The sequence below is a fragment of the Pseudoxanthomonas sp. Root630 genome (assembly GCF_001427585.1).
GTDB lineage: Bacteria > Pseudomonadota > Gammaproteobacteria > Xanthomonadales > Xanthomonadaceae > Pseudoxanthomonas_A.
On record NZ_LMGY01000012.1, the window covers coordinates 532593 to 645786 of the forward strand.

Annotated in this window: 102 protein-coding genes, 2 tRNA genes and 1 pseudogene (2 of these 105 only partly in view); 59 read left to right on the top strand and 46 right to left on the bottom strand. The window is 65.9% G+C overall.

Annotated elements, in window-relative coordinates; translation table 11 throughout:
- The 5 genes in view from ASD72_RS08500 to ASD72_RS08520 are tightly spaced (at most 9 nt apart) and all read right to left on the bottom strand, a layout consistent with a single transcriptional unit that may run on beyond the window.
- Nucleotides 1-2311 carry the 5' portion of a hypothetical protein gene (locus ASD72_RS08500; protein ID WP_155944549.1) on the bottom strand. Its footprint begins 539 nt before the window's first position, so 2311 of the gene's 2850 nt are visible here — the first part of the coding sequence; its start codon is at nt 2309-2311; its stop codon lies off the left edge, out of view.
- 9 nt (nt 2312-2320) lie between these two features.
- Entirely contained in the window at nt 2321-4069 is a 1749-nt protein-coding gene (locus ASD72_RS08505) for a hypothetical protein (protein ID WP_056879484.1), read from the bottom strand.
- A gap of 2 nt (nt 4070-4071) precedes the next feature.
- Nucleotides 4072-6234, bottom strand: a complete 2163-nt coding sequence (locus tag ASD72_RS20530; protein WP_081420234.1) for a DUF4391 domain-containing protein — start codon at nt 6232-6234, stop codon at nt 4072-4074.
- Nucleotides 6231-9512, bottom strand: coding sequence for an SNF2-related protein (locus ASD72_RS08515; RefSeq protein ID WP_056879485.1), 3282 nt, complete (start codon nt 9510-9512; stop codon nt 6231-6233). The genes ASD72_RS20530 and ASD72_RS08515 overlap by 4 nt, the downstream gene beginning before the upstream one ends.
- The gene (locus ASD72_RS08520; protein ID WP_056879486.1) at nt 9513-9728 is read right to left on the bottom strand and encodes a helix-turn-helix domain-containing protein; all 216 of its coding nucleotides are present in this window, start codon (nt 9726-9728) and stop codon (nt 9513-9515) included.
- Between the two features lie 266 nt (nt 9729-9994).
- On the opposite strand from ASD72_RS08520, the gene ASD72_RS08525 reads away from it, so the two are divergent.
- The 5 genes from ASD72_RS08525 to ASD72_RS08545 are packed head-to-tail and all read left to right on the top strand — an operon-like array spanning nt 9995 to nt 13539.
- Nucleotides 9995-10573 carry an aminodeoxychorismate/anthranilate synthase component II gene (locus ASD72_RS08525; protein ID WP_056879487.1) on the top strand — a complete coding sequence of 193 codons (579 nt, stop codon included), beginning with the start codon at nt 9995-9997 and terminating at the stop codon, nt 10571-10573.
- Between the two features lie 3 nt (nt 10574-10576).
- The gene (trpD, locus tag ASD72_RS08530; RefSeq protein WP_056879488.1) at nt 10577-11620 is read left to right on the top strand and encodes an anthranilate phosphoribosyltransferase; all 1044 of its coding nucleotides are present in this window, start codon (nt 10577-10579) and stop codon (nt 11618-11620) included.
- Between the two features lies 1 nt (nt 11621).
- Nucleotides 11622-11981, top strand: a complete 360-nt coding sequence (locus ASD72_RS08535; protein WP_056879489.1) for an antibiotic biosynthesis monooxygenase — start codon at nt 11622-11624, stop codon at nt 11979-11981.
- 47 nt (nt 11982-12028) lie between these two features.
- A complete protein-coding gene (gene trpC, locus ASD72_RS08540) occupies nt 12029-12823 on the top strand; it encodes an indole-3-glycerol phosphate synthase TrpC (RefSeq protein WP_056879490.1) in 795 nt (264 codons plus the stop codon).
- Nucleotides 12820-13539: an HAD-IB family phosphatase gene (locus tag ASD72_RS08545; RefSeq protein ID WP_056879491.1), complete on the top strand. Its 720-nt coding sequence runs from the start codon at nt 12820-12822 to the stop codon at nt 13537-13539. The genes trpC and ASD72_RS08545 overlap by 4 nt, the downstream gene beginning before the upstream one ends.
- Before the next feature lie 110 nt (nt 13540-13649).
- On the opposite strand, the gene ASD72_RS08550 is transcribed toward ASD72_RS08545, so the two are convergent.
- From ASD72_RS08550 to crp, 5 genes and pseudogenes are all read right to left on the bottom strand, one after another.
- Nucleotides 13650-14024 (bottom strand): zf-TFIIB domain-containing protein, encoded by a 375-nt coding sequence (locus ASD72_RS08550; RefSeq protein WP_056879492.1) that lies wholly within the window; start codon nt 14022-14024, stop codon nt 13650-13652.
- A gap of 80 nt (nt 14025-14104) precedes the next feature.
- Nucleotides 14105-14519: pseudogene (locus tag ASD72_RS08555) on the bottom strand (type IV secretory system conjugative DNA transfer family protein); the annotation flags it as partial.
- Nucleotides 14520-14694: 175 nt separating this feature from the next.
- Nucleotides 14695-15444, bottom strand: a complete 750-nt coding sequence (locus tag ASD72_RS08560; protein ID WP_056879493.1) for a sulfite exporter TauE/SafE family protein — start codon at nt 15442-15444, stop codon at nt 14695-14697.
- 63 nt (nt 15445-15507) lie between these two features.
- Nucleotides 15508-15921: a GNAT family N-acetyltransferase gene (locus ASD72_RS08565; RefSeq protein ID WP_056879494.1), complete on the bottom strand. Its 414-nt coding sequence runs from the start codon at nt 15919-15921 to the stop codon at nt 15508-15510.
- Nucleotides 15922-16001: 80 nt separating this feature from the next.
- Nucleotides 16002-16688 (bottom strand): cAMP-activated global transcriptional regulator CRP, encoded by a 687-nt coding sequence (gene crp, locus ASD72_RS08570; protein ID WP_056879495.1) that lies wholly within the window; start codon nt 16686-16688, stop codon nt 16002-16004.
- 185 nt (nt 16689-16873) lie between these two features.
- Between crp and speD the strand changes: the two genes are divergently transcribed.
- Nucleotides 16874-17668, top strand: a complete 795-nt coding sequence (speD, locus tag ASD72_RS08575) for an adenosylmethionine decarboxylase (RefSeq protein WP_056879496.1) — start codon at nt 16874-16876, stop codon at nt 17666-17668.
- A gap of 170 nt (nt 17669-17838) precedes the next feature.
- A complete protein-coding gene (gene sugE / locus ASD72_RS08580) occupies nt 17839-18153 on the top strand; it encodes a quaternary ammonium compound efflux SMR transporter SugE (RefSeq protein ID WP_056879497.1) in 315 nt (104 codons plus the stop codon).
- Between the two features lie 14 nt (nt 18154-18167).
- On the opposite strand, the gene coq7 is transcribed toward sugE, so the two are convergent.
- Nucleotides 18168-18809, bottom strand: coding sequence for a 2-polyprenyl-3-methyl-6-methoxy-1,4-benzoquinone monooxygenase (gene coq7 / locus ASD72_RS08585; RefSeq protein WP_056879498.1), 642 nt, complete (start codon nt 18807-18809; stop codon nt 18168-18170).
- Nucleotides 18810-18979: 170 nt separating this feature from the next.
- Here coq7 and rplM point away from each other — a divergent pair, with 170 nt between their 5' ends.
- The 6 genes from rplM to maiA all read left to right on the top strand — a co-directional run bounded on the left by rplM (nt 18980) and on the right by maiA (nt 22536).
- Complete coding sequence (gene rplM / locus ASD72_RS08590; protein ID WP_055936916.1) at nt 18980-19408, top strand: 50S ribosomal protein L13; 429 nt, start codon at nt 18980-18982, stop codon at nt 19406-19408.
- Between the two features lie 2 nt (nt 19409-19410).
- A complete protein-coding gene (rpsI, locus tag ASD72_RS08595) occupies nt 19411-19803 on the top strand; it encodes a 30S ribosomal protein S9 (RefSeq protein ID WP_056879499.1) in 393 nt (130 codons plus the stop codon).
- 33 nt (nt 19804-19836) lie between these two features.
- Nucleotides 19837-19911, top strand: a tRNA-Gln gene (locus ASD72_RS08600).
- A gap of 67 nt (nt 19912-19978) precedes the next feature.
- Complete coding sequence (locus ASD72_RS08605; protein ID WP_081420236.1) at nt 19979-20725, top strand: 2OG-Fe dioxygenase family protein; 747 nt, start codon at nt 19979-19981, stop codon at nt 20723-20725.
- 63 nt (nt 20726-20788) lie between these two features.
- Entirely contained in the window at nt 20789-21778 is a 990-nt protein-coding gene (locus ASD72_RS08610; protein ID WP_056879500.1) for a fumarylacetoacetate hydrolase family protein, read from the top strand.
- A 98-nt stretch (nt 21779-21876) separates the two neighbouring features.
- Nucleotides 21877-22536, top strand: coding sequence for a maleylacetoacetate isomerase (gene maiA / locus ASD72_RS08615; protein WP_056879501.1), 660 nt, complete (start codon nt 21877-21879; stop codon nt 22534-22536).
- Nucleotides 22537-22593: 57 nt separating this feature from the next.
- Here maiA and ASD72_RS08620 read toward each other — a convergent pair whose 3' ends face one another.
- Nucleotides 22594-23730 carry a PilT/PilU family type 4a pilus ATPase gene (locus ASD72_RS08620; RefSeq protein WP_056879502.1) on the bottom strand — a complete coding sequence of 379 codons (1137 nt, stop codon included), beginning with the start codon at nt 23728-23730 and terminating at the stop codon, nt 22594-22596.
- Between the two features lie 95 nt (nt 23731-23825).
- On the opposite strand from ASD72_RS08620, the gene ASD72_RS08625 reads away from it, so the two are divergent.
- The 14 genes from ASD72_RS08625 (at nt 23826) to ASD72_RS20535 (ending at nt 39765) form a co-directional block, all read left to right on the top strand.
- Nucleotides 23826-24203, top strand: a complete 378-nt coding sequence (locus tag ASD72_RS08625) for a DUF4398 domain-containing protein (RefSeq protein ID WP_056879503.1) — start codon at nt 23826-23828, stop codon at nt 24201-24203.
- The gene (locus ASD72_RS08630; RefSeq protein WP_056879504.1) at nt 24200-25093 is read left to right on the top strand and encodes an OmpA family protein; all 894 of its coding nucleotides are present in this window, start codon (nt 24200-24202) and stop codon (nt 25091-25093) included. Before ASD72_RS08625 ends, ASD72_RS08630 begins: the two co-directional genes overlap by 4 nt.
- A 355-nt stretch (nt 25094-25448) precedes the next feature.
- Nucleotides 25449-25667 (top strand): YdcH family protein, encoded by a 219-nt coding sequence (locus ASD72_RS08635; RefSeq protein ID WP_056879505.1) that lies wholly within the window; start codon nt 25449-25451, stop codon nt 25665-25667.
- Between the two features lie 115 nt (nt 25668-25782).
- Entirely contained in the window at nt 25783-27153 is a 1371-nt protein-coding gene (locus ASD72_RS08640) for a pyridoxal-phosphate dependent enzyme (protein ID WP_056879834.1), read from the top strand.
- 99 nt (nt 27154-27252) lie between these two features.
- Nucleotides 27253-28458, top strand: coding sequence for a cystathionine gamma-synthase (locus ASD72_RS08645; protein ID WP_056879506.1), 1206 nt, complete (start codon nt 27253-27255; stop codon nt 28456-28458).
- Between the two features lie 2 nt (nt 28459-28460).
- Nucleotides 28461-29249 carry an ABC transporter permease gene (locus ASD72_RS08650; RefSeq protein ID WP_343123679.1) on the top strand — a complete coding sequence of 263 codons (789 nt, stop codon included), beginning with the start codon at nt 28461-28463 and terminating at the stop codon, nt 29247-29249.
- Complete coding sequence (locus ASD72_RS08655) at nt 29239-30627, top strand: ABC transporter ATP-binding protein (protein WP_056879508.1); 1389 nt, start codon at nt 29239-29241, stop codon at nt 30625-30627. Before ASD72_RS08650 ends, ASD72_RS08655 begins: the two co-directional genes overlap by 11 nt.
- A complete protein-coding gene (locus tag ASD72_RS08660; RefSeq protein WP_056879509.1) occupies nt 30611-34033 on the top strand; it encodes a glycosyltransferase in 3423 nt (1140 codons plus the stop codon). The genes ASD72_RS08655 and ASD72_RS08660 overlap by 17 nt, the downstream gene beginning before the upstream one ends.
- An 89-nt stretch (nt 34034-34122) precedes the next feature.
- Complete coding sequence (locus tag ASD72_RS08665; protein WP_235577976.1) at nt 34123-35058, top strand: dehydrogenase; 936 nt, start codon at nt 34123-34125, stop codon at nt 35056-35058.
- Entirely contained in the window at nt 35055-35642 is a 588-nt protein-coding gene (locus ASD72_RS08670; protein WP_056879511.1) for a D-sedoheptulose 7-phosphate isomerase, read from the top strand. The genes ASD72_RS08665 and ASD72_RS08670 overlap by 4 nt, the downstream gene beginning before the upstream one ends.
- Nucleotides 35629-36324: a nucleotidyltransferase family protein gene (locus ASD72_RS08675; RefSeq protein ID WP_200948853.1), complete on the top strand. Its 696-nt coding sequence runs from the start codon at nt 35629-35631 to the stop codon at nt 36322-36324. The genes ASD72_RS08670 and ASD72_RS08675 overlap by 14 nt, the downstream gene beginning before the upstream one ends.
- Nucleotides 36324-36908 (top strand): HAD family hydrolase, encoded by a 585-nt coding sequence (locus tag ASD72_RS08680; protein ID WP_155944550.1) that lies wholly within the window; start codon nt 36324-36326, stop codon nt 36906-36908. Before ASD72_RS08675 ends, ASD72_RS08680 begins: the two co-directional genes overlap by 1 nt.
- 97 nt (nt 36909-37005) lie before the next feature.
- A complete protein-coding gene (locus ASD72_RS08685) occupies nt 37006-38913 on the top strand; it encodes a hypothetical protein (protein ID WP_155944551.1) in 1908 nt (635 codons plus the stop codon).
- 36 nt (nt 38914-38949) lie between these two features.
- On the top strand, nt 38950-39765 hold the full coding sequence (locus ASD72_RS20535) for a class I SAM-dependent methyltransferase (RefSeq protein ID WP_155944552.1): 816 nt from the start codon (nt 38950-38952) through the stop codon (nt 39763-39765).
- Nucleotides 39766-39777: 12 nt separating this feature from the next.
- Here ASD72_RS20535 and ASD72_RS08695 read toward each other — a convergent pair whose 3' ends face one another.
- The 10 genes from ASD72_RS08695 to ASD72_RS08740 all read right to left on the bottom strand — a co-directional run bounded on the left by ASD72_RS08695 (nt 39778) and on the right by ASD72_RS08740 (nt 48100).
- Entirely contained in the window at nt 39778-40155 is a 378-nt protein-coding gene (locus tag ASD72_RS08695; RefSeq protein WP_056879514.1) for a GtrA family protein, read from the bottom strand.
- A 7-nt stretch (nt 40156-40162) separates the two neighbouring features.
- A complete protein-coding gene (locus ASD72_RS08700) occupies nt 40163-40948 on the bottom strand; it encodes a MaoC/PaaZ C-terminal domain-containing protein (protein ID WP_056879515.1) in 786 nt (261 codons plus the stop codon).
- A 2-nt stretch (nt 40949-40950) separates the two neighbouring features.
- Entirely contained in the window at nt 40951-41919 is a 969-nt protein-coding gene (locus tag ASD72_RS08705) for a hypothetical protein (RefSeq protein WP_155944553.1), read from the bottom strand.
- 7 nt (nt 41920-41926) lie between these two features.
- A complete protein-coding gene (locus ASD72_RS08710) occupies nt 41927-42730 on the bottom strand; it encodes a WxcM-like domain-containing protein (protein WP_081420238.1) in 804 nt (267 codons plus the stop codon).
- Nucleotides 42727-43704, bottom strand: coding sequence for a glycosyltransferase family 2 protein (locus ASD72_RS08715; RefSeq protein WP_056879518.1), 978 nt, complete (start codon nt 43702-43704; stop codon nt 42727-42729). Before ASD72_RS08715 ends, ASD72_RS08710 begins: the two co-directional genes overlap by 4 nt.
- Entirely contained in the window at nt 43689-44792 is a 1104-nt protein-coding gene (locus ASD72_RS08720; protein WP_056879519.1) for a DegT/DnrJ/EryC1/StrS family aminotransferase, read from the bottom strand. Before ASD72_RS08720 ends, ASD72_RS08715 begins: the two co-directional genes overlap by 16 nt.
- Before the next feature lie 69 nt (nt 44793-44861).
- Entirely contained in the window at nt 44862-45320 is a 459-nt protein-coding gene (locus ASD72_RS08725) for a hypothetical protein (RefSeq protein ID WP_056879520.1), read from the bottom strand.
- A gap of 77 nt (nt 45321-45397) precedes the next feature.
- Nucleotides 45398-46345 carry an electron transfer flavoprotein subunit alpha/FixB family protein gene (locus ASD72_RS08730; protein ID WP_056879521.1) on the bottom strand — a complete coding sequence of 316 codons (948 nt, stop codon included), beginning with the start codon at nt 46343-46345 and terminating at the stop codon, nt 45398-45400.
- Nucleotides 46345-47091: an electron transfer flavoprotein subunit beta/FixA family protein gene (locus ASD72_RS08735; protein ID WP_056879522.1), complete on the bottom strand. Its 747-nt coding sequence runs from the start codon at nt 47089-47091 to the stop codon at nt 46345-46347. The genes ASD72_RS08730 and ASD72_RS08735 overlap by 1 nt, the downstream gene beginning before the upstream one ends.
- Before the next feature lie 76 nt (nt 47092-47167).
- The gene (locus ASD72_RS08740) at nt 47168-48100 is read right to left on the bottom strand and encodes a hypothetical protein (RefSeq protein WP_056879523.1); all 933 of its coding nucleotides are present in this window, start codon (nt 48098-48100) and stop codon (nt 47168-47170) included.
- 111 nt (nt 48101-48211) lie between these two features.
- On the opposite strand from ASD72_RS08740, the gene ASD72_RS08745 reads away from it, so the two are divergent.
- From ASD72_RS08745 to ASD72_RS08755, 3 genes are all read left to right on the top strand, one after another.
- Nucleotides 48212-48943 (top strand): CoA transferase subunit A, encoded by a 732-nt coding sequence (locus ASD72_RS08745; RefSeq protein WP_056879837.1) that lies wholly within the window; start codon nt 48212-48214, stop codon nt 48941-48943.
- The gene (locus ASD72_RS08750) at nt 48943-49578 is read left to right on the top strand and encodes a CoA transferase subunit B (RefSeq protein WP_056879524.1); all 636 of its coding nucleotides are present in this window, start codon (nt 48943-48945) and stop codon (nt 49576-49578) included. The genes ASD72_RS08745 and ASD72_RS08750 overlap by 1 nt, the downstream gene beginning before the upstream one ends.
- A gap of 186 nt (nt 49579-49764) precedes the next feature.
- The gene (locus ASD72_RS08755; RefSeq protein WP_081420239.1) at nt 49765-52200 is read left to right on the top strand and encodes an FG-GAP-like repeat-containing protein; all 2436 of its coding nucleotides are present in this window, start codon (nt 49765-49767) and stop codon (nt 52198-52200) included.
- Nucleotides 52201-52276: 76 nt separating this feature from the next.
- Here ASD72_RS08755 and ASD72_RS08760 read toward each other — a convergent pair whose 3' ends face one another.
- Nucleotides 52277-53887, bottom strand: coding sequence for an electron transfer flavoprotein-ubiquinone oxidoreductase (locus ASD72_RS08760; RefSeq protein WP_056879526.1), 1611 nt, complete (start codon nt 53885-53887; stop codon nt 52277-52279).
- A gap of 82 nt (nt 53888-53969) precedes the next feature.
- On the opposite strand from ASD72_RS08760, the gene ASD72_RS08765 reads away from it, so the two are divergent.
- Nucleotides 53970-54593 carry an alpha-ketoglutarate-dependent dioxygenase AlkB gene (locus ASD72_RS08765; RefSeq protein ID WP_056879527.1) on the top strand — a complete coding sequence of 208 codons (624 nt, stop codon included), beginning with the start codon at nt 53970-53972 and terminating at the stop codon, nt 54591-54593.
- A 4-nt stretch (nt 54594-54597) separates the two neighbouring features.
- Here ASD72_RS08765 and ASD72_RS08770 read toward each other — a convergent pair whose 3' ends face one another.
- Genes ASD72_RS08770 through ASD72_RS08790 form a run of 5 tightly spaced genes read right to left on the bottom strand, consistent with a single transcriptional unit; the run spans nt 54598 to nt 58955 of the window.
- Complete coding sequence (locus ASD72_RS08770; protein ID WP_056879528.1) at nt 54598-55230, bottom strand: ABC-type transport auxiliary lipoprotein family protein; 633 nt, start codon at nt 55228-55230, stop codon at nt 54598-54600.
- Entirely contained in the window at nt 55227-56153 is a 927-nt protein-coding gene (locus ASD72_RS08775) for an MlaD family protein (protein WP_056879529.1), read from the bottom strand. The genes ASD72_RS08770 and ASD72_RS08775 overlap by 4 nt, the downstream gene beginning before the upstream one ends.
- 3 nt (nt 56154-56156) lie before the next feature.
- Nucleotides 56157-56966 (bottom strand): ABC transporter ATP-binding protein, encoded by an 810-nt coding sequence (locus ASD72_RS08780; protein ID WP_056879530.1) that lies wholly within the window; start codon nt 56964-56966, stop codon nt 56157-56159.
- Between the two features lie 4 nt (nt 56967-56970).
- Nucleotides 56971-58086: an MlaE family lipid ABC transporter permease subunit gene (locus ASD72_RS08785; protein ID WP_056879531.1), complete on the bottom strand. Its 1116-nt coding sequence runs from the start codon at nt 58084-58086 to the stop codon at nt 56971-56973.
- Nucleotides 58083-58955 carry a DMT family transporter gene (locus tag ASD72_RS08790; protein ID WP_056879532.1) on the bottom strand — a complete coding sequence of 291 codons (873 nt, stop codon included), beginning with the start codon at nt 58953-58955 and terminating at the stop codon, nt 58083-58085. Before ASD72_RS08790 ends, ASD72_RS08785 begins: the two co-directional genes overlap by 4 nt.
- Before the next feature lie 104 nt (nt 58956-59059).
- On the opposite strand from ASD72_RS08790, the gene ASD72_RS08795 reads away from it, so the two are divergent.
- Complete coding sequence (locus ASD72_RS08795) at nt 59060-60307, top strand: threonine/serine exporter family protein (protein ID WP_056879838.1); 1248 nt, start codon at nt 59060-59062, stop codon at nt 60305-60307.
- Between the two features lie 65 nt (nt 60308-60372).
- Here the strand turns inward: ASD72_RS08795 and ASD72_RS08800 are convergent, their stop codons facing one another.
- The 4 genes from ASD72_RS08800 to ASD72_RS08815 all read right to left on the bottom strand — a co-directional run bounded on the left by ASD72_RS08800 (nt 60373) and on the right by ASD72_RS08815 (nt 63274).
- Nucleotides 60373-60744, bottom strand: a complete 372-nt coding sequence (locus ASD72_RS08800) for an H-NS histone family protein (RefSeq protein WP_056879533.1) — start codon at nt 60742-60744, stop codon at nt 60373-60375.
- Nucleotides 60745-60841: 97 nt separating this feature from the next.
- Nucleotides 60842-62536 carry a proline--tRNA ligase gene (locus tag ASD72_RS08805; RefSeq protein WP_056879839.1) on the bottom strand — a complete coding sequence of 565 codons (1695 nt, stop codon included), beginning with the start codon at nt 62534-62536 and terminating at the stop codon, nt 60842-60844.
- A gap of 61 nt (nt 62537-62597) precedes the next feature.
- A complete protein-coding gene (locus ASD72_RS08810; RefSeq protein ID WP_056879534.1) occupies nt 62598-62876 on the bottom strand; it encodes a DUF4124 domain-containing protein in 279 nt (92 codons plus the stop codon).
- Between the two features lie 8 nt (nt 62877-62884).
- Entirely contained in the window at nt 62885-63274 is a 390-nt protein-coding gene (locus ASD72_RS08815) for a DUF4124 domain-containing protein (protein ID WP_056879535.1), read from the bottom strand.
- Nucleotides 63275-63366: 92 nt separating this feature from the next.
- Between ASD72_RS08815 and pssA the strand changes: the two genes are divergently transcribed.
- The 3 genes from pssA to rimI are packed head-to-tail and all read left to right on the top strand — an operon-like array spanning nt 63367 to nt 65080.
- Nucleotides 63367-64146, top strand: coding sequence for a CDP-diacylglycerol--serine O-phosphatidyltransferase (gene pssA / locus ASD72_RS08820; protein WP_056879536.1), 780 nt, complete (start codon nt 63367-63369; stop codon nt 64144-64146).
- Complete coding sequence (locus ASD72_RS08825; RefSeq protein ID WP_056879537.1) at nt 64143-64574, top strand: hypothetical protein; 432 nt, start codon at nt 64143-64145, stop codon at nt 64572-64574. Before pssA ends, ASD72_RS08825 begins: the two co-directional genes overlap by 4 nt.
- Nucleotides 64571-65080 (top strand): ribosomal protein S18-alanine N-acetyltransferase, encoded by a 510-nt coding sequence (rimI, locus tag ASD72_RS08830; RefSeq protein ID WP_056879538.1) that lies wholly within the window; start codon nt 64571-64573, stop codon nt 65078-65080. Before ASD72_RS08825 ends, rimI begins: the two co-directional genes overlap by 4 nt.
- A gap of 211 nt (nt 65081-65291) precedes the next feature.
- Here the strand turns inward: rimI and ASD72_RS08835 are convergent, their stop codons facing one another.
- The 4 genes from ASD72_RS08835 to ASD72_RS08850 form a co-directional block, all read right to left on the bottom strand.
- Nucleotides 65292-65720 (bottom strand): isoprenylcysteine carboxylmethyltransferase family protein, encoded by a 429-nt coding sequence (locus ASD72_RS08835; protein ID WP_056879539.1) that lies wholly within the window; start codon nt 65718-65720, stop codon nt 65292-65294.
- 35 nt (nt 65721-65755) lie between these two features.
- Nucleotides 65756-68644 (bottom strand): valine--tRNA ligase, encoded by a 2889-nt coding sequence (locus tag ASD72_RS08840; RefSeq protein WP_056879540.1) that lies wholly within the window; start codon nt 68642-68644, stop codon nt 65756-65758.
- A gap of 69 nt (nt 68645-68713) precedes the next feature.
- The gene (locus tag ASD72_RS08845) at nt 68714-69136 is read right to left on the bottom strand and encodes a DNA polymerase III subunit chi (RefSeq protein ID WP_056879541.1); all 423 of its coding nucleotides are present in this window, start codon (nt 69134-69136) and stop codon (nt 68714-68716) included.
- A gap of 22 nt (nt 69137-69158) precedes the next feature.
- On the bottom strand, nt 69159-70628 hold the full coding sequence (locus ASD72_RS08850) for a leucyl aminopeptidase (RefSeq protein ID WP_056879542.1): 1470 nt from the start codon (nt 70626-70628) through the stop codon (nt 69159-69161).
- A 130-nt stretch (nt 70629-70758) separates the two neighbouring features.
- On the opposite strand from ASD72_RS08850, the gene lptF reads away from it, so the two are divergent.
- Both lptF and lptG read left to right on the top strand, forming a co-directional pair.
- Nucleotides 70759-71838 (top strand): LPS export ABC transporter permease LptF, encoded by a 1080-nt coding sequence (gene lptF / locus ASD72_RS08855; protein WP_056879543.1) that lies wholly within the window; start codon nt 70759-70761, stop codon nt 71836-71838.
- Nucleotides 71835-72938: an LPS export ABC transporter permease LptG gene (gene lptG / locus ASD72_RS08860; protein ID WP_056879544.1), complete on the top strand. Its 1104-nt coding sequence runs from the start codon at nt 71835-71837 to the stop codon at nt 72936-72938. The genes lptF and lptG overlap by 4 nt, the downstream gene beginning before the upstream one ends.
- Before the next feature lie 9 nt (nt 72939-72947).
- Here the strand turns inward: lptG and ASD72_RS08865 are convergent, their stop codons facing one another.
- Entirely contained in the window at nt 72948-73418 is a 471-nt protein-coding gene (locus tag ASD72_RS08865; protein ID WP_056879545.1) for an RDD family protein, read from the bottom strand.
- 245 nt (nt 73419-73663) lie between these two features.
- Between ASD72_RS08865 and xerD the strand changes: the two genes are divergently transcribed.
- From xerD to ASD72_RS08965, 19 genes are all read left to right on the top strand, one after another.
- Nucleotides 73664-74617, top strand: coding sequence for a site-specific tyrosine recombinase XerD (gene xerD, locus ASD72_RS08870; RefSeq protein ID WP_056879546.1), 954 nt, complete (start codon nt 73664-73666; stop codon nt 74615-74617).
- Between the two features lie 98 nt (nt 74618-74715).
- A complete protein-coding gene (locus ASD72_RS08875) occupies nt 74716-75543 on the top strand; it encodes a DsbC family protein (protein ID WP_056879840.1) in 828 nt (275 codons plus the stop codon).
- A gap of 79 nt (nt 75544-75622) precedes the next feature.
- Entirely contained in the window at nt 75623-79507 is a 3885-nt protein-coding gene (gene purL / locus ASD72_RS08880; protein WP_056879547.1) for a phosphoribosylformylglycinamidine synthase, read from the top strand.
- Nucleotides 79508-79585: 78 nt separating this feature from the next.
- Entirely contained in the window at nt 79586-81298 is a 1713-nt protein-coding gene (gene gspE / locus ASD72_RS08885) for a type II secretion system ATPase GspE (protein ID WP_056879548.1), read from the top strand.
- A gap of 3 nt (nt 81299-81301) precedes the next feature.
- A complete protein-coding gene (locus ASD72_RS08890) occupies nt 81302-81751 on the top strand; it encodes a hypothetical protein (protein WP_056879549.1) in 450 nt (149 codons plus the stop codon).
- A 147-nt stretch (nt 81752-81898) separates the two neighbouring features.
- Nucleotides 81899-83746, top strand: a complete 1848-nt coding sequence (locus ASD72_RS08895) for a family 43 glycosylhydrolase (protein WP_200948854.1) — start codon at nt 81899-81901, stop codon at nt 83744-83746.
- A 6637-nt stretch (nt 83747-90383) separates the two neighbouring features.
- A complete protein-coding gene (locus tag ASD72_RS08905) occupies nt 90384-92183 on the top strand; it encodes a S8 family peptidase (RefSeq protein WP_056879551.1) in 1800 nt (599 codons plus the stop codon).
- A 121-nt stretch (nt 92184-92304) separates the two neighbouring features.
- On the top strand, nt 92305-93519 hold the full coding sequence (locus ASD72_RS08910; RefSeq protein ID WP_056879552.1) for a type II secretion system F family protein: 1215 nt from the start codon (nt 92305-92307) through the stop codon (nt 93517-93519).
- A gap of 22 nt (nt 93520-93541) precedes the next feature.
- Nucleotides 93542-93976, top strand: a complete 435-nt coding sequence (gspG, locus tag ASD72_RS08915) for a type II secretion system major pseudopilin GspG (RefSeq protein ID WP_056879553.1) — start codon at nt 93542-93544, stop codon at nt 93974-93976.
- Nucleotides 93977-94039: 63 nt separating this feature from the next.
- Nucleotides 94040-94504: a GspH/FimT family protein gene (locus ASD72_RS08920; protein WP_056879554.1), complete on the top strand. Its 465-nt coding sequence runs from the start codon at nt 94040-94042 to the stop codon at nt 94502-94504.
- Nucleotides 94501-94932 (top strand): prepilin-type N-terminal cleavage/methylation domain-containing protein, encoded by a 432-nt coding sequence (locus tag ASD72_RS08925; RefSeq protein WP_056879555.1) that lies wholly within the window; start codon nt 94501-94503, stop codon nt 94930-94932. Before ASD72_RS08920 ends, ASD72_RS08925 begins: the two co-directional genes overlap by 4 nt.
- On the top strand, nt 94929-95597 hold the full coding sequence (locus ASD72_RS08930; RefSeq protein ID WP_056879556.1) for a prepilin-type N-terminal cleavage/methylation domain-containing protein: 669 nt from the start codon (nt 94929-94931) through the stop codon (nt 95595-95597). The genes ASD72_RS08925 and ASD72_RS08930 overlap by 4 nt, the downstream gene beginning before the upstream one ends.
- Complete coding sequence (locus ASD72_RS08935) at nt 95594-96445, top strand: type II secretion system protein GspK (RefSeq protein ID WP_056879557.1); 852 nt, start codon at nt 95594-95596, stop codon at nt 96443-96445. The genes ASD72_RS08930 and ASD72_RS08935 overlap by 4 nt, the downstream gene beginning before the upstream one ends.
- On the top strand, nt 96442-97584 hold the full coding sequence (locus ASD72_RS08940; RefSeq protein WP_056879558.1) for a PilN domain-containing protein: 1143 nt from the start codon (nt 96442-96444) through the stop codon (nt 97582-97584). The genes ASD72_RS08935 and ASD72_RS08940 overlap by 4 nt, the downstream gene beginning before the upstream one ends.
- The gene (gene gspM / locus ASD72_RS08945) at nt 97577-98185 is read left to right on the top strand and encodes a type II secretion system protein GspM (RefSeq protein ID WP_155944556.1); all 609 of its coding nucleotides are present in this window, start codon (nt 97577-97579) and stop codon (nt 98183-98185) included. The genes ASD72_RS08940 and gspM overlap by 8 nt, the downstream gene beginning before the upstream one ends.
- Nucleotides 98175-98996 (top strand): hypothetical protein, encoded by an 822-nt coding sequence (locus tag ASD72_RS08950; RefSeq protein WP_056879560.1) that lies wholly within the window; start codon nt 98175-98177, stop codon nt 98994-98996. Before gspM ends, ASD72_RS08950 begins: the two co-directional genes overlap by 11 nt.
- Nucleotides 98997-99005: 9 nt before the next feature.
- Nucleotides 99006-101207 carry a type II secretion system secretin GspD gene (gene gspD, locus ASD72_RS08955; RefSeq protein WP_056879561.1) on the top strand — a complete coding sequence of 734 codons (2202 nt, stop codon included), beginning with the start codon at nt 99006-99008 and terminating at the stop codon, nt 101205-101207.
- Complete coding sequence (locus tag ASD72_RS08960; RefSeq protein ID WP_056879842.1) at nt 101204-102052, top strand: glycosyltransferase; 849 nt, start codon at nt 101204-101206, stop codon at nt 102050-102052. The genes gspD and ASD72_RS08960 overlap by 4 nt, the downstream gene beginning before the upstream one ends.
- Complete coding sequence (locus ASD72_RS08965) at nt 102036-102893, top strand: glycosyltransferase family 2 protein (protein WP_235577977.1); 858 nt, start codon at nt 102036-102038, stop codon at nt 102891-102893. The genes ASD72_RS08960 and ASD72_RS08965 overlap by 17 nt, the downstream gene beginning before the upstream one ends.
- Here ASD72_RS08965 and ASD72_RS08970 read toward each other — a convergent pair.
- From ASD72_RS08970 to thiS, 5 genes are all read right to left on the bottom strand, one after another.
- Nucleotides 102890-103294 (bottom strand): ACT domain-containing protein, encoded by a 405-nt coding sequence (locus tag ASD72_RS08970; protein WP_056879563.1) that lies wholly within the window; start codon nt 103292-103294, stop codon nt 102890-102892. The genes ASD72_RS08965 and ASD72_RS08970 overlap by 4 nt on opposite strands.
- Nucleotides 103291-105150 carry an SLC13 family permease gene (locus ASD72_RS08975; RefSeq protein ID WP_056879564.1) on the bottom strand — a complete coding sequence of 620 codons (1860 nt, stop codon included), beginning with the start codon at nt 105148-105150 and terminating at the stop codon, nt 103291-103293. The genes ASD72_RS08970 and ASD72_RS08975 overlap by 4 nt, the downstream gene beginning before the upstream one ends.
- Nucleotides 105151-105183: 33 nt before the next feature.
- A complete protein-coding gene (gene trmB / locus ASD72_RS08980; protein ID WP_056879565.1) occupies nt 105184-105918 on the bottom strand; it encodes a tRNA (guanosine(46)-N7)-methyltransferase TrmB in 735 nt (244 codons plus the stop codon).
- Nucleotides 105918-106712 (bottom strand): thiazole synthase, encoded by a 795-nt coding sequence (locus ASD72_RS08985; protein WP_056879566.1) that lies wholly within the window; start codon nt 106710-106712, stop codon nt 105918-105920. The genes trmB and ASD72_RS08985 overlap by 1 nt, the downstream gene beginning before the upstream one ends.
- A 62-nt stretch (nt 106713-106774) precedes the next feature.
- Entirely contained in the window at nt 106775-106975 is a 201-nt protein-coding gene (thiS, locus tag ASD72_RS08990) for a sulfur carrier protein ThiS (RefSeq protein WP_056879843.1), read from the bottom strand.
- A 175-nt stretch (nt 106976-107150) separates the two neighbouring features.
- Between thiS and ASD72_RS08995 the strand changes: the two genes are divergently transcribed.
- From ASD72_RS08995 to ASD72_RS09005, 3 genes are all read left to right on the top strand, one after another.
- Complete coding sequence (locus tag ASD72_RS08995; protein ID WP_164490776.1) at nt 107151-108950, top strand: autotransporter domain-containing protein; 1800 nt, start codon at nt 107151-107153, stop codon at nt 108948-108950.
- Nucleotides 108951-109029: 79 nt separating this feature from the next.
- Nucleotides 109030-109103 (top strand) — tRNA-Gly (locus ASD72_RS09000).
- Between the two features lie 104 nt (nt 109104-109207).
- Entirely contained in the window at nt 109208-110935 is a 1728-nt protein-coding gene (locus ASD72_RS09005; protein WP_343123683.1) for a site-specific integrase, read from the top strand.
- Between the two features lie 190 nt (nt 110936-111125).
- On the opposite strand, the gene ASD72_RS09010 is transcribed toward ASD72_RS09005, so the two are convergent.
- The 4 genes in view from ASD72_RS09010 to ASD72_RS09025 are tightly spaced (each overlapping or abutting the next) and all read right to left on the bottom strand, a layout consistent with a single transcriptional unit that may run on beyond the window.
- Nucleotides 111126-111797 (bottom strand): MIP/aquaporin family protein, encoded by a 672-nt coding sequence (locus ASD72_RS09010; RefSeq protein WP_056879569.1) that lies wholly within the window; start codon nt 111795-111797, stop codon nt 111126-111128.
- A complete protein-coding gene (locus tag ASD72_RS09015) occupies nt 111794-112288 on the bottom strand; it encodes an arsenate reductase ArsC (RefSeq protein ID WP_056879570.1) in 495 nt (164 codons plus the stop codon). The genes ASD72_RS09010 and ASD72_RS09015 overlap by 4 nt, the downstream gene beginning before the upstream one ends.
- A complete protein-coding gene (gene arsN2, locus ASD72_RS09020) occupies nt 112285-112725 on the bottom strand; it encodes an arsenic resistance N-acetyltransferase ArsN2 (protein ID WP_155944557.1) in 441 nt (146 codons plus the stop codon). The genes ASD72_RS09015 and arsN2 overlap by 4 nt, the downstream gene beginning before the upstream one ends.
- A protein-coding gene (locus ASD72_RS09025) for an ArsI/CadI family heavy metal resistance metalloenzyme (RefSeq protein WP_056879572.1) crosses the window boundary here: on the bottom strand, nt 112725-113194 show its 3' portion. The gene runs 19 nt beyond the window's last position; the window shows 470 of its 489 coding nt (coding positions 20-489); the start codon falls outside the window, past its right edge — the gene reads right to left on this strand; the stop codon is at nt 112725-112727. Before ASD72_RS09025 ends, arsN2 begins: the two co-directional genes overlap by 1 nt.

A 113194-nucleotide genomic window follows, 5' to 3' on the forward strand; every position in this document is an offset into this window, starting at 1 on the left:
CCTCTTCCAGTGCCTCATCACGTTCGCGGCGAGTGGTCTGTAGTTCGCTTCGCAGCTGCTTTACCTGTTCGCTAAGCTGACGGATCTCGGTCTTGTAGGCTTCCAGTGCCGAGTCCTGTTCGATGCGAATCGCTTCAAGCTGCTTGATGCGTTCCTCAGCCGTGCTGGCCTGACTTTCGGCCTGTTCGCGCAGCGCACGAAGGCGCTTCTCCGAATCCGCCATGCGCTGTTCGGAGAGTAGATTGCGTACGGTCTGGAAGGAGGGCGCGCGATCGTCTAGGTCACCGACTTCCAGGCTAATCGCGCAGGCTTCCTCAAAGATGTCGTTGGTCATCCATTTCGGTAGCTGCGTGCCCTTCAGTGCCCAGATCGGGTGCTGGTAGGGGTTGGAGTCGGCGTTGAAGCCGGGCCGGTAAAGCCGGACGGCGCTGCCGAAAACGGCGCGATCCCGCCCGAACTGAAGGATGAGCTGATTGGAGGCAGCTCGATCAACACTGACCACGTGCGCCACACCCGCCAGACGTGCCGCAAGGCGGTCGGCTGAAGCATCCACATCGCCGGAAATCAGAATAACGGGCTGGCTGCGGTGTGCGTTCAATAGCAGGTCGGACAGCCAGGCCGCATCCTTGGGGCCATTGATGCGTACCGCGTTGTTGCGCAACGCTGCCCCGGCGTCCTGCAAGCCGACGTCCTTGGCAATGCTGGCGACCACGGCCGGAACCCCACTGGCCACGGGCGGCGGAGCATCTTCACTACTACGCACCTGGATCAGGCGAAGGCTGAGTGCCGGAGAGGTAGCGCTGCCAAGCAGTGTTGCTTCCACCCGCCAAATAGCCCCGTCTTCCATCGAACGGCGATCATCAAAGCGCATGGCCCAGATGGAGTGGCCATCAGTCTCGATAGTCAGCTCGCCCTCCGGAAGCTCGGTGTGGCTGTTGGCGGAAGCGTTGGAGACCGCAAAGCCCTTGCTGCCCAGCCAAGTAAGAATCCGCGATCTGGCCGCGTCGAAGCTCTTGGGTGAACTGTGGCCAGGCTTGCCCAGCATCGCGGCCAGGGCCAGCACGTTAACGGTGCCGGCGTTGCGCGAAAGGCGTGAACGACGGGGGCGGATTGCAGCGTCTTCCGCAGGTGGAGCCGTCACTTCCTTGTCAGGAGCCGGCTTGGCCACCTGGGGAGAGACTGGCGTAGCCGTGGCGCTTTCTTGAGAAGCTTCTTGGGTCGGTTGAGCGGGTACGGCATCCTCCAGCGAGGATGGATCCTGTCCCTTTGCAGTCGAGCGACGGTGCTCTTCAAGGCAGCTTTTGGCCACCCATTCCATCAGCCGGCAATGGTTCTCGTCGGCGGTGAACTCAGCGGCTTCCTCAGGAACCTCCGCAAGCAGGTCGGAGTCAATGGAATGTTCTTCCCAATCCAATTCGGCATCTTCTGTCGGCTTGGAAAAGAATCGACCCGATGCCAAGGCGATGCCTCCCAACGGAGAGAGGCGGACAGCGCGAATGTTCTCCTCACCAGCGATTGTTTCAATCGTGCGTTTGGCGAACACGGCAGCCATCTTGCCAGCCGCCTCCCTGCCTTTGGCGCATCGGATGTGGCCCCGAAAGAAGGAATAGGCACGTGCCAGCGCGTCCCGTGCTTCCCCGACCAAGGGAGCTTGTTGCACAGCTTCGGGCGGGACGGTGGACAGCCACCAAGCGCCGGCAGCGAAGTCTTGTGGCGCGTCTTTGTCCTTTTGAAAGCCAACTATCTCGCTGGTCTTGCACCCTCGTTGTCGCAGCAGCCATTGAACCAGCGCTGCTTCCGCGCGGGAGTGGGTAGCGAGCAAGGTCATTCGGCCCTGCGTGTGTTCGCACAAGGCATTCACAGCGGCTTCGATCTCGTCGAACCCATCCGGAACATAAAGAAGGAATGCACCCGGCGGGCTATCCAGGTCGAGGAGATGCTTGACCCAGCTTTTGATAAGCACCTGCTGCGGCGGCTGGAAAAGCAGCGGCTTGGGTGGCTTTAGGGACTGCGGGCGTGAGTTCACGCAAACGGTACATGCGAACTTTGTGCTGCTGGCGACTTTGGAGTAAAGGGATAGCCAGCGCCCGCCATCCGCCCCAAGCATCCCGCCCGGATCGGCAACAACGATGCTTGCTCCGACATTGTGGAGGGAACTTTCAGAGAACTGATTGAGCGCAAAAAAAGGGGCGCCGTACAAGGAGGCGAACATGCGGCGACCATCTTCACGAAACCCTTCGGTAAACCTTCCTCCGGGAAAGTTGGCGATGGCCGCGACGAATTCTGAAACCGTGTTAGGAAACGCATTCATTGGCTGCCCTCAGATCCCCTTAGTTTGGAAGCTGCCAAGGGTGGGGCTGCCACCGCCAAATCCGGTAGTCCTCAAGACTCCCATCGAGCGAATGATGTTCCGGCGAGCGCCGCCGAGTGAGACGGCTATGCGCGGATAAGGAGCTTCCAGATCGGGATAGTCCGTGCGTAGCCATTCCGGGAAGGATCTTGCTGCCGCAACGGGGATGGTCTTGCCGTGCGCCGTCACTGTGCCTTCCGCCAGCTTACGAACCATTGGCAAGGTGGCCCCGCCTCCAGTCAGCACGATAGTGAGATTGTGGCTCGGATTGGCTTGCACCCAGTTGATCCATTCCTTGTCTGCGGACTCCAGAATTTCGACAAGCGTCTTTCGCAGGGATTCTTCAAAGGCTTTGACTTCACCCAGTGCGAGAAATTCGGTTAATGAAACTTCCACCGCCTCCCCGTTGTACAGGGGCACCAGGACGGAGCCTGAATTAAAAAGGGATTCCTTATGGTCGCGAATGTTGCGCTCAAGCGCGTGGCTGATGTTCTGGAACTTGTCGTGCGAGCTGCTGACGCCAGCCTTTTGCAGAATGAAGCCTTTGAGCAGTTTGTCGAGGTGGTTTCCTGCCTCGGTGATACCACGTGCGGTGCCATCGACTTCGCCGGCCGTGGTCTTGGTCTTGTCGATGCTGCCGTCGTCATTCACGGTTACCTTCAGTCGATACAAGCTGAAGTCGCTAGTGCCTGCGCCGATGTCCACCACCAGCGCCAGTGAGTCGTGGTTGGACTGCCAGCTAAGCAGGGAGCCTGCCACGCCGAGCGGCTCGGTGACACTACCTTCAATGAAGGTGTAGTCGCGCGTCTCGGCACGCAGCTGCTTCAGAGCCAAGAGAAAGCGACTCAACGGCAGGCCTTGGTGGACCTCATCGCTAAAGGTGTCGGAGAGAATCTGTGCCTCGCCCAGCAGGGTTTTCAGCTCACCTTCCACCATGCGCGCGTTGGCCCGTGGAAAGCACGGCATGGCGAAACGCCGCTTGAAGTTCCGAGCCACAACCGGCAATTCAACATCGTTCTCAAGAGCATAGTTGATTGCCCACGTAAAGAAGGTCAGGTAGGCGAGAACGATGTCCTTGTAGGTGAGTGGATGCGAAGTCGGGTTGTAAGTCGCATCCACGGGTACGTTCAAGTTGCCCTCGGATAGAGCGCGCTTGATGTTGTCGATCCGTGATCCACTGCCTTCCACGGCATGCTTGACCGCATTCTGGCCAAACCAGAGGAGCCCATCGGGATCGATGAAAACCGAGGAAACTAACATGACCTCGTCGATTTCCTCTTGGTCACCTGGAATGCCCAGCTTGAGTACCTGGATGTACTCCAAGCCCTCGTCTTCGTTGTCATGAACGAAGCTGGCCTTGGACATGGCGGTGCCAAAGTCGAGGCAAACACGATAGGTCGCGTCGGCATCAGGAAGTGACAGCGTGGAAAAATCCAGTGCGACGGATTCTTCTGCTGGCGGTTCCGGCTCCGGCTGAGACGGTGCCGGTTCTACGGTCGAGACGGTAATCGGCCCAGCTACCGCCGGTTCGGGCCTGGAGGGGGCGACCGCAGGAGCGGTTGGCAAATCGAGAGTGCCTGGCAGGTTGGAAATGAAGAAGTCCAATGCCTCCAATTCGCGCTGAGTAATGACGCCTTCGAGGCGGAACTTGCCATCGCTGCCAACTTCGATGCGCTCGCGCAGGTTGGCGAGGATGATTTTCGCTTTCGTGGATTCCATGCTTAGTCCTCAGGCTCAACGCGCGGCTTTACGAGTGTTTTAATCTTTCCGCCGAACTCTTTCAGGATGCCGTCACGTACGACTCTGACACGGCGAATGCCGGAGCGATGGCCGCCTTCCATGTCGTGTTCGATGGGGTTGTATTCGACGACATCGCCCAACAGATCGGTCTTGCTCAGCTTGCGCATACGGGCCAATCGCTCTGCGACTTGAGCGATGCTCTCGTAGCCGGTGGCGGCCCGCTCAACCGTGGCTGCCTGATAAGCATCGAAAGTCTTCAAGACGGGTACGACGGCGCTATTCAACTTGCCCATGCTGTCCCGGTTGGCGTCGAGCTGGATCAGTAGCTCGCCGATCTGCTGGTCCTCCGTGTTTCCGAGCTTATGCTCCGCGGTACGCTCACTTTGGGAGACGCGGCCGACCTTCAACCAGTAGTCGGCCACTTCTGGATCAATATCAACAGCTCCCTTGAAATGCAGCTTGATGGCACGAGTGATGTCGGCGTGGTTTGGCCAGCCTGCCTCCATGATCTTGAGGATTTCCTTGTCGGTACGATTCTGGCGGGCCAGCACCAGTGCAGTTTCCAATAGATTCATCTGCACCTTGTGGATGGGAGGCGAAGCCTCAATGAATCGTGTCCAAGCGCCAACGCCAAGCAACTTCTTGCCATCCAGAAGGAGTTGGTAAGTTTCCGCATGCAGTGCATGTGAGAACCGCAACTCGATCGTGCGCACCAATACGCCCAACGCAGCGTCGAGACTGGCATTCATCGCCTCACTGTCTGTGCCGACTGCGGTGCGTATAAAGGCATTGACGCAGGAAGACAATGCTGTTCCTGGCTCTTGACCTACGTCGCCGTCGTAGCCTCGAGCGACTTCGGCAAGTGATTCGAAGATGCGGCGAACGCGCTTGATGCGTGTGTCTGCCGGTTCCACGGACTTGATGGTTTCTTGTGCTTCGGTGAGCTGACGGATGCCTTCAGCCAAGCTTTCTGACTTCTCCAAAAGGATGCGAAGCAGCTCTTTGCGGGCATTGTTGGCTGTGTCAATCGCCAACGCTTCGCGAGCGCAATAGCCGGGGAGCCAAGCGCTCTCGGTGTAAGCCAGCATCTTGGCTGCGTACTCCTTGGCGTCGCCGTCTGCCAAGGTTTCAATGGAGGGTGGTTCGTCGGTGAAAAGCTCATCCACCCGGGAGTGCACCTCAGCTTCCCGACCACGGGCAACAGCGGCGACTCGTCCAAGAATTGCTGCGGCAAACAGTTCCTCTTCGGCCGGCACGCTCGCGGCCAGATTGACGACTGCTTCGACAATCTGCCCAAGATTCGTATCCTTGAGCAAGGCTTGCTGCTGCTGCTGCCTCATCACCTGGGTCAGGAGATCATTCAGCGCCTTCAGGTCAGTGGAATCGACGACCTGGCTCAGGGTGATTTCCGGTTGTTCGGCCATCTTGCGTAGCTCTGTCTTGTTTGTGGGTGGAACCAGCTTGCGATAGCCAAGCTGATCCAGCTGGTTTTGTAGTCTGCGTGCGGTAGCGTTTAGCTCAACCTTGCGATTGAATTGCTTTTCCTTCTCAAGGGATGAGATAACCTTGTCCAGCTCGCGCTCCAAGGCGCGGATATTTCCAAGGCGGTCAATCAGCGCCCGAAGAGGCTCTCGCGGGCGTGCAGGTAGCTGGATCAACCGCCGTAGCAAGCGCTCATAAAGGGCATGCAGGTTCAGACTGGTGGGTAGGTCAGCACGGGGGCTTTCGACGGGCCGCCAGTCGGTTCCAAAGTATTCGGATAGAAGAAGCTTGCCGCCTACGTCTCCCCCACGCGGGCGCTTGAAGCAGGCAACCATCTGCATGAGTTCGCCGTGGTAGAGCTCAAAAAGAATCGGATGTTCGATGGCTCCGTCGATGCAGCGCAGAACCTCGTGGCTCAGCTTTGGTGTCTTCAGCTGGATCCCGAAAACCTGGATTTCAGCTACGCCATCCTTGGTTGGCAGGTTGATGGTTTCCGAGGCCAGCTTGTATAGCCAGGTGACTTGCTCTACTTCCTTGACGAAAAGCTCTTTCAGGCGGGCATTTATAGCCCCGTGTTCGTAGAACTTGGACTTTGAAATGGCTCGGTTAACCTTCGCCTTGTCGGGCCATGCAATCAGGGCTGGATCTTCGGCGTGACTCACGCAGCCTCCTGAACCACGAGGAAGGAGATCAGCTCGAAGTCGTCCAGTCCGGAAATGGTCTGGGTCAGTGCGCTGGTTTTCCCTGGCGAGAACAGACTGTCAATGTCCTTCTCTTCCTTGACCTCGATCATCGAGCGGATAGCGCCGCCCAGCAGGTCGGAATAGGGGCGCATGTTGCGGCCGTCGGCCGTGGCCTTACTGAACTTGTGGCAGAGATCGGTGAAAGGCTCGGCCTGGCCCTTGCAGCAGGTGCGGGCCAGATCGAGCAGGCGCTTGACCTCGGTGTGGTCGTGGATGACTTGCCCGTCTTCACTCATGTAGATGAGGTAATAAGGATGCAAGCGGTTGTGCTGCGGCAGATGGGCAGGCGGGTTTACGCCCGTATTGCGGTTGCGCAAAGTGAAAAACACGCCGGGTTGCAGGCCAAGCTCTGCACTGGCGGGCACGACGGCGTGCAGACCATTGGGTGATCTGTCCAGCTCGCCATGCGTCTTGACGTAGTTCAACAAGTCCATGCGGAAGTCGTTGAGGCCCAGATCGGTAATCGAAACGCCGGTCTTCAAGTCTTCAAGCTCGATGACTTCTTCCTGCAGGCGGCGCAGCTGCTCCTTGCGATAGGAGACATCGTTTGCCTGCGCCGACAGAACGTTGTCGTCGCCAGTGGCGGTGACGTCGGCGATCATCATCCGGCTTTCCACCCGCTCCTTGAGCCGGATGTACTCGTCAAGCGAGATGTCCGGCCAGTAGTTGACCAACTGGATGCAGGCGTTCTGCGAGCCGATACGGTCAACGCGGCCGAAACGCTGGATGATGCGAACCGGGTTCCAGTGGATGTCGTAGTTGATGAGGTAGTCGCAGTCCTGAAGGTTCTGGCCTTCGGAAATACAGTCGGTACCGATCAGGATGTCGATTTCCGCAGGCTCGTTGGGCAGGACGATGCCCTTGTCCTTGGATCGCGGAGAGAACAGCGTCAGCAGTTCCTGGAAATCGTAGGTCTTGGCGAGGGTGGACTTGGGGGAACCCTTGCCAGTGACCTTGCCCGTGTGCAGCTTGTGCGTAGCCGATAGCAATGGTGCCAGATTGGCGTACAGGTAGTCGGCCGTGTCGGCGAAGGCAGTGAAGATCAGCACCTTCCTGTTGCCCGGGTTGATTGGATTGGCGATCTTCCCCAGTACATGGGTTTTGAGGTGCTGGAGCTTGGCGTCGTGTTCCTGGGTGATTTGCTCCATCAAGGACAGCAAGTCCTCAATGTGCTCGAGATCCTGGCCAAGGTCGAACTGCCAGCGAGGCAGGTCCATGTCGGCGAGGTTGATTTTGACCTTGCCACCGATGTCGGTATCGTGCTCCAGATCGAGCAGGTCGTCATCGTCCGCTTCCAGTTCCCCCAGCGTCTCGGTCAAGTCGTCAACGCTGCCTCCGCCGACCTGACGGAAGTTGACGATCTTGTCCAGGGTGCGCAGGTGGTTCTTACGCAATAGCTGCAGGGTTAGCCGGAATGCCGCAACGGAGCTTTCGAGGCGCTTCAGCAGGTTGACTGTCATCAGAGCCTGCAGGCTCTTTTCGCGGTCGGCTTGACGCAAGGTGCCTTTGCTGCCCACCTTGGTGTCGTACATCTCCGCGTACTTCGCCATGCAGCTGGGAAGGATGTAGCTCACCGGGGCGTACACCGACAGCTTGAGCCGGGAAAGCTTCTCGAAAATCTCGTTGAAGCTCGGGGAGCTGTCCAGGTCAGACAGGGGGCTTTGGAACGACAGCGGCTTGCGCCGTTCCGGGAATTGGCCGATGTCCTTGGTATCGTAGAACGTCTGGATATGCTTTCGCGAGCGGGCGATGGTTACGCTGTCTAGCAGTTCGAAGAAATCGAAATCCAAACTATCCAGGATGGCGCGGGGGGTGCGCTCTTCAGGGGGCAGCTTCGACCAGACGTTAAAGGCCTTCTGCGCATTGCGGAAAACCTCTTCCACGGACTTACTGGTACGAAGCTTCTTGCTCAGATTCTCGGAATCGCCCTCATAGGCCAACGCCAGCTGGTTGCGCAGGTCGTTGAAACGGTTGTTGACCGGTGTGGCAGAAAGCATCAGTACCTTGGTCTTCACGCCTTCGCGGATGACCCTGTTCATCAGCTTCTGGTAACGGGTTTCCTTGTCCTTGTAGGCGTCGTTGTTCCGGAAGTTGTGCGATTCGTCGATGACGACCAGATCATAGTTGCCCCAGTTGATACGGTTCAGCGGGGTGCCGAAAGACTCGCCGCTCGTGCGGCTGAGGTCCGTATGGCACAACACGTCATAGCTGAGCCGGTCGCGGGCCAGGATATTGGTCTTCAGGTTGCGGTTGTAGTTGAGCCAGTTGTCCGCAAGCTTCTTCGGGCACAACACCAGGACGGACTTGTTGCGAAGCTCGTAGTACTTGATGACGGCCAGCGCGGTGAATGTTTTCCCCAGGCCGACGCTGTCAGCCAGGATGCAGCCGCTATACGTCTCCAGCTTGTTGATGATGCCGGTGGCCGCGTCCTTCTGATAATTGAAGAGCTTGTTCCAGATCAGGGTGTCCCGATAGCCGGTTCGGTCGTTGGGCAACACATCCTCGTCAATGTCGTCCAAGAACTCGTTGAAGATGTTGTAGAGCATCAGGAAGTAGATGCTCTCAGGGGAGTTCTCCTGATAGACGGTGGAGATGTGCTCGCAAATCTGAGAGGTCACGTCTTCAAGCTTTTCCGGATCGTTCCAGATCTGGTCGAACAGGCTCAGCCACGTCGCAGTAAAGCTGGCCTCGTCCATCTTGTTGACCAGGTTGGAGACGGCATTTCCCGACTCATAGCCCAGGTCAACCGCGGTGAATCCGTGCAACGGCATATAAGCCGTATTCGCCGCGTCAGCTTGCACGCAGGCGAATTGCTGCATCGGGGCCTTGCTGCGATTGCTCTTGAACGTCGCCTTGCGCCGCAGCCAATCGGCGCACTCGCGAGCCACGGCGCGTTGGGTCAGCTTGTTGCGCAGCTGGATCTCGAACTCGCTGCCAAAGAGGCTGCGCTCCCGGTCCAGCTTGGGAATATGGAACTCGCGCCTTTCCTTGCGGATTCGGTCGGTGACCTCATCCGGCAGGAAGGTGGGGGAGGTGAAAATGAAGTCCAGCTGCTCGATCTGCTCCAGTTCGGCCTTCAACGCCTCATAGGCGTACATGGAGAAGCAGGAGGCAGCGACCTTGAGCTTGGCGCCGGGCTTCAGGGCGCGCTTCATATCGTCCCCTAGCAGGCGGCTGATGTTGTCGATGATCTCCATTCAGCCACGCCCCTTCTTGGCAGGGGGGCGTTGGTTGGAGCTCTCGTCGATCCAGCGTTCCAGGTCGGAGCGGCGGAAGCGCCAGGTGCCGCCCAACTTGAAGGCGGGGATATCGCCGTTCTGGGCCAATCGGTACACGGTTCGCTTCCCGGCTTTCAGGAAGGCGGCGACTTCTTCCAGCGTCAGGATTTCCCCGTCCGAAACGGCAGTGCCCATTTGGTTGTCCCCTGCATGGCGGAATCTTGCCAAGTCTGGCCAATTCTCACACAGGTCAATGGCGATCGCTTGGCAGGCGGGCAGGGGAAAGTGCCGCCTGAAACGGCGGTTTGGGTCTCGGCGTTACATGCGAGAATCAATAGTTCTGGTGCAGCTTCCTCCGGTCGGCGGCGCAGGGGTATCGAAAGAAATTGCGGGTATCCATGCGGGTATTTATCGAGACTTAAAGGATTGCGACCCAATTAAATCAATAGGTTGTGCGTTATATGATCCTCATGATCGACAACTACGACAGCTTCACCTACAACCTCGTGCAGTACCTGCAAGCGCTGGGTGCCGAAGTGAAGGTGGTGCGCAACGATGCGATGACGGTGGACGAGATCGCGAAGCTCGCGCCCGAGCGCATCGTGATCTCGCCTGGCCCATGCACGCCGAACGAAGCGGGCGTCTCGCTGGAAATCATCGAGCGGCTGGGCGCCACCACGCCGATCCTCGGCGTTTGCCTGGGTCACCAGAGTCTGGGCCAGGCGTATGGCGGCAACGTCATCCGCGCGGGCCGCATCATGCACGGCAAGACATCCCGCATCCGCCATGAGGGCAAGGGCGTGTTCGCGGAACTCCCGGATGCCTACGAGGCTACCCGCTACCACTCGCTGGTGGTGGAGCGCAGCAGCCTGCCGGACGCGCTGGAGGTCACCGCCTGGACCGAGAACGAGGACGGCAGCTTCGAGGAGATCATGGGGCTCCGCCATCGCGAGTTCCCGGTGGAGGGTGTGCAGTTCCACCCGGAGTCGATCCTGACCGAGCATGGCCACGCCCTGCTGAAGAACTTCCTGGAGCGCTGAGCGATGCCACTGACCCCGCAAGAAGCGCTGCAACGCACGATCGAGCACCGCGAAATCTTCCATGACGAGATGGTCGACCTGATGCGGCAGATCATGCGCGGCGACGTGTCGCCGACGATGAGTGCGGCGATCCTGACCGGTTTGCGCGTGAAGAAGGAAACCGTCGGCGAGATCGCCGGCGCGGCCACCGTGATGCGCGAGTTCTCGCGCACCGTCGAGGTGCCCGACCGCACGCATCTGGTCGACATCGTCGGCACCGGCGGTGATGGCTCGCACACGTTCAACATCTCCACGTGCTCGATGTTCGTGGCGTCCGCTGCCGGTGCGAAGATCGCCAAGCACGGCAACCGCAGCGTGTCGTCGAAGTCCGGCAGCGCCGACGTGCTGGAGGCACTGGGCGTCAACATCGAGTTGCAGCCCGACCAGGTCGCGCAATCGATCGCCCAGTCCGGCATCGGCTTCATGTTCGCGCCCATCCACCACCCGGCGATGAAGGTCGTCGCACCGGTCCGTCGCGAGATGGGCGTGCGCACCATCTTCAACATCCTGGGCCCGCTCACGAATCCGGCGGGCGCACCGAGCATCCTGATGGGCGTGTTCCATCCGGACCTCGTCGGTATCCAGGCGCGCGTGCTGCAGGAGCTGGGCGCCCAACGCGCGCTGGTGGTCTGGGGTCGCGACGGCATGGACGAGCTGTCGCTCGGCGCCGGGACGCTGGTCGGCGAACTGCGCGATGGACAGGTGCGCGAGTACGAGCTGCACCCGGAGGATTTCGGCATCGCCATGGCCGCCAGCCGCAATCTACGCGTGGGCGACGCCGCCGAGTCGAAGGCGATGCTGCTGGGCGTACTGGACAACAAGCCCGGCCCCGCGCGCGAGATCGTCGTGTTGAACGCCGGTGCGGCGCTGTATGTGGCGGGCGTGGCGGACAGCATCGAAGCGGGCATCGCCGCGTCGCGCGAGGCCATCGCCAGCGGAAAAGCGCTGGAGCGCCTCCAGCATTTCATCGCCACCACCCAGGCCCTGGGAAAACAGGAAACGCACTGACATGGCCGCCAGCGGATTCGCCAGCCTGCCCAAGCCGCCGTACTACGCGGTGGTCTTCTCATCGCAGCGCAATGGCCAGGACGACGCCGGTTACGGCGCCATGGCCGAGCGCATGGTTGAACTGGCGCAACAGCAGCCGGGTTTCCTCGGGATGGAATCGACCCGCGGCGCGGACGGCTTCGGCATCACCGTGGCGTACTGGGAGAGCGAGGCCGCGATCCTCGCCTGGCGCCAGCATGCGGAGCATACGGCCGCGCGCGAGCAGGGCCGGCGGGACTGGTACGACCACTTCGAATTGCGGGTCGCCAGGGTCGAGCGCGCCTACGGGTGGGATCGCGAGGCCGCCGAGCGCCGCGGATAGTGCGAAAATAGGGGTCCCGCACAGGCGGGTGCCCGCCTGAGGACTGCATGAGCGACATCCTGACCACCATCCTCGCCCGCAAGGCGGACGAGATCGCCGAACGCAGCGCCCGCGTATCGCTGGCCGATCTGCGCGCGCGCGTGGACGATGCGCCACCGACGCGCGGCTTCGCCGACGCGCTCAACGCGATGATCGCGCAGGGCGACCCGGCGGTGATCGCCGAGGTGAAGAAGGCCAGCCCATCCAAGGGCGTGATCCGCCCGGATTTCCGTCCAGCCGATATCGCGGTCAGCTACGAGTTCGGTGGAGCCGCCTGTCTGTCGGTGCTGACCGACGTCGATTTCTTCCAGGGCGCCGACGATTACCTGCGCGAGGCGCGCGACGCGTGCACGCTGCCGGTGTTGCGCAAGGATTTCACCGTCGATCCCTACCAGGTGTACGAAGCGCGCGTGCTGGGCGCGGACTGCATCCTGCTGATCGTCTCCGCGCTGGACGACGGCCAGCTGGTCGACCTGTCCGGCCTGGCGCTGCAGCTGGGCATGGATGTGCTGGTGGAGGTGCATGACATCGACGAACTCGAACGCGCGTTGCAGGTGCCGGTGCCGTTGGTCGGCATCAACAACCGCAATCTGCGCACGTTCGAGGTCACCTTGGACACCACGCTGGCGATGAAGGACGCCGTGCCCAGGGACCGCCTGCTGGTCACCGAAAGCGGCATCGTGGTGCCGGACGATGTGGCGAAGATGCGCGCTGCGGGCGTCAATGCGTTCCTGGTCGGCGAAACCTTCATGCGGGCGGAAGAACCCGGCGAGGCGCTGCGTCAGCTATTCTTCGCGGCATGACGGACACGCCTTATCCCACGCCGCGCCCGGACGCACCGGTCGTGGTCTTCGATTTCGACCACACGCTGTACGACGGTGACTCCGGTGGCCACCTGGTGACCTGGCTGATCCGCCGCAATCCACTGCGCGCGGTGGTGGCGATCGCCGCATCGATCGTGCTGGGGCCGATGGTGGCGTTCCTGCCTACCCGGCGGCGCGGCATTTCCGGCTACATCTGGATCGGGACGTTCGGCCTGCACGGGCGGCGCAGCTTCGATGCGTTGATCGACCAGTACGTGGCCACCCATCGCGAAGAGGTACAGCAGCGCTTGCTGCCGCACGCGCTGGAGGTCTTTCGCGAGCATCGCGCCGCAGGCGACCGGGTCGTCGTCGCCACGGGTGCGCCGCCCGAGCTGGCGCGCGCGATCCTCAGTTTCGTCGCCCACGAAGACGTGCCCGTGATCGGCACGGCGGTGGGGCCGCGCCTGGGCGCCGTGGTGGCCACGCGCCACTGCCACAACGAAGAAAAGATGCGCATGTTGCGCGAGCGCGGCTATGGCGAGATCGCCGTGGCGTACTCCGACAGCAGCGCCGACCTGCCGCTGCTGAAGGCGGCGCGCGCGCCCGTCGTGGTCAACCCGAAGCCGGCACGCGTGGACATGTTCAAGCGCGTGCTCCCGCCGGGTACGCCCATCCTCAACTGGGGCTGCAAGGAGCGGGGCGGGGCCTCCGCGTAGGGTGCGCCATCGCGATCTGCGGAAGTCCGCGGTGTACGGTGGCGCGTCTCCGCGCAGCACCCCGTGAATCCACGTCGGGTGGAAGCGGGCCAAGGCCCGTCCTGCGCAGGTCAGGTGCGCTCGGGGGCGTTCCAGTCCTTGAACAGGTCGGCGAACTCGATTTCCGCGAAGTCCTGATACTCGCCCGCATCGTAGAAGCGGCCGTAGCAGTTCTTGCAGCTCTCGAACCAGATGTGCGGCTGCTGCGGATCGACCATGCGGATCAGGTCCCGATTGCCGATGCACACCGGGCACTTGATCCGGTCCACCTTGTTGCACGCCTCGCCTTGCGCCGCGTCCCCGGTGTCGATCTCTTCGGCACGATGCTTGAGCGTCTCGTGCGCCATCATCTCGAACCACAACCCCTTGCACTGCGTACACCGGTGCGCACTGGCTTCGGGTTCGACGATCAGCTCCATCACGCTATGGCACTTGGGGCATTGCATGAGTGGAACTCCTGCGCGGGTAAAGGCGATTTTGGCGGATTCTAACCCGAATGCAGGGCCGGCCAAGGATGCCGCGTGCGCTATATCCGAAGTGGCCTGACGGCCGTCTGGGGCAGCAAGCGGCGGGTAAAGTACGCGTCTTCGAAATACCGGATCCTGCTGCACAGGATGAAGTGCGCCAAGTCCTCGTGCAGGACGATCTCCTTCTCGGGTCCCATGGCTTTCAGTTCCAGCACCTCAGCTGTCGGAGACACTCCGTCCCTGGTCATGCGACCGGGTCCGGGCTCGCCGCTGGATCGTCGTGTAGCCCAGCATCTCGGAGTAATCGTTGGCATCCTGCTGCCCGCGGGGCGCATAGATGATCTGCAGCGCATGCTTGGTGATGATGGTGCGGGAAAGCTCCTTTCCATAGACCGCATCCAGCTGCGCCATCGACTGGACGATCGGAAGCAGCCTGAGGTTGTACCTCGCCATGTACGCGACCGACTTCGAGATTCAAGACGCCTGCTGGCCTGGAATGGAGGAAGGAGCCGGCGCCGACCGAACAGCAGGTGGTGTCACGGGAGCAGACAGGTCCTGCCCGCTGATTGGCGATGCCTTCACGGGCTGGACGACGCGTTGTTCGGCCCGCGGAGCCAAGGTGGGCGGCAGCTGTGCTTGATTCGCGGATTCAGAACAACCAGGCGCGACCGATCTGGTACAGGCTGATTGAAAGAACCAGCACGCCCACGACCTTCAAGACGATCCGCTCGGACACGTGGCGCACGAACCAGGCCGCGAACGGCGCGGCAATGGCGCCGCCGACGAGCAGGCCGAGCACGATTTCCAGATGATCTAGGCCGATCGTCAGCAGGAACGTCAACGAAACCACCAGCGTGATGACGAATTCCGATGCGCTGACCGTGCCGATGGTGGTGCGTGCCTGGCCGCCGCGGGCGAGCAGCGTGGACGTGGCGAGCGGGCCCCAGCCGCCACCGCCCGTGGCATCGAGCAGGCCTGCGAAGAATCCCAGCACGGGCACGCGCTTCACTTCCTCGCGCGGCATCCAGCGGCCGAACGAACGCACGAGGATGAGGATCGCCAGCGCCAGCAGGTACAGGTAGACGAAAGGGCGGATGGCGTCGCCGGGCAGGCGCGTCAGTACGTAGGCGCCCAGCGCGCCGCCGACGGAGCCTGAGATCGTGAGGCGCCAGAACAGACGCTTGTCGATGTTGCGGAAGTAAGCGTGCGAGGCGCCGGATACGCCGGTGGTTACGACTTCGGCCGCGTGCACGCTGGCACTGACGGCCGCGGGGGGAAGACCCATGCTGAGCAGGATCGACGAGCAGATCAGGCCGAAGGCCATGCCCAGCGCACCATCGATCAGCTGTGCGCCGAGGCCGATGAGGATGAACCAGAAGAACTCGCTGCCAAACTCCATCCACACGTTCCTGCCGGTGGGGGATCCGACATTGCATTCCCGAAGGATACCCTGTGCAGCCGATTACGCTCCGCCGAGTGCGCGAGTGAAGCGGAGCGAACTTTCGGTAAAGCCGCAGGCGCGATAAAACGCATGCGCCTCGGTGCGATGCAGTGCTGTGGTCAGCTCGAGGCGTACGCAATCGGCGCTGCGCGCGCGACGGTAGGCTTCATCCAGCATCTGGCGGCCCAACCCGCCGCCTCGCGCTTCAGTGGCGACGACCAACGCGGTGATGCGGCAGATGAGCGCACCCAGCGGGACGTAGTAAAGAAAGTGCAGGCCGACAAGGCCGCATCCGGCCCCGTCCCGTCGCGCGAGCAAGAGTACCTGTTGGCGATCGGCGTCCACGGCATGGATGCGCTCGGCGGCCTCGCGGGTAGAGCAGGGGTAGCCCAGCTCCGCCAGCAGGTGCGCGACGTCATCTGCGTCCCCCGGCATGGCGGGACGGATGTCGAGAGGTGGAAGCGTGTCGGGAGGCGCGGCCGGTCGCAGCGGTGGACCGGCCCGACCCATGGAGATCAGCGGGTGCCGTACAGGACGACGGTCTTGCCTCTCGCATGCAGGGAGCCATCGGCCTGCAGCTTCTTCAGTACGCGACCGGCCATCTCGCGCGAGCAGCCGACCAGGCGGGCGAGCTCCTGGCGGGAGACGCGCAGCTGGGTGCCTTGCGGGTGGCTCATCGCCTCCGGCTCGCGGGCGAGGTCGTGCAGGGTGCGGACGATGCGGTCGGTGACGTCGAGGAATGCCAGGCGGCTGGCCTTGCGGCTGGTGTCCAGCAGGCGCCGGGAAAGCTGGGCGCCGATGGCGTACAGCAATTTGGGGGCGTCGGCCGAGAGCGTGCCCAGGAACAGCTGGTGCAGGCGCTCGTAGCTGATCTCTGCCAATTCGCACTGGGTGCGGGTGCGCAGGATCACTTCCCGGCGGTCGGACTCGATGAACAGGCCCATCTCGCCGACGAACTCGCCGTTGCCGAAGTAGCCGAGGACCAGTTCGCGGTCGTCGTCTTCCTCGGTGATGATGCTGACCGAGCCGCTGACCACGTAATACAAGGTGCCGGCCGGGTCGCCCGGGCGGAACACGTCGGCGCGGGCAGGGTAGCGGCGCCGGTGGCTGTGGGCGAGGAAGCGCTCAAGCGTGGCGTTGTCCGGCGTCAGGGGGCTGGCGGCGGGGCGAGCGGGGGCTGAAAGGGGGATGCCTGGGCTCATGGTGGTCGCGGCTTGTAATTTCGGAAGCTTAGTCCGAATACGTAGCCGACGGCAAACGCAGGCCATGCAAGGGCTGGGCCACTCCCGCGGCGGCCGGCCGACGGGTGGCGGCGGACATTTCGCTGTCACCCCTTATGGCGCATAATTCGCCCCCCATCCGATACCCCCTAAGAGGGACCACCGCCGTGGTAAAACCCCTGCCTCGCCTGCGGCTGCAAGGCTTCAACAACCTGACCAAGGCGTTGAGCTTCAACATCTACGACGTGTGCTATGCCTCGTCCGAGGATGAGCGCCGCCGGTACATCGAGTACATCGACGAGGAATACAACGCCGACCGCCTGACCCAGATCCTGACGGACGTGGCGGAGATCATCGGCGCCAACATCCTGAACGTGGCCCGCCAGGACTACGATCCGCAGGGCGCGTCGGTGACGATCCTCATTTCCGAGGAGCCGGTGATCGACAAGAAGGATGCGGGCAAGGAGATCATCTCCGATGCGGTGGTGGCCCACATGGACAAGTCGCACATCACGGTGCATACGTATCCGGAGACCCATCCGGACAACGGCATCGCGACGTTCCGCGCGGACATCGACGTGGCGACCTGCGGCGTGATTTCGCCGCTGAAAGCCCTGAATTACCTGATCGAAAGCCTGGAATCCGACATCGTCATCATGGATTACCGGGTCCGTGGCTTCACCCGCGACGTGAAGGGCAAGAAGCACTACATCGACCACAAGATCAATTCGATCCAGGACTTCCTGGCCAAGAACATCAAGTCGCGCTACGAGATGCTCGACGTGAACGTCTACCAGGAAAACATCTTCCACACGAAGATGCACCTGAAGGAGTTCGACCTCGACAACTACCTGTTCGAGGAGAAGGCCAAGAACCTGTCGTTCAAGGAGCGCATGAAGATCGAGGCGCGCCTGAAGCGGGAGATCGAAGAGCTGTACCACGGGCGTAACCTGTCCGAGTGACAGGGCCGCGGGTTACACCCCGTTGGGGTGGCCCGGGGTAACGTGGGATCAAACCGGCGGGACGACCCGCCCGCGGCGCAAGCCGCGCACCAGGACCGACGGCGGTCCGGAACGTGAGTTCCGGGCCGCTTTCGCGTTGTGGCCCGGACATAAACCTGAGGAGAAGGCGTATGGCATGGGTGTATCTGGTGTTGGCGGGCGTGCTGGAAGTCGTCTGGGCGGTCGGCCTGAAGTATTCCGAAGGCTTCACCCGCCTCGTGCCCAGCGTGGTCACGGCCGTGGCGGCGGCGGCCAGCTTCTGGCTGCTGGCGGCGGCGCTGAAGCACATTCCACTGGGAACGGGCTATGCGATCTGGGTAGGCATCGGCGCCGTCGGCACCGCCTGTGTGGGCATGTGGCTCTTCCAGGAGCCTGCCACGGCGGCGCGGCTGGTCTGCATCGGCCTGATCGTGGCCGGCATCATCGGCTTGAAGCTGGCTTCGTAAGCCGGGACGGCGCCTCAGAGGCGGTAGGCCACGGCCTTCATCAACTTCGAGGCGCCGGCCATCAGGGTCGGGATCGGGGCCGGAAGCGTCCGCGCGCCGGCATGTTGGGCATGCTCGGCATGGCGGGCCTCGTCGGCCTTCATCACTTTCAGGATCTCGCGGCTGCGCAGGTCGGCGGGCGGCAGGGTTTCCAGGTGCTCGTCCAGGTGGGCCTCCACCTGGTGTTCGGTTTCGACCACGAAGCCCAGGCTCCAGCCATCGCCGCGCAAGCCGGCCAGGGCGCCCAGGGCGTAGCTGCCGGCATACCAGAGGGGGTTGAACAGGCTGGGGCGGCTGTCCAGCTCCCGCAGGCGATCGGCGCACCAGGCCAGGTGATCGGTCTCTTCCTGGGCGGCGTCCAGCAGGTGGTTCCGGGTTTCCGGGTCGCGGGCGACGGCGGCCTGGCCGAAATAAAGACCCTGTGCGCAGACCTCGCCCACGTGGTTGATCCGCATCAGGCCGGCGGCATGGCGCTGCTCGGCATCGTCGAGAGCCACGTCCGGGGTGTCGCCGGCCGGATTGGCGCGCAGGGCGGGCGGATTGCCGAAGACGGTGTCCAGGCCGCGCTGGGCTTCCACCAGCCAGCGGTCCAGGGGGGAAAAGGTCCGCGTGTTCATGGGGCCATTGTGCCGTGTGCCGGCCCTGGCGTCTGGTGGGGGATGGGCTGCTTGCAAGGGGGAGGGGTGATCCGTACAATACCGCCCCTCGCGCTCCACCCTTCACAACGCGTGGCAAAGTTCCGCCCGGGAAACCGCGGAATCCGCCCGACCAGACACACGAGAGTTACATGAGCACCTTTACCGCCAAGTCCGAGACCGTCCAGCGTGACTGGTACGTCGTCGACGCAGCAGGCAAGACCTTGGGTCGCCTGTCCACCGAGCTGGCCCGTCGCCTCCGCGGCAAGCACAAGCCCGTCTATACCCCTCACGTTGACACCGGCGACTACCTCGTCGTGATCAACGCCGAGAAGATCCACGTCACCGGCAACAAGCTGGCCGACAAGAAGTACCACCGCTTCACCGGCTACATCGGCAACCTGAAGACCGAGACGCTGGCGCAGGCGCTGGAGCGCCATCCGGAGCGCGTCATCGAGACCGCCGTGAAGGGCATGCTGCCGAAGGGCCCGCTGGGCCGCGACATGTATCGCAAGCTCAAGGTTTACGCCGGCCCGAATCATCCGCACGCCGCTCAGCAGCCGCAGGTCCTGGACATCTAATCATGGCTATCACTCAGAACTACGGCACCGGCCGTCGCAAGTCCTCCACCGCCCGCGTGTTCCTGCGCAAGGGTTCCGGCAACATCACGGTCAATGGTCGTCCGCTGGACGAGTTCTTCGGCCGCGAAACCGGCCGCATGATCGTGCGCCAGCCGCTGGAGCTGACCAAGAACACCGAAACCTTCGACATCACCGTGACCACCACCGGCGGCGGCATCACCGGCCAGGCCGGCGCCATCCGCCTGGGCATCGCCCGCGCGCTGGTGGAATACGATGAAACGCTGAAGTCGGAACTGCGCAAGGCAGGCTTCGTGACCCGCGACGCCCGTGAAGTCGAGCGTAAGAAGGTCGGCCTGCACAAGGCGCGTCGCGCCACGCAGTTCTCCAAGCGCTAACAGACGCGCTACACTACGCGTCACTGGTTATACAGCCCCGTCGCCAAGCGGTAAGGCACCTGACTCTGACTCAGGCATTCGGTGGTTCGAATCCATCCGGGGCTGCCAACTTGAAGTCCACTGGACATCCGCAAAAGCCCGCCTCTGGCGGGTTTTTGCGTTGAGGGGTCTTGCCATGGTCGCGATGTTCCAACCTCCGTTCTGTCCCGCCGATGAGGCCGTGCGTCGCGTGCAGGAGCGTGGCTATGCGGTGATCGAGCCTCGGGCCATGGCCGACGCGGTCGGCATCGATCTCGAAGCACTCGACGCGTTGCTGCCGAGTTGGGATCGGTTGGAGGTGGACGGGTACCTCAAGGACGGTGGCCGCTATCGGCGGCGGCGGCATTCCTGCTTCGTCCTGGATATGGAAGGGATCGCGCAGGCGCCGCATCGTGCGCACTGGCAATCGCTGGACTACAACGCCTTGCACGGCGGCATGCAGCGCTGGTTCCAGCCGATCGAGCCATCCGTCGCGGAAGCCCAGGCCTGGCGGCAACTCCTGGTGGGGCTGGGCCGCTGGTGTTCCGCGCTCAAGGGCCAGCGCCCCTGGTATGTCGAGGCGCACCAGTTCCGCATCGATACCACCGACGGCATCGGCCGACCGACGCCGGAAGGGGCGCATCGCGATGGTGTGGATTTCGTTGCGGTGCTGCTGCTGGACCGGCAGGGCATCAAGGGGGGCGAAACCCGCGTGTTCGCCGCAGCAGGGCCGGACGGGCAGCGCTTCACGCTGGAGGCGCCCTGGTCGTTGCTGTTCCTCGACGACGAGCGTGTGATCCACGAATCCACCCCGATCCAGCCGCTGGACGGCCAGGGCCATCGCGATACGCTGGTCCTTACCTTCCGCAAGGACGGCTTCCAGGGCGGTCCCGACATAGGCTGATCGCCGCACGTATTTCGTTACAATTGAAACCATGGCGCGTGGGCGCCGGCATCTGGAGTTGCGATGAAGCTGGGTTCCCTGAAGGAAGGTGGTCGCGACGGTACGTTGATCGTCGTGTCGCGTGATCTGGCCCGCGGCGCGCGTGCCACCGGTATCGCGCCGACGCTGCAGCGCGCGCTGGAGGACTGGAGCAATACCGCGCCGCGCCTCAACGCGCTGTACGAATCGCTGAATGCCGGCGATGCCGAGGATGCCTTCGATATCGACCTGCAGGCGCTCGCTGCGCCGCTGCCGCGCGCTTACGAATTCGTCGACGGCAGCGCGTACCTGCCGCACGTCGAGCGGGTGCGCCGCGCGCGCAATGCAGAAGTGCCCGCGAGCTTCTACATCGATCCGCTGATGTACCAGGCGACCAGCGCGGGCTTCCTGGGCCCGCGTGATCCGGTGAAGGTGGTCAGCGAAGACCATGGCATCGACCTGGAAGCCGAGATCGTCGTGATCACCGACGATGTGCCGATGGCGGTCACGCCCGCGCAGGCCGCCGGGCACATCCAGTTGATCGGCCTGGTCAACGACGTCTCGTTGCGCAACCTGATCCCGGGCGAACTCGCCAAGGGCTTCGGCTTCCTCCAGTCCAAGCCGCGTTCGGCGCTGTCGCCCGTATTCGTGACGCCGGACGAGCTGGAAGGCGCCTGGGACGGCAACAAGGTGCACCTGCCGCTGGTGACCCACATCAACGGCGCATGGTTTGGTGCGCCGGAGGCCGGCGTCGACATGCAGTTCGACTTCTCGCAGCTCGTCGCCCACGCCGCCAAGACGCGGCCGCTGTCGGCGGGCACCATCGTCGGCTCGGGCACCATCGCCAACGAGGACACGTCCAAGGGCGCCTCGTGCTTCGCCGAGAAGCGCACCGTCGAGACGCTCCGCGATGGCAAGCCCAGCACGCCCTTCATGAGTTTCGGCGATGTGGTCCACATCGAAATGAAGGACCGTGACGGCCGTTCCATTTTTGGCGCGATCGAGCAGCGGATCGAGGCCCAACCCTTGCCTTGAGGACGCGCCCGGGCCCAGTGTGGTTGTCCGAAGGAGCGAGGCGGGCAAGGACGTGGATTCCGGGCACTTGATGGCGCAAACCGCGGGGAGCGGCTTGCATGGCTGAGCAACTGAAGCTGTATTCCTACTGGCGCTCAAGCGCCGCCTACCGCGTCCGCATCGGCCTGAACCTGAAAGGCCTGGTGTACGAGACCGTGCCCGTGCACCTGGTGCGTGATGGGGGCCAGCAGCACTCGGCGGAGTATGTCGCCAAGAATCCCCAGCAGCTGGTCCCTACGCTGCAGCATGGCGCGCGGGTGATCCGGCAGTCGCTGGCGATCCTCGAATACCTCGATGAGGCCTGGCCGTCGCCGCGCCTGTTGCCGATGACGGCGCGCGACCGCGCCCGGGTTCGCGCGCTGGCGCAGATGGTGGCGTGCGATATCCATCCGCTCAACAACCTGCGCGTGCTGCAGTATTTCGAGCACACGTGGAATGTCCCCCAGGCCGAGCGGGACGACTGGATCAAGCACTGGATCGTGGAAGGCTTCACTGCGATGGAGGCCTTGCTCATGGAGGACGCCGCTACCGGTCCTTACTGCCATGGGCAGACGCCCGGTCTCGCCGACTGCTGCCTGGTGCCGCAGGTCTTCAATGCGCGCCGCTTCGGCGTGGACATCACGGCATTCCCGGCGATCCTGCGCATCGAGGAAGCGTGCCTCGCGCTGCCTGCGTTCGACCGGGCGCGCCCCGAGAATCAGCCCGACGCGACCGCCTGAAATGAAAAGGGCAGGTTTCCCTGCCCTGGTCGTGGATCCCGCAGTGTGTCGCCGCGATCAGCCGAAGCCGTGGGTGATGCGCGGCGAACTGCTGCCGTTGTCGTAATCGGCGTACGGGTCGTGCTCGCCCTTGCTGCCTTCGGACAAACGGAACTTCAGGGCCAGGCCATCGCGCGAATCGGCGGCGCGCAGCGCTTCTTCCTGCTCGATCTGGCCTTCCTTCACCATCCGGAACAGGCACTGGTCGAAGGTTTCCATGCCTTCCTCCAGCGATTCCTCCATGGCGGCCTTGATCTCGTGCACCTGCCCGCGGCGCAGCAGGTCGCGGATCATCGGCGTGTTGATCAACACTTCGGCGGCCGGCAGGCGGCGGCCGTCGGTACCCTTCACCAGGCGCTGGGAGACCACCGCGCGCAGGTTCAGCGCCAGGTTCATCAGCACGTTCTTGTGCGCGCTCTCGGGGAAGAAGTTGAGGATGCGCTCGATGGTCTGGTCGGCGTTGTTCGAGTGCAGCGTGGCCAGGCAGAGGTGGCCGGTCTCGGCGAACGCGATGGCCGCTTCCATCGTGGTGGCGTCCAGGATTTCGCCGATCAGGATGACGTCCGGCGCTTCGCGCATCGCGTTCTTGAGCGCGTTGTGGAAGGCATGGGTGTCCAGGCCGACCTCGCGCTGGTTCACGATCGACTGCTTGTGCCGGTGCAGGTATTCGATCGGATCCTCGATGGTGAGGATGTGGCCGGTGCTGGTGGTGTTGCGGTAATCGATCATCGACGCCAGCGAGGTCGACTTGCCCGAGCCGGTGGAGCCGACGATCAGCACCAGCCCGCGCGGGGTCATGATGATGTCCTTCAGCACCGGAGGAAGGTTCAGTTCCTCGATGCTGGGGATCACGCTGCGGATGGCGCGGATGACCATGCCGACTTCGCCGCGCTGCTTGAAGACGTTGACGCGGAAGCGTCCGGCATCCTGCAAGGCGATCGCCATGTTCAACTCGAGCTCGCGCTCGAACACGGGCACCTGGCCCTCGTCCATCAGCGAGTACGCGATCTTCTTGACCATGCCGGGCGGCAGGCCGGTGTTGCCCAGCGGGTACAGCTTGCCCTCGATCTTGATGTAGACCGGCGCCCCCGTGGTCAGGAACATGTCCGAGGCGTTCTTCTCGGTCATCAGCTTCAGGAAATAGCCGATGTCCATATGCAAAGCTCCCCACGATGCGCGGCACCACGTTGCAACGGCGCCGAAGGCTACAGACAATGGCCGCGCGTACCCCTCAACGTCACGGCACCCCAATGACTGTTAGCTTCGCACACTTCCGCAGGCCCCTGCATGTGATGGCCGCCGCAGTAGCGGCACTCGCCCTGGCACCCGCCTTCGCCCAGAGCGTCCCCACGCCGGAGCTGGAAGCCGCGGTGAAAGCCGTGCAGCGCGCCGACCAGGCCGATGCCGACCAGTACGCCCCGGAGCCCTTGGCCGCCGCCCGCCAGTCGCTGGCCCAGGCACAGTCCACCCGGAACAAGAAGGAAGCGCTCGATTTCGCCCTGCGCGCCACGGCGGACGCCGACCTGGCGCGCGCCCGCAGCGAGGAAGCGGTGGCAACGGCCGAGGTGGGCCAGCGTCGCGCGGAAATCGCCGACCTGCAGCGTCAGCTCGGGGAGGGCGGTCGATGAGCATGCGCCGGATCGTCCCGCTCGCCCTGGGCCTCGTGCTTGCCGCCCTGACCGCGGTAACCGCCTTCGCTGCAGAGAACCCGGTGGTGGTGCAGCTCAACCAGCGCCTGGCCCGGCTGCAGTCCGATCCCGCCCTGGCGGAATTCGCCGCCTACGAGAAACTGCAGGCTCAGCACGCTGTGATCGCGTTCGACAAGGCGCGCCGCAGCCAGCGCGAGACCTTGCAGTACGTGGCCGAGCGCCGCGTGGAGATCGCCGAGATCGCCGCACGCACGCAGGCCGCGCGCCGCGAGGCGGATCGACTGGACCGCACGCGCAGCGAATTGCTGGTGGAAGCCAGCCGCCGCGAAGCGGAGCGTGCGCGCCGCGAGGCCGAGCGCTTGCGCGTGCAGGCCCAGATCCAGGCCGAGGAGACCGAGCGCTTGCGGTTGGCGGCAGAAGCCGAAGCGCTGGCCCGCCAGGAAGCGGAAACCACGCTGGACACCGTGGCAGGGCAGCAAGCCAGCCGGCTCAGCACCGCGCGCCAGCGCGAGTTGAAGCTGGCGCGCGAAGAGGCCGAGCTGGTCTCGGGGGCGAAACTGCCGGCATCCAAGTTCGAAAGCCGTGGCGAAGTCTTCACCCTGGGCGCAGATGCCTTTGCGAGCGGGTCGGCGAAACTGTCGGGCGGCGGCAATGCCTCGGCGAGCGCGCTCGCGGCCTACCTGCAGGCCAATCCAAAGGCGCGCGCCCGCATCGAGGGGTACGGCGACAAGCAGACGCCGGGCCAGCGCCGCGCGGATGCCCTGCGGGATGCCCTGGCGGCGGGTGGCGTGCAGCGAAACCGTCTGCAGAGCGCCGCCAAGGGGGCCGGCACCAAGGCGCGTGCCCTGGAAGTCGTCATCACGCACTGATTTTTCTTTTTTAATCAGCTATTTGCACGATGACCAAGGTTGTGCGAGGCGCTGCGTGTGAAGCGCGCGCGATCACGCAAGACGCGGTGAATCAACCACTTACACATGGGGTTGCCGGGGCTCGGGGCGAGGAGTAGGGTCGTATACCCAAGCGACCCCCGTCGCTTGGCTCACCGGAGAATCGCCCCGATGACGCCCGTCCCGATCCCGCAGGAAACCGCCACCGGCAGCCAGGCTGTCGCGGGCCTTCCGGTGGGAGGTGCCCGCGTTACCGGTCAGCAGCTCCGCTCCCAAGCCAACGCCCCGTGCCTGTGAAGGCCGGGGCGTTCGTATTTCTGCTGAAGGAGGTAACACCATGTTCGAAGGTCAACCGCAGGCCGAAATCGATGCACTCATCAAGGCCGATCCGGAGTTCAAACAGCTTTACCAGCGCCATCGCGAGCTGGACAAGAAGGTCACCGACGCCGAACTGGGCGTCCTGCCCATCGATGACAATCTGCTCGGTCAGATGAAGCGCGAGAAGCTGCACGCCAAGGAGCGATTGCTCCGGATCTACGACGCCAAACCCCACTGACGCCTCCCCCGAGCTTTCTCGTCGCGGGCGGCGGCGGCCTCCTCGTCGGCCGTCGCCGTCCGCGTCACCCTAGTGCGATAATCCGGGCCACGTTCCGCACCGGATGCACGGCCGCATGGCGATCCACTCCTCCGTACTCGAGCTGATCGGCGACACGCCGATCGTCCAGGCCAAGCGCCTCGACACCGGGCTCTGCACCCTCTACCTGAAGCTCGAGAGCGCCAACCCCGGCGGGTCCATCAAGGACCGCATCGGCATGTCGATGATCGAAGCCGCCGAGAAGCGCGGCGACCTGAAGCCTGGCGCGACCCTGGTCGAGGGTACGGCCGGCAACACGGGCATCGGGCTGGCGCTGGTCGCCCAGCAGAAAGGCTACAAGCTGATGCTGGTCGTCCCGGACAAGATGAGCCGGGAAAAGATCTTCAACCTGAAAGCCATGGGCGCGGAGGTCATCCTGACCCGCTCCGATGTGGCGAAGGGACACCCCGAGTACTACCAGGACCTGGCAGAGCGGATCGCGCGCGAAACGCCGGGTGCCTACTTCATCAATCAGTTCGGCAACCCGGACAACCCGGCCGCGCACGAGTTCGGCACCGGTCCGGAGATCCTGCGCCAGATGGACGGCCAGCTGGATGCCATCGTCTTCGGCTGCGGCAGCTCCGGCACGATGACCGGCCTCTCGCGCTGCTTCGCCGAACATTCACCGCGGACCGAGATGGTGTTGGCCGACCCCGTCGGCTCCATCCTCACCCAGTACATCAACGAAGGCACGCTCAGCACGAAGTCGGGCAGTTGGCTGGTGGAGGGTATCGGCGAGGATTTCCTGCCGCAGATCTCGGACTTCACGCGGGTCAAGAAGGCCTATGCCATCAGCGACGGCGAGAGCTTCCATACCGCCCGCGAACTGCTGGCGAAGGAGGGCATCCTCGGCGGTTCCTCGACGGGCACGCTGCTGGCCGCCGCGCTGAAGTACTGCCGTGAGCAGACCGAACCGAAGAAGGTGCTGGTCTTCGTTTGCGACACCGGCAACAAGTACCTGTCCAAGATGTACAACGATTACTGGATGCTGGACAACGGCTTCATCCACCGGCCCCAGTACGGCGACCTGCGCGACCTCATCCTGCGGCCGTACAGCCAGCGGGACACCGTCGTGGTCAGCCCCACCGATCTGCTCACGACCGCCTACCAGCGCATGAAGCTGTACGACGTCTCGCAGCTGCCGGTGATGGAAGGCGACAGGCTGGTCGGCATCGTCGACGAAAGCGACGTACTGCTGCATGTGTATGGCGACGAAGCGCGTTTCCGCGACCCCGTCTCCACCGCGATGGTCAGCAAGCTTGACCGCCTGGACGTGCGCTCGCCCATCGAGGCGTTGCTGCCGGTGTTCGACCGCGGGCAGGTGGCCATCATCACGGATGGCGATGCCTTCCTGGGCCTGATCACCCGCATCGACCTGCTGAACTATCTGCGACGCCGCGCACAGTAGGCGGCGACGCCCGGCCGTCCACGGGGGAGGGCGGCCGGACAAGGACGATACGTTAAGGACCCGCTGGTAAAATGGCGGGCTGATCCAAGGAACCCGAACATGGCGCACCATTCATCTCCTTCCGGCGGGGACGCCGGCGATCTCGCCCTGGGCACGCTGGCCATCCACGGCGGACAATCCCCGGACCCCACCACCGGCGCGGTCATGCCGCCGATCTACGCGACCTCGACGTACGCGCAGAGCAGCCCGGGCGTGCATCAGGGTTTCGAATACTCCCGCACGCACAATCCCACGCGCTTCGCCTATGAGCGTTGCGTGGCGGCGCTCGAAGGAGGCACCCGCGGCTTCGCCTTCGCATCGGGCATGGCGGCGACCTCGACGATCCTGGAACTGCTGGACAGCGGCAGCCATGTGGTCGCGATGGACGACCTGTATGGCGGCAGCTTCCGCTTGTTCGAACGGGTACGCAGGCGCACGGCGGCGCTGGACTTCAGTTTCGTCGACATGACCGACCTGGCGGCGTTCGAGTCCTCGATCCGGCCGGAAACGCGACTAGTGTGGGTGGAAACCCCGACCAATCCGATGCTGAAGATCGTCGACATCGCCGCCATCTGCGAGATCGCGCACAAGCGCGGCCTGCGCGTGGTCGTCGACAACACCTTCGCTTCGCCCATCCTGCAGCGCCCGCTGCAGCTGGGCGCCGACATCGTCATGCATTCCGCCACCAAGTACCTCAACGGCCATTCCGACATGGTCGGCGGCATGGTGGTCGTGGGCGACGACGTGGAACTGGCCGAGCAGATGGCGTTCCTGCAGAACTCGATCGGCGCCGTGCAAGGACCGTTCGACAGCTTCCTGGCCCTGCGTGGCCTGAAGACCCTGCACCTGCGCATGAAGGCCCACTGCGAGAACGCCCTCGCGCTGGCGCAATGGCTGGAAACGCATCCCGCCATCGAGAAGGTCATCTATCCCGGCCTGGCCTCCCACCCGCAGCACGCACTTGCCACCCGGCAGATGCAGGGCTACGGCGGCATCATCTCCATCGTGGTCAAGGGCGGCTTCGACGCCGCGCGCAAGTTCTGCGAGAACACCGCGCTGTTCACCCTGGCCGAATCGCTCGGCGGCGTCGAGAGCCTGGTCAACCACCCCGCCGTGATGACCCATGCCTCGGTGCCGGTGGAGCGCCGGGAGAAGCTGGGAATCAGTGAAGGGCTGGTGCGGTTGAGTGTGGGAGTCGAGGCGGTAGCCGACTTGAAGGGCGATCTCTCTCGCGCACTCGAGTTCGCAGTGGGTGAACACGGGTGAGCATGCTGCCGTTGGATTCGCGCCAGCGATCCTTGGTCTGGGAACTAACCAAGCGCGACGTTCTGGGCCGCTATCGAGGCGCGAGCTTCGGCGTCCTCTGGTCGTTGATCAGCCCTTTTCTGATGCTGATGGTGTACACGCTCGCGTTCGGGTTCATTCTCAAGAGCAGGTGGCCGGGGACCAGTGGATCCACGCAGGACTTCGCTCTCATTCTTTTCGCGGGACTGTCGGTGCATGGCTTCTTCGCCGAATGCCTGACCCGTGCGCCGCAACTGATTCTCTCGAACGTGAACTACGTCAAGAGAGTCGTGTTTCCTCTGCAGATGCTGTCCTGGAGCATGATGCTCTCGGCTGCCTTCCATCTGTCCATGAATCTGCTGGTCCTGTTGTTGCTCAAGTGGGTGTGGCACGGAGAAATCTACTGGACTGTCGCGCTGCTGCCGCTGGTCATGCTGCCGATGCTCGCTCTGGCGGTCGCTGTTTCATGGCTGGTTTCGGCGCTTGCGGTGTACTTCCGCGATGTGGGTCAGTTCGTCGGCGTGCTGGCCGCAGCGATGCTTTTCCTGTCGTCGGCGATCGTTCCGGTGGATTCCGTGCCCGAGAGCTATCGTTGGGTGTTTCACCTCAACCCACTCACGTTGATCATCGATCAGGTGCGTGAAGTGGTGATCTGGGGCCGTACGCCCAACTGGGGTGCGCTGGTGGTCTATGGCGTGGGCGTGCTGATCTTCGCGTGGGTCTCCTATCGGGTCTTCGACAGGTTGCGCCGGGGGTTCGCCGATGTCCTCTGAAGGTCCCGTCTCGACAGGTCCCAACGACGAGGTCGCGATCCGGGTCTCGCACGTCGGCAAGTCGTATCGGATGTATCGCAAGCCATCCGAGCGATTGCTGCATGCCATCTTCGGTGGCGGCAAGAGCAGTGCGTCCGAATTCTGGGCGTTGAAGGACGTCCGCCTGGATGTCCGGCGCGGCGAGACGTTCGGCATCATCGGGCGGAACGGGTCCGGCAAGTCGACGCTGCTGCAGATCATTGCCGGCACCCTGCAGCCTACGAACGGCGAGGTCGCCGTCCAGGGGCGCGTGGCCGCCTTGCTGGAACTGGGGAGTGGATTCAATCCGGATTTCACCGGTCGCGAGAACGTGTATCTCAATGCCACGATCCTGGGCCTGACCCGGCGTGAGATAGACGAACGATTGGATAGCATCCTTGCCTTCGCCGGCATCGGCGAGTTCGTCGACCAGCCCGTCAGGAGCTACTCCAGCGGCATGTCGGTCAGGCTTGCGTTCGCGGTCATCGCCCATGTGGATGCCGATGTACTGATCGTCGACGAGGCGCTCTCGGTGGGCGACGTCTTCTTCGCACAGAAATGCATGCGCTTCCTGCGGGAGTTCAAGAAGGTCGGGACCCTGCTTTTCGTCAGCCACGACGCGGCCGCTGTGACCAGTTTGTGCGACAAGGCCCTTTGGCTTGATTCGGGCGAGATGAAGTTGCAGGGGAACGCGAAGGAAGTGGTTGAAGCGTATCTTGCCCAGCAGCATGCGGCGGATCGGCGAGACACGACGGGCGTTGAAGTCAGCGTCTCGAGTGTCCGTGAGCCTGCAGATGCGCTCGCTCCCGATTTCCGCGCGTCGCAGCAGCGCGAGCTCGGCCAGTCGGGCCGGATGTCGATCTACGAGTTCGATCCTGACGAGGCAGGCCTGGAGTTCGGGTCGGGGATGGCGAAGATCATCGGCGTTGGCCTGTATGACGACGCAGGAAGTCCTCTGTCCCTGACCGAGGGCGGCGAGGTCGTTCGCCTGCGGATTTCGGCGCGCATGGAGCGCGACCTGGAGGGTCTGATATTCGGCTTCTACGTGAAGGATCGACTGGGCCAGCGCCTGTTCGGCGACAACACTTACCTGTCCACGATCGACGCATCGATCACTGGGCCAGCCGGCGAGGTGATGGAGGCGGAATTCAGATTCCGCATGCCTCGGATGCCGATGGGATCGTATTTGGTGGACGTTGCGATCGCGAGCGGCACGCAGGACGATCATACCCAGCACCACTGGGTGCATGATGCGGTGGAGATCAAGGCCCTTGACCGCACCATGAGGTACGGCTTGGTCGGCATACCGATGCTGGACATCCGCGTCGCCAAGGGGGTGGACAGTGAAGTTCACGGGTGAGCGTTTCGTTCCGAGCGAAAGCGGCGAGATCAGGCAGGAGCACATCCATCGTTACGCCTGGGCTCGTGAGTTTGCGGCAGGCAAACGGGTGCTCGATGTAGCGTGTGGCGAGGGCTATGGCAGCATGATGCTGGCCGAAGTTGCTGCTTCGGTCGTCGGTGTCGACGTGTCCCCTGACGCCGTCGCACATGCGACCCGCAACTACGGGCGCGCCACCCTGGAGTTCATGCTGGGCGATGCTGCTGCGCTGGAACTGCCGGACGCCGCATTCGATGTCGTCGTGTCCTTCGAGACCATCGAACACCTGGTCGCCCAGGAAGCGATGCTGGATGGCATCAAGCGGGTCCTGGCGCCCGATGGATTGTTGATCATCTCTTCGCCCAACAAGAAGGTCTACAGCGACCTGGCGGGCCATCACAACGAGTTCCACGTCAAAGAGCTGTATTTCGAGGAACTCGATGCGCTGTTGAGATCCAGGTTCGACAACGTCGCGTACCTGGGGCAGCGCCTCACGACCGGCTCGGCGGTCCTGCCCATCGAAACGTCGATGGGGGGTCGATCGATCGACGTGATGACGGATGAAGGTGACCGCGTTCCGGCACGTATCCCGCAACTACCGCAACCCGTCTACTTCATTGCGCTGGCCAGCATGCGGGAGCTCCCGGCCATCCGGGCCTCCGTACTGTTCTCGGAGGTGGATGATCTGTTCGAAGAGCAGCGGGGGATCGCCAAGTGGGCGCAATCGCTGGAGGGCGAGGTCGACCGCCTTGGTCAACTGTTGCGGGAAGAGCAGGAGGATGGGGCGAAGAGCAAGCAGTGGGCGCAGGACCTGAATGCCGAACTCGAGCAGACGCGGGCGAGCCTGGGCCGATTGACCGAAGAGTTCGAGGAGCGATCACGTTGGGCATTGTCGCTGGACAACGAATTAAGCGATTCACTGCGGTCGCTTGATCAGGCGCGCGAGATGATCGGTACGTTGCAGCGTGAGCTTGCCGGCGCGCGCGAACATGGCCTTGCACTCGAGACGAGCGAAGCTACCTTGCTTGCGGCCGAGAAGGGGCATGCAAAAGACCTGGACAGGATGAAGATCGAGCTTGAAGCCTCCCATGAGGCAGGGAAAAAGGCCTCGGAGGCGGTGTCGCTTCTGAGCGACGACTTCCAACGCAAGCGTGCGGAGGCGTTCGAGGCGCACGGCAGGGAAATGGCCAAGTTGCGGGGCGAGATGGAGACGATCCTGCAGTCCCGCTCCTGGCGCTGGACCAAGCCATTGCGTTTGGTAGGAAGGCTGATGCGCGGCGATTGGCGTGCCATCGCCAACTCCTTGCGCAGATCGTCCATCGCGGCAAATCCCCTGCTGGCGCCCTTGCGGGGACCTGCCAAGCGATGGCTCCTTACCCGTGCGGCCGCCGAGGTCGCGGTGCGCGGACCCATGGGGCTTGATGCGGTCGTCTCTGACCGGGGCACCACGTTGTCCAGGTTGAGCTTCGAAGTTCACCCGGATCCGACGGTGAGCATCATCATTCCAGCCTACGGGAACCTGGATTACACGCTGGCGTGCCTGAAGTCCATCAGCGAGCACACCCATGGCGTTACATACGAAGTCATCGTCGCGGAAGACGCCTCCGGAGACGACGAGATGGAGCTGCTTGCGCCGGTGCCGGGGCTGCGCTACGTCGCGCATGAACAGAACCTTGGTTTCATCAGGTCGTGCAATGCGGCAGCGTCCTTGGCCCGCGGCACGTTCGTATGCTTCCTCAACAACGATACCGAGGTGACTCGCGGCTGGCTTGCGGCGCTGCTCGACGTCTTCGATACCTTCCCCGACGCCGGACTGGTCGGGTCCAAGCTGATCTATCCTGACGGAAGGCTGCAGGAAGCCGGTGGCATCCTCTGGCGTGACGGCTCCGCCTGGAACTACGGGCGGCTGCAGAATCCGGCCGACCATGAGTTCAACTACGTGCGTCCCGTCGACTACTGTTCCGGTGCGAGCATCCTCGTGCGCACCGAGGATTTCCGGAAGCTCGGTGGGTTCGACGAGTACTTCGTCCCCGCGTACTGCGAGGACTCGGATCTCTGCTTCCGCCTGCGGAGCCTGGGACTGCAGACCTATTACGCTCCCCTTTCCGTGGTTGTCCACCACGAGGGTATCTCGCATGGAACCGATACCGGTGGCGGGATCAAGGCGTATCAGGTCCTCAACCAGAAGAAGTTCGTCGCGCGCTGGTTCGATGAACTCTCCCAGCACTATCCGAACGGCGTCGATGTCTTCAAGGCCCGCGAGCGCGCATGGCAGAAGAAGGTCGTCCTGATCGTCGATCACTACGTACCGCAACCCGATCGTGACGCCGGGTCGCGAACCATGGTGGCTTTCATCGAAAGTCTGCGCGAGCTCGGTCTGGTGGTGAAGTTCTGGCCGGACAACCTCTGGTACGACGAAGTCTATGCGCCCCAGCTGGAGCGAAAGGGCGTCGAGGTCATCCATGGCGAGAGGCGTTACGCCGGGTTCGATCGCTACATGGCCGAGTGCGGCGCGCTCATCGATTTCGTCATCATGTCGCGGCCGCATATATCCGGCCCGTATCTCGATCCGATACGCGCCAACAGCGCAGCGAAGATCGTCTACTACGGACACGACCTGCATTTCCGGCGGCTGCAGCGCGAGGCCGACGTCATGCGGCAAGAGGGCTTGGCTGAGCAGGCGGCCAGGATGGAACAACTGGAACGCTCGATCTGGAAGCGCTCCGACATCGTGCTCTATCCCTCCCACGAGGAGGCGCAGGAAGTGGCGATATTGGAGCCCTCCACCACGGCGCGGGCAATCACACCGTACGCTTACGAGCCCGCACGCGAGACCGCAGGCCCGTCGCATCGGCGCGGCATCCTCTTCGTCGCGGGGTTCGGACACCCGCCCAACGTCGACGCCGCCTTCCATTTGATGGACGACATCATGCCGCTGGTGTGGGCGGAAATCCCGGACGTGCAGGTATTCCTGGTCGGGGCCAATCCGACGACCGAGGTCAAGGCGTTGCAGAGCGACAGGGTCGCCGTTACGGGTTACGTAGACGATGATGCGCTGGCCGATCACTACGCTAGCGCGCGGGTCGCCGTAGTGCCGTTGCGCTATGGCGCTGGCATCAAGAGCAAAGTGGTCGAGGCGTTCCACCAGGGGTTGCCATTGGTCACCACGCCGACCGGCATGCAGGGGTTGCTCGAGTCGGAGGGAATCTGCGAGGTCGCCACCCGTGCAGAGGACCTAGCCAACGCGATCGTGCGCCTGATGCGGGAGGACCAGCGGTGGCTCGCCTGTTCCGAGCGCGGGCGTGCGTATGTCAACGATCGCTTCTCGAAAAGCAGCATGCGCAGCCAGATGCGCGAGATTCTAGGGCTTGAGGAACTGCAGAAATGATTGTCCGCGCACGAGCGCCATTGCGCCTTGGCCTGGCAGGGGGCGGGACGGACGTTTCGCCGTTCAGTGACCTGCATGGTGGCCAGGTCATGAACGTCACCATCGACAAGTTCGCCTATGTCACCATCGACGAGTCGCCTGGTCCGGACGTCGAACTGCACGCCACCGATGCAGGTATCGTGGAGCGCATCCCCGCAGGCCCCCTTCAGGGCGAGTTGGGGGGGCTGCAGCTCATGAAGGGCGTGTACGCCCGGATCTGCAAGCAGTTCCTGCAGGGAAGGTATCCCGCGATCCGTGTGCGCACGCATTCCGATGCGCCGCCGGGCTCCGGCCTGGGTTCGTCGTCCACCATGGTCGTGGCGCTGATCACCGCATTCGCGGAGTACTTTTCGCTGGCCCTGGGCGAGTACGACGTGGCGCAACTGGCCTACGAGATCGAGCGGCACGACCTGGGCTTGTCCGGCGGCAAGCAGGATCAGTACGCCGCCGCTTTCGGCGGCTTCAATTTCATGGAGTTCTACGGCGGGAACCGTGTAGTCGTCAATCCATTGCGGATCAAGGATTGGGTCTGGGCGGAGCTCGAGGCCAGTCTGGTCCTCTACTTCACCGGCGTCTCCCGGGAGTCCGCCCGCATCATCGACGAACAGGCACGCAATGTCGTGGAAGGAAACACCGATTCGGTGGAAGCGATGTTCCGGCTCAAGGAAGAAGCGGCGCAGATGAAGGAGGCGTTGTTGCTTGGCGACATCCGACGATTTGCCAGCGTCATGCAATCCGGATGGGAAGCGAAGAAGCGAATGGCGCGAAGCATCTCCAATCCGGATATCGATGCTCTCGAAGCGCTGGGTTTCGCTCATGGCGCGTTGGCGACGAAGGTGTCCGGCGCTGGCGGCGGTGGTTTCATGATGTTCGTCTGCGATCCCGCAGACCGGATGCGACTGGTCCGCGCGCTGTCTGGCGCGGGTGGAAGGGTTTACGATTCGCGGTTCTCGGCTGAAGGCGCGATTTCCTGGAGAGTGGCATGAGGCAATTCATCGATGCGGAGTTCTCGAAGACGCTCGCGAACTTCAATCGCATGGCGTCTGACGAGGCATTGAAGGAACAGATCGCGCGCGCAGTGGACATGTGCCTCGCCTCGCTGAAGAGCGAGGGAAAGATCCTGTTCGCAGGCAACGGTGGCAGCGCCGCCGATGCGCAGCATTGGGCAGGGGAGTTGGTCAGCCGCTTCTACTACGACCGACCAGGGTTGCCTGCGATCGCCTTGACGACCGATACCAGCATCCTGACCGCGATCGGGAACGACTACGGCTATGACTACACCTTCGCCCGGCAGGTGGAAGCCCTGGGTCGCCGGGGTGACGTCCTTGTCGTGATCTCGACATCCGGAAACTCACCGAACATCCTGCGTGCCGCTCAAGCAGCGAAGGATCGTGGAATCCTGGTGATCGGATTCACCGGCCAGAGCGGTGGCAAGCTGGCGCCCTTGAGCGACCTTTGCTTCTGCATTCCATCGGACGAGACGCCGCGCATACAAGAAGGCCACGAGTTCATCGGGCATCTCTTGTGCGCCCTTATCGAAGCCGGGATGTATCCGCGTGCAGCTGGCTGAGGAAGCGATCATTCTGGTGGGCGGGTTGGGTACGCGCCTGCGGACGCTGGTGAGCGATGTTCCCAAGCCACTCGCTCCGGTGGCTGGCCGGCCCTTTCTGGCCTGGGTGTTGGACGCGCTCTCCGATCATGGGATGCGTCGAGTGATTCTGGCGGCGGGGTATCGGGCCGAGCAGGTCGAGGCTGTCATAGGGCGGCGGTGGCGATCCATGGACGTGGCGTATTCGGTGGAGCCGGAGCCGCTAGGCACCGGCGGTGCCATTGCCTTGGCCAGGGAAAGTTTGGTGGGCGAGGCGGCCCATGTGCTGAATGGCGACAGCTTTCTGGACTATGAGCCCGGCTCGCTGCAGCGCCACACGCACTCATCTGGAGCGACGCTTGGGGTGGCCTTGGCGCGGGTAGCGGATGTCGGGCGTTATGGTGCGGCGCGATTGCGGGGCGGCCATGTTGTCGGCTTCAGCGAAAAAGGTGGCGTCGGCCAAGGTTGGATCAACGCGGGTTGCTATTACCTCGGTCCGCAGGCCTTGGCGGGTTTGCCGTCGGGCGCATCCTCTTTCGAATCCGACGTGCTGGCGCCCGCGGTATCGGATGGCGAAGTGGCGGGATTGCAGTTCGAGGGTCGATTCATCGACATCGGGGTGCCCGACGATTTCCAGCGGGCGCAAATCCTGTTCGCGCGCTGATGATGCATACGACGATACGCCCTCCCTACCTCGATCCGGGTTCGAAGCTGTGGCCGTCAGAGCCCGCGCCGAGACGCGCATTGTTTCTCGATCGCGACGGCGTCATCAATGTTGACCATGGTTATGTGCACACGGCTGCGCAGACTGACTGGATGCCGGGCATCTTCGAACTGGTGGCGCAAGCCAGGGAGATCGGCCTGCTTCCCGTCATTGTCACCAACCAGGCGGGGATCGCGCGCGGTTACTACGATGAGACTGCTTTCCTGGCATATACCGCTTGGGTCCATGCCGAGTTCCGGAGGCGAGGATCGCCAATAGCGGCAACCTATTTTTGTCCGCACCATCCTAGCGCAGGCGTGAGCGAGCTCCGGTGCGAATGCGCTTGCCGCAAGCCGCAACCCGGAATGTTGTTGGCCGCGGCTCAGCGGCTGGATATCGACCTTGCCGGATCGGCGATGGTGGGCGACAAGGAAAGCGACATCGAAGCCGCAAGGCGGGCTGGTGTGGAGACCGCGATGCTGGTCACCGCAGACGATTTGGCGCCCGTCATCGAAAGGCTCTCTTCGTGGGGCCGAAGGGTTTGAGCGATCGATCGTGCCCCGCGCGTCATCGCCATGCAGGTGTCGCGTCGACACGACGACCGGATTCCCCGACTGGAACGACCGTACAAAGGAACGCAAAGTGGACAGAGTTGAAACGATAGGTTCGAGCGATGCGCCCCTTCCGGTCGGCACTGGGTGGTGGAAGCTGTTCGCAGTCGCAATGTTGACGTCGACGACGGTCCATCTGCTCGTATTCCATCCGTACTACTTCGGGGACGAGCTGTTCAATTTCGCGATGGCCGATTCTTCTGGGGGTGGTTTCCTGGAAACCTTCGCCAAGCTGAACTCCTACAAGCCTCGGCTGCTCTTCAATGGCTGGTGGGCACTCATTTCCACCGCCGATCTATCCCGCTTCACGCCCATGCTCATCTCGGCGGCGTTCCTTGCGGCGACGCTGGCGGCGGCTTGCGTCCTGGTGCAATGGCGCGATCGCAAAGCCTTTCTCCTGCAGATCGTCCTTGTGCTCGTCATCGTGACCTGCAGATTTGGCGCAATGCTGCCGTTCGACTACGTGGCGTCGATCATCGAGTTCTCTTCACTCGCATTCTTTCTCTTCGGCCTGGTGGTCCTGACTAGGGCGCACTTCCTGGAACAGGCACGGATGAAGCCAGGTCTCCTTGCGCTGGCACTGTTCGCTGCCGCGATCTTTTCGCATGAGCGGTACGTGGCGGCCGTCTTGGCCGTGGGTGGCGTGATCGGGCTGATGGGGTTGCTGCGTCGTAGGCCCGAGGGCATGGCCTGGGGTGTCATCCTGGGAGGACTGGGGCCGCTCGCGTTTGTTGCGTTGAGCAAGATGATCTCCGTCGTCTCCTTGTCCACCGGCACCGCCGGCCTATCTGTAACGCTGGGACACGACACGCTGAAGGCTGCGGGAATCTATCTGGGCAACCTGTTTCTCGCTACCAGCCAAGGCCATAGCTGGTTTTTCGCCAAGCTTCCAGCCGAACCTTTGTCCACATGGTTGGTGGCGATAACGGGAGTAGCATTGTTAGGGTGGTCAGTTGATGCGGTACGACGCAGAAAGTGCTCAGACCTGAGCCTTTATCTGTTCGTTTCGATGTTGGCCCTGCTCATGATTGCCTGCCTTCCGGGCACGGGGCGGCAGGAAGCGCGCTGGCTTTTCCCGGCATTCGTGCTTTTTGCGGTCATGGTGGCGACCCACGGCACCGCATGGGTGCGTCTGGTCATGCTCGGCACGATGCTGGTCGCCAACGTTGCGTTCCTGCAGTACGGAAGCCCCGAGAAGATCTACAACATCGTCGCCTCAAGTCAGGCACGCGATCTCTCGCTGGCGCTTAACCACGTGAAGGCCCCAGGAGCGGTCGGGCTACTCATCGGTGAGCGTGAGCCTGATGTCAGCTGGATGTTGGGAGGTGGCGGGTTTGGCCCGGGCCTGTCTACGACACCGGGCGTCCAGTTCAGTCGGATCAATCTGCCGGAAGGCGTCCATGTATTTCGTGCCGTGGATGACGCCAAAGCGCAGCTCGGCCTGGAGCCGGATTTCGGCGTGAAGGCCGTCGGATCGGGAAGCTATGCGTTCATGACGCAGCGTGAACTCCGTTCGGCGACGACCGCTGATGTGCCGCCGTTGACAGCGTTGCACAGGTTGGGAGGGGACGGTGCGTGGCAGGAATGGACGCTGCGTGGACTGGCCACGGAGGCCACCGGCGAGTTGTACCTGACGGCGGATGCGGACGGGTTCCTGAGGGTGCCGGTCCAGCAGCTTGAAGGTCGTCGTCTTGTCTACCGGATGAGCAGCCTTTCAGGCCGCCCGGTCCAGGCAAGATTGCAGGTCAACTGGATGGCGGAATCCGACAGGTTTCTATCCGCCGCCATTCAGGTGGTCGATGTGGGGGAGGGAGGGAAGGACTACGCGATGTTCCTCGCCCCTCCCGTCGGAGCCAAGGATGGACTGGTGTATGTCACTCTTGCCGCCTCGAATGTGACATCCAACGTGCATGTGGAGTTCGTCGGCATCGAACCGTAGGATGTGCATGCCGAAGTCTGGGAGGGCGATGGGACCATGGTCGAGTTTTCGTTTCAGAGACTGGAAGAAAGGGCCGATCACCCGGGGCTGCGCGAAAGCTGGTTGCATTCGCATGCGCTAACCGAGCAACTGCGGAGAACTCCCGATTCGGTCTCAATGCGTTGTGGCGTCTGCGACAACGATCAGCGTCTACTCGAGTCGGAAGATTGGCGCGAAGGCATGCGTTGCGAACGCTGCGGATTGTCGGCGCGTCTGCGTTCTTCGGTGGAGTTCCTTCGACAATCATGCCCCCCGGATCTACCGCTGTATTGCACGGAGCAGGCTACCGCCCTCTACGTGCGACTGCAGCGAGGCTGGCCTCGAGTGCAGGGCTCTGAGTTTGCGCCGAGCGCCACGCAACGAGAATCGCTTGCGCGTCACCTGCGCGGGTTGGGGGGGCACGGCGGAGTCGATTTCCAGGATGTGACCCGGCTGACCTGGGAAGATGCTTCCTTCCAGGCCGTCTATTCTGGCGATGTGCTGGAACATGTGCCGGACTATCGTGCAGCACTCGCGGAATTCCGTCGCGTCTTGCGGCCAGGAGGTGTACTCGTCGCAACGTATCCTTTCACGGATGCGGAATCCACCGTGGTGCGAGCCAAGTTGACGGACTCCGGCGAGGTCATGCATCTGCTTCCTCCTGAGTACCACGGCGATCCGATCAGCGGAGGAGTGTTGTGTTTCTATCATTTCGGCTGGGACATCCTGGATGAAGTCCGTGATGCCGGCTTCAGTGACGCGCGGATGGTCATGCCGTGGGATCCGGAAGGCGGCATCTACTTCGGTAACTGGACCCTGATCGCCAAGCGATAGACGGGGGTCGAATCAATCCGGGCGATGAATCAGCTTGCGGGTCAGGGCGAAATTCAAGGGCAGCACGATCAAGGTCGCCACGACGGGCGCTATCGTCTTGGGTACGTTGAGGATTTCTACCGCTACCCAGACTATCGACAGGGATGCGAGGTAATTGACAACGTGGATGAGGGGAAATGCAACTAGCTTCACCCAGCTCCAGGATGTGCGAAACACGAACCAGGTATTGATCGCGAATCCGGACAGTATGGTCAGCGCATAGCTCACGGTGTACGCCCATGCGTATGGCATCCAAGGCAGCAGCATCCAATACAGCGCGTACGAGAGCAGCGTATTGGCGCCGCCACCGATAAGGAAGCGCACGCCTTGTCCAGCGAGAATTCTGCGCATCCGGCGTCTAGCCCCTGGGTGGTCGGAGCATCACATCGTTGTACGACACCGTGCAATGCCGGCCGTCCTGATCCAGCAGTTGGGCGACCACGAGATGAGTGCCCTTGGCTATGTCGTGGCGTGGCGTGGAAATCCGGACTCTGTAGGGGCGATTCGCGTACACGGGAGCGAAGTAGCTCGCCGCATTGCGCAGGAAGATGGTGCCGGCACCCGGATACTCGGTGCCGAGCAGTCGGGTCAGCCAGCCGTTGAAGATCATGCCGTGGGTTATCCGTTCCTCGAAACCTTGGCTGCGTGCGAATTCATCGTCGAAATGCAATGGATTCAGATCGCCGCTCTGCTCTCCGTATGCCTGGACGTCTTCATCCGTCAGCGAGAACTCCCGCTCCAAGACCGGCAGCACGCTCCGCGAAAGCGCAGGCAGCAGGCGCAAGACCCACAGGGATTCCGCGACGCCGTAGCCAGAGCGAAGCAGTGCATCGAGCTCGTCTGCTCGCCCCGGCGCGATATGGAGCTCCAGATCCGGGCGACTGCCCGGCAGGTCGTGTGTACCCCCTTCTTCGCGTGTCGCGCGCATGCGCAATCGCAGCATTTGCTCTGCGGAGGTCACGGGAAAACCGAGCTTGAGGCATCGTTCGATCCTGGCGGCAGAGGACGAAACGACCAGTACGTCGTCCACTCGCCCGGCGAGTATGGCCGATACCAAGTCGCGCTCCGTCCCGGAGGTGTCCAGCCACTCCAGTGTCGTTGCGGCACTCGAATCGACACCGGCTGGTAGGGGCTCTGTCTTCATGTTCAAAGCACCTTGCGAAAAATATGCTCGCCTTTACCGAACTGGTAGCCCAACTTCTCCCAGCAGCGGATCACCGCATTGTTGGTCAGTTGGGTGATCAGGAAGCTGTGCTCGGCGCCCATACTGCGCAAGTGCTCGTCCAGTTCGGAAATGATGCGCACGTACCATCCCTTGTGGCGTGGAGTGACGGCGCTCAACACGGGCTGTGCCAGCTTGAGGCCCCAGCCATCCCAGTGGTCCCGATGGTACTTGGCCGTGCAGAATGCTTCAGGCTCATCCACGTCGGGCACGATGGTGGCATCGGCGAAGCCGTCCCGTATCGATGCCTCTACCCAGCGTTCCATCATGCGATCCGCGTCTGCGTCGCTTATGACAAGGTCGGCGTGGAACCGGTCGTAGGGATTGATCATGGTGCGCGCGGCGCGCGCCAACGAAGGAATGTCGGCTTCGATGGCTAGCCGTACGGAATGCCGATCCACCGGTGGGGCTAGCAGCGGACGGTGGTAGTGGCATCTCGTCTCGATGAGTTCGAAGCCGTTTGCGGTCAGCAGTCGCAACGAATACAGATCATTCGGCGAGACTGGAGCGAACACGTACTGGATTCCGCGGGAGGCGGCTACCTGTAGTGAGCGGCGCAGGGCACTTGCGCCGCCAGCACTATCGTCCCTCAATCCTACGCGCCGGCCAGGGAGAACGGCATTGAGGCGAGCGGTCTGCATGGAGAAGAAGTCCGAATCCCACGGCAGCCGCTCCATCAGTACCCAGAACTCTTCATTGTCAACGACTGCGCCAAAGCGGAAATCGTCCTGCTGCGCGAGTGGGCGAAACCATTGCTTCAGCATGACATCGCGATCGTAGTCGCGGTCAATGCCGCGTATGAAGGCGTGAGGGCCTTCGACACCGCTCTGGCGCGCCCTTGCGAGAAGTGTGTCGGCGCCGTACTCGTCCAGAAGTTGGCTCAGCTCGGTCATGGTCAAATCAGTCCTTCTTCTCCACGAGCCGGATGAAGTCCGCATAGTCGCGGATGTACTCCTCGGCATCGTAGAACTCGGATGCGAAAACCATCAGGACCGCGTCCGGAGAGTATTTATACTGGACACCCCATGTCAGAGGGGGAAGGTGGATGCCGACCGACGGGTCGTCCAGTTGGAATTCCTCGCGGTTGATGCCGTCGTCAGCGACCACCGCCAGGCTGCCATGCGCGCAGACCAGGAACTGGTGGCATGTGCGGTGTGCATGCTCTCCCCGGACTTCTGCATTCGGTACGCCGAAGACCATGAAATAGCGTTTGGCGTCGAAGGGCACCGAGCGGCCGAATTCGCCTACCGTCAGGTTGCCGCGCAGATCCAAGACTTTAGGCAAGCGATGCAGTGTGACCCCGCGCACGCTCGATCTCGTGACCCCCGGTGCGGATGGGGCCTGGTTCACCGTGTTCCGTCCTGCGTGGTCGTCGCTGACGGTGTAGCCGATGATCTGTGCGGGATTCCCAGCAACCACGGAGTGAGGCGGTACGTCCCGCGTCACCACGGCGCCCGCCTGCACCAACGCCTGCCGCGCGATGATCACCGTTCCGGCAACGACGGCGCCTGCCTGAACGTGCGCACCGTCTTCCAGCACGATCGTCCCGTCCTTCCCCGCATCCAAGATCACGCCGGCATCGATCTGGCAGTGCTCGCCGATATCGCATGCGCCATTGATCACCACGCCGGGCGCGAGGTGCGCGCTGGCAGCGACACGGCCTCGCGAGGAGGCAAGCATATTGTCCGGCACGGCATGAGTCATTTCTGCTCCTTGGGATGAGGGGACGGCTCGCCGAACCGGTCCAGCATCATCGGTATGCTGAGGGGCCTGTGCTTCGTATTCTCGTAGGCTCGCCAAGCGTAGTTGCCGACCAGACCAAGACCCAGTGCGTTCAAGCCGCCAAAGAAGAGCACGGTCAGCATCGTGCCTGTATAACCCGGCACATCAACCTCGCCGAGCAGGCGGGCCAGGAGGACGGCAATGCCCAAGGTGATGGCGAGCACCATTCCCAGGATGCCGCTGGCAAGCAACAGGCGGATCGGGGCATCCGTGAAGGCAAATACACTATCCAGCAGGTAGGTGAACTTCTTCCTGAATGTCCACGCGCTCTTGCCATGAACCCGCTCACGTCGTACGTAGGGAACGAAGATTCGCCGCCCGCCCATCCAGAACAACAGTGCCAGCAGGCTGCTGTTGGCTTCCGAAAAACCCGTCACGCGATCCAGGAAGGCGCGGTTGACCGCAAATACATCCACGCCGCCAACAGGGACATCGCGCTGGACGAAGCTGCGATAGATCCTCCAGAACATCGCGGAAAACACCTTGGACATCATCGGGTCATTGCGCGCCTCGCGCACCCCGAACGCAATGTCGCCCTCGCCTTTTTCCAAGCGAGAGAAGAAATCCAGGACAAGTTCGGGGGGCTCTTGGAGATCGGCCGCCATGACGGCTGCGAACTCTCCTCGCGCATGCAGCATCCCTTCGCGGATTGCGGCGAAAGACCCGAAGTTGCGGGATAGCGATATCAGCTGTGCCCGCAGGCCGCTGGAGGGCAGGCGGGCCTTCAGTCGGGCGTGCGAGTCGTCGGGACTTCCGTCGACGACGAAAATGACTTCGAGGCGACTATCGAGCGCTTCGTGCAGCGCTCGGCAAGCGGGCACAAGTTCGTCGATGTTCTCGGCGTTCCTATAGACCGGGATTATCAGCGAGTAGCGTGGATTCAGAACTGGTTGCATGCATCGATCACTCGCTCGACTTCCTCATCGGTCAGCTCCGGGAAACAGGGCAAAGTGAGTGCCGTGGTCGCGAGCTTCTCAGTAACGGGCAGTTGGATGTGGTCGTAGGCGCCCTGGTGGCAGGGTTGGCGATGGTCGGGTACGGGGTAGTGAATGTCCGTCTGCACGCCGAGACCTTCCAGGTGGGCGCGCAGTGCGTCGCGACGATCACTATGGACAACATAGAGATGCGCGACATAACGCTCATCTGCGGGCGCCGGAACGGTGATGCCGCTGTTCTGGATCCCGTTCGAATAGCGATTGGCGATGTCGCGCCTTCGGGCGTTCCATCCGTCGAGCATGGGCAGCATCGTAAGAAGCATCCGCGCCTGGATCTCGTCGAGTCGACTGTTGCGCCCCCCCACATGCGTATTGGTGTACTTGGCCGTCCAGCCGTACTGACGCAGCTGGCGGGCCCGCTGGCCTATTTCGGCGCTCGAGGTGACGATCGCGCCACCGTCGCCCAGTGCGCCGAGATTCTTCGTCGGATAGAAACTGAATGCCGCTACATCGCCGAAGCTGCCGGCGGCACGGCCGCTGGACCGCGCGCCGTGCGCCTGTGCGCAATCCTCGACAATGGCAACGCCGCGGGATCGGCATAGCTCCACGATTTGATCGATATGCGCGAGCCGGCCATACAGATGAGTGACGATGACGGCCTTGATGTCGCCAGTGGCCAGCGCTTCCGCCAACAGCGTGGGTTCTATGAGCGCGCCCTCGCTGTCGACGTCGACAAAGATGGGCGTCGCCCCGCACGCCAGCACGGCCGTTGTGCCGTACATGGCGGCATTCGCCACGACGACGACCCGGCTGCCGACACCCACTCCTACCGATTTCAATGCCAGCTCCAGCGCATCCGTGCCGTTTGCAACGCCAATACAATCACTGGCACCACAATAGGCTGCGAAAGTGCGCTCGAACTCAGCGACCCCCGGCCCCAACACGTAGTGCCCACTATCGATGACCCTCGCAGCGTCGGCGGAGAGCGCGGCCTTGAGCGGAGCGATATGTCGGGCTAGCGAGTTGACGGGAACGACTGAGGTGGTCATCGGAGGTATGGCCTGGGCGAACGGAAAGGAGAGCGGGTCATCCGTGTCGACAACCCGGTGTGATGATGTCTACTGCGCGACCGGCTGTGTCGGTGGCGTGCAGGCCGGGCCGGAAATCACGACGCGATCGAGTTCGGCCCCATTCGCCTTGTCCCGGAGAACGAAAACAGTTCCCGAATACACCCAGGGGCCCGACTCCGCGTCGCCCACGGGTCCGCCAGCGGCAAACAGCTTGGCAGCCATGTCATCGCCCACGGACAGCTCGACAGCCGCGATGTCGGGATTCGACCTGGCGTCCCAGTGGAACTTGGCGACGCTACCGGTGGCGCAACCCGCCGCACCCGGTGTGGCCGTCAATAGCTGGTTGACCCCCGTTGCCCGGGTGCTTGTGGGGCTGGTATCGGCAGGTTCCTTCGACGCCGGGGGTGTCGTCGGCGGGCTATCGATCGCGGGGGCCTCGGATTGCTTGCAACCAGTTGAGATCAACAGAGACGCCAACAACAGGGCAGATAGATACTTGTTCATCATCCAATCCTGGGAACATGAAACAAAGGTCGCTCGATCATCGCCGTCGCGGACAGACTTGCCGACAAGTGGTACGTGACTCAGCTCGCAGCCAGCGAGGACTCCAGCTCCGGCAGCAACTGGAACAAATCCCCCACCAATCCGATATCCGCGATCTCGAAGATCGGCGCTTCGCCGTCCTTGTTGATCGCCACGATGGTACCTGCGTCCTTGATGCCGGTCAGGTGCTGGATGGCGCCGGAGATGCCGACCGCCACGTACAGCTCGGGGGCGATGATCTTGCCGGTCTGGCCGACCTGCAGTTCGTTCGGCACGTAGCCGGCGTCCACCGCGGCGCGCGAAGCACCGACGGCGGCGCCCAGCTTGTCGGCCAGCGCATAGATGACCTTGAAGTTCTCGGCAGAGCCCACGCCGCGGCCACCGGAGACGACGCGCTTGGCGCTCTGCAGGTCGGGGCGGTCGGACTTGCCGGCGGCCAGGCCGACGTAGCGGGTGTGCGTGGGCAGGGCAGCGTCCACGCTGGCGGCTTCGATCGCCGCGCTGCCGCCCCTGGCGGCTTCCGGCCAGGACGCCGTGCGCACGGTGGCGACCACAGGTTGGTCGGCCGGAGTTTCAACGGTGATGATCGCGTTGCCGGCGTAGATCGGGCGCTTGAAGGTGTGCGTGCCTTTCACGGCCATCAGGTCGGAGACCTGGTTGACGCCGAGCAGGGCGGCGACGCAGGGCAGCAGGTCCTTGCCGAACGTGGTCGACGGCGCGAACACGTGCGTGTAGCCCGCGGCGAGCTTGGCGATCTGCGGGGCCAGCACCTGGGCGATGGCATTCGTGTTGGCGGCGTTGGCGACGGTCAGTACCTTGGCGACGCCGGCGATCTGCGCGGCGTCGGCGGCGACGGCCGTCGGATCGGCGGCCAGCACGACCACATCGATGGCGTCGGCCTTCACGGCCGCGGCAGCGCTGACGGTTTTGGCGGTTGAAGCGTTGAGCTTGCCGTCGAGGTGTTCGGCGATGACGAGAACCTTGCTCATTACAGCAACCCCTTCTGCTTGAGTGCGGCGACCAGTTCGGCCGCGTCCTTCACCATCACGCCCTTGCTGCGCTTGGCAGGCGGGGCGTAGTGCGTGGTCTTGTGCGTGTCGGCGGATTCGACGCCGAGGTCGGCCAGCTGCAGCGTTTCCAGCGGCTTGCTCTTGGCCTTCATGATGTCGGGCAGCTTGATGAAGCGCGGTTCGTTGAGGCGCAGGTCGGTCGTGACGACCGCAGGCAGGTCGATGTCCAGCGTTTCCAGGCCGGCATCGACCTCGCGCACCACCGTGGCCTTGCCGTCGGCGATGTCGAGCTTGCCGGCGAACGTCGCCTGCGGACGGCCCCACAGCGTGGCCAGCATCTGGCCGGTCTGGTTGGCGTCGTCGTCGATGGCCTGCTTGCCGAGGATCACCAGGTCCGGCGACTCCTTCTCGACGAGCTTCAGCAGGGTGCGGGCGGCGGTCAGCGGCTGGATGGCCTGGTCGGTGACCACGTGGATGGCGCGGTTGGCGCCCATGGCCAGGCCATTGCGCAGGTGGGCCTGGGCGTCGGCGGGGGCGATGGTGGCGACCACGACTTCCGTGGCGATGCCCTTGTCGCGCAGGCGCAGGGCTTCTTCCAGTGCGATTTCGTCGAAGGGGTTGGGGGACAGCTTGACGCCGTCGGTGACCACGCCGGACCCGTCCGGCTTGACCTGGATGCGGACGTTGTAGTCCACCACGCGCTTGTAGGCGACGAGAATCTTCATCCTGCGGGAATTCCTGTATGCGACGGTGAGGCCCGGCCGCGGCGGCTGGCCGAGGGCAGACTTGGGATTTTAGCCGTCAGGCGGGGGCCATGCGAGCCCGTACGGTGCCGTCCGCCAGTTGTGATGCGAGGACAGCCGCGAAACGGGCTGCACTGCCGGGAGCCTGGGCGAAAAACAGCGAAGGCTCCGTCAATTCCAGTTCCAGCAAGTACGGTTGCCCGTCCGCCCCGGTCAACAGGTCGATGCGCGCATAGGGAAGGGGCGTCTCAAGCTGTCGCAGGCGCGTGGTCGCGGCGAGGACCCGTTCGGCCAGCGCCTGCTCGGCGGGCGTCGCGACCGTCGCCACGATCTCGCCGAGGGCCATCGGTGCCTGCCGTGCCGTCTCGCCGGGGGGAAGTTGGGCGCTCTTGCGGGCGGCATGGCTGAACCGGCCATCGAAGTACAGCAGCGCGGTCTCACCGTGCTGGTCGACCGAGGCCAGGTAAGGCTGCAGCATCACGCTGCGCTCCTGTTCCAGCAACCGGCCGATATGGTTGCCGGCCACGAACTGCTGGCCCCGGGCGTACCGCTGGGTATCGCGAGCGCCGGCGCTCACCGCCGGTTTGACGACGAACTCCTGTGCGTCGAATGCGTCCAGGAACCCCGCCAGCGCGTCCATGGGCTCGGCATCGGGCTCCACGAACCGGGTGGGGACGACCGGGATCCCGATGGTGGCCAGATCCGCGAGATAGTGCTTGTCAGTGTTCCAGCGCACGACGTTCAGCGGATTGAGCAGGCGCGTCACCCGATCCGTGTGCTCGCACCAGGTCAGGAAGTCGGACAGCCGCTCGGTGTAGTCCCACGGCGAACGCAGCAACGCCGCATCGAAGCAGCCCCAGCTCACGGTCGGGTCGTCCCAGGCCACGGCGCGGGCGTGCAGGCCAGCGTCGGCACACGCATCGAGCAACGGAACGAGGTCATCGTCATGCCCGGTGGCAGCGACGGCGGTGACGAGGGCGACGGTTCTCATGCCGGAAGTGTACGCGCACGTCCCGCACGGGATTCCCATTGCCCGAAAGTACCTGTGTCGCCTAGGGGTGGCTGGGTAGAATGCGGACTTTCCTCACGAATGGATCGCGCCATGGCGGGTAACCCGGCCTCCGGAGGCAAACAGAAGGTCTATGCCAGCGCAGCAGCCGCGCTGGAAGGTGTCGTGTCGGATGGACAGACCCTGGCCGTCGGCGGCTTCGGCCTGTGCGGCATCCCCGAGGCGTTGATCGGCGCGCTGCGGGACAGTGGTGCGAAGGGGCTGACGGCGATCTCCAACAATGCGGGCGTCGATGGCTTCGGCCTGGGCCTGCTGCTGGAGACACGGCAGATCAAGAAGATGATTTCCTCCTACGTGGGCGAGAACAAGGAGTTCGAGCGCCAGTTCCTCTCGGGCGAGCTGGAGTTGGAGTTCAACCCGCAGGGCACGTTGGCGGAGCGGCTGCGTGCCGGCGGCGCCGGGATCCCGGCGTTCTTCACCCGCACCGGTTACGGCACGGTCGTGGCCGAAGGAAAGGAAACGCGCCAGTTCGGCGAACACTGGTACGTCATGGAGACCGCCCTGGCCGCCGACGTGTCGCTGGTCAAGGCATGGAAGGCAGACAAGGCCGGCAACCTGGTGTTCCGCAAGACGGCGCGCAACTTCAACCCGGCCTGCGCCATGGCCGGCAAGGTCTGCATCGCCGAGGTCGAGGAAGTGGTGGAGGTCGGCGCGATCGACCCCGACCATGTCCACCTGCCGGGCATCTACGTGGACCGCATCGTCCACAACCCGACCCCCGAGAAGCGCATCGAGCAGCGCACCGTCCGCCAAGGAGACAAGTGATGCCCTGGACCCGCGATGAGATGGCGCAGCGCGCCGCCCGCGAACTGACCGACGGTGCCTATGTGAACCTGGGCATCGGCCTGCCGACCCTGGTGGCCAATCACATTCCCGCGGGCGTGGACGTCTGGCTGCAGTCCGAGAACGGCCTGCTCGGGATCGGTCCGTTCCCGACCGAGGACGAGATCGACGCCGACCTCATCAATGCCGGCAAGCAGACCGTCACCGCGCGCGCGGGCGCCAGCTACTTCGGCAGCCACGACTCCTTCGCCATGATCCGCGGCGGCCACATCGACCTGGCCGTGCTGGGCGCCATGCAGGTCACCGACAAGGGCGACCTGGCCAACTGGATGGTCCCGGGCAAGATGGTCAAGGGCATGGGCGGCGCCATGGACCTGGTGGCTGGCGTCAAGCGCATCGTGGTGCTGATGGAGCACGTGGCCAAGGACGGGAGCCACAAGATCCTGCCGCAGTGCGACCTGCCCCTGACCGGCGTGGGCGTGGTAGACCGGATCATCACCGACTTGGCGGTGTTCGACGTGACCCCCGAGGGGTTGGTGCTGATCGAAGCGGCCGACGGTGTGGCCGAAGACGAGCTTCGGGCCAAGACCGGTGTCACCTTCTCCACGAGCTCTTGACCGGGCGCATCCGCAAGGCGTGACGCAGTTCAAACCTTGCGTGTTGCCTGCAAGCGACATCTGACTTTCAGCTGTACGCCTGCCTGCCGATAAACAGCCAAGTAGACCTACTTGGCTGTTTTCATTTCCACGGGCTGGGCTATAGTGTCTGTTCAGGGGCTCCAACTGTTTTTCTTGAGGGTACGTATGAAACTCCGCATTGGCGCTTGCGCCTTGGTATTGGCATTGGCCGGGTGCAGTGGAGAAAGCCCCGAATCTGGGGTGGCAGGGATGCGGGGTGTCGCCGCAAGCAAGGCGACCGGCAGCCTGCCGGCCTCGCTGGCGTTGAGCCGCGCGATCGGCGCTTCCATCGCCAACGCGCCGGACCGTGGCGCACTGCTCTCTTATCCGAACAAGGCGACGGCCACCAAGCAGGAGGGCGCCTATACCTGGTACCCGACCTCCATCAGCGAGGCCCACGCGTTCAAGGGTATCGCGGACGGCGAAATGACCGTGCCGGCGCCCGATGGCAGCCAGGTGAAGCTGCGCTACGAGCGCCACGTCGAGGAAATCGACGGAAACTGGACCTGGATCGGCCGCGTCGTAGGCGGCGATCAGATGCAGGAAGCCATCATCACCTTCGGTGAGAAGGCAGTCTTCGGCTCGATTCCCCAGGCCAACGGCAAGCCGGCGCTGAGCCTGCAGACGCGCAACGGTTCCGTGTTCGCGGTGCTGACCGACCCGTCCAAGGTCGTGTCCGCCACCAAGGGGCACGTGGACGTGATGGTGCCCGAGGCGGCAGCACTCCGCTCCTCGATGGGTGCTGCGGTATCTCAGGCCGCCCAGGTCAGCCAGGGTGCGACGGCGATCGCCCAGGGCGCGCCCCAGACGGCCGCCAACACGATCGATATCGCCATTGGCTACACCCCGGAGTTCGCAACGGCGAACGGTGGTGCCTCCGGCGCTGCGACGCGTCTGGTCTACCTGGTCCAGGTGGGCAACCAGGCGTTCGTCAACAGCAACATCAACGGCTACCTGCGTATCGTCAACGCGGTGCAGGTCAGCTACACCAATACCAACACCAACCAGGCGGCATTGTCCGAATTGACCGGCAGCAATGGTCAGTCCGCGGTCACGATACCCGCCAGCCTGGCACCGTTGCGTACCGCCCGCGACCAGTACGGCGCCGATATCGCGGTGCTGGTCCGCAAGTTCAACACGCCCGAAAACGCGGGCTGCGGTATTGCCTGGCTGAACGGCGCCAACCAGACCGCGATCACTGCCGCTGATGCCTCGTGGGGTTATGCGGTCATCAGCGATGGTTACGATCAGGGCACCGATGGCGCGACGTACTACTGCGCGGACGAAACGCTGGTCCACGAAGCGGCGCACCTGATGGGTTCCGCGCACGATCGCGCCAACTCGAAGATCAATGACAACCTGCCGCCTGGCGGCACCAACCAGTTGTTCGGTCGTTACCCCTACTCGTTCGGCTACAAGACCGCGGCGGCGTCGGGCAACTTCTACACGGTGATGGCTTACGGCGACGAAGGTCAGATCGCGCACCGTATCTTCTCGACGCCGTTGAAGAGCACGTGCGGCGCCGCAGCCAACCTCGTGTGCGGTGTCGCGGACAGCGAAGACAATGCCCGCAGCCTGAATCAGACGCTTCCCATCGTTGCGACGTTCCGGGCGACGGTGGTCGCGTTCGGCAAGGTGCCGAATGATTTCGACGGAGACGGTAGGTCCGACGTGTACTGGCGCAACGCGAGCACTGGCAACAACGATCTTTGGACCATGAATGGTCTCGCGATTGCATCTTCCTCGTTCGTTTACAGCGAACCAAGTGCCGCGTGGAAAGTCATCGGGACCGGATTCTTCAATTCCGATGCCAAGGCCGACGTGCTATGGCGGAATACATCGACCGGGCAGGTCTACATCCAGCACATGGATGGCAAGACCGTACTTGCGACTTCGGGTTATTCGCGCACTGTCGCCGACCAGAACTGGAAAGTGGTCGCGCTTGGTGATTTCAACAACGACGGCGTTACCGATCTGTACTGGCGGAACACCGTTGATGGTTCCCACGATCTTTGGCTGATGGGCGCCTTGAATCCTGTCCAGATGCAACGTGTCTACAATGAGCCGAATCTGGCGTGGAACGTCATCGGTACCGGGGATTTCAACGGTGATTCGCTGGCGGACATCATCTGGCGCAACACTTCCACGGGCGAGAACTACATCCAGTTCATGAGCGGCGCCAACATCCTCGCCGGAACCGGGTTTACGCGTCGGGAAGCCAATCAAGCCTGGAAGATCGTTGCCATCCGCGACTTTGATGGCGACGGCAAGTCGGATATCTATTGGCGCAACGACACTACGGGTGTCTGCCATGTCTGGCTGATGGATGGATTGACCGTCCGTAGCGATACGAGGGTGTACACCGAAGCGAACCTTGCGTGGAAGGTCGTGAATTCGGGTGATTACAATGGGGACGGGCTTGGCGACCTGTTCTGGCGTAACAGCACCACGGGCGAGAACTACGTCCAACTGATGAACGGCACCAGCATCACCGGAGGTGCGCTGGTTTATCGGGTGGCAGATACGTCATGGCAGGTTACGGGTGGCGACCGGCTGAATTGATGGGTTGCCAACTGGACTAACAGAAAGGGCGGGGTGCGAACCCCGCCCTTTGCTTTGGTACTCCAGACCTACTACATCACAGGTTCTGGTAATTCGGCCCCGAGCCGCCTTCCGGCGTCACCCAGTCGATGATCTGGTAGGGGTCCTTGATGTCGCAGGTCTTGCAGTGCACGCAGTTGGCGGCATTGATCTGCAGGCGCTTGCCCTCGCCGTCATCGACGATCTCGTAAACGCCTGCCGGGCAGAAGCGCGTGCAGGGGTTGTCGTATTCGGCGGCGCAACGGCTGACGCAGACGGAGGTGTCGTGCACGCGCAGGTGCACGGGCTGGTCCTCATCGTGTTCGGTGGCGGCGAAATAGACGCCCTGCAGGCGATCGCGTGGCGCGAGCGTGCGGTCCACGTAATCGCGCTTGGGCTCTTCGTGCTCGCCGACTTTGTCGAGCGACGACCAGTCCGCCTTCACCTTCAGCGTCCACGGCGACAGGCCGCCGGTGACGGTTTCCCACGCAGCGTTGACCATGCCGAACCACAGGCCCTTCTTGAAGCCGGGCTTGATGTTGCGCACCGACCTCAGCTCGGCCATCGCCTCGGAGCCGCGCAACTTCGTGTCGTAGCCCTCGGGCTCAAGCTGCGATGCCACCAGGTGCTCGGCGGCCAGCATGCCGCTGCGGATCGCCTGGTGCGTGCCCTTGATCTTCGGCACGTTGAGCAGGCCGGCGGTATCGCCGATCAGCAATGCGCCAGGCATCTCGACCTTCGGCAGTGACTGCCAGCCGCCGGTGACGATGGCGCGCGCGCCGGCGGACAGGATGCTGCCGCCCTCCAGGACCGGTTTGATCAGCGGGTGGTTCTTCCATTGCTGGAAGGCCTCCCACGGCTTGTACTCCGGATCCTTGTAGTCCAGCCCGCTGACGTAGCCCAGCGCGATCTGGTTGTTCTCCAGGTGATAGAGGAAGCTGCCGCCGTAGATGTCGTTGCTGGCCGGCCAGCCGAGGGTGTGCACGATCTTGCCGGGCGTGACGCGGCCTTCCGGCACCTGCCACAGCTCCTTGATGCCGATCGAATACGCCTGCGGATCGCTGTCCTTGTCCAGGGCGAAGCGCTTCACCAGGCGTTTGGTGAGGTGACCACGCGCGCCTTCGGCCAGCACGGTGACCCTGGCGCGGATGTCGATGCCCTGCGTGTAACCGGCCTTGTGGCTGCCGTCCTTCGCGATGCCCATGTCGCCGATGCGCACGCCGAGGACCTTGCCGTCCTCGTCGTGCAGTGTCTCGGACGCGGCGAAGCCCGGGTAGATCTCCACGCCCAACGCTTCGGCCTGCGGCGCCAGCCAGGCGCACATCGCACCCAGCGACACGATGAAGTTGCCGTGGTTGCGCATGCCCGGCGGCACCATCGGGAACTTGCGGCCGCCGTCCTTGCTGAAGTACCAGAACTCGTCGTCCGCGGCCGGCACGCAGACCGGCGGCGGGTTGTCGCGCCAGCCCGGGAGCAGGGCGTCCAGCGGGGCGGGCTCGATCACCGCGCCGGACAGGATGTGCGCGCCGATGGTGCTGGCCTTCTCGATCACGCAGACCGAGATGTCAGGGTTCAGCTGCTTCAGCCGGATGGCGAAGGCCAGGCCCGCGGGGCCCGCGCCGACGGTCACGACGTCGTATTCCATTACATCGCGTTCGACATCGGACATCACTGCGGCTCCGGCATGGCATTAGGCTGCCGGTATTTTCGGGGTTTGCGCGGAACGGGGCAAATCCGCGAGCATCGCCGGCATGACCATACCCTTGCCGCTGCCTGCGGATGGCGTCGACGCAGGGCTGCCCGGCGCCACCTTGCGGTTCCAGCCCGACTGGCTGACGGGGGATGCCGCAGATCGCCTGTTCGACGACCTGATCGATGCCTTGCCGTGGAGCGTGCACCGCATCCGCCTGTTCGGGCGCGAGGTGGATTCGCCCCGGCTCAGCGCGTGGATCGGCGACGCGGATGCGGTGTACCGCTACTCGGGCACGGCCTTCACGCCACATGCCTGGACGGATGCGCTGTCCGCATTGCGGCTGCGGTTGCAGGCCGAACTGGGCGTGCCGTTCAACAGCGTGCTGGCGAACCTCTACCGTGACGGGCGCGATGCGATGGGCTGGCACAGCGACGACGAGCCGGAACTGGGGCCGCAGCCGGTGATCGCGTCGGTCAGCCTGGGGGCGGCGCGCCGGTTCCTGCTGAAGCACCGGAAGGAGGCGACGATGCGCGCGGCGATCGAATTGCCGCACGGGAGCCTGCTGGTGATGTCAGGCGATACGCAGCGCGTCTACCGCCATGCCTTGCCGCGTACGACACGGCTGTTGGGGCCGAGGATCAACCTGACCTTCCGCTACGTGGATCCCGCCCGACGTCGCTGACGGGTCAGCGGCGCAGGGGCGCGTCGTCCCGGCCCGCCACCAGCAACCAACCCACCAGATCCGCCGTGGCGGCCGACAGCGCGCCGTCGAAGGCCTGCGCCACCTGGGCGACCTCCACCGACGTAGCCGGCTGCTGCTGAAGGAAGGTGCGCGAGGCCACCACGCGCTGATCGCGGCTGCTGACGAGCTTGGCGCTGATCTCCACCACGGCCGATGGCACGGCGGCACCGGCGTAATCCGCTTCGAAGCGGCGCACATCCATCACCAGCTTGTAGTCGCCGAGGATGCCGGCGTCGGCGCTGGCCACGGCGGGAATGCGGCCGGAGTCTTCCAGTGTGCGCTGCACCGCGTCCTGCACCAGCTCGGTCGCCGGCTGCGCCCATGACACGCCGCGATAGACCTGCAGTTCGCCGGGCGTGGGACGCACCGAGATACGCGGGCTGTCGACCACGCGCGCGGCGGTGGGCTTGGCGATCACCAGCGACCAACCGACCGTGGGCCATTCCGCCCGCGCCGGCACGCGGATGTCGGGTGCGTAGATCGTCACCGGGTCGCGTTGTTCGCTGCCGAGGATGGAACATCCGGCCAGCGCGAATGCCATCAGGGAGACACACAGGGAGATGCGCAGCGCTTTCATTTCGGGTCGAACTCCTTCGGTGCGTCGCGGCCCAACAGGTAGCGCGCGGGATTGCCTTCGAGGCGGTCGCTGACGCGGCGCAGATCGCGCACCAGCCCGCGCAGTTCGGTGAGGGTGGGGCCCAGCTGGCCCAGGCCGTCGTTGGCGAAGCTGTTGATGGCGGCGCGGTTCTCGCCAATGATCGCGTCGGCGTTGCCGGCGGCGGAGTCCAGCTTGCCCAGCGTGCTTTCCAGCTTGGCGAGGATGTCCGGCAGCTCGCGTACCAGGTTCTGGTCCAGGCGCTCGATGGTGCCGTTGGTGGTGGTCAGGGTCTTGTCGAGGTTCTGGGCGGCGTCGCGCGCGCTGACGATCAGCGATTCCAGCCCGTCCTCGCGGCTGGCCAGCGAATTGCTCATCGATTCCAGATTCTCGAGCGTGGCGGTGATGCTGGCGACGTTCTTGTCGCTGAGCACCTGGTCCAGGCGCTCCACGATCCGGTTGGCGGTGTCGGTGATGTTCTGCAGCGCGGACGGCGCGGTCTGGATCACCGGGGCTTCGCGCGTGTCCACGCTGGTCAGTGTCGGCGCCTGCGGCGTGCCGCCGCTGAGCTGGATGATGGTGGGCCCGGTCAGGCTGGTGATGGCGAGTTTGGCGCGGGTGTCGGTCTTGACCGGCGTGTAGGACTCCACGCGGATGCGCGCGACCACCTGGCGTGGGTCGTTCGGCGCCAGCGACAGCTTGGTGATCGAGCCCACCGCGATGCCGTTGTACTGCACGGGACTGCCGACCGACAGGCCGGTGACGGCCTCCCGGAACACCACCTGGTATTCCTGCCAGGTGCGTTCGGACGAATACTTGGCCGCCCACAGGCCGAACAGCAGCAGCGCGGCCGCGATGATCAGCGTGAAGGCGCCGATGAGCACGTAGTTGGCACGGGTTTCCATCGATCAGACCGCCGTTTGCGTGTGGGGTGGCCCGTGGGCCGTCTGTCCGTCGCGCGCGGCGCGTGCGCGTGGACCATGGAAATATTCCTGCACCCAGGGATGATCGAAGCGTTCGACCTCGCTGAGCGGTGCGACGGTGACAACCTGCTGGTCGGCCAGCACGGCGACGCGGTCGCAGATCGCGTACAGCGTATCCAGATCATGGGTGATCAGGAACACCGTCAGCCCCAGCGCCTCCTGCAGCGTCTTGATGAGCCGGTCGAACGCGGCCGCGCCGATCGGGTCCAGGCCGGCGGTGGGTTCGTCGAGGAAGAGCAGGGGCGGATCGAGGGCCAGCGCACGTGCCAGGCCGGCCCGCTTGCGCATGCCGCCGGACAGCTGCGAAGGCAGCTTGTTGAGCGCATCGGCAGGCAGGCCCGCCAGCTTGACCTTGAGCAGCGCCAGTTCGTAGCGCCAACTGTCGGGCAGCTCCGGATGGTGTTCCTTCAACGGCACCTGCACGTTCTCGCCCACGGTCAGCGAGGAGAACAGTGCGCCGTCCTGGAACAGCACGCCGGTGTTGCGTTCGATGTGCTGGCGCGCGGCGGGGTCCTCCGAGCGCGCATCCTCGCCAAGCACCGTGATCTGCCCTTCATCGGGCTGGCGCAGGCCGAGGATCGAGCGCATCAGCACCGACTTGCCGGTGCCGGAACCGCCGACCACGCCGAGGATCTCGCCACGACGCACGTCCAGGTCGAGGCCTTCGTGCACGGTCTGCTCGCCGAAGCGGTTGACCAGGCCACGCACGCGGATGATGGGGCTTTCGTCGCTCATCGCCTCACCAGTCCATGTGCATGAACCACAACGCGGCGAGCGCGTCGATGATGATGACCAGCGAAATCGTCTGCACCACGCTCGATGTGGTGCGCTCGCCCACCGATTGCGCGGTGCCTTCCACGCGCAGGCCTTCCAGGCAGCCGATCAGGCCGATCACCAGCGCGAACACCGGCGCCTTGGACAGGCCCACGAGGAAGTGCTTCACCTCGATGGTGTCGTGCATGCGGGCGATGTACATCTGCGGCGGGATGCCCAGGTCGAATGCACCGACGGTGACGCCGCCGGCCAGGCCCGCCATCATCGAGATGAAGGTCAGCAGCGGCAGCATCACCAGCAGCGCGATCAGGCGCGGAATGACCAGCAGGTCGATCGGGTCCAGGCCCAGCGTGCGGATCGCATCGATCTCCTCGCGGCTCTTCATCGCGCCGATCTGCGCCGTGAATGCGGAGGCGGTGCGCCCGGCCAGGACGATGGCGGTCATCAGCACGGCGAACTCGCGCAGGAACGCGATGCTCACCAGTTCCACCACGTAGATTTCCGCGCCGAAGTCGCGCAGTACCGTGGAGCCGAGGAACGCGATCACCGCGCCCACCATGTACGAGAGCAGGATCACCAGCGGCACGGCGTCCAGGCCGACGGCTTCCATGTGCGCGACCGTGGCGGTGGGTCGGAAGCGGCGCGGCTCCTTCACCATGCGCACCAGCTTGACCAGGTTCTCGCCGGTGAAGCTCAGCAGCGCGACGATCTCCTGGCCGTTCTCGTGCACGCGATAGCCGAGGCGCGAGAGCGCGGCCAGCACGCCATAGTCGCGCTTGCGCGGGGGGCGGTCGTCGGCGACGTCCTCGATGGTGCTGACCAGGGCGCGATGGTCCTGGCGGAAGGCGATGTCGGACAGTTCCATGCCGCGGCGCTTGGCGAAGCGCAGCAGCTGCAGCACGCCGGCGGAATCGATGCGGTCGATGGCGGTCGCATCGATGCGCGTCACCGCCTCGGGCAGGCCGCGCAGTTCCTCGGCCACCACCAGGGCGCTCGAGAGCGTCCAGTCGCCGCCCAGCCGCACCTGGCCAGGCTCGGCGGGATCGGCTTCGCAGTGCGGGCGGGCAAGGGTGGGGGTCATGGCGTCGCTCGGCCAAGGAGCATACAGGCTATCCCGCTGAACGTGAGGACCACGCCGATGAACGCCCGCTTGCCGAGCGGTTCGCGCAACCACAGCGCGGCGAGCACCACCAGGAACACCGATGCCGATTCGTTGAGGATCGCCGCCACCGACGCCGAAGTGAACTTGTAGCCGCCAAGCCACAACACCATGGACAGCCCCTGGCCGACCAGGGCGGCGAGCAGCAGGCGTCGCCACGGGACATCGGCCGCGACGAAACGCATGCGCGCGCGCATCGCAGGCAGTGCGGCCAGTGCGATCAGGCCCGCCACCGCGCCGGCCAGCCGCAGCAGGGTCACCCACAGCAGCGGTTGCGTCTCCAGCGTCCGCTTGACCATCACGATGGCGATCGCCATCAGCGCGATCGCGAGCAACCCGATCATGACGCCGCGCGCGGTGTGCTGCGGATGCGTCTTCCATTGGTCCGGCGGTCGGCTGACCAGCAGGACGCCGAGGCCCACCAGCGCGAAGCCCACCCACTGTCCGGCGCCCAGGCGCTCATCGAGGAACACGAAACCGAGCAGCAGCACGAGCGGGCTGTAGAGGTTGCCGATCACGCCCATCCGGCCCGCGCCGAGTTCGTTGAGCGCACGGAAATACAACGTGTCCGCCAGCGCGATGCCGATCACGCCGCTGGCGACGACGATGGCGAGTTCGGCCGCCGGCAGCGAGGGCCAGCTGCCGGCATGGACCACCAGCGCCACCGGCGCCAGCACGGCGAGCACCAGCCCGTTCTTGAGCAGGTTGAGCGCGAGCGGCGGCAGGTACGCACCGAGTTGTCGCGCCAGGATCACGCCCACCGCCCAGGTCGCTGCGCTGCCCAGTGCCATGGCTTCGCCGATGCCCACCCGTCCCCCTGCCTGTCGTGTCAGTGCGTAGTGTAAGCAGGTGCCCGATGAAGGCGACGGCCCACGGCTTCGGCGATACTGTGCCGATGGCCGACGACACGCTCACCACCGCCACGTACGCCCAGCGCATCGCCTTCGTGTGCGAGATCGCCGGGCGCCTGCACAGTTACGGCACGACCGCGCAGCGCCTGGAGGGCACCGTCGTCGGCCTGTCCCAACGGCTGGGGCTGGATTGCGAGCCCTGGTCGAATCCCACCGGCCTGATCCTGAGTTTCAGCGACCCGGCGCGGCCGCTCGGCGCCAGCGACAGCACGCGGGTGATCCGGCTTGCGCCCGGCGAAACCGACCTGCACAAGCTGAGCGAAGCGGACCGCATCGCCGACGCCGTGTCGGCCGGCGAGATGAGCATCGCCCAGGGTCACACTGCGCTGCGTGCGCTCGATCGCGCGCGCAGCGTGCGCTGGCGGGCGATGCAGATCTTCGCCTCCGGCCTGGCGGCGGCGGCCGTGGCAGGCCTGTGGCGGCTGCCATGGCTCGACATGGCGACCGCGGGCCTCATCGGCGTGATCATCGGCGTGCTCGGCGAGCTGATCGCGCGCCGTCCGCAGATGAAGGAGGCCAGCGATGCGATTTCCGCGCTGGTGGCCGGCTTCGTCGCGATCCTGATCGCCAATTTCATCGCGCCGCTGAACCTCAACACGGTGATCATCGCCTCGCTGATCGTGCTGCTGCCCGGCATGGCGCTGACCAATGCGGTGAACGAGCTCACCAGCCAGCACCTGGTCTCGGGCGTGGCGCGTTTTGCGGGTGCGCTGGCCACCGTGTTGAAGCTCACGGTCGGCAGCATGATCGCGGTGACCCTGGCGCAACTCTTGGGACTGTATCCGGAGGTGCGCGCCCTGCGTCCGCAGCCGGAATGGGTCGAATGGGCCTCGATGGTGGTGGCGGCCTATGCCTTCGCGGTGCTGTTCAAGGCGCACCGGCGCGACTACTTCTGGGTGATGGCGGCCGCCATCGCCGGCTACAGCATTTCGCGCTATGCAGGCGCGGCCTGGGGCAGCCCGGTGGGCATCTTCCTGTCCGCGTTGACGCTCACGGCCGCGGGCAATGCGTTCGCGCGCTGGGCCAACCGGCCGGGCGCGCTGATCCGCGTGCCGGGCATCCTGATGCTGGTGCCGGGCAGCACGAGCCTGCGTGGATTGCTTACGCTGGTGCAGCAGCAGGACGTGGGCGTCGGGCAATCCGCGCTGCTGGCCGTCACCAACGTGGTGATGGCGCTGATCGCGGGCCTGCTGTTCGGCAACCTGCTGATCTCCTCGCGCAAGAATCTCTGACGCCGCTTGGCGCAAACGAAAAACGGGAGGCCAGGCCTCCCGTTCTTGTTCGATCTTGAAGCGCCTTACTTCTTCTTGATGAGGAAGTCTTCGGCCTTCTTGCCCTTGGCGATCAGTGCGGCCATCCAGCGCGGGTGCTTGCCGCGGCCGGTCCAGGTTTCCTTGGGATTGGCCGGGTTGCGGTACTTCGGCGCCACCTTGCCCAGCTTGCGGCCGGCGCGTGAGGCGGCAGGCTTCGCCGTCGTCTTCGCGGCGGCGCGTCCGGGGGTGCCGAACAGTTCCTCCAGCGTGTAGCCCTCGGCCTTCGCGAACTTGGTGATCTTGCCGCGCACCGTGGCGATGGGCGTGCGCTTGGCCAGCTTGGTCTGTTGTTCCTTGGCCTTGGCGATCAGGGCGCCAAGTTCCTTGGCGGACAGGTTACGCAGGTCGATCGACATCAACTATCTCCAATCAGGAAGGGAAAGCCCATCCATGGCGGTCGCCCGATCATAAGCGAGCGGGCAAGCGTGGTTCAAACCGCGTCGCCGCCGATGCTCACCCGCGCAGGCGGGCGAGCAGCTCCTCGCGTCCGATGTTCTCCGCGTCGGTCGCACGGCGTGCGCGGTACTCGAACGTGCCCGCCGCGAGGCCGCGCTCGGACACCACCACGCGATGCGGGATGCCGATCAGCTCGATGTCGGCGAACATCGCGCCGGGGCGCAGGCCGCGGTCGTCGAGGACGGCTTCGATGCCGCTCGCCTGCAGGTCCGCCAAGAGCTGCTCGGCCGCCGTGTTCACTGCTGCGTCGTTCTTCGGATTGATCACGCAGACGGCCACGGCCCAGGGCGCCATCGGCACGGGCCAGATGATGCCGTTGGCGTCGTGGTTCTGCTCGATCGCGGCGGCGACGATGCGCGACACGCCGATGCCGTAGCAGCCCATCGCAGGCGCGGCGGCCTTGCCGGCGTCGTCCAGCACGGTGAACTTCATCGCTTCGCTGTACTTGCGGCCGAGCTGGAACACATGGCCGACCTCGATGCCGCGCACGAGGCGGAGCTCGCCGCCATCGGCGGCCTTGTCGCCTTCCACCACATTGCGAATGTCGGCCACGGTTTCCGGTTCGCCCAGGTCGCGGCCCCAGTTGACGCCTGCCAGGTGGTAGCCCGCTTCGTTCGCGCCGACGACGAAGTCCGCCATCGCGGCGACGTCGCGGTCGGCGACCACGCGGATCGCCTGGCGCGCATTCACCGGGCCGAGGAAGCCGGGCTCACTGCCGAGGTGCGCGGCGATCTCCGCCTCGCTGGCCATGCGGTAGTCGGCCAGGCCGGCGACCTTGCCCAGCTTGATCTCGTTGACGGCGTGGTCACCGCGCACCAACGCCAGCACGAAGCCACCGTCGGTCATCACCGCGATCGACTTCACCGTGCGCTGCAACGGAATACCGAGCAGCGCGGCGACGTCCTCGCAGGTCTTCTGCGTGGGCGTGGCGACCTTGTTCATCGTTTCCGATGCGGCCGCACGCGGGCCGGGCGCGGCAGCCTGCGCCTTCTCGACGTTCGCCGCGTAGTCCGAACCGGTGGAGAAGGCGATGGAGTCTTCGCCCGATTCGGCCAGTACGTGGAATTCCTGCGACGCATCGCCGCCGATGGCGCCGCTGTCCGCCTGCACCGCGCGGAAATCCAGGCCCAGGCGGGTGAAGATGCGCGTGTACGCCGCATGCATGTTGCGGTACTCGCGCCCCAGGTCTTCGTCGGTGATGTGGAAGGAGTAGGCGTCCTTCATCACGAACTCGCGCGCGCGCATCACGCCGAAGCGCGGGCGGATCTCATCGCGGAACTTGGTCTGGATCTGGTAGAAATTGACCGGCAGCTGCTTGTAGCTGGACAGCTCCTGGCGCGCGAAGTCGGTGACCGCTTCCTCGGCCGTCGGGCTGTAGCAGAAGTGCTGTTCCTTGCGGTCGGTGATCTTCAGCAACTGGCCGCCGAACTTCTCCCAGCGCCCGGTTTCCTCCCACAGCTCGCGCGGCTGGATGGTCGGCATGATCATCTCGATCGCGCCGGCGCGGTCCATTTCCTCGCGTACGACGGTCTCCACCTTGCGCAGCACGCGCAGGCCCAGCGGCGACCAGGTGTACAGGCCGGCGGCCAGCTTGCGGATCATGCCGGCGCGCAGCATCAGCTGGTGGCTGACCAGTTCGGCGTCGGCCGGGGTTTCCTTGGTGGTGCGGAGGTGGAACTGCGACAGGCGCATCGGCATCGGCGTTCAGGGGGACGAATCGCCTATTTTGCCAGCCTTGACCGCTCGCGGGGCGCTATTCCTGCGTATCGACGCCGTCGCCGCTCACCCGGACGCCTGCAGGCGTGTCGCGGTCGATGCGCTCGTAATGTCGCCCTTTCGGCGGTTGTTCGGTGACCTGGAGGACACCGGCATCATCGCGCCAACGGTAGAGCGATGGGCGGGTGTCGACGGCGGCGGCCTTCTGCCGCGCCTCCCGTCGTTGATCGCCGTGGCCAGCCTCATCCCGGGAAAACCACCAGGCGACGCCGGCGCCGATCAGCAGGCCCGCCGCGATGGCCAACCAGGCGCGCATCCGCCGGCTCAGGCGCCAGCGGGGCAGTAGGCCTTCACGGCCGCTTCGGCGAGGGCTCGCTGGTTGGCGCGTGCCGTTTCATCCAGGGTCGCATCGGGCTTTCCGTCGCCATCGGTATCCTGGCGGACCACGGTATTGCTGCTGGCCAGGATCCGCAGGTTCGCCCGCGCGCCCGTGCACTGCGCGTTCTCGACGGATTTGCCGGCAGGCTGTGTTTCCACGGGGGCCGCGCCGTACTGGTTGATCCGGCGGTTCCGGACCTCCTGGCTGGGCGGCGGCGTATCCGAGTAGTGGGTGACGCCGTTCTTGTCCTTCCACTGGTAGACCTGCTGGGCCTGCACGGTGGAGGCTACGGCGAGGCACAGCGCCAGCGCGGCGAGGCAGGGGGCGAGGCGCATGGCAGGCTCCGGGATCGAGGAGCCCCGATTGCAGCACCCCTAGGCCGTGCAGGCAAGCCGGGGCGCGGACGGCTTGGGCTAAACTGGGACCCATGAACGAAATCAAGCCGCCCCCGCGTTCGCGCGGGATCTACCTGTTGCCCAACCTGTTCACCACCGCGGGCCTGTTCGCCGGGTTCTTCGCGATCATCGCCGCCGCCAACGGACAGTTCGTCAATGCGGCCATCGCCGTGTTCGTGGCGGGCCTGATGGACGGCATCGACGGGCGGGTGGCGCGACTGACCGGCACCAGCAGCGACTTCGGCGTGCAGTACGACTCGCTCGCCGACCTGGTCAGCTTCGGCCTGGCGCCGTCGCTGGTGATGTACCACTGGTCGCTGTCGGCACTGAAGTTCGACGGCGGCGTGATGGGGCGCGTCGGTTGGGTGGTGGCGTTCCTGTATGCCGCGTGCGCCGCGCTGCGGCTGGCCCGTTTCAATACGCAGGTCGGGACGGTGGACAAGCGCTGGTTCATCGGCCTGGCCAGTCCGGCCGCCGCAGGGCTGATGATGTCGTTCGTCTGGGCGTTCGCCGATGGCGAGCTGGGCTGGACCGGCGAAGAGCTCCGCTATGTGGCGCTGGCGGTGACGCTGGTGGCGGCGTTGCTGATGGTCAGCCGCATCCGCTTCTGGAGTTTCAAGGGCACCGGCGAGGGCGGCGCGAAAGCCGACCGCATTCCCTTCGTGGTGCTGGCGCTGGTGCCGCTGGTGCTGGCGATCCTCTTCATCGACCTGCCGCGCACGCTGTTCGCGGTAGGCGTGGTCTACGCGCTGTCCGGGCCGGCCTACTGGCTGTGGCAGCGTACCCGTCGTACCCGGGACGGCGTCGCATGATGCCGGCGGCGGACCGCTTGTGGTCGGCCGAGCAGCAGGGCTGGCTGGGCGCGCTCGGGCATACCGTCTACTTGCCGGCCGACTGGCCGACCGAAGCCGGCGCGCCGACGCAGGTCGTGGAACCGGCCGCTGTGCGTGCCGAGCGCGAACCAGCGGTTGCGCCGTCCCGTGCTCGCCCGCCTGCGCGTGAAGCGGTGGAGCGGCCCGCGCCCACGCGTGCCGCGTCGGCGCCGCGCGCACCAGGCTCGCGCCTGCCGGACCGCCTGCATTTCGCGTTGATCCGTGCGTCGGGCTGCAATCCGAATGCGCCCGGTGCGGCGGAGCTGTTCGCGCAATGGCCCAGCTCCGCGGCGTTGCGCGGTGATCCTGCGGCCAAGCGTGCGTTGTGGCCCACCTTGCGCCGGCTGCGGCGGGGCACGCCGGCATGAGTGCGTTGGGCGTCGAGACCTCACCGGCGTCCACCCCCAGCCTGCGGCCGATGCGCGAGGCCGACCTGGACGCCGTGCTGGCGATCGAGCAGCGCGGTTATCCCTTTCCGTGGACGCGCGGGATCTTCCGTGACTGCCTGAAGGCGGGTTATCCGTCGTGGGTGCTGACCGAGCACGGTCTGGTGATCGGCTATGGGTTGCTGAGCATCGCCGCCGACGAAGCGCACGTGCTGAACATCTGCATCGCCCCGGAGCGGCAGGGGCGGGGGCTGGGCCGGTACCTGCTGCGTGCACTGGTCAAGATCGCGCGCGACCTGCGCGCCCAGCGCGTGTTCCTGGAAGTGCGTCCGTCCAATCCGGGCGCCATCGCGCTGTACCACAGCGAGGGCTTCAACGAGATCGGCCGCCGGCCGCGTTACTACCCGGCCCGCGACGGCCGCGAGGACGCCCTGGTGATGGCGATCGAACTGGTCGCCGACGACATCACCACGATGCCGCCGTTGTAGGGCGAGCCTCGCGGCAATGTTTCCAACGTCATCCCGGCTTTCGCCGGGATGACGGAAAACAATCGGCCCGGTCTTTGTCCGTCATTCCCGCGGAAGCGGGAATCCATCCTGCTTCCGGCGCTGCCGGGGAGCGGATCGCGACGTCAACGTGGATCCCAGCTTTGGCCGGGATGACGGCGACGGTCGGAACTGGGGCGCGGGCCCTCGGGCACTAAAGCCAGCGTCGGACGCGAGCGCGGTATGCCTCGTATGCGGCCCCGAACGTCGCCGAAAGCGCGCGCTCCTCCGGCAGGATCTGGTATCGGGTGACGAACGCCATGTACAACGGCGCACCCACGCACGCGGCGGGATGCCGCAGCCAGCACGCCCAGGCGACCAGCAGCAGGGCGTGCCCCAGATACATCGGATTGCGCGAGAGGCGATGCAGTCCGGTGGTCACCAGCACGCGCGACGACGCCGGACGAAGCGGGTTCACCGTGGTGCCTGCCCGGCCGAAGGCGAGCTTCGGCCAAAGATTGAACAGCAGGCCGAGGGCCGCGAGCGACGCGACCAGCGCCGAGCGCAGCGCCGACGGCAGCGCGATGAATCCCGCAGGCCAGAGATGCACGGCACCCCAGGCGATGGCGCCGCACAGCACCATCACGACCGGGGGCGGGGCGCAGGTCTCCAGCCGGTTCAGAGTTTCGCGCGCTGCCCGTGCAGGGCGGCAAGCTGGCCGCTCCAGTCGGCCAGGCGCTGGCGCTCCTGGTCGATCACCGCCGGCGGCACCTTGTCGGTGAACTTGGCCAGCTTGGCCTCGCTCTTGTCCTTCTCGCCAGCGACGCGCGCGATCTCCTTGTCCAGGCGCGCACGCTCGGCGTCCAGATCGACCAGACCCTCCAGCGGCACCAGCAGCTTCAGCTCGCCGACCACCGCGGCCGCGGAGGCGGGCGCATCGGTGCCGGCCTCCAACCACGCGATGTTGTCCAGCTTCAGCAGGAACGACAGCGACGAAGTGAAGCGCGTGATACGGGCGCGGTCGTTGTCGTTGCCGTCCTGCAGGCGCAGAGCGATGGTCTTGGCGGGCGACACGTTCAGCTCGCTGCGCACGCGACGCAAGGTCGACACCATCGTCTTCAGCCACTCCACGTCGGCTTCGGCTTGCGCGTAGTCCTGGCCGGCGAAGTCGCTGGTGGCCGGGTAGGGGCGCAGCGAGACGGTGCCGCCGTCGATGCCGAGCTTCGGCGCGACCTGCTGCCATAGCTCCTCGGTGACGAACGGGGTCAGCGGGTGCAGCAGGCGCAGCAGCGTTTCCAGTACGTGCAGCAGCGTGTGGCGCGTGCTGTCGGCGGCAGTCGCGTCATCGCCATTGAGCGCGGGCTTGGCGAGTTCGACGAACCAGTCGCAGAATTCGTTCCACGCGAACTCGTACAGCGCCTGCGACAGCAGGTCGAAGCGGTACGCGGCGAACTGCGTTTCGACTTCCGCAACCACCTTGGTCAGGCGCGAGAGGATCCACTTTTCGGCATCCGTCTTCGGCTGCGGCGCGCCGCTGGCGGTGAAGCCGTCGGTGTTCATCAGCACGAAGCGGGTGGCATTCCACAGCTTGTTGCAGAAGTTCTTGTAGCCCTCGGCGCGGCCCATGTCGAACTTGATGTCGCGACCGTGGGTCGCCAGCGCGGCGATGGTGAAGCGCAGCGCGTCGGCGCCGTGCGGCACGATGCCATCCGGGAATTCCTTGCGCGTGGCCCTCTCGATCTTCGGCGCGTCACTGGGCTTCATCAGGTTCGTCGTGCGCTTGGCGACCAGGTCTTCCAGCGAGATGCCGTCGATGATGTCCAGCGGGTCGAGCACGTTGCCCTTCGACTTGGACATCTTCTGGCCGTCCTTGTCGCGGATCAGGCCGGTCATGTACACGTCGCGGAACGGCACCTGGCCGACGAAGCTGTCGGTGGCCATGACCATGCGCGCCACCCAGAAGAAGATGATGTCGAAGCCGGTGACCAGCACCGACGACGGCAGGTAGCGGTCGAAGCCGCGCTCCGCCATCGCCTTCGTGTCCGGCCAGCCCATCGTGCTGAACGGCCACAGCTGCGAGGAGAACCAGGTCTCCAGCACGTCTTCGTCGCGGCGAAGGCCGTTGGTCTTTAGCGTCTCTATCCTTTGTTCGAGTTCTTCCGTTGATGCGGGCGACAGATCGCCGGATTCCAAGAGCTTCAGTTCGAGAAGCTCTCTTAGAAGTGCGGCGACTTTGGCATCGAAAGCCTCCCGTGCAGCTCCTTCGGTACGAGCAACGTAACATTCGTCCTCGGCGTCGAACCAAGCGGGAATGCGATGGCCCCACCAGAGCTGGCGGCTGATGCACCAGTCCTGGATGTTCTCCATCCAGTGGCGGTAAGTGTTGATCCAGTTCGGCGGGACGAACTTCACTTCGCCCGGCTTTCCATCAATACCGCCGACGAGTTCCAGGCCGCGCTTGGCCAGGCCATCCATCTTCACGAACCACTGGTCGGTCAGGTAGGGCTCGATCACCTGGTTGGTACGGTCGCCGCGCGGCACCTGCAGCTTGTGCGGTTTGGTTTCGACCAGCAGGCCGAGATCCTCGAGGTCCGCGAGCACGACCTTGCGCGCTTCGTAGCGGTCCAGGCCGCGGTACTTCTCCGGCGCGTTCTCGTTGATCGCCGCGGTCGGCGTCAGCAGATTGATCAGCGGCAGGTCGTGGCGCAGGCCCACCTGGTAGTCGTTGAAGTCGTGCGCGGGCGTGACCTTCACCACGCCGGTACCGAACTCGCGGTCGACGTAGTCGTCGGCGATGACCGGGATCTCGCGCTCGGTCAGCGGCAGCTTCACCGTCTTGCCGATCAGGTGCGCGTAGCGCTCGTCTTCCGGGTGCACCATCACCGCAGTGTCGCCGAGCATGGTTTCCGGGCGCGTCGTCGCGACCACCAGCGAACCGTTGCCGTCCGCGAGCGGGTATTCGATCGACCACAGGAAGCCGTCTTCCTCGACGTTCTCCACTTCCAGGTCGGAGATCGCCGTCTTCAGCACCGGATCCCAGTTGACCAGGCGCTGGCCGCGGTAGATCAGGCCCTGCTCGTGCCAACGCACGAAGGCTTCGATGACGGCTTTCGATGCCGCTTCGTCCATGGTGAACGTGCTACGCGACCAGTCGCCCGACGCGCCCATGCGGCGCATCTGACGCTCGATGGTGTCGCCGGACTGCGCCTTCCACTCCCACACCTTGGCGATGAAGCCGTCGCGGCCCAGCGAGTCGCGCGTCTCGCCCTTGCCTTCCTGCGCCAGGTTGCGGCTGACCACCATCTCCGTCGCGATGCCGGCGTGGTCGGTGCCCATCTGCCACAGCGTGTCGTAGCCGCGCATGCGGTGGTAGCGCACCAGCGCGTCCATCAGCGTGTGCTGGAACGCGTGGCCCATGTGCAGCGTGCCGGTGACGTTCGGCGGCGGCAGCAGCACGGTGTAGGGCTGGCCGGTACCGCTCGGCTTGAAGTAGCCGGCGGCTTCCCACTGCGCATAGAGGCGGGATTCGAAGGATTTCGGGTCGTAACTGGAGGCGAGGTCGGTCATCGTGTCGGTGTGGTTGCTGCGATCGCGCGAACGCGGATCGCGTGGTCAGCGGCGGGGCCGCCGAGGGCGTTACATGTCGTGCTTGTTCACGTCGTAGCCGCGCGCCTTGTACTGCTTCCAGCGTTCGCGCAACGGCTCGCGCGCGGATGGGTCGGCGGGCACCACTTCCAGCACGCGCTCGCAGGCGCCGGCGAAGGCGTCGTCGCGCAGGTTGATGACCAGCGCGCGGGGGGGCACGTCGACATCCGGCGTGGCGATCAGCACGGGCGTCAGTTCGTCCTCTTCGTCGCCGGCGATCTGGTGCGGGATGTAGGCGTCCGGATCGAACTCCCACAGCAACTCGTCCAGTTCCTCCGCCTGCGCGGCATCGCGTGCCAGCACCAGCGTCCACTGGTTGCTGTCGTAGGCCTTGCGGGCCAGTTCGCAGACCAGCTTGAGGGGTTCCTCAAGGAAGCGCGGCTTGGCGATCAGGTAGAAGTCGGCACGGGCCATGGCGTCGGGTTCGCGTCGCCGGTCAGGCGACGCGGTCCAGCAGCCACTGGCTCAGCAGGCCGACCGGACGACCGGTGGCCATGCCGCGTTTGCCTTCATCGTTCGCCACGCCGGCGATGTCCAGGTGCGCCCAGCGCTGGCCTTCGGTGAAGCGCGCGAGGAAGCAGCCGGCGGTGATCGCGCCGGCCCAGCGGCCGCCGATGTTGTAGACGTCGGCGAAGCTGGACTCCAACTGGGTCTGGTACTCGTCCCACAGCGGCAGGCGCCAGGCGCGGTCGAACACGGTTTCGCCGGCACCCAGCAACTCGTTGCTGAGGTCGTCGTGCTTGCTCATCAGGCCGCTGGCGTAGCGGCCGAGCGCCACGATGCAGGCGCCGGTCAGCGTGGCCACGTCGACCAGCGCGGCGGGCTTGAAGCGCTCGGCGTAGGTCAGCGCGTCGCACAGGATCAGGCGGCCTTCGGCGTCGGTGTTGCCGACTTCGATCGTCTTGCCGGACATGCTGGTGATGACGTCGGACGGACGGTACGCGTTGCCGTCGATGGCGTTCTCGACTGCCGGCACCACCACGATCAGATTCAGCGGCAGCTTCATCTTCACGGCGGCCACGAACGTGCCGATGACGCTGCCCGCGCCCAGCATGTCGTACTTCATTTCCTCGATGCCGCCCTGGGTCTTCAGGTTCACGCCGCCGGTATCGAAGGTGATGCCCTTGCCGACCAGCACGTACGGCTTGGCGTCGCCGCCACCGTTCCACTTCAGCACGATCAGGTGCGGACGGTTGGCCGAACCGCGGGCCACGGCCAGCAGCGAGCCCATGCCGAGCGCTTCCATCTGCGTTTCGTCGAGGATCTCGGCGTCCGCGCCGTTCTCGGTTGCGTACTTCCGCGCCTGCTCGGCCAGGTAGGCCGGGGTGCAGATGTTCGGCGGCAGGTTGCCGAGTTCACGGGTGGTCTGCACGCCGGTGGCGATGGCCACGCCCTGCGCCAAGGCCTGCGCGTCGTCGCCGCTGATGGCGAACCGGGTCAGGCCCGGGTCATCGTTCTTCTTCTTGCCCAGGGTCGCGGTGTAGCGGTAGCAGGCGTGGTCGGCGGCGATCACGGCCTGGCGGATCTTCCACGCGGCATCGCGGTCCTTCACGTCCACTTCGGACAGGGTGAACAGCGCGGTCTTCACCGGGCCGGTCTTCAGGGTGCGGGCGGCATCGCCCACGGCCTTCAGGTATTGCGCCACGCCGAACTTGGCGGCTTCGCCCAGGCCCACGACCAGCACGCGCGGCGCGGTCACGCCGGGCAGGTCGTGCAGCAGCGTGGTCTTGCCGGTCTTGCCACCGACATCGCCCCGCTGGACCAGGGCCGAGAGCTTGCCGCCGCTGGCCGCGTCCACGGCCTGTGCCGCCGGCGTCAGGCTCTTGTCGGCGTAGGCGCCGACCACGACGCAGTCGACGCCGGACAGGGCGGGGGCTTCGTGGTTCAGGGTGAATTCCAGCGTCATTGATCAGATTCCCGGTTCAGTTACGTACAATCGCGGGCCGGATGAACGATGGCAGGCGCCATCCCGGACCGCACAGACCGCCGCCGCAGGCGCGGCGCACAAGCCCGAGATTGTAAATCAAGCCCTCCTGATGCCGAAGCTGGACCGCTACCTCTTCCGGGAATTCACCCAGAGCTTCCTGGCCACCCTGATCATCCTGCTGATGGTCAGCGTGGGCGGCGTGATGGCGGACCTGCTGGGCGACGTGGCCGACGGCAAGGTGCCCGCCCGCCTGCTGCTGTCCCAACTGGGGCTGCAATTCCTGAACTACATGCCCTACATCATCCCGCTGGCGCTGATGCTGGGGCTGCTGCTGGCGTTCTCGCGCCTCTATCGGGATTCGGAAATGGCCGTGCTGACGGCGGCGGGCATCGGCCCGCGCCGGTTGCTGCGACCGCTGATGATGCTGGTGGTGCCGGTGGTGGCGCTGGTGGCGACCTGCTCGCTGTGGCTCGGCCCCTGGGCGCTGCGCACGGCCCACCAGATGCTGGACCACGCCAATCGCAGCCTGGTCGTGTCCGGGCTGGATGCCGGCAAGTTCACCGTGCTGTCGAGCGGCGCGGTGGTCTACGTCAGCGCGCTGTCCCCGGACGGTACCGGGCTGAGCAAGGTCTTCATGCACCGGTCGAAGGACGGCCGGATCGACGTGGTGACGGCCAAGTCCGGGCAGATGTTCTTCGAGGGCGACCGCAATCGCTACCTGCGCCTGGACGACGGTTTCCGCGTCGAAGGCCCCGATGGCGGTGGCCTGGATTACCGGTTGATCCGGTACAGGTCGAATGAGGTCGCGCTGCCTGACCGGGCGGACACCCTGGACAAGGACGATCCGGAGCTGCTTCCCACGCCGCAGTTGCTGGCCGATCCGCGCCCGGAAGCCAACGCCCAGATCCATGCGCGGCTCACCCCGCCGCTATTGGCGCTCGCCTTCGCCCTGTTGACCTTGCCGCTCTCGCGCAGTTCGCCGCGGCAGGCGCGCTATGGGCGGGTGATGCTCGGCTTCCTGGCCTACCTCGTGGGCGTCAGCCTGATGTTCAACGGCACCCAGCTGCTGGCCGACGGCAAGCTGCCGGGCTTGGCCGGTCTGTGGTGGCTGACGCTGCCGCTGCTCGCCGCCGCGATCTGGTTCTACCTGCGTGACGGCAAGCTCTCCCGGCCGCGGAGGCGCGCATGAGGCTCACCCCACGCTTGCACGACGTCTATGTCGGCCAGGTGGTCCTGGTCACCGTGCTGCTCACCTGGGCGGTGCTGGTAGGCCTGGATGTGGTGATGGCGTTGTCCGGCGAAGTCAGCGACCTGGGGCAGGGCAACTACACCTTCGGCCACGCCGTGGCCTGGGTGCTGTACACCGTGCCTCGTCGCGCCTACACGATGTTCCCGACGGCGGCGGTGATCGGCTCGCTGATGGGCCTGGGCCAATTGGCCGCGAGCTCCGAGCTGACCGCACTGCGCGCGCTGGGCCTGTCGCGGCGGCGCCTGAGCATCTCCGTGGCCGCCGCGCTTGCCATCCTGACCGGCCTGATGGTGTTCAGCGGCGAGACCCTGGGCCCCTGGGGCCAGCGCCAGGCGGATGTGCTGAAGATGAGCGCCCGCACGGGCAACGTGGCGATGGATCGCTACTCCGGCCTGTGGGCGCGCGAGGGCAATACCTTCCTGTATGCGCAGAGCGGCGAAGAGAAGGACCAGGGCGGCGGCAAGGTCGCGCTGCAGCTGCGCGACGTGCGCATGTACGAACTGGCCGAGGACGGCCGCCTGGCGTCGATCGCCCACGCCGCCACGGCCGAACACCTGGACGGCTACTGGCTGCTCAAGAACGTGCGCCGCACCACCTTCAACGAACGCTCCGCCACCCAGACCACGGTGCTCGGCGAACGCTGGGAATCGGAACTGGATGCGGCCGTGCTGTCGTCCAGCCTGGTGCGCGCGCGCAACATGCCCAGCCACGAGCTCAGCCAGAACATCGACTACCGCAAGCGCAATGGGTTGGATGCGCGCGATTACGAAGACCAGTACTGGGGCCGCTGGTTCTATCCGCTCAACGTGCTGGCGCTGTGCCTGGCGGCGATCCCGTTCGCCTTCGGCAGCCTGCGCAGCGGCGGCATGGGCAAGCGCCTGTTCCTCGGCATCGTGTTCGCGGTCGGTTTCTGGGCGTTGCAGACCATGTTCGTGCGGTTGGCCGGTGCGTTCCGCCTCGACTACCGCATCGCGTATGCCGTTCCGCCGTTGGCATTGCTGGCGATCTCGTGGGCCATGTTCGGCCGGCGAAGCCGCTAGCGCGACGGGTCAGCGACGCTTCGGCAACCGGATCATGCGGGTGCCGCTGAAGCGGTCGTGGAAGGTCAGGCGGTCGCGGTCGATCCACGCCCACCAGAACCCCAATCCACCCGCGAGCGTGGACAGGCTCGCCAGCGCATAACGGCGCCACAGCGCGCCCGCCGTGGGGGCCGCGCCATCGGCGGCCACCACCTTCAATCGCCACGGACGCATGCCCAGCGTCTGTCCGCCACGTCGCCAGCTGAGCACGGCGTACAGGCCGGTGACCAGCCAACAACAACCCCATTGCAGCCAGGCCAGCAGGCTGAAGGGCTCCACGTTGTGGCGCACGTTGCCGCTGGCGGCGACGTCCACCAGCACGAACGGAATGGCGACGACGAACCACATGGCCAGCACGGGCCACACGTCGTACAGCAGCGACAGCAGGCGCCAGAGGATCAGCGTGCGGGGGGGGGCGGGAGTGGGGGAGGGATCCGTCATCGCGACAGAATACCGGCTAAGGCCGGGCGGCCTCATGTGGGAGCGACGCGAGTCGCGATGGCCAGGGTGGGTCGGGAAGTTCCGGATAGCTGATCCCGTTCGTGGTGGGCCTGTCGAACCACGCACGCGACGCTGCGTCGAGGGGTCACAACATGCCTCTACTCCCGTGAAAGGCGTGGTCCGACAGTCCCCTCGCGACTGGCGTCGTTCCCACAGGACGCATGGGCATGGCCTAAGCTTGCCGCATGTCTTCCCGTACCCCTGCAGAACGCCGCCAGCAGGCGCATGCGCTGCCGCCCGTTCCCGCGGACGACGAGGCGGCGATCGCCGCCTTCCTGGACGCGATCTGGGCCGAAAGCGGCCTGGCGCGACCCACGCTGGACAGCTACCGGCGCGACCTGGAGGGCTTCGCGCGCTGGCGCAATGGCCGCGAGGGCGGATTGTCCGCCGCCGATCGCGTGGGCCTGTTCGATTACCTGGCGTGGCGCACGCGCGAAGGCTATTCGCCACGCAGCAACGCGCGCCTGCTGTCGGCGCTGCGTGCGTTCTTCGCCCATCGACTGCGCCTGGGCGAGCGTCGCGACGACCCGACCGCGTTGCTCGATCCGCCGCGCTTGCCGCGTTCGCTGCCCAAGGCATTGTCGGAGACCGAGATCGACGCCCTGCTGGCCGCGCCCGACACCGACGCCCCGCTGGGCCTGCGCGACCGCGCCATGCTGGAGCTGATGTACGCCGCCGGCCTACGCGTCAGCGAGCTGGTGAACCTGCCGGCCAACGCCGTGAACCTGCGCCAGGGCGTGTTGCGGGTCACCGGCAAGGGCAGCAAGGAGCGCCTGGTGCCGCTGGGCGAGGAATCCCAGCACTGGCTGGAAACCTATCTCGCCCGGTCGCGCCCGGTCCTGGCGGGCAAGCGCAGCGTGCCGGCGCTGTTCCTGGAGCCGGATGGCGAACCGCCCACGCGGCAGCGTTTCTGGTCGCTCGTGAAGCGGTACGCAGGCACGGCGGGCATCGATCCGGTGCGGATCAGCCCGCACGGCCTGCGCCACAGCTTCGCCACGCACCTGTTGAACCATGGCGCCGACCTGCGCGCCCTGCAGCTGCTGCTGGGGCACAGCTCCCTGTCGACCACGCAGATCTACACGCTGGTGGCGCGCGAGCACCTCAAGCAGTTGCACGGGCGGCACCATCCGCGGGCTTGAGCGGCATCACACTTGCGGACGGTTAAGCTGCCCGCCGCGCCCGCTGTGCCAGAATCCCGGTCTTCGCCAAGCTGTGGCTGTTGTTCCGGATGCCCATGATGACCCGCCTGATCACCGCCGCCCTGTTGGGTGCCCTCAGCCTGACCGCCTGTGCACAGGCGCCGCAAGCGCCCGCCGACGCCAAACCGGCCGCGGCCAAGCCCGCGACGGCGTCGGCTGCCGCCAGCGGCTCGGCGGAGGACCGCGCCCGCGCCGCGATCGCCAAACTGAACCCGCGCGCCAAGGTGGAATACGTCGGCGCCGCGCCGCTGCCGGGGTTCCGTGAAGTCATCGCCGGCGGCCAACTGCTGTACGTCAGCGACGATGGCCGCTACCTGATGCAGGGTGCCGTGCTGGACATGGACCAGCAGGAAGACCTGATGCAGAACAGCGCCGCGCTGGCCGACCACCGCCGCAAGCTGATCGCGACGATCCCGAAGTCCGAGCGCATCGTGTTCGCGCCGCCGAACGCCAAGTACACCGTCACCGTCTTCACCGACATCGAGTGCGGCTATTGCCGCAAGCTGCATGGCGAAATCGGCGAACTCAACCGCCAGGGCATCGCGGTCGAATACCTCGCTTACCCGCGCATGGGCCTGGGCAGCCAGGACCACAAGGACATGATCTCGGTGTGGTGCTCGCCCGACCGCAAGCGCGCACTGACCGATGCCAAGGCCGGCAAGCCGGTCGCCGCACGCGATTGCAAGAACCCGGTGACGATGGAGTTCGACGTGGGCCAGCGCATCGGCGTGAACGGCACCCCGGCGATCTATTCGGCCGAAGGCGTGCAGCTGGGCGGCTACCTGCCCCCGGCCACCCTGCGGGCCAGGCTGGACGAACTGGCGGCCCGGAAGGCCCCGCCGGCCGCCGGTGGCGCCGCCCCGTGAACCCCGGAAGCCGGCCTGGCGCCGGCTTCGCTACAATAGCGGGCCCCGTCCTGACGGCACGCCCCCACGGTTCCCGGACATGATCGTCCTCGAAGGCCAACCGGCCTTGTCGCATTTCCGCCGCGCGCGGCTCGAATCCAAGCTCCAGTCCCTCGTTCCCGAAGTCCGCGTCCGCGGCGCCTGGCACGTGTATTTCGTCGAAGCCGATCCGGGGGCGACGCCAGACCTGGCCACGCTGCGCCGCGTGCTGCAGGCGAACGACGCAGATGCACCGCAGGCAGCGGGCACCGTCTCCCGTTTCGTGACCCCTCGCCTGGGCACGCTGTCGCCCTGGGCCAGCAAGGCGACGGAGCTGCTGCGCGGCGCCGGCCAGCCGGTCAAGCGCGTCGAGCGCGGCCTGCGCATCGATCTGGAGGGCTGGGACGATGCCTCGCCGGCCCTGGCCAAGGCGCTGCACGACCCGATGACCCAGTCCCTGCTCGCCAGCCGCGAGCAGGCGCAGGCGCTGTTCACCGCACCGACGCGCGGCGTGCTGGAACGCATCCCGCTGGCGCAACTGGAGGCCGCCAACGCCCGCCTGGGCCTGGCGCTGGCCGACGACGAGATCGACTACCTGCGCGTGCGCTACGCCGAGTTGGGCCGCGATCCGTCCGACGTCGAACTGATGATGTTCGCGCAGGCCAATTCCGAGCATTGCCGGCACAAGATCTTCAACGCCAGCTGGACGATCGACGGCAAGGAGCAGGACCGCTCGCTGTTCCGGATGATCAAGCACACCCACGCGCAGACGCCCGAGCACACGCTGAGCGCCTACAGCGACAATGCGGCGGTGCTGGAAGGCTACCCGGCGGCGCGTTTCCGCCCGGACGGCAGGGGGCAGTACCGCCTCGAGGCCAGCGTCGATTCGGCGTTCTGCATCAAGGTGGAGACCCATAACCACCCGACCGCGATCGCCCCGTTCCCCGGCGCCAGCACCGGTGCCGGCGGCGAGATCCGCGACGAAGGCGCCACCGGCCGCGGCGGCAAGCCCAAGGCCGGCCTGACCGGTTTCTCCGTGTCGCACCTGCGCATCCCGACGTTGCCGCAGCCGTGGGAGGCGTCGCGCGCGCTGAATCCACGCATGGCGCCTGCGCTGGACATCATGCTCGACGGTCCGCTGGGCGGCGCCGCGTTCAACAACGAATTCGGCCGCCCGAACCTGCTCGGCTATTTCCGCAGCTTCGAATTGCCGGAAGGCGAGGCCCTGACGCGTGCCTACGACAAGCCGATCATGCTGGCCGGCGGCCTGGGGGCGATCGACCGTATCCAGGTGGAGAAGAAGACGTTGTCGGCGGGCGATGCCGTCATCGTGCTGGGTGGCCCGGCCATGCTGATCGGCCTGGGTGGCGGCGCCGCCAGTTCGGTGGCCTCGGGAGAGAGCGCCGAGGAGCTGGATTTCGCCAGCGTGCAGCGCGACAACCCCGAGATGGAACGCCGCTGCCAGGAAGTCATCGACCGCTGCGTGGCGATGGGCGAGGACAACCCGATCCTGTGGTTCCACGACGTGGGTGCGGGCGGCCTCTCCAACGCGATTCCGGAGCTTCTGCACGACTCCGGCGTGGGTGGCGTGATCGACCTGGGCAAGGTGCCCAGCGATGATCCGTCGCTGTCGCCGATGCAGCTGTGGTGCAACGAATCGCAGGAGCGTTACGTGCTCGGCGTGCCGCAGGCGCGCCTGGCGGAATTCGCTGCGCTGTGCGAACGCGAGCGTTGTCCGTTCGCGGCCGTTGGGGTCGCGACGAAGGAAGAACACCTGGTCGTCGCCTACGGCGCTACGCCCGGCCACATCCCTGCCGATGCGCCCATCGATCTGCCGATGGACGTGCTGTTCGGCAAACCGCCGAAGATGCACCGCGACGCCGCGCACCCAGCGCCGCCGAAGTGGCCCGCGCTGCAGACCGATACGCTGGACCTGCTTGAAGCCGGCCTGCGCGTGCTCGCGCATCCGACCGTGGCGGCCAAGCAGTTCCTGATCACCATCGGCGACCGCAGCGTCGGCGGACTCACCGCGCGCGACCAGCTGGTCGGCCCGTGGCAGATGCCGGTTGCCGATTGCGCGATCACGCTGAGCGACTACGAAGGCTTCGTGGGCGAAGCGATGGCGATCGGCGAGCGCACGCCGTTGGCGCTGCTCGATGCCGCCGCCGCTGCCCGCATGGCGGTGGGCGAAGCGATCACCAACCTGTGCGCCGCACCCGTCGAATCGCTGCATCGCGTGAAGCTGTCCGCCAACTGGATGGCCGCCTGCGGCCATCCCGGCGAAGACGCGCTGCTGTTCGACGCGGTGAAGGCCGTCGGCATGGAACTGTGTCCGGAGCTGGACATCAGCATCCCGGTCGGCAAGGACTCGCTGTCGATGCAGGCGCAGTGGCACGACCAGGGCCAGGCGCACAAGTCGGTATCGCCGGTGTCGCTGGTCATCAGTGCGTTCGCACCGGTCACCGATGTGCGCCAACAGCTCACGCCGCTTCTGGCGCGCGAAGAGGACAGCGATCTGTGGCTGATCGGCCTGGGTGCCGGCAAGAAGCGCCTCGGCGGATCCGTGTTGGCGCAGGTCTACCCGCAATCCGGCGGCGATGCCGCTTGGCCGGCGTTCGCCGGCGAGGGCGTGCCCGACCTGGACGACCCCGAGCGCCTGCGCGACTTCTTCCATCTGATCGCCGATGCGCGTGAAGCCGGCGTCCTGCTGGCGTACCACGACCGCAGCGATGGCGGCGCTTTTGCCGCGCTTTGCGAGATGGCTTTCACTTCGCATGTCGGCCTGGACATCAATCTGGATGGTTGGGGCGACGATCCGTTCCGCACCCTGTTCGCCGAAGAGCTCGGCGCGGTCGTGCAGGTGGCGGCGGAAGATCGTGCCGCCTTCGCTGACCTGGTCGAGCGCCACGCGCTGACCGAATGCGCGCAACGCATCGCGCGGCCGACCACGGCGGCTTCCATCCGCGTGCAGCAGGATGGCGAGGTGCTGGCCGATTGGCGCTGGGAAGACCTGTTCGATGCCTGGTGGTCGGTGACGCACGCCATGCAGAAGCTGCGCGACAACCCCGACGCCGCCGACCAGGAGCGCGAGATCGCGCGCCAGTTCGGCCGCACCGGCCTGAAGCCGAAGCTCTCGTTCGATGCCGCCGAGGATGTCGCGGCGCCGTTCATCGCCACCGGCAAGCGTCCGAAGGTCGCGATCCTGCGCGAGCAGGGCGTCAATGGCCAGATCGAGATGGCGTCGGCCTTCACCCGCGCCGGCTTCGACGCCTTCGACGTGCACATGAGCGATCTGATCGCCGGTCGCGTCGCGCTGGCGGACTTCAGCGGCATCGCGGCCTGCGGTGGCTTCAGCTATGGCGACGTGCTCGGCGCGGGCCGTGGCTGGGCGACCTCGATCCTGGAGCGCAACGACCTGCGCGATGCCTTCGCGGCGTTCTTCGCCCGCGACGATACGTTCTCGCTGGGCGTCTGCAACGGCTGCCAGATGATGAGCCAACTGAAGGACATCATCCCCGGCGCGCAGCACTGGCCCAAGTTCCTGCGCAACCAGAGCGAGCAGTTCGAGGCGCGCGTCGCCCTGCTGGAAGTGCAGGAATCGCCGTCCGTGTTCTTCCGCGGCATGGCCGGTTCGCGCATCCCGGTGGCGGTGGCGCATGGCGAAGGCCGCGCCGAATTCAGCGGAGCCGTCGACCAGGCCACCGTGCGCGTGGCGCTGCGTTACGTGGACGGCGACGGCCAGGTGGCCACGCTGTATCCGCAGAACCCCAACGGCTCGCCCGAGGGCATCACCGGCCTGACCAGCGACGACGGCCGCGCGACCATCCTGATGCCGCACCCGGAACGCACACCGCGCAGCGCCAACCACAGCTGGCATCCGGCCGGCTGGCCGGAGGATTCGCCGTGGCTGCGCATGTTCCGCAATGCGCGGGTGTGGGTCGGCTGAACTAGCGGCCCGCGGGCACGCGGGCCGCGCCGGCCGGACGCGCCACCTGATAAAGTCCGGGGCGTCCAGGAGGCCCCCGTGAACGCAGCCGTGTCAGACCCCTCGCTTTCCGCCGACGAGCGCATCGTCGCCGCGCTGCTCGCGCGCGGACGGCTGAAGGAGGCCGACCTGGCGCGCGCGCGCCGCCTGCAGGAAGAGACCGGCGGCAGTCTGCTCGCGTTGCTGTCGCGCCTGGGCCTGGTGTCGGAGCGCGACCATGCCGAGACGGCGGCCGAGGTGCTCGACCTGCCGCTGGTCAGCGCCAAGGACGCGCCGGATGCGCCGCCGGAATCGGTGGTGCTGTCGCAGCGCTTCCTCAAGCAGTTCCACGTCTGTCCGGTAGGCGAGGGCGAACACCACGTGGACGTGCTGATGGCCGATCCGCAGGATGCCTATGCGCTCGATGCCGTGCGCCTGGCCACCGGCCGCGCCGTGCGCCCGCGCGTGGCGCTGCGCTCGGAGATCGACGACCTGGTCGAGCGCTACTACGGCCAGGGCCGCAGCGCGATGGGCGCCATTGTCGAGAACGCCGACGGCGACGCCACCGCCGACCTGGACGACGTGGAGCACCTGCGCGACCTCGCCTCCGAGGCGCCGGTCATCCGCCTGGTCAACCTGGTGATCCAGCGCGCCGTCGAACTGCGCGCATCGGACATCCACATCGAGCCCTTCGAGAATCGTCTGAAGGTGCGCTATCGCATCGACGGCGTGCTGGAAGAAGGCGAAAGCCCGCCGGCCAACCTCACTGCGGCGGTGATCAGCCGCGTGAAGATCATGGCCAAGCTCAATATCGCCGAGCGCCGCCTGCCGCAGGACGGGCGCATCATGCTGCGCGTGCAGGGCAAGGAACTCGACCTGCGCGTGTCCACCATGCCCACCGCGCACGGCGAGAGCGTGGTGATGCGCCTGCTGGACCGCGAGACGGTGGTCTTCGATTTCAAGCGGCTGGGTTTCACCGATGCGTTCCTGCCGCAGTTCCAGAAAGTGCTCGAGCAGCCGCACGGCATCCTGCTGGTCACCGGCCCCACCGGCTCGGGCAAGACGACCACGCTGTACACGGCACTGAGCAAGCTCAACACCAGCGACGTGAAGATCATCACCGTCGAGGATCCGGTCGAGTACCAGATCGAGGGCATCAACCAGATCCAGGCCAAGCCGCAGATCGGCCTGGATTTCGCCAGCGCGCTGCGCAGCATCGTCCGCCAGGACCCGGACATCATCATGATCGGCGAAATGCGCGACCTGGAAACCGCGCGCATCGCGATCCAGTCCGCGCTGACGGGCCACCTGGTGTTGTCCACCCTGCACACCAACAACGCATCGGGCGGCATCACCCGCCTGCTCGACATGGGCGTGGAGGACTACCTGCTCACTTCCACCGTCAACGGCATCCTGGCCCAGCGCCTGGTACGCCGGCTGGAGCTGTCGCACGCCGAGCGCTATCCGGCTTCGCCGGAGGAGATCGAGAAGTTCGGCCTGCGTCGCTTCCAGCCGGACGGCGAGATCTTCCTGTTCCGTCCGCGCGCTTCGGCCACGGCGCCGACGGGTTACCTGGGTCGCACGACGATCATGGAGTTCCTCGTCATGAACGACGAGATCCGTCGCGCGGTGATGCGCCATGCCGGTATGGGCGAGATCGAACAACTCGCGCGCGATGCCGGCATGCGCACGATGTATGAGGACGGCATCGCGAAGGCGCTGGCGGGCGAGACGACCATCGAGGAAGTGCTGCGCGTCACCGAGGAGGGTTGAGCCATGACGAATGCGTTGCTGCGTGTCTGTGTACTGGGAACGCTGCTGGCAACCCTGCCTGTCGCGGCGAAGGACAAGGCCCCGCGCACACTCGCGCGCACCGAACTGCCACAGGGTTTCGCGATCGGCAGCGGCGCGCCGGTGCTGGCGCTGCAGGTCGAGGTCGCGGATGGCAAGGTCGCGTCGTGGGCACCGGCGGGCGAGGGCACCGGCAATCTGCGCGGCACCCGCAGCGGCGATGCGGCGCAGACTACGCTGATGGTCTCCAGCACGTTGCCGGAGGCGATCAAGTTCGACCTCTATGTCTCCACCGATGGCGAGCGGTTCGAATACGCCAGTACCTGCGGCGTTACGCCGGGCGTGTCCTCGTTCGAGATGTGGGAGCGACCGGTCGCGCTGTTCGCGATGGGCAACCCGCGGGTGTTGCCGAAAGGGCGCATGGACTGCGACTGAGCCGGCCCGCGATCCAGGCGCTACCTCCTGAAAGCCCGGCGCATGCCGGGCTTTTTGCGTTCTGGGGGACGTTCGCTGCACTGCGGCTTTCCAGTGCATCCCGCCTCGGGAACACTGGCCCCATGTAAACGGTTACATGGGGGCGCGATGGAAATGTTCCGACTGGCCGGCGGGGCATGGCTGGCGTGCATGCTGCTGGCGGCGACCGGCCCGGCGTCCGCTGCGGAACGGCGGACCTATGCCAACCCCATCGACATCGACTACCGCTACAACTTCGAACAGGAGAGCCGCGGCATTTCGTACCGCACCGGCGCCGATCCGGTCGTGGTCCGCCATGGCGATGCGTACTACCTGTTCCAGACGCTGGCCGATGGTTACTGGCGTTCCACGAACCTGACGGACTGGGACTTCATCTCGCCGAGCCGCTGGCCGTTCGACAGCATGGTGGCGCCAGCGGTGATCTCCGACGGCGACCGCCTGATCCTCATGCGTTCGCTGTTCTCGCCGGGCGCGGTGCTGGTGTCGCGCGATCCGGCCAGCGGCCGTTTCGATTTCCTCACTCGCATGTTGCCGGAGCTGCCGAACGCAGTGGCGCCGGGGCGCGATGTCGGTCTGCCGGGCTGGCATAACGGCGATCCGCAACCCGACAGGATTCCGCCCGGGCCGTGGGACCCCGCGTTCTTCAAGGACGACGACGGTCGCTGGTATCTCTACTGGGGCTCGTCGGACACGTTTCCGCTGTACGGCATCGAGCTCGACATGTCGAAGGGCATGCGCTACCTCGGCACGCCGCGCGCACTGCTTGCGCTCGATCCCGGGAAGCACGGCTGGGAGCGCTTCGGCCAGGATCATCGCGGCGCGTTCTTCCCCGACGGCGAACCCGTGGGCAACTACATGGAAGGCGCGTGGATGACCAAGGTGGGCGGACGCTACTACCTGCAGTACGGCGCACCCGGCACCGAGCACAACGCCTACGCCACCGGCACGTACGTGGGCGACAGTCCGCTGGGGCCGTTCGAGTACGCGCCGTACAACCCGGTGGGCTACAAGCCCGGCGGCTTCGTGCAGGGCGCGGGCCACGGTTCCACGTTCCAGGACGCGCACGGCAACTGGTGGAACACCGGCACGCCCTGGCTGGGCCTCAACTGGACCTTCGAACGCCGCATCGCGATGTTCCCCGCCGCCTTTAGCGCCGACGGGCAGATGTCGGTCAGCACGCGCTTCGGCGATTTTCCGCACTACGTGCCGGACGGACCGAATGCCGCGCCGGAAGCCTTGTTCACCGGCTGGATGCTGCTGTCCTATCGCAAGCGCGCGACGGCTTCCAGCACGCGGGAAGGCTTCGCCGCCGGCAACGTCACCGACGAGAATCCGCGCACGCTGTGGGTGGCACGAAAGAACGAGGCCGGCCAGGCGCTGGACGTGGACCTCGGCGCCGTGAAGACGGTGCGTGCGGTGCAGGTGAACTTCGGGGACTACGACTCCGGGCGTTTCGCCGACGCCGACGACATCTACACCGAGTTCGCGCTGGAGCATTCGCTGGACGGCCGGCATTGGCAGCCGCTGGCGACCACGCCGGTGCCGCGTCGTGATCGTCCCAACGCTTACATCGAGCTGCCCACGCCGGTGCGGACGCGCCACGTGCGCTATGTGCACGGGCATGTGGGTGCTGCGCACCTGGCCATCAGCGACCTGCGCGTATTCGGCAACGCCGACGGGCCCATGCCTGCGATGCCACAGCAGGTGACGGCGCGACGGGATGCCGATCCGCGCAATGCCTTCGTGCGCTGGCGACCGGTGAAGGGGGCAGTGGGCTACAACGTGCGCTGGGGCATCGCGCCAGACCGGCTGAACTCCACGTACCAGGTATTCGCCGACCAACCCACGCAGCTCGAGTTGCGCGCGCTGAGCAAGGGCGTCGACTATCACGTGGCCGTGGAGGCTTTCGACGAGAACGGCGTGTCCGCACTCAGCCCGGTCGTGGCCGTGCGTTGAATGCAAGACGCGGGGTCCGGCGGCAAGCGCCGGACCCCGTCGCGGTTTACAGGTCGATACCGAAGCCCACGCCAGCCGACTTTTCATCGCCACTGAACGCACCGCCGATGCTGAACGACGCGCGTTCGCCGATCGGCTTCGAGTAGCCGAGCGACAAGGCGTTCTCGCCGTTCTGCCAACCGGCACCGACCGCGATGCGACCGCGCGGACTGCGGCTGCCGGCCGCGTTGATCGCCATGTTGAGCATGGCCGAGCTCATCGCGCCCATCCGGTCCAGACGGCGGTCCTGTTCGGAGAACCGGCGATTGACGTCGCCGCGGAAGGCGTTGAAGTCGTCCTCCAGCGCCTTGACCTGGAAGTCCGCGTAAGCCTTCGCGCTGGCCAGCGTATCGGCAGACGCCGCGTCGGCATAACTGCGCGCACTCTCGAGCGTGGCGACATCGCCGGCATCGGCGTACGCGGCGGCGGCAGCGGGCGCATCGGCAGCATCGGCCGATGCCGTCACCGCCGGCTGACTGCTGGCGACGGCGCCGCTACCGCCTTCGTCAGCGGTGGTCGCGGTGCCGCGCGCCGGCCCGTTGCCCGTGCCGCCCGTCGACGCGGTGCCGGTGGAGGTCGTCTCGCTGGCGCCGGTCCCGCGCGCCTGGCTGGCCTGCGCGGGGGGCGTGCTGCCGGTGGAGGCCGTGGTGCCCGTGCTCAATTCGTCGTACATGCCGAACAGCTGGTTGAGCTTGGCATCGACCGCCGTGAACGCTGCCCCGATGTTGTTGTACGACGTGCCCTGGATCGTGTAGCTGGGCGCGATGAAGACGCCGCCGGAGAAGCCGGCACCGCCGCCCAACGAGCTGGCCACGGAACTCAGCTGCGACAGGTTCACCGCATCGGTCGACTGGGTGCCGGCCGCCACATTGGTGATCTGCCGCTCGCTGCCGGCGCTGCCGACGGACACCGTGTCCTCACGATCGGCGACCGAATCGCCGCCGATCGCCACGCTGTTGTCGGCTTCGGCGGTGGCCAGGTTGCCCAGCGCGACCGCGTTGAAGCCGGGGGTGTACGCGCCGCCGCCGACCGCGACGGAGTAGTCGCCCGAGGCTTCGGTTGGAATGAAGCCGAAGAAGGCGCCGCCGACCGCCACGCTGTTGTCGCCGCTGGCGAGCGCATTCGAGCCCAGTGCGGTCGCGTCGTAGTTGCTCGCGACGGCGCCGAAGCCCAGGGCGGTTGCGCTTTCCTGCGACGCTTCGGCACCGTAGCCGAACGCCGAGGCGCCGAACGCCGAAGCGCTGCTGTAGCTGCCCATCGCGGCGGTCGCATCCTCGGAGGCCTCGCTGCGGAAGCCGACCGCCGTGGCCTGCACGCCCGATGCGCTGGCTTCGGTGCCGAGCGCGGACGCGTAGGCGCCTGATGCAGTCGCACCCGCACCGTTGGCGGTGGCGCCGACTTCGCCGGCCATGGCGCCCGCACCCACGGCCGTGGCATCGTCCGCCGTGGCTTCGGTACTCGCATAGACCGGGTTGCCGTCCTCGTCGAGCAGCGGATCGCCGTTGTCGTCGAACACCTGGCGCTGTCCGCCGATGGCGACGGCTCCTGCACCGCCGGCCTGCGCACCGGCGCCGTTGGCCACGCTGTTCGCGCCGGTGGCGGTGGCATTGAAGCCGGTCGCGGTGGCGCCATCGGCCAGTGCGAACGCACCGGAGCCGGTCGCCGTCGCGCCGACGCCGTCCGCGAGTGCGGCGGAACCGGACGCGGTGGCGTAGTCGCCGGTGGCGACCGCATCGTCGCTACCATCGCCTTCGCCGTTCGCCTTGAAGTAGCGGGTGGCGTTCTCCGACGCATCGGCCAGCGCGTTCAACTGGTCGAGGTTCACCGCGTCGGTGCCTTCCGTGCCCGCGGCGACGTTGGTGATCTGGCGTTCTGCGCCGATGTCGCCCACCGAGACCGTGTTGTCGCGATCGTTCCACGAATTCGCACCGATCGCGACGCTGTTGCTGGCGCCGGCCACCGAGTTCACGCCCAGGGCCACGCTGTCGTCGCCATCGGCGTAACTGTTGTGGCCGATGGCCGTGCTGTACTCGCCGGTGGCCCAGGCGCCGTTGCCGAAGGCCGAACCGCCGGTGCCGCTCGCGCGCGTGTTGATCAGTCCGAAGAACGTGGTGCCGCCGACCGCCGTGCTTTCGTCGCCACCCGCGCTCGCGCCTTCGCCGACCGCGGTCGCGCCGCTGCCGCCTGCATCGGCGCCATAGCCGAAGGCCGAAGCGAAATCGCCGCCCGCACTGCTATAGCCGCCGACCGTGGTCGACGCGAGCCCGCCGGCACTGCTACGGAAGCCGACCGCCGTCGATTGCGTGTCCGCCGCGGAGGCTTCCGTGCCCAGGGCCGTGGAGTACGCGCCGCTTGCGTTCGCGCCCGCGCCCACGGCGCTCGCGCCGACCTCGCCTGCGACGGCACCGGCACCGATCGCGGTGGCGTCGTCCGCCGTGGCTTCGGTACTCGCATAGACCGGATTGCCGTCCTCGTCGAGCAACGGATCGCCGTTGTCGTCGAACACCTGGCGCTGTCCGCCGATGGCGACGGCTCCTGCACCGCCGGCCTGCGCACCGGCGCCGTTGGCGACGCTGTTCGCGCCGGTGGCGGTGGCATTGAAGCCGGTCGCGGTGGCGCCATCGGCCAGTGCGAACGCACCGGAGCCGGTCGCCGTCGCGCCGACGCCTTCCGCAAGTGCGGCGGAACCGGACGCGGTGGCGTAGTCGCCGTTCGCTACGGCATCGTCGCTGCCGTCGCCTTCGCCATTGGCCTTGAAGTAGCGCGTGGCGTCTTCCGACGCGTCGGCGACGGCGTTCAACTGGTCGAGGTTCACCGCGTCGGTGCCCTCCGTGCCCGCGGCGACGTTGGTGAYCTGGCGCTCGCTGCCGGCGCTGCCGACGGACACCGTGTCTTCGCGGTCGGCAATCGAATCGCCACCGAGGGCCACGCTGTTGTCGGCGATCGCCGAAGCCAGGTTGCCGATGGCCGTCGCGNATTGGCCTTGAAGTAGCGCGTGGCGTCTTCCGACGCGTCGGCGACGGCGTTCAACTGGTCGAGGTTCACCGCGTCGGTGCCCTCCGTGCCCGCGGCGACGTTGGTGACCTGGCGCTCGCTGCCCACATCGCCCACCGAGACCGTGTTGTCGCGGTCGGCCGTCGAGTTGGCGCCCAGCGCCACGCTGTTGTCGCCCAGCGCCGTGCTGTAGAAACCGACCGCGGTGCTGTTGTCGCCGCTGGCCCAGGACTCCGCGCCCAGCGCAGTGGCATAGTCGCCGGGTGCGTAGGAGAAGAAGCCCACGGCGGTGCTCTCGAGCCCCGATGCTTCCGACAGGCTGCCTGCGGCCAGGCTGTAATCGCCGGCAGCGATCGCACCAGAGCCGAAGGCGGCGGCACTGAAGCCGCTGGCCTGCGTATACACGAGCAGACCGAAGCCGGGGATCAGGTCCGCCGGTCCGCCGACCGCCACGCTGTAGTCGCCGGTGGCGCCGCTGGCGTGGCCGAAGCTGGACGCATACGAACCGGTGGCGGTGCTGCCGTAGCCGAACGCCGAGCTGGCCTCGCCGCTCGCTTCGCTGAGCACGCCGAACGATGCACTGCCCAGTCCCGACGCCAGGCTGCCCGAACCCACGGCCGTGGCACCCAGGCCGGAGGCCACCGTGTTGACGGTGATCGGGTTGCCGCCGGCATCGAACGCCTCCACCTGGCCACCGATGGCGATGCTGGATTCGCCGCTGGCTTCCGCGCTGCTGCCGGTGGCGACGCTGTTGCTCCCGGTGGCGGTGGCATTGAAGCCGGTGGCCGTCGCACCATCCGCCAGCGCGAACGCACCCGAACCGGTCGAGGTCGCGCCGACGCCGTCGGCGAACGCCGCGGAGCCGGAGGCGGTCGCGTAGTCGCCGTTGGCCACCGCATCGTCGCTGCCGTCTTCCTCGCCATTGGCCTTGAAGTAGCGCGTGGCGTTCTCTGACGCTTCGGCGACGGCGTCCAACTGGTCGAGGTTCACCGCGTCGGTACCTTCGGTACCGGCGGCGACGTTGGTGATCTGTCGTTCGCTGCCGGCGCTGCCGACGGACACGGTGTCCTCACGATCAGCGACGGAATCGCCGCCGATGGCGACGCTGTTGTCGGCTTCGGCGGTGGCGAGGTTGCCCAGCGCGACGGAATTGAAGCCCGGCGTGTAGGCGCCACCGCCCACCGCGACCGAATAGTCGCCCGAGGCTTCGGTCGGGATGAATCCGAAGAAGGCACCGCCGACCGCCACGCTGTTGTCGCCGCTGGCGACAGCGTTGGAGCCCAGTGCCGTGCTGTCGTAGTTGCTGGCGACCGCCCCGAAGCCCAGGGCCGTAGCGCTGTTGCCACTGGCCTCCGCGCCGTAGCCGAAGGCGGAGGCCCCGAAGTTGGATGCGCTGCTGTAGCCGCCGACGGCGGTCGCGGCATCATCGGAAGCATCGCTGCGGAAGCCGACCGCGGTCGCCTGGATACCCGATGCGCTGGCTTCGGTGCCGAGCGCGGACGCGTAGGCGCCGGATGCATTCGCGCCTGCGCCCGCCGCCGTCGCACCCACTTCGCCGGCGACGGCGCCCGCACCGACCGCGGTGGCGTCGTCCGCCGTGGCTTCGGTACTCGCATAGACCGGATTGCCGTCCTCGTCGAGCAGCGGATCGCCGTTCTCGTCCAACAACTGGCGTTGCCCGCCGACGGCGACGGCACCCGCACCGCCGGCTTGCGCACCGGCACCATTGGCCACGCTGTTCGCACCGGTGGCGGTGGCATTGAAGCCGGTCGCGGTGGCGCTATTCGCGAGCGCGAAGGCGCCGGAGCCGGTCGCGGTCGCGCCGATGCCGTCCGCGAGTGCGGCAGAGCCGGACGCGGTGGCGTAGTCGCCGTTGGCGACCGCATCGTCGCTGCCGTCGCCTTCACCGTTGGCCTTGAAGTAGCGCGTGGCGTCTTCCGACGCGTCGGCGACGGCGTTCAACTGGTCGAGGTTCACCGCGTCGGTGCCCTCCGTGCCCGCGGCGACGACGGACACCGTGTCTTCGCGGTCGGCAATCGAATCGCCACCGAGGGCCACGCTGTTGTCGGCGATCGCCGAAGCCAGGTTGCCGATGGCCGTCGCGTTGGTGCCCGGTGCCCACGCGCCGCCACCGACGGCGGTGGAGAAATCGCCGGACGCTTCGGTCGGCAGGAAGCCGAACAGGGAACCACCCACCGCGACGCTGTTGTAACCGGTCGCGATCGAACCTGAGCCCAGCGCGGTACTGTCGCCGCCGCTGGCATCGGCGGCGTAACCGAGCGCCGTATCGAAGGCGCCCGAGGCGTTCGCGAATCCGCCGATCGCCACCGTCGCGATGCCGGTCGCACTGCTGGTATGGCCCACGGCGAGCGCTTGCGTGCCCGACGCCGAAGACGCGCTACCGAACGCGCCGGCATAGGCGCCGGTAGCGTTGCTCCCGGTGCCCACGGCACTGGCGCCCGCGCCCGTCGCGTTGGCCAGGGTGCCGACGGCGGTCGCGTTGGCGCCGGCCGCGTTGCTCTGGCTGCCCAGCGCGGTCGCGCCCTGCGCGCTGGCACTGCTGTCGTAGCCGACCGCGGTCGCATTCACGCCGGTGGCTTCCGCCAGCCCGCCGACCGCGGTGGCGCCGCTCTTGTTCGCGATGCTCTTGTAGCCCACGGCGACTGCGTGGCGGCCGGAGGCATCGACGCCGTCGCCGCACGACACCGCGTTCTCGCCCGGACGGCCATCCTTGATCGGATTTCCGCGCGCATCCACACAGTAGGCGGGGCCCGTCCCGATCTGCGGCTTGTCGTTCTGCTGCTGGCCTTTCTGCTTGTCATGGGCCAGCGCGGCGCCGAATGGCGCGCCTGCGAACAGTGCCGCGACCAGTAGCGTGATGCCCAGGCGCGCACGCACGCGGGCGCCCGACGTCATCACGCCATGCGCGCGGCGCGCGAACTCGGATGCCACCACCAGCATGCCGAGGGAGGGGTTCCACACCTTGCTGTAAATCCTGTTCATGGATCACGTCCTTCATCTGTGTTTTCGGGGGAATACGACAGCACCCATGCCGGTGCGGCATGGGGGTCAAGGCGGACTACGTCAGGGGCACGGACAACACGGCACGCGACAGGGGACGCGCACGGCCGTGTCGCACGGAGCGGAAGAAACGAAAGGGAAAGATGCGTTGAAGTCGGAACGGCAGGCGTACGAGCGCCACCTGATTCGCGAAGAGCGCGACGATGCCGCATCGCGCCGGGAAAGACGTGCAAGTGGATCCGTGAAACAAGATTTCGCGACAGCGAAAGATTCCCGCATTCCCCATCCCCTCATCCCGAGATGACACCAAAACACTCCGTGTGGTCGAACACTACAACCGCGTTGTGCAATTTGCGAGAGATTTGCTACGTTCGTCGAACCGCGATGAAACCGCTTAAAACAAGGCGTTAATGCCATGTGTAGGGCGCGTGCAGAAGATGTGTTCTTCGCGTGAAGAGTGTCGGCGCAGGTAAACAGGGGTACGTGCACGATGCGCTTGAAAGGGAAGTCGCAAGTCGTTGAGTAAGCACGTTGTAAACGGGTTACCCAGTTCGTTCATCCTTGTAGACATGGAGCAGGTCAAGTGAATCCACATTCTTCTTTCCGCAATTCGCGTCGTCGTCCCCTGGTTGCTGCACTCGCCGCAATCGTCGCGCTGGGCGCCTTCGCCGGCCATGCAGTCGCGGGCGATGTCAGCACCGCCGGACTGCGCGATGGCGAAACCTATGATCGTTTCATCGTGAAGTACCGCGATGGCAGTACCGCGCGCGCAAACAGCGCGACGTTGCAGCGTTCGCTGCTCGGCGCCGTCTCGCGCGCCGCGCTCGGTCCCGCGAACGGCAAGGCCGTGGGCGCGGCGAAGCTGCGCCGCCTCGGCATCGGCGCCGAGCTGGTGCAGACGTCACGCAAGCTGGACCGCGTGGAAGCGGAAAGCCTGCTGCGCCAGCTGGCGACGGATCCCGAGGTCGAGTTCGTCGAAGTGGATGCGCGCCGTTACGCGCGCCTGGTGCCGAACGACACCTACTACAACCAGTACCAGTGGCATTTCAAGGATCCGGTCGGCGGCATCAACCTGCCGGCGGCATGGGACAACGCGACCGGCGCGGGCGTGGTGGTGGCGGTGCTCGATACGGGCATCACGACGCACAGCGACCTCGATGCGAACATCCTTCCCGGCTACGACTTCATCAGCGACACGTTCGTTTCCCGCGACGGCGACGGCCGCGACGCCAACCCGCGCGACGAGGGCGATTGGAACCCGGTGGCCGGCGAGTGCTATACGGGCTCGCCGGTGCAGGACAGCAGTTGGCACGGCACGCACGTGGCCGGCACGGTGGCCGAGGTGACCAACAACGCGAAGGGCATGGCAGGCGGTGCGTTCAACGCGAAAGTCGTGCCCGCACGCGTGCTGGGGCGCTGCGGCGGCTACACCTCCGATATCTCCGATGCGGTGATCTGGGCGTCCGGCGGCACGGTGGCCGGCGTCCCCGCCAATGCCAACCCCGCGGAAGTGATCAACCTGAGCCTGGGCGGTTCCGGCGCGTGCAGTGCGGTGGAGCAGAACGCGTTCAACATCGCCATCGCCAATGGCAGCACGGTGGTGGTGGCGGCAGGCAACGACGCCGGCAATGTCAGCGGCTACTCGCCGGGCAACTGCGCGGGCGTGATCACCGTCGGCGCCACGCGGATCACCGGTGGTATCACGTCGTACTCCAACTACGGTACGCGGATCGACATCTCCGCACCGGGCGGTGGGGGCGGCGTGGACGGCAATCCGGGGGGTTACGTGTGGTCCACCGGCAACGCCGGCACCACGGTGCCTACGACCGAGACGTACTTCGGCATGGGCGGCACCTCGATGTCGGCGCCGCACGTCGCCGCCGTGGTCGCCCTGATGCAGAGCGTCGCCGAGACGCCCCTGACGCCGGCGCAAGTCCTGGCCACGCTGAAGTCGACGGCACGACCCTTCCCGGTGGCGCCGCCGGCGAACCGTCCGATCGGCGCGGGCATCGTCAATGCCGCGGCGGCGGTACAGGCCGTCATCGGCGGCGGCGAGCCGCCCACGGCGACGCCGTTGACCAACAACGTGGCGGTCGGCGGCAATACCGGGGCCAAGGACGCGGTCGTGCAGTACGCGCTGGTGGTACCGGCAGGCGCGACGAACCTGTCGTTCATCAGTTACGGCGGCACCGGCAACGCCGATGTGTACGTCAAGTTCGGCAGCGCCGCGACCGCGACGAACTACGACCTGCGTTCGGCGCGACCCGGCAACAACGAGGTGGTCAACATCGCCGCACCGCAGGCGGGCACCTACTACGTATCGCTGGTGGGCAAGACGAAGTTCGCCAACGTCAGCGTACGCGGGAGCTTCGCCTCACCCTGACGGCCGGCGATGCGGCGCGATGGCCCCGTGCACCGGGGCCATCCGCTCCGGCACGTGGCGCGCATGACGTTGGCCGGGTGAATGCGGTAAGTTGGTGCATTCTCCGTGGCCCCCGTCCTGCATGCCGCTCTACCGCTACAAGGCCTTGAATGCGCATGGCGAAATGCTGGAAGGCCAGATGGAGGCCGCCAGCGACGCCGAAGTGGTGTCGCGCCTTCAGGAGCAGGGACATCTGCCGGTGGAGGCCGCGCTCGCCGTTGCGGGCGCCGGCCGCAGTTGGGCGCAACTGTGGCGGCCGAATGCGTTCGCCGGCGACCGGCTGGTGCAGTTCACCCTGCAGCTGGCGACGCTGCTGGGCGCAGGGCAACCGCTGGATCGCGCGCTGGGCATCCTGCTCGACCTGCCCGAAGACGAGAAGGCGCGCCGCGTGATCGCCGACATCCGCGACAGCGTGCGCAGCGGTGCGCCCCTGTCGGCCGCGCTGGAGCGGCAGCACGGCATCTTCTCGCGGCTCTACGTCAACATGGTGCGCGCCGGCGAGGCCGGCGGCAGCCTGCACGAAACACTGCAGCGCCTGGGCGACTACCTGGAGCGCACCCGTGCGCTGAAGGGGCGCGTGATCAATGCGCTGGTCTATCCGGCGATCCTGCTGGTGGTGGTGGGCCTGGCGCTGTTGTTCCTGCTGGGCTACGTGGTGCCGCAGTTCGCGGTGATGTACGAAAGCCTGGACGTCACCCTGCCGTGGTTCACGCGCGGCGTGCTGTGGATCGGCAGCTTCGTGCGCGATTTCTGGTTCGTGCTGATCGCCGTGCCGGCGTTCGCGCTGCTGTGGTTCGATCGCCGCCGCCGCGACCCTGCGTTCCGCGCCCGGCTGGATGCCTGGTTGCTCGGCCGTCCGCTCGCGGGTCCGCTGCTGGCCCGGCTGGAGACGGCCCGCCTGGCCCGCACGCTGGGCACGCTGTTGAAGAACGGCGTGCCGCTGCTGACGGCGCTGGGCATCGCCCGCAACGTGCTGGGCAACCGTGCCTTGGCCGCCGACGTCGATGCCGCGGCCGACGATGTGAAGAACGGCCATGGCCTGTCCGCCTCGCTGGGCAAGGGCAAGCGTTTTCCCCGCCTGGCGCTGCAGATGATCCAGGTGGGCGAGGAGTCGGGCGCCCTGGACAGCATGCTGCTGAAGACGGCCGAGACCTTCGAGCAGGAAACCGCTCAGGTGCTGGACCGTATGCTGGCCGCCCTGGTCCCCGCCATCACCCTGATCCTGGCCGCGGTGGTGGGTGTCGTCATCATCGCCGTGCTGGTCCCTCTGTACGATCTGACCGGCGCCATCAACTGAGTACACCGGAGAGCCCGAGACCATGTCCCGCACGCGTTCCAATCCCGCCTTCCGTTCCCTCCGCTCGCAGCAGGGTTTCAGCCTGCTGGAGATCATCATCGTGCTGGTGCTGATCGGCGGCATCCTGGTCCTCGTCGGCAGCCGCGTGATGGGCGGCGCGGACAGCGGCAAGGTGAAGCTGGCGCAGTCGCAGCTGCAGACGCTCTCCGGCAAGATCGAGACCTACCAGCTCGATACCGGCAGCTATCCCGCGCAACTCTCCGACCTGGTCGCGCAGCCCGGCAACGCGACCGGCTGGCTGGGTCCGTATGCGAAGGAGAGCGAACTGAAGGATCCGTGGAAGAACGCCATCGAGTACCGGATCCCCGGCGAATCGCAGCGCTTCGACCTGATCAGCCTCGGTGCCGACGGCAAGGCCGGCGGCGACAGTGTGAACGCCGACATCAAGAACGAGTAACCACGCGCGCCCGCCGCCATGGCTGACTGCGTCCCGCCCCCGCGTTCGTTCGCGTGCGCCGCCATGGGGCGCGCATCGCAGGCGGGCTTTACGCTGCTCGAAACGCTGCTGGTGCTCGCGCTGATGGCCGCCGCGGCCTTGCTGGCGGCGATGGCATTCACCGGCGGCCTCGAAGGCATCAAGCTGCGTTCCGAATCCAAGGAGATCGCGGCGCAGCTGCGCTACACCCGCGCGCGCGCGATCGCCACCGGCCAGGCGCAGCGCTTCCGCATCGATCCGCGCGGCCATCGCTGGGAAGCCGCCGGCGACCACCGCGGCCGCATCGATCCGGCGCTGGCGGTGAGCTTCACCGGTGCACGGCAAGCGCAGGCGCGTGCCGGCGAAGGCGCGATCCTGTTCTTCCCCGATGGCGGCGCCACCGGTGGCCGCGTGACGCTGACAGCGGAACGCGCGGCGTGGAGCGTCGATGTCGCCTGGCTCACCGGCGAAGTGCGGGTGTCGCGCGAGACGGTCGGAGTGGCGCAGTGAAGTCGCCGTCGTCCGCCAGCCAACGCGGTTTCACCCTGCTCGAAGTGCTCGTCGCGTTCGCGCTGCTGGCCCTGGCGCTGACGCTGGTGCTCGGCGCGCTGTCCGGCGCGGCGCGGCAGGTGCGTCAGTCGGCCGACAGCAGTCGCGCCACCTTGCATGCGCAGTCGCTGCTGGCGCAGCTTGGTTCCGGCGAGGCGCTGCAGCCCGGACAGCGCGAAGGCGACTTCGATCGCGGACGTTACCAGTGGACGCTGGAGGTGTCGCCGTTCGCCGATCCGCTCGCATCGCGTGCGCAGCTCGATCCAGGCGCGCCGCAACTCCTCGACGTCCGCCTGCTCGTGCGATGGGGGTCGGAACGCGGGCAATCGCTGCAGTGGCGCACGTTGCGGTTGGCACCGCGCGACATCAACCAGGCGGCGCCGCCATGACGCGCCGGCAGGGCGGGTTCACGCTGATCGAGGTGCTGGTCGCGCTGGTACTGATGGCGGCCGGTCTCGCGCTGGCCTTCGCCATGCTGCGTTCGTCCACCGCGGTCGCGGCACGCGGCGAAGACATGGCGCAGGCAAGCGAGCGCATGCGCGCGGTGCACGGCTATCTGCGCGCGCGGCTCACGTCGGCCCAGCCCATCGTGTTCGCCACCGACCGCGGCACGCTGCGGCAGGCGCGCTTCATCGGCACGCCGCAGCGCATGCGGTTCGTGACCGACCTCCCGGACTACCTGGGCCACGGCGGCCCCTATCTGCATGACGTGGTGGCCGACGGCGAAGGGCGCCTGCTCGTCGGTTTTTCGGTGGCGCAGCCGGAGGCGTCGCTGGACGATCTCGAGCAGCGCGCCGCCGCGCAGCGCCCCGAGCGCCTGGTCGATGGCCTGCGCGCGGTGCGCTTCCACTACCGGGGCCTGGATGCGGACAACCGCCTGGGTCCGTGGCAGGACCGCTGGGAAACCTCCGAGATGCTGCCGTTGCAGGTGAAGGTGGAAGTGGAAGCGGTGCGCGGTGGTCGCTGGCCGGACCTCGTCGTCACGCTCACGCGCAGCGAAGGCGGTGCCGGTGGCGGCCTGCTGCCGGGCGGCTCGAATCCGGTGCTGCCATGAAGCGCCAACGCGGTGCCGCCCTGTTGCTGGTGCTGTGGCTGGTGGCGCTGCTCACGGCGCTGGTCGGCGCATTCGCGTTGACCGCGCGGATGGAGGCCATGCAGGGACGCGTCGGAAGCCGCGGTGCGGTCGCGCAGGAGGTCGCCCGCGCCGGGCTCGAGTACGCACTCGTCCGCGTGGCCGATCGCAACCCGCAGACGCACTGGCAGCCGAACGGGAGACCGTATGCCTGGACTTTCGATGGCAACGCGGTCGAAGTCCGCATCATCGACGAGACCGGCAAGGTCGATCTCAACCAGGCCGATGCGGGCTTGCTGTCGCGCCTGATGCAGGCGCTGGGCGAACCCCCCGATATCAGCGATGCACTGGCCGGTGCGCTCGTGGACTGGCGCGATACGGACAACCTCAGCCAGCCTTCGGGCGGCGCAGAGGATGACGATTACGCTTCCGAAGGCCGCGACTACGGTGCGAAGGACGCGCCGTTCGAGACGGTGGCCGAAGTCGAGCAGGTGCTGGGCATGACGCCGGCGCTGTACGCGCGGCTGGCACCCTTCCTTACGCTGTACTCGGGGCGCGGCCAGCCCGACGCGACCTATGCGCAGGGCCCGGTGCTGGTCGCGATGGGCATGGATGCCGCGACGTGGCTGGCGCAGCGCAATGCCATGGGTGCGACCGGTGACACCCAACTCGTCGGCACCGGCAGTGGCACGTATAGTATCGAGAGCCGTGCGCGGCTGACCGATGGCCGCGAGGCGTCACTAAGGACGGTGGTGCGCGCAGGCGCCAATCCCGTGCCGGGATCGGCCTACACCTTGTTGCGCTGGGAGGAGGGAGCGTCACCACAATGAGCGGCGTACGCGACACCTTGCAGCAGTTCCGGGCACGCCTGGGGCCGGGGCCGAAGAGCTTCCTGGCCTGGTGGGGCCTGGCCCTGGCCAGTTGCCTGCCCGCGCGTTGGCGCGTGCTGCTGGGCCTGACCCGCGAGCGCCTGTTCTTCCAGCGCGACGGCGACGAGATCGCCATGAGCTGGATGGAAGGGGCCACGCGCCGCGAACTGGCGCGCCTGCCTTCCACCGTGGCCCCGGATGAACTCGTTGCCGTACTGGGCAGCCGCCTGGCGGGGCTGCCGCGCTGGTGGCTGGCGCCGGCGGGCATGGTCCTGCGGCGGCGCCTGCCGCTGCCGGCGGCGGCCGCAGATCGCCTGCGCGACGTGGTCCGGTTCGAGCTAGACCGGCAGACGCCGTTCACCGCGCAGGAGGCCTGTTTCGATGCGCGCGTGGTCGGCGTGCGCGAGGACGGTCAGCTCGATGTCGAACTCGTCGTGGTGCCGAAGCCCGCGTTCGACGGTGCACTCGCGCAACTGGGCGCACTGGCGCCGGTCCTGGCCGGGGCCGATGTGGAAGATGCCCACGGTCTGCCGGCTGGCGTGAATCTGTTGCCCGAAACCGCCCGGGCGGCGACCCAGGCGCCGAATCGTGGCTTGCACCTGACGCTGGCCAGCGTGGCGGTGGTCGCCCTGGTGCTGGGCGCCTGGCTGGTGCTCGACAACCGCCGCGCCGCCGCCGACGCCTTCGCGGTGCAAGTGGAGAGCCGCGCGGACGAGGCCCGCCGCGTGGCGGCAGGGCGGCAGCAACTCGTCGATCTGGTCGCCGGCATCACCACGTTGAACAACACGAGCGCACGACGCCCCACCGCGCTCGAGGTCATGGCCGACGTGACCCAGCGGCTGCCCGACAACACCTATCTCGAAAAGGTCGCCATCGAAGGCGACCGGCTGACCCTGATCGGGTTCAGCCCCGAAGCTTCCGGGCTGGTCGCGCGCCTGCAGGGCTCGAAGCTCTGGCGCAACCCCGCATTGAGCGGCGCGCTGCAGCCTGATCCACGCACGCGCATGGACCGCTTCACCCTGACCGCGGAACTGCTGGGCAAGCAGGAGCCCGCCGCGGCCGGCGCCAACGGAGGGCCCAATGCCGCCGGCCATGACTGACCGCGACCGCGCGCTGGCGCTGACGCTGCTGCTGGCGGCGTTGCTGCTGGGCTACTTCGTGCTCGTCCACCCGTGGTGGACGGTGCCGATGCAGGAGGTGAACACGCGCGTCGGCGAGCTGCGCGAGCGCGAACTGCGCATCCGTACCCAACTGGCGCAGGCCCCGCAGGTGCAGCGCGAACTTTCCGCTGCGCTGGCACAGCAGGCCCAGCGCCCCGGGTTCCTCCCGGAAGCGACGGTGGAGCTCGCGACCGCGGGCCTGGTGCAGCGGCTCGAAGGCATCGTGAAGCAGGCCAGCCCCGGCAACCGCAGCTGCGCCATCGCCAACCAGTCGCCGCTGGCGCTGCCGGGGCGCGAGGTCTATCCGCGCGTGGTCGTGCAGGTACGCCTGCGTTGCGGTGCGCCGGAGCTCGCCTCGGTGCTGCACCAGATCGAATCCGGCAGCCCGCGCCTGTTCGTCGAGAACCTCAACATCCTGGCCCAGCGCTATGCCTTCCAGGCCAGCGAGAGCGGTTCGGGCGGGCTCGACGTGAACTTCGATCTGTACGGCTACCTCAAGCCCGCGCCCGCCATGCCGCAGGAGGCGCCCGATGCGCCCTGAAGCCTGGACCGCACGCACGTGGATCCTGGCGACGGTGGCCGGCTGGTCGGTGGTGGTCCTGTTGTTGGCCGTGTTCGGCCTGGGCGGGCGCATCACCCCGTTGCCGGCCGATCCTTCCCTGGTCCAGGCGCTGCCGAAGCTGCCGCCGGCCCCACCCGAACGGCTGGGCGGCCTGCCTCAATACGCGGAAGTCGGCGATCGCCCGCTGTTCTCCGAGGACCGTCGACCCAAGCCGTTCTTCCTGTCCGGCGAGGAAGCCGCCGCACCCGCTTTCGATCTGGTCCTGAGCAGCGTGCTGATCACTCCGGCGCTCGAGATGGCGATCGTCCAGCCGGCCCAGGGGGGCGAGGGCCGTCGCGTGCGGGTCGGTGAGTCGCCCGAAGGCTTCCCCGGCTGGCGGTTGACCGAACTGTCCCCGCGCCGTGCCGTGTTCGATGGGCCTGAAGGGCGCCGTGAGCTGGAGTTGCGTGTATTCGACGGCGCCGGTGGCCAGCCGCCGACCGCCGTTGCGGTTCCGCCCGCCTCCGGCCCCATGCCTGCCTCCCCGAACACACCTCCCTCGGCCCGTCCGACAGGTGGCAACGCAGGTCCGGTCGCGATGCCGACCGTCCCGTCGCCGTCGACCCCGACGGCATCGGGCACGACGCCTCCCGCCGTCGCGCCGTCGCCACCGCCGCCGAGCGCACCGGCAACGACGACCGAGCAGCAGATGGATGCGATCCGCCAGCGCATCGAACAGCGCCGCGCACAACTGCGCCAGCAGCAGGCCAACCCCAATCCGCCGCCGGCAACGCCCGGCCAGACACAGTAGAGTGCCGGCATGACGTCACGCGTGATCCTGTTTTCCCTCTGCCTGGGCCTGTTGGCCGGTTGCGCGAGCGCCCCGGTGCCCGACGTGCGCCGTACCTCGCCCGCCACGGCGGGCGAGGTCGCCCCCGGCACCGCCCAGACCGCGCCGCTGCAGGAGGCCGAAGCGCCTTCGACCGGTCCGCAAGCGCAGATCCGCCGCGGCAACGGGCAGATGATCAATCGCAGCGCGGCCAGCGCACCCGCGCCCTCGTTGGGTGGGGCGAGCAGCGGCTCGGCCACCTTCAATTTCGAAGGCGAATCCGTGCATGCCGTGGTGAAGGCCATCCTCGGCGACATGCTGGGCCAGAACTACGTGATCGCGCCGGGCGTGCAGGGCACGGTGACGCTGGGGACGCCCAAGCCGGTGTCGCCGGCCGAGGCGCTGAACCTGCTGGAGATGGTGCTCGGCTGGAACAACGCGCGCCTGGTCTACACCGGCGGCCGCTACAACATCATCCCGGCCGACCAGGCGTTGTCCGGCAGCGTGGCGCCACGCACGGGTCCGGCGTCCAGCGCACGCGGTTACGAGGTGCGCGTGGTGCCGTTGCGCTTCATCTCGGCCAGCGAAATGAAGAAGGTGCTGGAGCCGTATGCGCGGCCCAATGCCATCGTCAACGTCGATGGCACGCGCAACGTCATCACCCTGGCCGGCACGCGCAGCGAACTCGAGAACTACCTGCGCACCGTCGAGATCTTCGACGTGGACTGGCTGTCCGGCATGTCGGTGGGCGTGTTCCCGCTGCAGTCCGGCCGTGCGACCCGCGTAGTCGCCGACCTGGAGAAGGTATTCGGCAACGACAGCAAGACGCCCAGCGCCGGCATGTTCCGCTTCATGCCGCTGGAAGGCGCGAACGCGGTGCTGGTGATCACGCCGCAGCCGGCCTACCTCGACCAGATCCAGCAGTGGCTGGAGCGCATCGACGGCGCGGGCGAGGGTAGCCGCCTGTATTCCTACGAACTGAAGTACATCAAGGCGCGCGAACTCGCGCAGCGCCTGGCCGAGGTCTTCGGCGCCTCCGGCAGTGGTGCGTCCAGCGATGGCCGTTCGACCGGCGGGACCGGCAACGTCTCGCTGATGCCGGGTACCGATGCGGTGCAGATCAACGACGGCGGCATGAACGGCAACAACAGTTCCGTCGATTTCGGCGGTAGCGGTTCCAGCTCCAGCAGTGGCCTGGGTGGCGGCTCGCTGTCGCTCAACCAGCGCGACAACGGCAACGGTGCGGTGACGCTGGAAGTCGATGGCGCGCGCGTGGGCGTGGCGGCGGTGGAAGAGACCAACACGTTGCTCGTGCGTTCCAGCGCCAGCGCCTGGCAGTCGATCCGCGAAGTGGTCGACAAGCTCGACGTGATGCCGCTGCAGGTCCACATCGAGGCGCAGATCGCCGAGGTGTCGCTGACGGGCGACCTGAGCTACGGCGTGAACTGGTATCTCGAACGCGCGATGACGGACAACGGACTGGGTCCCTTCGCCGACCCGAGTGCCGGTGGCCCGAGCCGCTGGAGCACGCTCGCCGGCAGCATCGGGGGCGTGAGCGGTGCCGGCGCGGTCTGGACGCTGGTGAAGAACGATGCCGCCGCCGTCATCACGGCGCTGGATGAAGTCTCCGACGTGCGCCTGCTGCAGACGCCGTCCATCTTCGTGCGCAACAACGCCGAAGCCACGCTCAACGTGGGTAGCCGCATTCCGATTTCCTCGGTCACCGTCAATCCAGGACTGGGCACCGACAACAGCTACAGCCAGGTGCAGTACCTGGATACCGGCGTGATCCTCAAGGTGCGCCCGCGCGTCACCAAGGACGGCATGGTGTTCCTCGACATCGTGCAGGAAGTGAGTTCACCGGGCAGCGAGCCCGACGCCAATGGCAACGTGCGCATCAACACGCGCCGCTTCAAGACGGAAGGAGCCGTGCAGGCCGGCAACACGGTGATGCTGGCGGGCCTGATCAGCGACACCGCGACCCAGGGTTCCTCCGGCATCCCGGGCCTGAGCCGGCTGCCGATCATCGGCGGGCTGTTCGGCAAGAAGACCACCGGCACCGAGCGCAGCGAAGTCATCGTGCTGCTGACGCCGACCATCGTCAGCAACCCGCAGGAAGCCAACGACCTGACCGATGAGTACGGCAAGCGCTTCCGCGCGCTGGAACCGCTGAATACCCCGCGCTCCAAGTGACGCCGTCGGCCGCATCGTCCCTGCCCATCGTCCTGCTGCCCATCGGCACCGACGATGACGCGCTCGATGCGTGCCTCGGCGCGCTGGACGCCGGCACGCCGGAAGGCGCACGCGTCTGGCTTGCCGACGATGCGCAGGCCGGCCCGCGCGGCCTGGCCATCATCGAGCGCTGGTTGACGCGCACGCGCCTGCAGGCGGATTACACCCGCCGCCCGCGCATGCTTGGCGAGGTGGCGCACATGGACCAGATGCTGGCGGCCTGCGGCGATGCGGATGTCGTCGTGCTGTCGCCCGACGCGCAGCCGCTACCGGGGTGGTTGCAGCAATTGGCCGCGTGCCTGGCGCGCGATGCCGCGATCGCCACGGCCACGCCCTGGTGCAACGCCGGCGAAACCACCGCCTGGCCGCGCCTGGGAGAGGTGGGTCCGCTGCCGGACGACGTCGAACGTACCGCGCACGCCTGTGCGGCGATGCCGCCGCTGCATCCGGAACTTCCCGCAGCGGTCGCCCACGCCGTCGCCTTGCGCGGCAGCGCACGGAAGCGGGTCGGTGGATTGGACGCCGCGAGCTACGCTTCGTGGTATGCGGCGCTGGTCGATCTGTCGTTGCGCTTGTCGGGACTGGGCTGGCGCAATGTGCTGTGCGAGACCGCGTTCGTCGCGCGCGGCGGCGAAGGCGGGCCGGCCGATGGCGACATGGATGCGTTGAACGCGCGCTGGCCGGCCTTCACCCCGCGGCTCGCGAGCTTCCTGATGGCCGATCCGCTGCGCGAGCCCCGCGAGCGCCTGGCCGCCCTATATGCGGACGTCGGATCGCCGGAGCGCCAGCGTGACCTCTTCGGCTGAGCAGGGCGGCATCGCCGTCGTGGTCGTGACCCACGCCAGCGCGAGCACCATCGACGACTGCCTGATGCGCCTGCGCGTTGCGCATGGCGTGGACGAGATCCGCATCGTCGACAACGCCTCCGCCGACGGCACCATGGACATCGTGCAGCGGCACGCGCTGCAGGACGCGCGCCTGCGTTTCATCGCCAATCCCGACAATCCGGGGTTCGCCGTGGGCTGCAACCAGGGCGCGCGCGACACCCACTCGCCGTGGATCGCGTTCGTGAACCCGGACCTGATGGTGGAGGGCGACACGCTGTCGCGCCTGCGCGCGCACGCGGCAGGCAGCGCGGGCGAAGCATTGCTCGGCGCGGACCTGGTCGACGAGGAGGGCGTGCGCGATGCGGCGGCGCGGCGGCGCGATCCCGTGTTCGCCGCGATGCTGACATCCCCGGGCGCAGCGTCCCGGCTGGGCGTACCGGTCGATGAGGGCAGCGTCCTGCAGCCGGTGGATATCGTGTCTGGCGCGCTGATGCTGTTGCCGCGCACGTTGTTCGACCGGGTGGGGGGCTTCGACGAAACGTACCGCCTGCACGCCGAGGACATGGACCTGTGCCGCCGCGCGCGCGAAGCGGGTGCGTTGCTCGCCGTCGCCAACGACGTACGCGTGCTGCACATCCGCGGCGTGTCCAGCCGCTCGCGGCCGCTGTTCGTGGAGTGGCACAAGCACCGGGGCTTGTGGCGCTACTTCCGCAAGTTCGAAGCGACGCAGCGCGGCGTGTTCACGCAGCTGGGCGTGTTCGGTGCGATCTGGTCGCATTTCGGCGCGGTGTTCGCGCGCATCCTGCTGCGGCGCCGCTAGACCTGTACGAATCCGTCTTCGATGCGATGGCCGACGCTGCGCAGGGCCGACATCGCATCGTCCAGTTGATGCGCCTGCACCAGCACGTAGTCGGTGTCGTAGGTCGACAGCGCGAAGATGCCCACGCCGGCGGCGGCCAGCGGATCCAGCACCGCCTTGAGGATGCCGGTCAGCGCGAAGTCAAACGGCCCCTGCAGCTTGAACATGCGCCAGCCGCGCTGGCAGCGCACGTCGTCGGGGACGAGCTGCTCTTCGCAGACGAGCGACAACTCGTCGTCGGTCCAGCCGGCGTGTCGCATGCCGGCCGTGGGCCACCAGCCGGGCAGGGCGGCATCGGCCGGCAACTGCGCGACGGCGTAGCGCGCCGGCAACAACGCGAGCGTCAGCGAGGGGGACGTCATCCGGCGCGACCGTTCCACCAGAACAGCGCATTGACCGCGAGCACCACCACCACGGTGTAGATCAGCGACAGTGGACCGCCCACGCGCCACAGCTGGCGCGAGGTGTAGTTGGCCGGGCCCACGACCATCGAGATCACCGGGTTCGACGCCGTCATCAGGTTGTTGGAGGCCGACAGCGCCACGATCAGCGCGAACGCGGTGGGATTGCCGCCCGCGGCCAGCGCCAGGTTGATCGCCATCGGCACCATCACGATGGTCGCGCCCACATGGCTGATGACCAGCGAGAACGCGGTCGTCAGCAACGCGATGGCGATCTCCAGCACCCAGACCGGGATGCCGTCCGGCAGGCGCTCGACGGTATGGCCGGCCACCCAGGCCGCCGCACCGCTGCTGTCCATCGCCCAGCCCAGCGGGATCAGCCCCGCCATCAGGAACACGGTCTTCCAGTTGATCGCGCTGTAGGCCTCGTCCATGCGCAGCACGCCGGTCAGCAGCATGCCGGCCACGCCGGTCATCAGCGTCAGCGCGACCGGCAGCTTGGAGGTCAGCGCGATGATGATGGTGATCGCGAAGATGGTCATCGCGATCTTGAACTTGTGCGGGCGTTGCTCGCCCTTCGGGTAGTCGGTGACGACGACGAAGTCGCGGCTCTCCGCAGCCAGGCCCAGGTCCTGCCAGATGCTGTGGAAGACCAGCATGTCGCCGGCGCGGAGCTTTTCCTCGCGCACGTTCTCGCGGATGACCTTCTTGTCGCGGTTGATCGCCAGCAGGCTGATGCCGTTCTGCTTGCGCAGGCGCAGCTCGCGCGCGGTCTTGCCGATGAAGCGCGAGGTCGGCGGCACCACCGCTTCGGAGATGCCGGCGCGGCTGGGATTGAAGAGGTCGCCGAAGTGGCGCAGGCGCGAAGACAGGCGCAGGAAATGGTTCTGCGCGAAGTCGCCGATCTCCTGTCGCTTGCCCATCACGCCCAGCACGCTGCCGACCCAGATGCGCATGTCGGCAGGCGGTGCCAGCCGGGTGTCGTTGCCGGTCTGCAACGCCAGCATCAGCGGGGCGTCGTGCAGCGCTTCGGCTTCGCCCAGCGACATGCCGACCAGCGGACTCTCTGCGGTGACCACCAGTTCGAACACATCGCCTTCGATGCCGTAGGTGTTGGCGAAGTAGCTCTCCGTGCGCGCCGGCGTCACGTTGGTCTCGGTCTCGTCGCGGAGCTTCTTGTCGCCGTAGTAGCGGAAGTACAGCAGCGAGGCGATCACCAGCACCAGGCCGATCGGCCATGGCGCGAACATCCGCAGCGGCTCCAGCGTGGCCATGCCGGAGGGCAGGTTGTTGTTGGCCGAGACCAGCAGGTCGTTGAGCAGGATCAGCGGCGAGTTGCCGACCATCGTGAAGGCGCCACCCATGACGATGGCGGCCGCGATCGGCAGCAGCAGCCGCTGCAGCGACAGGCCGGTGCGCGCCGACAGGCGCGAGGCCACCGGCATGAACAGCGCCATGACCGACGGGTTCTGCATGAAGGACGAATTGAGGCTGGCGATGGCCGTGGTCATCAGCAGCAGGCGCTGCTCGATGCCGTGGCCGCGCCGCAACAGCCACGATGCCAGGCGGTTCAGCGCGCCGGTGCGATCCAGGCCGGCGCCGAGGATCATCGTGGCGATGATGCTCATCACCGCGTTGCCGGAGAAGCCGCCGAAGATTTCCTCCGGTGCGATCAGGCCGGTGATGCCCAGCACCACCAGCACCACCAGCGCGACCAGGTCCGCGCGGATGCGTTCGAACAGGAACATCGCCATCGTGAAGCCGACCAGCCCGAGGACGAGCTTCATGTCGTTGGTCAGCGTCAGCGCGTTTTCCATGTCGCGGTCGGTTTCCTGGTGCGTGCTGCGGAATTACCCGCGGTCGTACAGAAGATCCCACACCCCGTGGCCCAGCTTCTGGCCGCGGGTCTCGAAATGGGTCTGCGGGCGCCACGCCGGGCGCGGCACGCTGCCGCGCGGACCGGCGCGGTTGGTCAGCCCCGGCGTCGCATCCAGCACGTCCCACATGTGTTCGGCATAGGCCTCCCAGTCGGTGGCGCAGTGCAGGCGGCCACCGGGGCGCAGCTTGCGCGCGATGAGCGCGGCGAACTCGGGCTGCACCAGGCGGCGCTTGTTGTGGCGTTTCTTGTGCCACGGGTCGGGGAAGTAGATGCGCACTTCATCCAGCGAGCCGTCGGCCACTTCATGCTGCAGCACTTCCACCGCATCGTGGTGGTAGACGCGCACGTGGTCGCTGCCGTCTTCGGCCAGCGCGTTCAGCAGGCGGCCGACACCGGGAGCGTGCACCTCAAGGCCGAGGTAGTCGCGGTCCTTGTCGTGCGCGGCGGCGAAGCGCAGGGCCTCGCCGTTGCCGAAGCCGATTTCCAGCACCCGGGGTGCCGTGCGCCCGAACACCACGTCGTAGTTCCGCGGCGCACCGGTGTAGTCCAGCCCGAACCGCGGCCACTGCGTATCGAAAGCGCGCTGCTGGGCATCGGTGAAGCGCCCCTGCCGCAGCACGAAGCTGCGGATTTCGCGCCGGCCTTCGCTGATCGTGAATGGCTTGGGCGGTGTCTTGGCGCCCGGGCTGGAAAACGGATCCGTCATCAGCCGATCAGTCCGTCGATCGGGCTCGATGCCGAGGCGTTGCGCTTGCGCGGGATGCGGCCTGCGAGGAAGGCCTCGCGGCCGGCTTCCACGGCTTTCTTCATGGCGCTGGCCATCAGCACGGGATGCTTCGCCCCGGCGATGGCGGTGTTCATCAGCACGCCGTCGCAGCCCAGTTCCATGGCGATGGCGGCATCGGAGGCGGTGCCCACACCGGCATCGACCAGCACGGGGACCTTGGCGTTCTCGATGATTTCCAGCAGGTTGTACTTGTTCTGCACGCCCAGGCCGGACCCGATCGGCGCGGCCAGCGGCATCACCGCGACGCAGCCGATCTCTTCCAGGCGGCGGGCCAGGATCGGGTCGTCGCTGGTGTAGACCATCACCTGGAAGCCGTCGGCGACCAGCTTCTCGGCAGCGGCCAGCGTCTGCACGACGTCGGGGTAAAGGGTCTTCGGGTCGCCCAGGACTTCCAGCTTCACCAGGGTGTGGCCGTCGAGCAGTTCGCGGGCCAGTCGGCAGGTACGCACGGCGTCGTCGGCGGTGTAGCAGCCGGCGGTGTTCGGAAGCAGGGTGTAGCGGTCCGGCGGCAGCACGTCGAGCAGGTTGGGCTCGTTCGGCGACTGGCCCAGATTGGTGCGACGGATGGCGACGGTGACGATTTCGGCGCCCGCGGCCTCGGTGGCCAGGCGGGTTTCTTCGAAATCCTTGAACTTGCCGGTGCCGGTCAGCAGGCGGGAACGGTAGGTCTTGCCCGCGATCACCAGCGGGTCATGGGGGACGGTGTTGGACATCCCCCGATTATCGCCGATGTTGGGGGCGGGGTGGCATGGCGGGGCTGCCCCGCGCGCCCGGATCAGCCGCCGCCGAGGGCGTGCACGATCTCGACGCGGTCGCCGGCCTTCAGCTGCGCATGCGCGTGCTGGCCACGGGGGATGATCTCGCCGTTGACCTCGACGGCGACGCGGCGCTCGGCCAGGCCCTGCTGCTCGAGCAGTGAGAGGAGGGTGCTGTGGTCGGGCAACGCGTGCGGTTGCCCATTCAACTGGATGTCCATGGCCGCATTGTCGCCGATGGCCGGCGCCATTGCCGCATTGCAGCGTGTGCCCCGGCCGCCTTTGGTGGAAGGATGCGCGCCATGCGCAGCCGTACGGCAGAGCCGGCGCGCAGCCCATCATCACCATGCCCCGGGAGAGTCCATGAAGCGTTCCAGTTCGCCCGTCCGTTCGTTGCTGGCCGTTGCGCTGGCGATGGCGGCAGTCCCCGCCCTGGCCCAGAACGGCCCCTACACGCAGACCGTGTTCTTCGGCGACAGCCTGACGGACGCCGGTTACTTCCGGCCGTTGCTGCCGGCCAGCGTCCGCGCCGTGACCGGCCAGTTCACCACCAATCCCGGCTTCGTCTGGTCGCAGTACCTGGCCGAGTACTACGGCACCAGCGCCTATGCGAACGGCAACGGCCAGGTGGGCACCAACTACGCCGCCGGCGGCGCCCGCGTGGGTACCAACACCACCGGCGCGCTGGGTCCGATTCCTTCGCTGGCCACGCAGGTCAACACCTACCTGACCTCGACCGGCGGTCGCGCGGATCCCAACGCGCTCTATACCGTGTGGGGCGGCGCGAACGATCTGTTCACCATCACCAGCGGTGGCGCCAATCCGACCACGACCATCGGCGCCGCAGTGACGGCGCAAGTGGGCATCATCGGCACATTGCAGGCCGCCGGCGCGCGCTACATCCTGGTGCCCACGATCCCGGACCTGGGCGTGACGCCCGGTTTCCGCGCCCAAGGCACGGCTGCAGCCGCGGCGGGCACCCAGCTCTCCACGACGTACAACACCGCGTTGTTCGATGCGATCAACACGGCGGGCTTCCGGGTGATTCCGCTGGATACGTTCACCCTGCTGCAGGAGATCGTCGCCAGCCCGGCCGAGTACGGTTTCGCCAACGTCACCGGCACCGCGTGCCAGCCGCAGATCACCGCCAACTCGCTGACCTGCAACCCGACCTCGTACGTCACTCCGAATGCGCCGGACACCTACGCGTTCGCCGACGGCGTGCATCCCACGTCGAAGGCGCACAGCATCCTGTCGCAGTACGCGGTGGCGATGCTGGAAGGGCCGCGCCAGATCGCGCTGCTGCCGTACACCGCGTCCGTGCATGGACGTGCCCGCGCCGACCGCGTGGCATCGCACGTCGCCGGCAAGCCCGACGCCGATGGCATGCGCTGGTGGGGCGACCTGCGTGGGGATTTCCTGCGCTACGGTCATGGCGACCTGTACGACGGCGCCGGCCCGATGGGCACGTTCGGCGTCGACTGGTCGCGCGGCTCGCTGGTCTACGGTGCCTTCGCGGGCTATGGCCGTGCGCAGTACGACTTCGGCAAGCGCAGCGGCAGCTTCGACGAATCCGATGCCACGCTGGGCGGCTTCGCCGGCTGGTACGGCGATCGCCTGTGGGCGAACGCGCAGGTCAGCTACAGCTGGATCTCCTACGACGTGGACCGCGAAGTGCAACTGGGCGACGTGACCCGTCGCCACAGCGGCTCCCCGGACGGCACCAACCTGAGCCTGGGCCTGAGCGCCGGCTACCAGTGGGGCGAAGGCGCGTTCCGCCACGGTCCGGTCATCAGCGTGCTGTCGCAGACGATCGAGATGGACGGCTACAGCGAGAGCAACGTCAACTCCAGCGCGCTGGCGTACCCGGATCAGGACTTCGACTCGCTGATCGGCAGCGCGGGCTACGAGGTCAGCTATGCCATCAACGATCACCTCCAGCCCTACGCGCGCCTGACGGTGGACAAGGAGTTCGAGGATCCGGCCGAGGAAGTGTTCGCGCAGGCGCTGTCGCTGCCCGGCACCAACCCCTATGCCGTGCCCGGCCTCGATACCGACGACGGCTATGGCACGCTGCTCATGGGGGCGCGCACGAAGCTGTTCGGCTTCGACGCCAACCTGGGCGTCACCACCACGGTGAACCAGGGCGGCGGCACCAACACCACGGCGTTCATGACGCTGGGTGGCAACTTCTGATGCACCCGGGCAATGCGGCGCCGCTCTCCGGCGTCGCATTGCCTTGCCGCCCGGGCCGGCATAGACTGCGGCCGTCCGCGCGGGTGTAGTTCAATGGTAGAACTGCAGCTTCCCAAGCTGCTAGCGTGGGTTCGATTCCCATCACCCGCTCCACTCAAGCCCAATCATGCGCCTAAGTGCATGAATTTGCAAGGGTTTTAGTCGAGAAAACGAGATTTCAAACGACCTCTTTAGGTATCGTTTGGGGTATCGTTTCAGTGCCGAAGCCGCTGCTTCTATCTCGTCCCAGCGGGCTCTATGTCCGCTTCCTCGTTCCCACCGACTTGCGTGCCGTTGTTGGCTCACGTTTTTTGGTGCGCGCTTTGCATGTGCCCTCTGGTGACGCCGCTCGACTGGTCGCGGCGCACATGGCCGTGGCACTCTCGGTCATGTTCAAGGCCTTGCGTGCGGGGAAAAAGATGGACGATACGGATATCGCTGAACTACTGAGGAAAGCGGCGAATGGCGACCTACAAGACCTCATCCTAAAGGGGGTGAAGTTGTCGGATGGCACCTCGATGGAGGAGGTGCGCATCGACACGCCGCAAGATGCCACCATGTTTGCCGAGATATTGCGGCGACCCGCGTCGCGTAAGGCGGCAGTGGATGAAGGGGCGCACGAACGGGGAGAGCGTCGACGCGAACAGATGCGCCAGTCCTCTGCAAGACTTCAGGCGCAGGCCCCTCCCCAGGAAGATCCCATTTCAGTGCTGGCGAGGGTGCCTCGCAAGAAGCGGCTTTCAGGCGCCATTGCTCGTCACCTTCGAGCCCTCAAGCACCTTCGCCGGCTCGAGCCCAACACCATCATGGAGAGCAGGCACACCCTGCGCATTCTGCTGGGTGTGGTGGGGGACATGCCGGCTTCTTCATTGAACGTGGACCATGCTCGGGAAGTGATGGCTGCAGTAGAGCACTGGCCGAAAAACGCAACGCAGGTGCCTGACTATCGTGGCCTAAGCGTCAAGGAGATTGTGCGGCTTTCAAAGGAGAACAAAGAGCCTAGGCCAGCGCTCCGCACGCTGAAGAAGCATTGGGACCGGCTCAACGTGTTTACGACGTGGCTAACAAAGCAGGGACTGCTCCAACACAATCCAATGGGTGCTATCGAACAACCGAGTGAACACACCATTGATGCTGAGGCGGAATCGAGAAGGCCTTTCAGTCACGAAGAACTGAAAGCCGTGTTCGGCCCAGCATTTAGCCGTTGGGCAGCCAAATGGCCCCATCGCTATTGGGGCGTTGTGTTGGGGCTCTACAGCGGTGCCCGCGTGGCAGAAGTGGCACAGCTGAGTGTCGCTGATGTTCTGTTCGTTGAGGACGTTCCCGGCTATGTCATTACGCACAAGATCAAAGGCAACAAGGTTAAAAATCCCAGTAGCAAGAGATTTGTCCCGATGGCTCAGCCGGTAATTGATGCTGGGTTCTTAGGCTATGTCGAAGAAGTCAGAGCGGCTGGATTGACGCGGTTGTTTCCGAACCTTCCAGGCGGCAACGGGTTGAGCTATGGCCGGCAGTTGTCTAGGCAATTCTCTGCGTTCATTAAGACGCAGGGCATCGACGAGCCAGGTATGGGTTTCCACGCGCTGCGCCATTACCTCGTCACGCATCTTGACCGAACGTTGCAGGCTCAAAGGATGAAGCTGGGAGATCGGAATGAAGCCATCGGTCGAATTACGGGGCACTACAAAATTCCGGATACAACCCTTCGGAACACTTACGTGGACGAGCGGGGCTTACCCATTCCATCCTTTGTAGAACCGGAAACGCTTTCCGAGCGAGTGGCGACGCTGGCGTTGTTCTCACCACCTGTAGAAATTCCGGCTTACATTCCTGGGCAGTTTGCAGGCCAACTGAAGGAAGCTGCCGCTAAGAAGCGTCGCGCTGAAAGACAGGAAACAGAAAAGCCCAAGGCCAAGTCCGCGCCGAAGCCCGGTGTCCGTCGCTAGGCGGCTAACGCTTGCCAGAACGCTTAATCGTTTTTCGTTTGGTAGAACCTTTGCGCAGACGCTTGCCGTGGGCGTCGTATCCCGCGGCCTTCAACAACGAGTTGGCGGCGCGCTCCGCGGCGCGTTGAGCTGCTTTGTCCATGCCCTGGTTTACCACCATGGGCGTGTTTGGCAAGCCGAGTAGCGTGCGTCAGCGCGACGAAGTGGCGGCCGGACCCCAAATCCACTTTGCCACCATCGCGGCCGCAATGGCGGCCAGGACTTGCGCTGCCACGAACCACGGAACGCCGGAGAGCTGGATGCCTGAAAAGCTGTCCGTGAATGCCCTGGCCAGGGTCACCGCTGGGTTCGCGAACGACGTCGAGGCCGTGAACCAATACGCCGCCGTGATGTAAGCAGCCACTGCCAGAGCGGTTGAGGTAAGGCCATGCCGCGCAACTCCCGCGATGACTAAAACGAGGCCGAAAGTGGCAACGAACTCGCTCCACACCTGGGAAATTCCTTCGCGCACGTGTTGCGAGGGAGAGAACGGCGCAAGGTCAAACATCGCATGCGCGGCCGCCACGCCCAGCAGAGCCCCAACAAATTGCGCGGCCATGTAGCCGCACGCCTCTTTGGGGGCCAACTGCTTGTCCAGCGCCATTGCCAGGGAGACTGCGGGGTTGAAGTGCGCGCCGGAGACCCCGCCGAAGAGTTGGATGAGTGCGAACAGACCGGCGCCCGTGGCCAATGCGTTTGCCAGCAGGGCCAGCGCCGTGTTCCCGCCCGACAAGCGCTCGGCCATGATGCCCGAGCCGACCACAATCGCCAGCAGAAAAGCCGTGCCCAGAGCCTCGGCGACGAGGCGACGTCCCCAGGTCATTGAGAACCCAGCGCCCGCACTTCGTTCTGCAGGGACAGGCCGTCCAGCTTGTCCATGGGCAAAGACAGGAAAAGGCGTAGACGCTGGGAAATTGCCTGCGCGGTTTTCGCGAACGCGACCCGCTTGGCGTCGTCGTCGCCGTCGACGTGCGATGGGTCAGGGAAGCCCCAGTGCGCGGTCGTCGGAGACCCGGGCCAGTAGGGGCAGGCTTCGCCCGCCGCGTTGTCGCAGACCGTGATGATGAAATCCATCTGCGGTGCGCCTGGCGCCGCGAACACGTCCCAGCTTTTGCTGCTCATCCCTTCCGTGTCACACCCGAGCTTCTCGAGCGTTTCCAGGGCGAACGGGTTCACGCGTCCCATGGGTTGGCTGCCGGCGCTGTAACCCTTGAAGCGGCCTTCAGAGAGGTGGTTCACCAAGCCTTCGGCCATGATGCTTCGGGCGCTGTTGCCGGTGCAAAGAAACAGGATGTTGTAGGGCTTGCGGGTCATGACGACGGGATATCCCTGAAGAGGCAGACGGCGGAGGAGGGGCAGAGCGATCGAAACTCGGCGGTCGCCAGAATGTCTGGCGGCATCGAGGCCCTTTCGGCGGAGACGTAGCCAAGGCGAGTGAAAAACGCTTCGGCCGTTTCGGTGAGCAGGACCACGCGGGTGATGCCACGGGAACACGCGTTCTGCTCCAAGGCGCTCACCAAGCCGGCGCCCACGCCCAGGCCGCGGGCCTGAGGCAACACCACCAGCGAACGAAGAAGGCCGGCAGGGGCATGCGGTTCCAGTCCAACGACGCCCACAAGGGCGCCGTTGGTTTCAGCAACTAAAAACTCCACCGCGCTTGCCGACAGGTCGGCAGTGGGAAGCCCTGCTGCTGCCAGCATGTCGCGGATGGCCGCGCCGTCGGAAGGGGTGGCGGCGCGGACGGTGGGCATCAGCAGCAGCCGGACGAGGCGCTTCCGCACGAGGCGGCCGGCGGCTCACTGGGCCGTGTGGTGGGGGCGCAGCAGGCTTGCGCCTGGGCCTGTGTGTCCTTGCCGTCGCGGCTGCCGCCGTAAACGGGAATGTCGCCCATGGTGTGGAAGGCTTCCCACACGATGCCTTGCGGGTCTTCCAGCCAATGCTTGTCCGAACGGGCATAGCAGCAGTTGGCGCCCTGCTCGGGTTCGCTGCCCAGTCCTGCGGCCAGGGCGCGCCCCTCAATTTCCGCCAGTTCCTCGGCGCTTTCCACCTGGATGCCCAAGTGGTTGACGCCTACAGCGTTTGCGCGCGTCGAAATCGCGAAGTTGACGCGGGGATCTTCCAGCATCCATTTCGCGTAGTCCTGCTTCTCGACGCTGGGCTGGGTGGCGAACAAGCCCGAATAGAAGCGGATGCTCTCGGGCAGGTTGTTGACGGAGACGT

Coding starts and splice junctions, on each gene's coding strand:
- ASD72_RS08505 (WP_056879484.1), bottom strand. CDS start 4,069: ATGGAATCCACGAAAGCGAAAATCATCCTCGCCAACCTGCGCGAGCGC.
- ASD72_RS08515 (WP_056879485.1), bottom strand. CDS start 9,512: ATGGAGATCATCGACAACATCAGCCGCCTGCTAGGGGACGATATGAAG.
- ASD72_RS08520 (WP_056879486.1), bottom strand. CDS start 9,728: ATGGGCACTGCCGTTTCGGACGGGGAAATCCTGACGCTGGAAGAAGTC.
- ASD72_RS08525 (WP_056879487.1), top strand. CDS start 9,995: ATGATCCTCATGATCGACAACTACGACAGCTTCACCTACAACCTCGTG.
- trpD (WP_056879488.1), top strand. CDS start 10,577: ATGCCACTGACCCCGCAAGAAGCGCTGCAACGCACGATCGAGCACCGC.
- ASD72_RS08535 (WP_056879489.1), top strand. CDS start 11,622: ATGGCCGCCAGCGGATTCGCCAGCCTGCCCAAGCCGCCGTACTACGCG.
- trpC (WP_056879490.1), top strand. CDS start 12,029: ATGAGCGACATCCTGACCACCATCCTCGCCCGCAAGGCGGACGAGATC.
- ASD72_RS08545 (WP_056879491.1), top strand. CDS start 12,820: ATGACGGACACGCCTTATCCCACGCCGCGCCCGGACGCACCGGTCGTG.
- ASD72_RS08550 (WP_056879492.1), bottom strand. CDS start 14,024: ATGCAATGCCCCAAGTGCCATAGCGTGATGGAGCTGATCGTCGAACCC.
- ASD72_RS08560 (WP_056879493.1), bottom strand. CDS start 15,444: ATGGAGTTTGGCAGCGAGTTCTTCTGGTTCATCCTCATCGGCCTCGGC.
- ASD72_RS08565 (WP_056879494.1), bottom strand. CDS start 15,921: ATGCCGGGGGACGCAGATGACGTCGCGCACCTGCTGGCGGAGCTGGGC.
- crp (WP_056879495.1), bottom strand. CDS start 16,688: ATGAGCCCAGGCATCCCCCTTTCAGCCCCCGCTCGCCCCGCCGCCAGC.
- sugE (WP_056879497.1), top strand. CDS start 17,839: ATGGCATGGGTGTATCTGGTGTTGGCGGGCGTGCTGGAAGTCGTCTGG.
- coq7 (WP_056879498.1), bottom strand. CDS start 18,809: ATGAACACGCGGACCTTTTCCCCCCTGGACCGCTGGCTGGTGGAAGCC.
- rplM (WP_055936916.1), top strand. CDS start 18,980: ATGAGCACCTTTACCGCCAAGTCCGAGACCGTCCAGCGTGACTGGTAC.
- rpsI (WP_056879499.1), top strand. CDS start 19,411: ATGGCTATCACTCAGAACTACGGCACCGGCCGTCGCAAGTCCTCCACC.
- ASD72_RS08605 (WP_081420236.1), top strand. CDS start 19,979: ATGGTCGCGATGTTCCAACCTCCGTTCTGTCCCGCCGATGAGGCCGTG.
- ASD72_RS08610 (WP_056879500.1), top strand. CDS start 20,789: ATGAAGCTGGGTTCCCTGAAGGAAGGTGGTCGCGACGGTACGTTGATC.
- maiA (WP_056879501.1), top strand. CDS start 21,877: ATGGCTGAGCAACTGAAGCTGTATTCCTACTGGCGCTCAAGCGCCGCC.
- ASD72_RS08620 (WP_056879502.1), bottom strand. CDS start 23,730: ATGGACATCGGCTATTTCCTGAAGCTGATGACCGAGAAGAACGCCTCG.
- ASD72_RS08625 (WP_056879503.1), top strand. CDS start 23,826: ATGACTGTTAGCTTCGCACACTTCCGCAGGCCCCTGCATGTGATGGCC.
- ASD72_RS08630 (WP_056879504.1), top strand. CDS start 24,200: ATGAGCATGCGCCGGATCGTCCCGCTCGCCCTGGGCCTCGTGCTTGCC.
- ASD72_RS08635 (WP_056879505.1), top strand. CDS start 25,449: ATGTTCGAAGGTCAACCGCAGGCCGAAATCGATGCACTCATCAAGGCC.
- ASD72_RS08640 (WP_056879834.1), top strand. CDS start 25,783: ATGGCGATCCACTCCTCCGTACTCGAGCTGATCGGCGACACGCCGATC.
- ASD72_RS08645 (WP_056879506.1), top strand. CDS start 27,253: ATGGCGCACCATTCATCTCCTTCCGGCGGGGACGCCGGCGATCTCGCC.
- ASD72_RS08650 (WP_343123679.1), top strand. CDS start 28,461: ATGCTGCCGTTGGATTCGCGCCAGCGATCCTTGGTCTGGGAACTAACC.
- ASD72_RS08655 (WP_056879508.1), top strand. CDS start 29,239: ATGTCCTCTGAAGGTCCCGTCTCGACAGGTCCCAACGACGAGGTCGCG.
- ASD72_RS08665 (WP_235577976.1), top strand. CDS start 34,123: ATGAACGTCACCATCGACAAGTTCGCCTATGTCACCATCGACGAGTCG.
- ASD72_RS08670 (WP_056879511.1), top strand. CDS start 35,055: ATGAGGCAATTCATCGATGCGGAGTTCTCGAAGACGCTCGCGAACTTC.
- ASD72_RS08680 (WP_155944550.1), top strand. CDS start 36,324: ATGATGCATACGACGATACGCCCTCCCTACCTCGATCCGGGTTCGAAG.
- ASD72_RS20535 (WP_155944552.1), top strand. CDS start 38,950: ATGGTCGAGTTTTCGTTTCAGAGACTGGAAGAAAGGGCCGATCACCCG.
- ASD72_RS08695 (WP_056879514.1), bottom strand. CDS start 40,155: ATGCGCAGAATTCTCGCTGGACAAGGCGTGCGCTTCCTTATCGGTGGC.
- ASD72_RS08700 (WP_056879515.1), bottom strand. CDS start 40,948: ATGAAGACAGAGCCCCTACCAGCCGGTGTCGATTCGAGTGCCGCAACG.
- ASD72_RS08705 (WP_155944553.1), bottom strand. CDS start 41,919: ATGACCGAGCTGAGCCAACTTCTGGACGAGTACGGCGCCGACACACTT.
- ASD72_RS08710 (WP_081420238.1), bottom strand. CDS start 42,730: ATGACTCATGCCGTGCCGGACAATATGCTTGCCTCCTCGCGAGGCCGT.
- ASD72_RS08715 (WP_056879518.1), bottom strand. CDS start 43,704: ATGCAACCAGTTCTGAATCCACGCTACTCGCTGATAATCCCGGTCTAT.
- ASD72_RS08720 (WP_056879519.1), bottom strand. CDS start 44,792: ATGACCACCTCAGTCGTTCCCGTCAACTCGCTAGCCCGACATATCGCT.
- ASD72_RS08725 (WP_056879520.1), bottom strand. CDS start 45,320: ATGATGAACAAGTATCTATCTGCCCTGTTGTTGGCGTCTCTGTTGATC.
- ASD72_RS08730 (WP_056879521.1), bottom strand. CDS start 46,345: ATGAGCAAGGTTCTCGTCATCGCCGAACACCTCGACGGCAAGCTCAAC.
- ASD72_RS08735 (WP_056879522.1), bottom strand. CDS start 47,091: ATGAAGATTCTCGTCGCCTACAAGCGCGTGGTGGACTACAACGTCCGC.
- ASD72_RS08740 (WP_056879523.1), bottom strand. CDS start 48,100: ATGAGAACCGTCGCCCTCGTCACCGCCGTCGCTGCCACCGGGCATGAC.
- ASD72_RS08745 (WP_056879837.1), top strand. CDS start 48,212: ATGGCGGGTAACCCGGCCTCCGGAGGCAAACAGAAGGTCTATGCCAGC.
- ASD72_RS08750 (WP_056879524.1), top strand. CDS start 48,943: ATGCCCTGGACCCGCGATGAGATGGCGCAGCGCGCCGCCCGCGAACTG.
- ASD72_RS08755 (WP_081420239.1), top strand. CDS start 49,765: ATGAAACTCCGCATTGGCGCTTGCGCCTTGGTATTGGCATTGGCCGGG.
- ASD72_RS08760 (WP_056879526.1), bottom strand. CDS start 53,887: ATGTCCGATGTCGAACGCGATGTAATGGAATACGACGTCGTGACCGTC.
- ASD72_RS08765 (WP_056879527.1), top strand. CDS start 53,970: ATGACCATACCCTTGCCGCTGCCTGCGGATGGCGTCGACGCAGGGCTG.
- ASD72_RS08770 (WP_056879528.1), bottom strand. CDS start 55,230: ATGAAAGCGCTGCGCATCTCCCTGTGTGTCTCCCTGATGGCATTCGCG.
- ASD72_RS08775 (WP_056879529.1), bottom strand. CDS start 56,153: ATGGAAACCCGTGCCAACTACGTGCTCATCGGCGCCTTCACGCTGATC.
- ASD72_RS08780 (WP_056879530.1), bottom strand. CDS start 56,966: ATGAGCGACGAAAGCCCCATCATCCGCGTGCGTGGCCTGGTCAACCGC.
- ASD72_RS08785 (WP_056879531.1), bottom strand. CDS start 58,086: ATGACCCCCACCCTTGCCCGCCCGCACTGCGAAGCCGATCCCGCCGAG.
- ASD72_RS08790 (WP_056879532.1), bottom strand. CDS start 58,955: ATGGCACTGGGCAGCGCAGCGACCTGGGCGGTGGGCGTGATCCTGGCG.
- ASD72_RS08795 (WP_056879838.1), top strand. CDS start 59,060: ATGGCCGACGACACGCTCACCACCGCCACGTACGCCCAGCGCATCGCC.
- ASD72_RS08800 (WP_056879533.1), bottom strand. CDS start 60,744: ATGTCGATCGACCTGCGTAACCTGTCCGCCAAGGAACTTGGCGCCCTG.
- ASD72_RS08805 (WP_056879839.1), bottom strand. CDS start 62,536: ATGCGCCTGTCGCAGTTCCACCTCCGCACCACCAAGGAAACCCCGGCC.
- ASD72_RS08810 (WP_056879534.1), bottom strand. CDS start 62,876: ATGCGCGCCTGGTTGGCCATCGCGGCGGGCCTGCTGATCGGCGCCGGC.
- ASD72_RS08815 (WP_056879535.1), bottom strand. CDS start 63,274: ATGCGCCTCGCCCCCTGCCTCGCCGCGCTGGCGCTGTGCCTCGCCGTA.
- pssA (WP_056879536.1), top strand. CDS start 63,367: ATGAACGAAATCAAGCCGCCCCCGCGTTCGCGCGGGATCTACCTGTTG.
- ASD72_RS08825 (WP_056879537.1), top strand. CDS start 64,143: ATGATGCCGGCGGCGGACCGCTTGTGGTCGGCCGAGCAGCAGGGCTGG.
- rimI (WP_056879538.1), top strand. CDS start 64,571: ATGAGTGCGTTGGGCGTCGAGACCTCACCGGCGTCCACCCCCAGCCTG.
- ASD72_RS08835 (WP_056879539.1), bottom strand. CDS start 65,720: ATGGTGCTGTGCGGCGCCATCGCCTGGGGTGCCGTGCATCTCTGGCCT.
- ASD72_RS08840 (WP_056879540.1), bottom strand. CDS start 68,644: ATGACCGACCTCGCCTCCAGTTACGACCCGAAATCCTTCGAATCCCGC.
- ASD72_RS08845 (WP_056879541.1), bottom strand. CDS start 69,136: ATGGCCCGTGCCGACTTCTACCTGATCGCCAAGCCGCGCTTCCTTGAG.
- ASD72_RS08850 (WP_056879542.1), bottom strand. CDS start 70,628: ATGACGCTGGAATTCACCCTGAACCACGAAGCCCCCGCCCTGTCCGGC.
- lptF (WP_056879543.1), top strand. CDS start 70,759: ATGCCGAAGCTGGACCGCTACCTCTTCCGGGAATTCACCCAGAGCTTC.
- lptG (WP_056879544.1), top strand. CDS start 71,835: ATGAGGCTCACCCCACGCTTGCACGACGTCTATGTCGGCCAGGTGGTC.
- ASD72_RS08865 (WP_056879545.1), bottom strand. CDS start 73,418: ATGACGGATCCCTCCCCCACTCCCGCCCCCCCCCGCACGCTGATCCTC.
- xerD (WP_056879546.1), top strand. CDS start 73,664: ATGTCTTCCCGTACCCCTGCAGAACGCCGCCAGCAGGCGCATGCGCTG.
- ASD72_RS08875 (WP_056879840.1), top strand. CDS start 74,716: ATGACCCGCCTGATCACCGCCGCCCTGTTGGGTGCCCTCAGCCTGACC.
- purL (WP_056879547.1), top strand. CDS start 75,623: ATGATCGTCCTCGAAGGCCAACCGGCCTTGTCGCATTTCCGCCGCGCG.
- ASD72_RS08890 (WP_056879549.1), top strand. CDS start 81,302: ATGACGAATGCGTTGCTGCGTGTCTGTGTACTGGGAACGCTGCTGGCA.
- ASD72_RS08895 (WP_200948854.1), top strand. CDS start 81,899: ATGGAAATGTTCCGACTGGCCGGCGGGGCATGGCTGGCGTGCATGCTG.
- ASD72_RS08910 (WP_056879552.1), top strand. CDS start 92,305: ATGCCGCTCTACCGCTACAAGGCCTTGAATGCGCATGGCGAAATGCTG.
- gspG (WP_056879553.1), top strand. CDS start 93,542: ATGTCCCGCACGCGTTCCAATCCCGCCTTCCGTTCCCTCCGCTCGCAG.
- ASD72_RS08920 (WP_056879554.1), top strand. CDS start 94,040: ATGGGGCGCGCATCGCAGGCGGGCTTTACGCTGCTCGAAACGCTGCTG.
- ASD72_RS08930 (WP_056879556.1), top strand. CDS start 94,929: ATGACGCGCCGGCAGGGCGGGTTCACGCTGATCGAGGTGCTGGTCGCG.
- ASD72_RS08935 (WP_056879557.1), top strand. CDS start 95,594: ATGAAGCGCCAACGCGGTGCCGCCCTGTTGCTGGTGCTGTGGCTGGTG.
- ASD72_RS08940 (WP_056879558.1), top strand. CDS start 96,442: ATGAGCGGCGTACGCGACACCTTGCAGCAGTTCCGGGCACGCCTGGGG.
- gspM (WP_155944556.1), top strand. CDS start 97,577: ATGACTGACCGCGACCGCGCGCTGGCGCTGACGCTGCTGCTGGCGGCG.
- ASD72_RS08950 (WP_056879560.1), top strand. CDS start 98,175: ATGCGCCCTGAAGCCTGGACCGCACGCACGTGGATCCTGGCGACGGTG.
- gspD (WP_056879561.1), top strand. CDS start 99,006: ATGACGTCACGCGTGATCCTGTTTTCCCTCTGCCTGGGCCTGTTGGCC.
- ASD72_RS08970 (WP_056879563.1), bottom strand. CDS start 103,294: ATGACGTCCCCCTCGCTGACGCTCGCGTTGTTGCCGGCGCGCTACGCC.
- ASD72_RS08975 (WP_056879564.1), bottom strand. CDS start 105,150: ATGGAAAACGCGCTGACGCTGACCAACGACATGAAGCTCGTCCTCGGG.
- trmB (WP_056879565.1), bottom strand. CDS start 105,918: ATGACGGATCCGTTTTCCAGCCCGGGCGCCAAGACACCGCCCAAGCCA.
- ASD72_RS08985 (WP_056879566.1), bottom strand. CDS start 106,712: ATGTCCAACACCGTCCCCCATGACCCGCTGGTGATCGCGGGCAAGACC.
- thiS (WP_056879843.1), bottom strand. CDS start 106,975: ATGGACATCCAGTTGAATGGGCAACCGCACGCGTTGCCCGACCACAGC.
- ASD72_RS09010 (WP_056879569.1), bottom strand. CDS start 111,797: ATGACCTGGGGACGTCGCCTCGTCGCCGAGGCTCTGGGCACGGCTTTT.
- ASD72_RS09015 (WP_056879570.1), bottom strand. CDS start 112,288: ATGACCCGCAAGCCCTACAACATCCTGTTTCTTTGCACCGGCAACAGC.
- arsN2 (WP_155944557.1), bottom strand. CDS start 112,725: ATGCCCACCGTCCGCGCCGCCACCCCTTCCGACGGCGCGGCCATCCGC.